This window comes from Janthinobacterium sp. GW822-FHT07A03, assembly GCF_058798815.1.
Window position 1 is genome coordinate 394808 of record NZ_JBXAKW010000006.1, and the last position, 108319, is coordinate 503126.

The 108319-nt window shown below is 60.1% G+C and carries 100 protein-coding genes, 1 tRNA gene and 4 pseudogenes (1 of these 105 only partly in view); 54 read left to right on the forward strand and 51 right to left on the reverse strand.

Annotation, left to right across the window (positions count from 1 at the left end; genetic code table 11):
• Positions 1–541: the 3' portion of a hypothetical protein gene (locus tag AC1RJW_RS19275; protein ID WP_493046407.1), read on the forward strand. The gene continues 26 nt to the left of window position 1, outside the view; the window shows 541 of its 567 coding nt (coding positions 27–567); its start codon lies beyond the left edge, outside the window; it ends in the stop codon at positions 539–541.
• The gene (locus AC1RJW_RS19280) at positions 541–1275 is read left to right on the forward strand and encodes a hypothetical protein (RefSeq protein WP_493046408.1); all 735 of its coding nucleotides are present in this window, start codon (positions 541–543) and stop codon (positions 1273–1275) included. Before AC1RJW_RS19275 ends, AC1RJW_RS19280 begins: the two co-directional genes overlap by 1 nt.
• A 75-nt stretch (positions 1276–1350) precedes the next feature.
• On the opposite strand, the gene AC1RJW_RS19285 is transcribed toward AC1RJW_RS19280, so the two are convergent.
• The 7 genes from AC1RJW_RS19285 to folE2 form a co-directional block, all read right to left on the reverse strand.
• The gene (locus AC1RJW_RS19285) at positions 1351–2094 is read right to left on the reverse strand and encodes a hypothetical protein (protein WP_493046409.1); all 744 of its coding nucleotides are present in this window, start codon (positions 2092–2094) and stop codon (positions 1351–1353) included.
• Between the two features lie 29 nt (positions 2095–2123).
• The gene (locus AC1RJW_RS19290; protein WP_493046410.1) at positions 2124–2570 is read right to left on the reverse strand and encodes an Imm70 family immunity protein; all 447 of its coding nucleotides are present in this window, start codon (positions 2568–2570) and stop codon (positions 2124–2126) included.
• A 24-nt stretch (positions 2571–2594) separates the two neighbouring features.
• Positions 2595–5045 carry a penicillin-binding protein 1A gene (locus tag AC1RJW_RS19295; RefSeq protein WP_493046411.1) on the reverse strand — a complete coding sequence of 817 codons (2451 nt, stop codon included), beginning with the start codon at positions 5043–5045 and terminating at the stop codon, positions 2595–2597.
• Between the two features lie 74 nt (positions 5046–5119).
• The gene (locus tag AC1RJW_RS19300) at positions 5120–5515 is read right to left on the reverse strand and encodes a hypothetical protein (RefSeq protein WP_493046412.1); all 396 of its coding nucleotides are present in this window, start codon (positions 5513–5515) and stop codon (positions 5120–5122) included.
• On the reverse strand, positions 5512–6330 hold the full coding sequence (gene blaOXA, locus AC1RJW_RS19305; protein ID WP_493046413.1) for a class D beta-lactamase: 819 nt from the start codon (positions 6328–6330) through the stop codon (positions 5512–5514). Before blaOXA ends, AC1RJW_RS19300 begins: the two co-directional genes overlap by 4 nt.
• Positions 6331–6416: 86 nt before the next feature.
• Positions 6417–6584, reverse strand: a complete 168-nt coding sequence (locus AC1RJW_RS19310) for a hypothetical protein (RefSeq protein ID WP_493046414.1) — start codon at positions 6582–6584, stop codon at positions 6417–6419.
• A 33-nt stretch (positions 6585–6617) separates the two neighbouring features.
• The gene (gene folE2, locus AC1RJW_RS19315) at positions 6618–7529 is read right to left on the reverse strand and encodes a GTP cyclohydrolase FolE2 (protein ID WP_493046415.1); all 912 of its coding nucleotides are present in this window, start codon (positions 7527–7529) and stop codon (positions 6618–6620) included.
• A gap of 126 nt (positions 7530–7655) precedes the next feature.
• On the opposite strand from folE2, the gene AC1RJW_RS19320 reads away from it, so the two are divergent.
• From AC1RJW_RS19320 to AC1RJW_RS19330, 3 genes are read left to right on the forward strand one after another with little or no spacing between them, the layout of a single operon-like run.
• The gene (locus AC1RJW_RS19320) at positions 7656–7994 is read left to right on the forward strand and encodes an ArsR/SmtB family transcription factor (protein ID WP_493046416.1); all 339 of its coding nucleotides are present in this window, start codon (positions 7656–7658) and stop codon (positions 7992–7994) included.
• A 15-nt stretch (positions 7995–8009) separates the two neighbouring features.
• On the forward strand, positions 8010–8267 hold the full coding sequence (locus AC1RJW_RS19325) for a hypothetical protein (RefSeq protein WP_492401121.1): 258 nt from the start codon (positions 8010–8012) through the stop codon (positions 8265–8267).
• A 37-nt stretch (positions 8268–8304) separates the two neighbouring features.
• Entirely contained in the window at positions 8305–8736 is a 432-nt protein-coding gene (locus AC1RJW_RS19330) for a hypothetical protein (RefSeq protein WP_493046417.1), read from the forward strand.
• Here the strand turns inward: AC1RJW_RS19330 and alkB are convergent.
• Positions 8708–9370, reverse strand: coding sequence for a DNA oxidative demethylase AlkB (gene alkB / locus AC1RJW_RS19335; protein WP_493046418.1), 663 nt, complete (start codon positions 9368–9370; stop codon positions 8708–8710). The genes AC1RJW_RS19330 and alkB overlap by 29 nt on opposite strands.
• 94 nt (positions 9371–9464) lie before the next feature.
• Here alkB and AC1RJW_RS19340 point away from each other — a divergent pair, with 94 nt between their 5' ends.
• On the forward strand, positions 9465–9947 hold the full coding sequence (locus AC1RJW_RS19340) for a heme-degrading domain-containing protein (protein WP_493046419.1): 483 nt from the start codon (positions 9465–9467) through the stop codon (positions 9945–9947).
• Here the strand turns inward: AC1RJW_RS19340 and AC1RJW_RS19345 are convergent, their stop codons facing one another.
• Genes AC1RJW_RS19345 through AC1RJW_RS19355 form a run of 3 tightly spaced genes read right to left on the reverse strand, consistent with a single transcriptional unit; the run spans position 9948 to position 12133 of the window.
• On the reverse strand, positions 9948–10640 hold the full coding sequence (locus tag AC1RJW_RS19345; protein WP_493046420.1) for an aspartate/glutamate racemase family protein: 693 nt from the start codon (positions 10638–10640) through the stop codon (positions 9948–9950).
• Positions 10641–10674: 34 nt separating this feature from the next.
• A complete protein-coding gene (locus AC1RJW_RS19350) occupies positions 10675–11430 on the reverse strand; it encodes an SDR family NAD(P)-dependent oxidoreductase (RefSeq protein WP_493046421.1) in 756 nt (251 codons plus the stop codon).
• Positions 11405–12133: a GntR family transcriptional regulator gene (locus tag AC1RJW_RS19355; RefSeq protein WP_493046422.1), complete on the reverse strand. Its 729-nt coding sequence runs from the start codon at positions 12131–12133 to the stop codon at positions 11405–11407. Before AC1RJW_RS19355 ends, AC1RJW_RS19350 begins: the two co-directional genes overlap by 26 nt.
• 136 nt (positions 12134–12269) lie before the next feature.
• Here AC1RJW_RS19355 and AC1RJW_RS19360 point away from each other — a divergent pair, with 136 nt between their 5' ends.
• Entirely contained in the window at positions 12270–12722 is a 453-nt protein-coding gene (locus AC1RJW_RS19360; protein WP_493046423.1) for an acyl-CoA thioesterase, read from the forward strand.
• A 3-nt stretch (positions 12723–12725) separates the two neighbouring features.
• Here AC1RJW_RS19360 and AC1RJW_RS19365 read toward each other — a convergent pair whose 3' ends face one another.
• Entirely contained in the window at positions 12726–13409 is a 684-nt protein-coding gene (locus AC1RJW_RS19365) for a YoaK family protein (protein ID WP_493046424.1), read from the reverse strand.
• A 189-nt stretch (positions 13410–13598) separates the two neighbouring features.
• Here AC1RJW_RS19365 and AC1RJW_RS19370 point away from each other — a divergent pair, with 189 nt between their 5' ends.
• The gene (locus AC1RJW_RS19370) at positions 13599–14963 is read left to right on the forward strand and encodes an amino acid permease (RefSeq protein ID WP_070291489.1); all 1365 of its coding nucleotides are present in this window, start codon (positions 13599–13601) and stop codon (positions 14961–14963) included.
• Between the two features lie 81 nt (positions 14964–15044).
• Here the strand turns inward: AC1RJW_RS19370 and AC1RJW_RS19375 are convergent, their stop codons facing one another.
• On the reverse strand, positions 15045–16670 hold the full coding sequence (locus AC1RJW_RS19375) for a hypothetical protein (RefSeq protein WP_493046425.1): 1626 nt from the start codon (positions 16668–16670) through the stop codon (positions 15045–15047).
• 257 nt (positions 16671–16927) lie between these two features.
• On the opposite strand from AC1RJW_RS19375, the gene AC1RJW_RS19380 reads away from it, so the two are divergent.
• The 3 genes from AC1RJW_RS19380 (at position 16928) to AC1RJW_RS19390 (ending at position 19228) form a co-directional block, all read left to right on the forward strand.
• Positions 16928–18271 (forward strand): sensor domain-containing protein, encoded by a 1344-nt coding sequence (locus AC1RJW_RS19380; protein ID WP_493046426.1) that lies wholly within the window; start codon positions 16928–16930, stop codon positions 18269–18271.
• A 49-nt stretch (positions 18272–18320) separates the two neighbouring features.
• Positions 18321–18716: a hypothetical protein gene (locus AC1RJW_RS19385; protein WP_493046427.1), complete on the forward strand. Its 396-nt coding sequence runs from the start codon at positions 18321–18323 to the stop codon at positions 18714–18716.
• A 68-nt stretch (positions 18717–18784) separates the two neighbouring features.
• Positions 18785–19228 carry a DUF411 domain-containing protein gene (locus AC1RJW_RS19390; protein ID WP_493046428.1) on the forward strand — a complete coding sequence of 148 codons (444 nt, stop codon included), beginning with the start codon at positions 18785–18787 and terminating at the stop codon, positions 19226–19228.
• Between the two features lie 105 nt (positions 19229–19333).
• Here the strand turns inward: AC1RJW_RS19390 and AC1RJW_RS19395 are convergent, their stop codons facing one another.
• Positions 19334–21565 carry an NADP-dependent isocitrate dehydrogenase gene (locus AC1RJW_RS19395; protein WP_493046429.1) on the reverse strand — a complete coding sequence of 744 codons (2232 nt, stop codon included), beginning with the start codon at positions 21563–21565 and terminating at the stop codon, positions 19334–19336.
• 2 nt (positions 21566–21567) lie between these two features.
• A complete protein-coding gene (locus tag AC1RJW_RS19400) occupies positions 21568–21855 on the reverse strand; it encodes a hypothetical protein (protein WP_493046430.1) in 288 nt (95 codons plus the stop codon).
• Positions 21856–21930: 75 nt separating this feature from the next.
• On the opposite strand from AC1RJW_RS19400, the gene AC1RJW_RS19405 reads away from it, so the two are divergent.
• Complete coding sequence (locus AC1RJW_RS19405; RefSeq protein WP_493046431.1) at positions 21931–24084, forward strand: TonB-dependent receptor; 2154 nt, start codon at positions 21931–21933, stop codon at positions 24082–24084.
• Between the two features lie 287 nt (positions 24085–24371).
• Here AC1RJW_RS19405 and AC1RJW_RS19410 read toward each other — a convergent pair whose 3' ends face one another.
• Positions 24372–24647, reverse strand: coding sequence for a hypothetical protein (locus AC1RJW_RS19410; RefSeq protein WP_493046432.1), 276 nt, complete (start codon positions 24645–24647; stop codon positions 24372–24374).
• On the opposite strand from AC1RJW_RS19410, the gene vioA reads away from it, so the two are divergent.
• The 6 genes from vioA to AC1RJW_RS19440 all read left to right on the forward strand — a co-directional run bounded on the left by vioA (position 24622) and on the right by AC1RJW_RS19440 (position 33194).
• Positions 24622–25929, forward strand: coding sequence for a flavin-dependent violacein biosynthesis tryptophan-2 monooxygenase VioA (gene vioA, locus AC1RJW_RS19415; protein ID WP_493046433.1), 1308 nt, complete (start codon positions 24622–24624; stop codon positions 25927–25929). The genes AC1RJW_RS19410 and vioA overlap by 26 nt on opposite strands.
• Positions 25926–28940, forward strand: coding sequence for an iminophenyl-pyruvate dimer synthase VioB (gene vioB, locus AC1RJW_RS19420; RefSeq protein ID WP_493046434.1), 3015 nt, complete (start codon positions 25926–25928; stop codon positions 28938–28940). Before vioA ends, vioB begins: the two co-directional genes overlap by 4 nt.
• Position 28941: 1 nt before the next feature.
• A complete protein-coding gene (vioC, locus tag AC1RJW_RS19425; protein ID WP_493046435.1) occupies positions 28942–30231 on the forward strand; it encodes an NADP-dependent violacein biosynthesis oxygenase VioC in 1290 nt (429 codons plus the stop codon).
• Positions 30231–31349: a flavin-dependent violacein biosynthesis monooxygenase VioD gene (gene vioD, locus AC1RJW_RS19430; protein ID WP_493046436.1), complete on the forward strand. Its 1119-nt coding sequence runs from the start codon at positions 30231–30233 to the stop codon at positions 31347–31349. Before vioC ends, vioD begins: the two co-directional genes overlap by 1 nt.
• A 9-nt stretch (positions 31350–31358) precedes the next feature.
• Positions 31359–31940: a violacein biosynthesis enzyme VioE gene (gene vioE / locus AC1RJW_RS19435; RefSeq protein ID WP_493046437.1), complete on the forward strand. Its 582-nt coding sequence runs from the start codon at positions 31359–31361 to the stop codon at positions 31938–31940.
• Between the two features lie 90 nt (positions 31941–32030).
• A complete protein-coding gene (locus tag AC1RJW_RS19440; RefSeq protein WP_493046438.1) occupies positions 32031–33194 on the forward strand; it encodes an MFS transporter in 1164 nt (387 codons plus the stop codon).
• 688 nt (positions 33195–33882) lie between these two features.
• Here the strand turns inward: AC1RJW_RS19440 and AC1RJW_RS19445 are convergent.
• Positions 33883–34458, reverse strand: a complete 576-nt coding sequence (locus AC1RJW_RS19445) for a hypothetical protein (RefSeq protein ID WP_493046439.1) — start codon at positions 34456–34458, stop codon at positions 33883–33885.
• A gap of 282 nt (positions 34459–34740) precedes the next feature.
• Between AC1RJW_RS19445 and AC1RJW_RS19450 the strand changes: the two genes are divergently transcribed.
• The 4 genes from AC1RJW_RS19450 (at position 34741) to AC1RJW_RS19465 (ending at position 38178) form a co-directional block, all read left to right on the forward strand.
• On the forward strand, positions 34741–35211 hold the full coding sequence (locus tag AC1RJW_RS19450) for a pyridoxamine 5'-phosphate oxidase family protein (RefSeq protein ID WP_493046440.1): 471 nt from the start codon (positions 34741–34743) through the stop codon (positions 35209–35211).
• 100 nt (positions 35212–35311) lie between these two features.
• Positions 35312–36100, forward strand: coding sequence for a universal stress protein (locus tag AC1RJW_RS19455; RefSeq protein WP_493046441.1), 789 nt, complete (start codon positions 35312–35314; stop codon positions 36098–36100).
• Between the two features lie 200 nt (positions 36101–36300).
• Positions 36301–36672: a hypothetical protein gene (locus tag AC1RJW_RS19460; protein WP_493046442.1), complete on the forward strand. Its 372-nt coding sequence runs from the start codon at positions 36301–36303 to the stop codon at positions 36670–36672.
• 669 nt (positions 36673–37341) lie between these two features.
• Complete coding sequence (locus tag AC1RJW_RS19465; RefSeq protein WP_493046443.1) at positions 37342–38178, forward strand: universal stress protein; 837 nt, start codon at positions 37342–37344, stop codon at positions 38176–38178.
• Positions 38179–38215: 37 nt separating this feature from the next.
• On the opposite strand, the gene AC1RJW_RS19470 is transcribed toward AC1RJW_RS19465, so the two are convergent.
• The 3 genes from AC1RJW_RS19470 to AC1RJW_RS19480 form a co-directional block, all read right to left on the reverse strand.
• Positions 38216–38863 (reverse strand): SagB/ThcOx family dehydrogenase, encoded by a 648-nt coding sequence (locus AC1RJW_RS19470; RefSeq protein ID WP_493046444.1) that lies wholly within the window; start codon positions 38861–38863, stop codon positions 38216–38218.
• A 101-nt stretch (positions 38864–38964) separates the two neighbouring features.
• Complete coding sequence (locus AC1RJW_RS19475; protein ID WP_493046445.1) at positions 38965–40014, reverse strand: zinc-dependent alcohol dehydrogenase family protein; 1050 nt, start codon at positions 40012–40014, stop codon at positions 38965–38967.
• An 87-nt stretch (positions 40015–40101) separates the two neighbouring features.
• Positions 40102–40554 (reverse strand): Hsp20/alpha crystallin family protein, encoded by a 453-nt coding sequence (locus AC1RJW_RS19480; RefSeq protein WP_493046446.1) that lies wholly within the window; start codon positions 40552–40554, stop codon positions 40102–40104.
• A gap of 324 nt (positions 40555–40878) precedes the next feature.
• Between AC1RJW_RS19480 and AC1RJW_RS19485 the strand changes: the two genes are divergently transcribed.
• The 4 genes from AC1RJW_RS19485 to AC1RJW_RS19500 all read left to right on the forward strand — a co-directional run bounded on the left by AC1RJW_RS19485 (position 40879) and on the right by AC1RJW_RS19500 (position 43816).
• Positions 40879–41610, forward strand: coding sequence for a lipid-binding SYLF domain-containing protein (locus AC1RJW_RS19485; RefSeq protein WP_493046447.1), 732 nt, complete (start codon positions 40879–40881; stop codon positions 41608–41610).
• 103 nt (positions 41611–41713) lie between these two features.
• Positions 41714–42427, forward strand: a complete 714-nt coding sequence (locus AC1RJW_RS19490) for a helix-turn-helix domain-containing protein (protein ID WP_493046448.1) — start codon at positions 41714–41716, stop codon at positions 42425–42427.
• 3 nt (positions 42428–42430) lie between these two features.
• Complete coding sequence (locus AC1RJW_RS19495; protein WP_493046449.1) at positions 42431–43216, forward strand: Crp/Fnr family transcriptional regulator; 786 nt, start codon at positions 42431–42433, stop codon at positions 43214–43216.
• A gap of 156 nt (positions 43217–43372) precedes the next feature.
• Complete coding sequence (locus tag AC1RJW_RS19500; protein ID WP_493046450.1) at positions 43373–43816, forward strand: universal stress protein; 444 nt, start codon at positions 43373–43375, stop codon at positions 43814–43816.
• A 228-nt stretch (positions 43817–44044) separates the two neighbouring features.
• On the opposite strand, the gene AC1RJW_RS19505 is transcribed toward AC1RJW_RS19500, so the two are convergent.
• Positions 44045–44761 carry a response regulator gene (locus AC1RJW_RS19505; RefSeq protein WP_493046451.1) on the reverse strand — a complete coding sequence of 239 codons (717 nt, stop codon included), beginning with the start codon at positions 44759–44761 and terminating at the stop codon, positions 44045–44047.
• A 358-nt stretch (positions 44762–45119) separates the two neighbouring features.
• On the opposite strand from AC1RJW_RS19505, the gene AC1RJW_RS19510 reads away from it, so the two are divergent.
• Positions 45120–45845: a helix-turn-helix domain-containing protein gene (locus tag AC1RJW_RS19510; protein ID WP_493046452.1), complete on the forward strand. Its 726-nt coding sequence runs from the start codon at positions 45120–45122 to the stop codon at positions 45843–45845.
• A gap of 216 nt (positions 45846–46061) precedes the next feature.
• Here the strand turns inward: AC1RJW_RS19510 and AC1RJW_RS19515 are convergent, their stop codons facing one another.
• A complete protein-coding gene (locus AC1RJW_RS19515) occupies positions 46062–46721 on the reverse strand; it encodes a response regulator (protein WP_493046453.1) in 660 nt (219 codons plus the stop codon).
• Complete coding sequence (locus tag AC1RJW_RS19520; protein WP_493046454.1) at positions 46718–48352, reverse strand: PAS domain-containing sensor histidine kinase; 1635 nt, start codon at positions 48350–48352, stop codon at positions 46718–46720. The genes AC1RJW_RS19515 and AC1RJW_RS19520 overlap by 4 nt, the downstream gene beginning before the upstream one ends.
• A gap of 1236 nt (positions 48353–49588) precedes the next feature.
• Here AC1RJW_RS19520 and AC1RJW_RS19525 point away from each other — a divergent pair.
• Positions 49589–49921, forward strand: a complete 333-nt coding sequence (locus AC1RJW_RS19525; protein WP_493046455.1) for a hypothetical protein — start codon at positions 49589–49591, stop codon at positions 49919–49921.
• Positions 49922–50268: 347 nt separating this feature from the next.
• On the opposite strand, the gene AC1RJW_RS19530 is transcribed toward AC1RJW_RS19525, so the two are convergent.
• Complete coding sequence (locus tag AC1RJW_RS19530) at positions 50269–50637, reverse strand: cupin domain-containing protein (protein ID WP_493046456.1); 369 nt, start codon at positions 50635–50637, stop codon at positions 50269–50271.
• 353 nt (positions 50638–50990) lie between these two features.
• Positions 50991–52577 (reverse strand): sensor domain-containing diguanylate cyclase, encoded by a 1587-nt coding sequence (locus AC1RJW_RS19535; RefSeq protein ID WP_493046457.1) that lies wholly within the window; start codon positions 52575–52577, stop codon positions 50991–50993.
• Between the two features lie 314 nt (positions 52578–52891).
• Here AC1RJW_RS19535 and AC1RJW_RS19540 point away from each other — a divergent pair, with 314 nt between their 5' ends.
• The 5 genes from AC1RJW_RS19540 to AC1RJW_RS19560 all read left to right on the forward strand — a co-directional run bounded on the left by AC1RJW_RS19540 (position 52892) and on the right by AC1RJW_RS19560 (position 57876).
• Positions 52892–54601, forward strand: a complete 1710-nt coding sequence (locus AC1RJW_RS19540) for a methyl-accepting chemotaxis protein (protein ID WP_493046458.1) — start codon at positions 52892–52894, stop codon at positions 54599–54601.
• A 23-nt stretch (positions 54602–54624) separates the two neighbouring features.
• A complete protein-coding gene (gene cysC / locus AC1RJW_RS19545; RefSeq protein ID WP_493046459.1) occupies positions 54625–55242 on the forward strand; it encodes an adenylyl-sulfate kinase in 618 nt (205 codons plus the stop codon).
• 151 nt (positions 55243–55393) lie between these two features.
• Complete coding sequence (locus tag AC1RJW_RS19550) at positions 55394–56518, forward strand: sulfotransferase family protein (RefSeq protein ID WP_493046460.1); 1125 nt, start codon at positions 55394–55396, stop codon at positions 56516–56518.
• Between the two features lie 460 nt (positions 56519–56978).
• On the forward strand, positions 56979–57596 hold the full coding sequence (locus AC1RJW_RS19555) for a hypothetical protein (protein ID WP_493046461.1): 618 nt from the start codon (positions 56979–56981) through the stop codon (positions 57594–57596).
• Between the two features lie 37 nt (positions 57597–57633).
• Positions 57634–57876 carry a hypothetical protein gene (locus tag AC1RJW_RS19560; protein WP_493046462.1) on the forward strand — a complete coding sequence of 81 codons (243 nt, stop codon included), beginning with the start codon at positions 57634–57636 and terminating at the stop codon, positions 57874–57876.
• 1252 nt (positions 57877–59128) lie between these two features.
• Here AC1RJW_RS19560 and AC1RJW_RS19565 read toward each other — a convergent pair.
• From AC1RJW_RS19565 to AC1RJW_RS19585, 5 genes and pseudogenes are all read right to left on the reverse strand, one after another.
• Positions 59129–59986, reverse strand: a pseudogene (locus tag AC1RJW_RS19565) (IS3 family transposase).
• Complete coding sequence (locus AC1RJW_RS19570) at positions 59955–60329, reverse strand: GNAT family N-acetyltransferase (protein WP_493046463.1); 375 nt, start codon at positions 60327–60329, stop codon at positions 59955–59957. The pseudogene AC1RJW_RS19565 and the gene AC1RJW_RS19570 overlap by 32 nt, the downstream one beginning before the upstream one ends.
• A gap of 72 nt (positions 60330–60401) precedes the next feature.
• On the reverse strand, positions 60402–60806 hold the full coding sequence (locus AC1RJW_RS19575; protein ID WP_493046464.1) for a copper-binding protein: 405 nt from the start codon (positions 60804–60806) through the stop codon (positions 60402–60404).
• 75 nt (positions 60807–60881) lie between these two features.
• Positions 60882–61847: pseudogene (locus tag AC1RJW_RS19580) on the reverse strand (efflux RND transporter permease subunit); the annotation flags it as partial.
• Between the two features lie 558 nt (positions 61848–62405).
• A pseudogene (locus AC1RJW_RS19585) lies at positions 62406–62552 on the reverse strand (hypothetical protein); the annotation flags it as partial.
• On the opposite strand from AC1RJW_RS19585, the gene AC1RJW_RS19590 reads away from it, so the two are divergent.
• Positions 62497–63618, forward strand: coding sequence for a tyrosine-type recombinase/integrase (locus AC1RJW_RS19590; RefSeq protein ID WP_493046465.1), 1122 nt, complete (start codon positions 62497–62499; stop codon positions 63616–63618). The pseudogene AC1RJW_RS19585 and the gene AC1RJW_RS19590 sit on opposite strands and share 56 nt — an antisense overlap.
• A 462-nt stretch (positions 63619–64080) precedes the next feature.
• On the opposite strand, the gene AC1RJW_RS19595 is transcribed toward AC1RJW_RS19590, so the two are convergent.
• Positions 64081–64914: a DUF8616 domain-containing protein gene (locus AC1RJW_RS19595; protein ID WP_493046466.1), complete on the reverse strand. Its 834-nt coding sequence runs from the start codon at positions 64912–64914 to the stop codon at positions 64081–64083.
• Here AC1RJW_RS19595 and AC1RJW_RS19600 point away from each other — a divergent pair.
• Entirely contained in the window at positions 64889–65065 is a 177-nt protein-coding gene (locus AC1RJW_RS19600) for a hypothetical protein (RefSeq protein ID WP_493046508.1), read from the forward strand. The two genes, AC1RJW_RS19595 and AC1RJW_RS19600, sit on opposite strands and share 26 nt — an antisense overlap.
• A 447-nt stretch (positions 65066–65512) precedes the next feature.
• On the opposite strand, the gene AC1RJW_RS19605 is transcribed toward AC1RJW_RS19600, so the two are convergent.
• The 3 genes from AC1RJW_RS19605 to AC1RJW_RS19615 form a co-directional block, all read right to left on the reverse strand.
• The gene (locus AC1RJW_RS19605) at positions 65513–65662 is read right to left on the reverse strand and encodes a hypothetical protein (RefSeq protein ID WP_493046467.1); all 150 of its coding nucleotides are present in this window, start codon (positions 65660–65662) and stop codon (positions 65513–65515) included.
• A 40-nt stretch (positions 65663–65702) separates the two neighbouring features.
• Positions 65703–66320, reverse strand: a complete 618-nt coding sequence (locus tag AC1RJW_RS19610; protein WP_493046468.1) for a hypothetical protein — start codon at positions 66318–66320, stop codon at positions 65703–65705.
• A gap of 470 nt (positions 66321–66790) precedes the next feature.
• Entirely contained in the window at positions 66791–67510 is a 720-nt protein-coding gene (locus AC1RJW_RS19615; RefSeq protein WP_493046469.1) for a helix-turn-helix transcriptional regulator, read from the reverse strand.
• A gap of 321 nt (positions 67511–67831) precedes the next feature.
• Between AC1RJW_RS19615 and AC1RJW_RS19620 the strand changes: the two are divergent.
• Positions 67832–68629: pseudogene (locus tag AC1RJW_RS19620) on the forward strand (alpha/beta fold hydrolase); the annotation flags it as partial.
• A gap of 273 nt (positions 68630–68902) precedes the next feature.
• On the opposite strand, the gene AC1RJW_RS19625 reads toward AC1RJW_RS19620, so the two are convergent.
• The 5 genes from AC1RJW_RS19625 to AC1RJW_RS19645 form a co-directional block, all read right to left on the reverse strand.
• Positions 68903–69166, reverse strand: coding sequence for a hypothetical protein (locus AC1RJW_RS19625; protein ID WP_493046470.1), 264 nt, complete (start codon positions 69164–69166; stop codon positions 68903–68905).
• A gap of 285 nt (positions 69167–69451) precedes the next feature.
• Positions 69452–69526, reverse strand: a tRNA-Val gene (locus AC1RJW_RS19630).
• Between the two features lie 81 nt (positions 69527–69607).
• Positions 69608–70324 carry a DNA polymerase III subunit epsilon gene (dnaQ, locus tag AC1RJW_RS19635; protein ID WP_489627040.1) on the reverse strand — a complete coding sequence of 239 codons (717 nt, stop codon included), beginning with the start codon at positions 70322–70324 and terminating at the stop codon, positions 69608–69610.
• Between the two features lie 215 nt (positions 70325–70539).
• Positions 70540–70977: a ribonuclease HI gene (gene rnhA, locus AC1RJW_RS19640; RefSeq protein ID WP_092800349.1), complete on the reverse strand. Its 438-nt coding sequence runs from the start codon at positions 70975–70977 to the stop codon at positions 70540–70542.
• The gene (locus AC1RJW_RS19645) at positions 70970–71746 is read right to left on the reverse strand and encodes a class I SAM-dependent methyltransferase (protein ID WP_493046471.1); all 777 of its coding nucleotides are present in this window, start codon (positions 71744–71746) and stop codon (positions 70970–70972) included. The genes rnhA and AC1RJW_RS19645 overlap by 8 nt, the downstream gene beginning before the upstream one ends.
• A 19-nt stretch (positions 71747–71765) precedes the next feature.
• Here AC1RJW_RS19645 and gloB point away from each other — a divergent pair, with 19 nt between their 5' ends.
• Positions 71766–72575, forward strand: a complete 810-nt coding sequence (gloB, locus tag AC1RJW_RS19650; protein ID WP_493046472.1) for a hydroxyacylglutathione hydrolase — start codon at positions 71766–71768, stop codon at positions 72573–72575.
• An 80-nt stretch (positions 72576–72655) separates the two neighbouring features.
• Here the strand turns inward: gloB and aceB are convergent, their stop codons facing one another.
• Entirely contained in the window at positions 72656–74254 is a 1599-nt protein-coding gene (gene aceB / locus AC1RJW_RS19655) for a malate synthase A (protein WP_493046473.1), read from the reverse strand.
• Between the two features lie 215 nt (positions 74255–74469).
• Between aceB and AC1RJW_RS19660 the strand changes: the two genes are divergently transcribed.
• Positions 74470–75381, forward strand: coding sequence for a LysR family transcriptional regulator (locus tag AC1RJW_RS19660; RefSeq protein WP_493046474.1), 912 nt, complete (start codon positions 74470–74472; stop codon positions 75379–75381).
• Positions 75382–75610: 229 nt separating this feature from the next.
• Here AC1RJW_RS19660 and AC1RJW_RS19665 read toward each other — a convergent pair whose 3' ends face one another.
• From AC1RJW_RS19665 to AC1RJW_RS19680, 4 genes are all read right to left on the reverse strand, one after another.
• Positions 75611–75814, reverse strand: a complete 204-nt coding sequence (locus tag AC1RJW_RS19665; protein ID WP_010398811.1) for a cold-shock protein — start codon at positions 75812–75814, stop codon at positions 75611–75613.
• Between the two features lie 298 nt (positions 75815–76112).
• Entirely contained in the window at positions 76113–76475 is a 363-nt protein-coding gene (locus tag AC1RJW_RS19670) for an Hpt domain-containing protein (RefSeq protein ID WP_493046475.1), read from the reverse strand.
• Between the two features lie 21 nt (positions 76476–76496).
• The gene (gene upp, locus AC1RJW_RS19675) at positions 76497–77147 is read right to left on the reverse strand and encodes a uracil phosphoribosyltransferase (protein WP_326458529.1); all 651 of its coding nucleotides are present in this window, start codon (positions 77145–77147) and stop codon (positions 76497–76499) included.
• A 146-nt stretch (positions 77148–77293) separates the two neighbouring features.
• Complete coding sequence (locus tag AC1RJW_RS19680) at positions 77294–78976, reverse strand: isovaleryl-CoA dehydrogenase (RefSeq protein WP_493046476.1); 1683 nt, start codon at positions 78974–78976, stop codon at positions 77294–77296.
• A gap of 397 nt (positions 78977–79373) precedes the next feature.
• Here AC1RJW_RS19680 and AC1RJW_RS19685 point away from each other — a divergent pair, with 397 nt between their 5' ends.
• Positions 79374–81113, forward strand: coding sequence for a putative bifunctional diguanylate cyclase/phosphodiesterase (locus AC1RJW_RS19685; protein WP_493046477.1), 1740 nt, complete (start codon positions 79374–79376; stop codon positions 81111–81113).
• The gene (locus tag AC1RJW_RS19690) at positions 81110–82606 is read left to right on the forward strand and encodes an HDOD domain-containing protein (protein ID WP_493046478.1); all 1497 of its coding nucleotides are present in this window, start codon (positions 81110–81112) and stop codon (positions 82604–82606) included. Before AC1RJW_RS19685 ends, AC1RJW_RS19690 begins: the two co-directional genes overlap by 4 nt.
• A 111-nt stretch (positions 82607–82717) precedes the next feature.
• Here the strand turns inward: AC1RJW_RS19690 and aroC are convergent, their stop codons facing one another.
• The gene (aroC, locus tag AC1RJW_RS19695) at positions 82718–83812 is read right to left on the reverse strand and encodes a chorismate synthase (protein ID WP_493046479.1); all 1095 of its coding nucleotides are present in this window, start codon (positions 83810–83812) and stop codon (positions 82718–82720) included.
• Positions 83813–84246: 434 nt separating this feature from the next.
• On the opposite strand from aroC, the gene AC1RJW_RS19700 reads away from it, so the two are divergent.
• Positions 84247–86508 (forward strand): putative bifunctional diguanylate cyclase/phosphodiesterase, encoded by a 2262-nt coding sequence (locus tag AC1RJW_RS19700; protein ID WP_493046480.1) that lies wholly within the window; start codon positions 84247–84249, stop codon positions 86506–86508.
• A gap of 71 nt (positions 86509–86579) precedes the next feature.
• On the opposite strand, the gene AC1RJW_RS19705 is transcribed toward AC1RJW_RS19700, so the two are convergent.
• Together AC1RJW_RS19705 and AC1RJW_RS19710 are read right to left on the reverse strand one after the other, a co-directional pair.
• Positions 86580–87026 carry a CBS domain-containing protein gene (locus tag AC1RJW_RS19705; protein WP_010398828.1) on the reverse strand — a complete coding sequence of 149 codons (447 nt, stop codon included), beginning with the start codon at positions 87024–87026 and terminating at the stop codon, positions 86580–86582.
• A 225-nt stretch (positions 87027–87251) separates the two neighbouring features.
• Complete coding sequence (locus AC1RJW_RS19710) at positions 87252–87875, reverse strand: 2OG-Fe(II) oxygenase (RefSeq protein ID WP_493046481.1); 624 nt, start codon at positions 87873–87875, stop codon at positions 87252–87254.
• 282 nt (positions 87876–88157) lie between these two features.
• Between AC1RJW_RS19710 and AC1RJW_RS19715 the strand changes: the two genes are divergently transcribed.
• From AC1RJW_RS19715 to AC1RJW_RS19730, 4 genes are read left to right on the forward strand one after another with little or no spacing between them, the layout of a single operon-like run.
• Positions 88158–89468 (forward strand): O-acetylhomoserine aminocarboxypropyltransferase, encoded by a 1311-nt coding sequence (locus tag AC1RJW_RS19715; RefSeq protein WP_493046482.1) that lies wholly within the window; start codon positions 88158–88160, stop codon positions 89466–89468.
• Between the two features lies 1 nt (position 89469).
• A complete protein-coding gene (locus AC1RJW_RS19720) occupies positions 89470–90282 on the forward strand; it encodes an alpha/beta fold hydrolase (protein WP_493046483.1) in 813 nt (270 codons plus the stop codon).
• Positions 90283–90316: 34 nt separating this feature from the next.
• Positions 90317–91711, forward strand: coding sequence for a PoNe immunity protein domain-containing protein (locus AC1RJW_RS19725; RefSeq protein WP_493046484.1), 1395 nt, complete (start codon positions 90317–90319; stop codon positions 91709–91711).
• Positions 91712–91740: 29 nt separating this feature from the next.
• The gene (locus tag AC1RJW_RS19730; protein WP_493046485.1) at positions 91741–93741 is read left to right on the forward strand and encodes a WG repeat-containing protein; all 2001 of its coding nucleotides are present in this window, start codon (positions 91741–91743) and stop codon (positions 93739–93741) included.
• 73 nt (positions 93742–93814) lie between these two features.
• Here the strand turns inward: AC1RJW_RS19730 and AC1RJW_RS19735 are convergent, their stop codons facing one another.
• Entirely contained in the window at positions 93815–95212 is a 1398-nt protein-coding gene (locus AC1RJW_RS19735; RefSeq protein WP_493046486.1) for an esterase-like activity of phytase family protein, read from the reverse strand.
• A 120-nt stretch (positions 95213–95332) separates the two neighbouring features.
• The gene (locus tag AC1RJW_RS19740) at positions 95333–96709 is read right to left on the reverse strand and encodes a YihY family inner membrane protein (RefSeq protein ID WP_493046487.1); all 1377 of its coding nucleotides are present in this window, start codon (positions 96707–96709) and stop codon (positions 95333–95335) included.
• 67 nt (positions 96710–96776) lie between these two features.
• On the opposite strand from AC1RJW_RS19740, the gene wrbA reads away from it, so the two are divergent.
• Genes wrbA through AC1RJW_RS19785 form a run of 9 tightly spaced genes read left to right on the forward strand, consistent with a single transcriptional unit; the run spans position 96777 to position 107001 of the window.
• A complete protein-coding gene (wrbA, locus tag AC1RJW_RS19745; protein ID WP_475416482.1) occupies positions 96777–97385 on the forward strand; it encodes an NAD(P)H:quinone oxidoreductase in 609 nt (202 codons plus the stop codon).
• On the forward strand, positions 97385–97795 hold the full coding sequence (locus AC1RJW_RS19750) for a DUF2069 domain-containing protein (RefSeq protein ID WP_493046506.1): 411 nt from the start codon (positions 97385–97387) through the stop codon (positions 97793–97795). The genes wrbA and AC1RJW_RS19750 overlap by 1 nt, the downstream gene beginning before the upstream one ends.
• A complete protein-coding gene (locus tag AC1RJW_RS19755; RefSeq protein ID WP_493046488.1) occupies positions 97792–99222 on the forward strand; it encodes an FAD-binding oxidoreductase in 1431 nt (476 codons plus the stop codon). Before AC1RJW_RS19750 ends, AC1RJW_RS19755 begins: the two co-directional genes overlap by 4 nt.
• Positions 99219–99641: a DUF4124 domain-containing protein gene (locus AC1RJW_RS19760; RefSeq protein WP_493046489.1), complete on the forward strand. Its 423-nt coding sequence runs from the start codon at positions 99219–99221 to the stop codon at positions 99639–99641. Before AC1RJW_RS19755 ends, AC1RJW_RS19760 begins: the two co-directional genes overlap by 4 nt.
• Positions 99629–102220 (forward strand): FtsX-like permease family protein, encoded by a 2592-nt coding sequence (locus AC1RJW_RS19765; protein WP_493046490.1) that lies wholly within the window; start codon positions 99629–99631, stop codon positions 102218–102220. The genes AC1RJW_RS19760 and AC1RJW_RS19765 overlap by 13 nt, the downstream gene beginning before the upstream one ends.
• Positions 102220–103296 carry a lipocalin-like domain-containing protein gene (locus AC1RJW_RS19770; RefSeq protein WP_493046491.1) on the forward strand — a complete coding sequence of 359 codons (1077 nt, stop codon included), beginning with the start codon at positions 102220–102222 and terminating at the stop codon, positions 103294–103296. Before AC1RJW_RS19765 ends, AC1RJW_RS19770 begins: the two co-directional genes overlap by 1 nt.
• A gap of 43 nt (positions 103297–103339) precedes the next feature.
• Entirely contained in the window at positions 103340–105211 is a 1872-nt protein-coding gene (locus AC1RJW_RS19775) for an ABC transporter transmembrane domain-containing protein (RefSeq protein ID WP_493046492.1), read from the forward strand.
• A 2-nt stretch (positions 105212–105213) separates the two neighbouring features.
• Entirely contained in the window at positions 105214–105888 is a 675-nt protein-coding gene (gene leuE / locus AC1RJW_RS19780) for a leucine efflux protein LeuE (RefSeq protein WP_493046493.1), read from the forward strand.
• A gap of 27 nt (positions 105889–105915) precedes the next feature.
• Positions 105916–107001 carry a threonine aldolase family protein gene (locus AC1RJW_RS19785; RefSeq protein WP_493046507.1) on the forward strand — a complete coding sequence of 362 codons (1086 nt, stop codon included), beginning with the start codon at positions 105916–105918 and terminating at the stop codon, positions 106999–107001.
• Between the two features lie 25 nt (positions 107002–107026).
• Here the strand turns inward: AC1RJW_RS19785 and AC1RJW_RS19790 are convergent, their stop codons facing one another.
• Both AC1RJW_RS19790 and AC1RJW_RS19795 read right to left on the reverse strand, forming a co-directional pair.
• Positions 107027–107644: a glycoside hydrolase family 25 protein gene (locus AC1RJW_RS19790; protein ID WP_493046494.1), complete on the reverse strand. Its 618-nt coding sequence runs from the start codon at positions 107642–107644 to the stop codon at positions 107027–107029.
• Positions 107645–107693: 49 nt separating this feature from the next.
• Entirely contained in the window at positions 107694–108029 is a 336-nt protein-coding gene (locus AC1RJW_RS19795) for a phage tail protein (RefSeq protein WP_493046495.1), read from the reverse strand.
• Positions 108030–108319: the final 290 nt, after the last annotated feature.

Here is a 108319-nt window from a genome sequence, read left to right on the forward strand (position 1 = left end):
CGCCGCAGCGGCAGCCGCCTTGACACTCTGCGCTGGCGCCTTCGCGCAAGCGCCCATGCCCAATCTCGTGGGCGAATACAATCTGCTCTCGTCGAAGATCGTGCCGCCCAGCAACTGGGGCTATTCCAAGGCCCGTGTTTCAATCAAGCAACTCGACGACCATCACTTGCTGATCCTGCTCGCCTGCGAGTGGAAACGCGAGCCGAAGGCCGTCTGCGGCGACTATTTCTATGCCCAGTGGCGCGACGACGGCCTGTACCTGCAGGACATGAACACGTTTGCCATGCGCCTGTACTTCGATCCTGCCACGCGCAAGCTCACCATCATTTCGCGCGGCGCCGACGCCAAGCAGAGCGTGCGCCACGAAGTGTTCGGCACGACGACGGAGCCGCTGGTCGATACCGCCCTCGTGCGGCGCATGAAGCGCGAGCAATCGAATGCCGACAGCAAGGAAAACCGGCGCGTGTTCGGGCCCTACACCAAGTGGCAGTATCAGGAAAACCGCATCGAATTCCAGCGCCAGGACTTGACGGCGCGATAATGCGGAGACTGATCCAGCCCATGCGGCGCCAGCTGCTGCGCCTCGCCGGCGCCCTGCTGTGCTCGCCCGTGCGTGCGCGCGCGGCCGACAACGAGCTGCCCCGCGCCGTACGCCAGCGCATCCTGGCCACCCTGGATTCTCCGCTGCCCAAGGTGCTCAATGTGCACCATCTGGCGCTGATACGGCGTTTCAGCATCGGCTGGTCGCCCGTGGAAAGCGGCGCGCCCATGCTCAATCCGGCCTACCCGCTGGGCAAGGGCGACACCCTGGAACTGGCCATGCAAGCCATCGCCAGCCAGGATGCGCCCCTGGCCGCCCAGCGGCTGATGGAAGCGGCGCAGCTGCTGCCGCATTTCGTGCAAATGGCGAATCTGAAACCGGGCAGCTATGCCAACGGCAAGGCGTCGTTCACGTTTACCACCCGTCACCTGCAACTGCTGCGCCAGCAGTCGTGGCTATCGCTGGAAATGCTGGGCATGGGCGCACCCGGGGATTACCTGGCCGAAGGTTACTGGCCCACCCCGTCCGTCGACGGCAAGCGGCCCTACGGCAATTTTACGAATTACCCGGTGGAAATGGCGCAAGCGCTGGGCCTGCCGCTGCACCGCCAGGCGGACGGCAGCCTGACCATCACACCCATGTTGCGCACGGAACTGGAAGCGCTGCACCAGCAGACCATGCCCGCGCTGCAAGTGTTCGTGCGGGAAGCGGGCTTGCGGCGCAATACGCTGTAAAACACAGGCAGGAGCCGGCGTCTGGCTATGCCAGAGCAGACTGCCGTAACGGCACCGCGGATGCGCCAATATTGCTTACTGGTCGCACGCATCGAGCCGCCGGTTCAAAAAGCTGAATGCGCCCTGACTCTTTTTTATCAGCCGGGCCATTTCAACCCAGCTGACCACGGCGCCGCCGGATTTTTTTCTTCTATGATGCTGGCTATCCACCTCACTGCTACTGGTACTGAATCCCTGGACTGCGCAAAGAAGGAGGCTCGATGGCACCCCGCCCCTTGCAAGGCCCAGCCACTCTCCACCAAATTGTCTCCCGGCATCTGCATCAAATGGCAGGGGGTCCGCCTGAATTGGAACGTAATATCCCTTTTGAAATTTACACTTCAAGCTGTCGCTTTCCGCATCAGTCAACGCAGCGCTCAAGGAAAGAAAGAGGTCTTTCACATCCTGCTCGCTTCTATGCTCCAGGAACACCAGGTATTTGAGACCTGGATGGAGAGGATAAATTCCCAGAGGCATGAAAAACTGCACATCAACATCCTTGCCGCCCTTCAATGCTTGCACGACTTTTGCCCGGTAAACAAATCCACAGGGTTTCCCATCATCCGCCTCCTCCCGCGGCACTGCCGTCACGGACACGACCGTCACCTTCGCCACCAAAGATGCGCTTTTGACTACTTGACTTAGCGCAATATGGCCCGTTTTCGAGCCGACTGCTATCAGTTCTTGCGCATGAGAATCACAGCAACCAGCGAGAAGATAGAGAGCAAGAAAAAGACTCATCGAAAATAATACTTTCGTGCTTCTTTTCAATATCCGCATGTTTCACCCATTGCCGTAGCAGAAATCCGTCAGTTGACATAGTAAAACGGCGCCAGCCCGTCCAAAGGAATGATCTCCAGCGTGCCGCCCGAGGCCAGCAAGGCGGCAAGGTGATCGCCCATGACGTCGAGCAGCAGCAGGCCGGCGGTGGTGACGTGGTAGTCCGCCATGGAAGTGACCCGCAGGCCGGCGGCCTCGCCCCACGGCGGCCGGCTGGCAAGGTCATTGAAATCCCACACCGCCTGCCCCGGCGGCAAGGCTGCCAGTCCAGCCTGCAGATCCCGCCATTCGGCGCAGGCCGCAATGGCATCGGCGGCGTCCAGCCGCCCCCGGCACAGCTTGAGCATGATGCAGGGAAAGCGCGAACCCCACTCGCCCCCTTCCAGGCGCACGGCCACGGTGGACAGCAGCGAATGCAGCAGCACCTCGTAGCCGATGTCGCCAAGCGTGTCGCCATGTCTGAATGCAATGGTCACAATCGTCGTCCTGTGAGCGGTCGCTTAGCCTTGCGGAACAGGCGCGGGCGGCGGCAACGGGGCCGGAACGGGCTCCGGCACGGCCTTGCCATGCGACTCCTGCCCGCCCTCTTCCGCCGGCACGGCCAGCGGCGCCGGCGGCGCGCCTTCCTGCAGCAAATCGCCCGGCTCTTCCACCGGCTCGTCCTGCGGTTCCTCGACCGGTTCCACATGGCGCAGCGGCGGCGGTGGCTTGCCACCGGGGAAGATGGCGTCGCGCGCGATCTTCCCCGTGTCGAGCGCCGTCTTGAAGAAGTCGCCCACCACCAGCACGGCGTTGTGGCCGCCCTGGCCCCAGTAGTTGCTGCGCATGGTGACGCGCGCGTCGTTGAAACCCACCCAGGCGCCGCCGACGAGTTCCGGGTGCATCAGGATGAACCAGCCATCCGCATTGTTTTGCGTGGTACCGCTCTTGCCGGCCACGTCGGAGCGGATGCCGAAGCGGCTGCGGATGGCCGTGCCCGTGCCCCGGTCGATCACGCCGCGCATCATGTCCGTCAGGGTGGCGGCCGATGCCGCCTGCATGGCGCGCTTGGGCTTGTCTTCGCCGAAGCGGGCGATGGTCTTGCCTTCGCGGTCCGTGATGTGCGTGACGACGAAGGGCAAGCGCGCTTCGCCCTGCGCCGCGATGCTGGCGTAGGCGTTGACCATTTCCAATAAGGTGACGGGACTGGTGCCCAGCGCCAGCGACGGCACTTTTTCCAGCTTGCTGTCGCGAATGCCCAGCGCGCGCGCCAGCTTGATGATGGGCGGCAATCCGACGTCCTGCATCACCTGCGCCGTGATGGTGTTTTTCGAGTAGACGAGGCCGTCGCGCATGGTCATGTCGCGGCCCGTCGTGCCGCTCATGTCCGTCGGGCGCCATTTGGTGCCGTCGGCCGCCTTGATGTCCATCACGGCATCACGGTAGACGTGCTCAGGGCTCAGTCCCTTTTCCAGCGCCGCGCCGTACACGATGGGCTTGAAGGTGGAACCGGGCTGGCGCGCCGCCTGCGACACGTGGTCGAATTGTTCGCGCGCAAAGTCGCGGCTGCCCACCCAGGCGCGCACGGCGCCCGTGGCCGGGTCCATGGCCGCAAAGCCCGCTTCCAGCCGCGTCTTCGACTTGCGCAGGGCCGCCATGAAGGCGCGGTCGCCCTTCAGCTGCGCCAGCGCCTCGTCCGGCGTGCCGCCGGCCGCCGTCAGCTTGCGGTAGTCGGCGGACTCGCGCACGAAGGCGTCCAGCAGCGCCGGATGCGATTTCCAAAAGTAATCGAACGGCACGCTGCCGCCCTGCATGCCCGCGTACATGCCCGTCGAAGTGGACGACGGCACGCCCGCGCGGCTCCATTCCACGTCCGCGATCGCCTGCAGGGCATTCGCCTGGCGTTCGACGGCGCGCTCGGCCGCCTGCTGCAAGTCGTAGTCGAGCGTGGTGTGCACCACCAGCGCATCGAGTTCCAGGTTGTAGTCGTTCTCGTCGGCCCAGTCGATCAGCCATTTGCGCACGTAGGCCGTGAAATGGCTGTCCGACTGCGCCCGCTCGCTCTGGCGCTCGAAATGCAGGCGCAGCGGGCGCTTGATCAACTGCTTGTAGCGCGCCTCGTCGATGACCTCATGTTTGCGCATCTGGCCCAGGACCACATTGCGCCGCTGCAAGGAACGTTCGGGATTACCGACGGGATTGTAGTAATTCGTGCCCTTGAGCATGCCGACCAGGGTGGCGCTTTCCAGGATATCGAGGCGCGCGGCGGGCTTGTCGAAATAGGTGCGGGCCGCCATTTCGATGCCGTAGGTGTTGTACAGGAAGGGAACCGTGTTCAGGTAGGCTTCGAGGATTTCCGTCTTGCTGTAGGTGGCCTCGATTTTCAGGGCCGTGATGAGTTCCTTCAGCTTGCGGTTCAGGTTGCGCGAGCGGCCGATTTCCTCGGGGAACATATTGCGCGCCAGCTGCTGCGTGATGGTGGAACCGCCCTGCGGGTTGCCCCCTGCCGTATGCAGGATGGCGCCGGCCGTGCGGGTGAAGTCGATGCCGTGGTGTTCGTAGAAACGGTGGTCTTCCGTCGCAATCAGCGCGCTGATCACGTTCGGCGAAATCTGTTTTAACGTGACCCGTTCCTGCAAGCCCTGGTCGAAACGGGCCAGTTCCTTGCCATCGGCGCTGACCATGGTGCTGGGCGCGGCAGCGCGCGCCTGGCGCAAGTCGTGGATGCTCGGCGTCAGGGGGATCAACAGCAGCATGTACAGGATCACCAGCGCCAGCAAGGCCAGAAACGACCATAAGGCCAGCACCAGCGCGCGCCGCACGGGCGGCAAGGTCATCAAGTGCGCATGGCCGCGCCGGTACAGCGCCACTGCCCTGACCCATGCCAGCCCCGCCACGCGCACTGCCTGTACGCGCGCCCGTATGAACGCCTGCCGTGCTTTTTCCTGAAACTGCTCCATGCCTGATGCCATGCTTGTAACCTTGTCTGATGCCGGATGATCCGTTTCAGCAAGTATATAGGGCGGGCAACAAAGCGGGCCGGAATTTACGCCAAGCAAGCATCGAGGCGCGCCAGGGTGACGCCCACATACGCTCCCACGCAGCGTTCGTCATGCGTCGTAAACGGCTTGTCCACCTGCAGCAGGCCGCAATCGCAGACGACGGGGTCGACCTGGGTCACGACGCCGAGCGCCAGGTAGCGCCAGCCATCGAGGCGCACCAGGCGCTTTTCCCGGCCGGGATTGGCGCTGAAGATGGGATCCCAGTCGTCAAGTTCGCTGGCCATGGGCCACAGTTCCGCCTGGAATTGCGTGCCAGCGGCCATCTGGGCACCGCCGAACTCGTCCATCACGTGCAGGCGCTGGCCGTCCACCTCGATGACGGCTTCCAGGTACTCGCCCTCGGTCGCGATGAAGGTGGCGGCGACGATGCTGGCCGTCACTTCTGCGCCTGCTCCAGTAGGGACGGCAATTCCTTCAGCATCGCTTCGCGCGTGCGCAAGCCGGCCGATGGCAGGCCCTTTTGCTCATCCTGCACCAGGCGCGCAAACACGATGCTGCGCTCGCCCTTGCTGGCCCAGCCCACGAACCAGCCGTAGCCATGCGCTTCGTCAAAGCTGCCGTCGGCCTTGCGCGGGAAGGCGGCGCCCGTCTTGCCATGCACTTGCCAGCCGTCCACGTCGGCCAGGCGCGTCAACTTGTGCGTTTCCTGCATCGCCTGTTTCGTCACGGGCAACTGGTAATTGACCAGTTTGCGCAGGAAGCCCAGCTGTTCCAGCGGAGAAATTTTCAGCGAAGAGCTGATCCACGAGCGTTCCAGACTGTTGTCCTTGCCCGGGTCGCCCGAAACGTCCGCATTGCCGTAGCGCAAAGCCTTGGCGTACTTCTGGAAGCGCTCGGCGCCCAGCGCCTGCGTGATCTGCTGCGAATACCAGACCACCGAGTACTGCATCCAGCGCGACGGGTCCGTATCCTGGCGCCACGCTTCGCCGCCCCAGTCCACGTAGCCCTGGCGAAATGGCAGGCTGGGCTTGTGCTCGTCCTTGAGGAAGCCGGCGTCATAGCCCATGAGGCTGAGCGCGATCTTGAACGTGGAGGCGGGGGTGACGCGGTCGATACAATTACCCTCCTGCAGCAGGACGGCACCCGTTTTGGCGTCGGCCATGGCGGTGCAGATGGTGGCGGCGTGGGCTTGCGAGGCGGCCAGGACGGCGCCTGTCAGGCCGAGGATGAACGGGAAGAATGCACGGTATTTCATGGGCCTCCGGGGTTGGGGGAGAAGGACAAAGCGAAATTGTACCGGGCGGCGCGGCGCGATGCCAGCGCTGATGCAGTGCATGCGCGCTAGCACCCCGCCGGCGCGCCCGGCGGGCGTTCCCGCTTCAAATGCTCCTCTTCCAGCTCGTCCATGCCCAGCTTTTCCTCGTCGATCAGCGCATGCTCGCGCCGCTCGCGCTCCAGTTCCTCTTCCAGGCTGTCTTCGCCAGGCTCCTGCGTGATTTTCTCCGGCATGCGGTCTTCCTCCACGGTGGTTGAGTGAAAAGCTCAGGCAAGCTGGCCCGCCTGCGCCACGGCATCGTGCGGATGCAGGCTTTCCATATGCCGTACGGTAACACGCGGCTGCGCATAATGTAGCGCCAGTGCCGCCTGCACGCGGCGGGCCGCGTCTTCCACGTACATCAGGTTAGCACCATTCAAGCGCGCAAACGCCTGTTCGTCGGCCCGCTTCACGGCCGTCTGCAAGGGCGTCGCCAGCGCCGCTTCCACCAGGTCGATCAGGGGAAACAGGTCCAGCTCCGCCTGCTGCGTCAATGGCACGGTCACCGTCGCCGTGCTGCGCTGGCTGTGCGGCGTGGCCAGGCTCGCGTGTTCCTGCAGCCAGGCGTGCGCGGCCGCGCCAGCGATGCCGCCCGCACCGAACTGCGCCGCGAAGGCATCGGCCAGCAATTGCCGCGCCAGCGCCGCCGAACACGGACAAGTCGACGAGTAGCCGATCTCCACCGTCAGGGACAGGGCAAAACCTTGCGGAGAAACACTGGCTTGCAGGCGCACGGGATACGATTTCCATCCCGCCAGCCCCGCCGTCAGCAGCGCCGGCTGGCGCCGCAGCACGGGAAACGCCAGCGCGATGCGCGCCTGCGTGCTGCCGCAGTCGGCGTGACTGTCCACCATGCGCCGCAACACGGCGGCCAGGGCGCCCGCATCGAGCGGCTGCGCGGCGGCAAACGCGTCGAGCAGCAGATACAGGCGCGACATATGGATGCCCTTCACGCGCGGATCGGGCAGATCGACGTGCACGTCGGCCCACGCATGCACTTGCTGCGCCTGCCCGCCCTCTTCCAGCCACAGCGGCAAGGCGATGCCCTGCATGCCGACCCATTCCAATGGCAAGGGGTGGCCCAGGTGCGGGCCGGCCGCCACGTCGGGCAGGGGCGAAGAAAGGGAATCGCGCTTCATGTCATGGCTCCATATGCAAACAAGTTGCATATCATGGAGAAAAAGCGCCATATTTGCAAGTATCTTGCATTAATGCGGCGAATGATTTATCTTGACTCGCTAACACATGTCAGATAATGTTGACACATGACAGATACAAATACACCCCGTCCCACCGGCGACCGCTTGCTGGCCATGCTGGCGGCGCTCGACAATCCGCACCGGCTGCGCATCATCGCGGCGCTGGCCAGCGGCGGGCGCAACTACATCAGCCAGCTGGCGCGCGACCTGGGCATCAGCCGGCCCCTGCTGCATTTGCACCTGCAAAAGCTGGAACACGCGGGACTCGTCACCAGCCAGCTGGAACTGTCGCACGACGGCAAGGCACTCAATTACTTTGAAGCCAGCCCATTTGAGTTGCTGCTGACGCCGGCCAGCATCGCCGCGGCGGCGTCCACGCTCACCCCCAACGCCGATCAATCCTGAACTGTAGAGGTCATCATGTCTGAAAATATCTTTTTCGCCGCCTTCTTCTTCCCCTGCACGGCCGCCGTCATCATCTTCGCCCTCAAATATACGTCCGGCATCGTGCAGGCACGCGCCCGGCTGGCGCAGGACGGCGCCTACCAGGAGCTGGCCAGGTCCATGGCCGCCGCGCAGGCGGAAACGGCAGCGTCGCTGGCCGCATTGAACGCCTCCGTGGCGCAGATCCAGGCGCGCCTGGGCAGCCTGGAGACCATCCTCAAGGAAGTCGAGTAAACCCTGACGCTGCCAACCCACAAGCAGGAGAGCCACCATGAATACCGTATCGACCGCCCGTCTGTATGCGCTGCGCGCCATGTATCTGCTGGTTGTCCTGGGGCTGGGCAGCGTGCTGTGGCCCGGCATCGTCACGCCGCACGCGCCGTGGGAACTGGCGCGGGGCACCGTCAACTGCATGCTGGCCGCGTTTTCGCTGCTATGTCTGCTGGGCTTGCGCTATCCGCTGCAGATGCTGCCCCTGCTGCTGTGGGAGGCGCTGTGGAAGACCATCTGGCTGCTGCTCGTGCCGCTGCCGCAATGGCTGAACGGCCAGATCGACCCCGCCACCGCGGCAACCGCGTTTGAATGCGCGTTCGTGGTGCTGGTCTACCTGGCCATTCCGTGGCGCCATGTGCATGCGCACTACATCCTCAAGCCAGCCACGCCGTGGCGCCAGCTCAGGCAGCCTTGCGAAATGTCAAATTGATGCGCTGCGCGCCCAGCAGCGCGTGTTCGCCCTCCTTCAGGGGCGCCACGCCGTGGAAGCGCAGGCGGTCGGCGCCACCCCACACGACCACGTCGCCATGCAGCAGCGCGATGCGCGCCGCCTTGTCGCTGCGCTCGGCGCCGCCGAACACAAAGATGGCCGGCAAACCGAGCGAGACGGAAACGATGGGCGCCGTGAAATCGCATTCGTCGCGGTCCTGGTGCAGGGCCATGCGCGCGCCGGGCGCATAGCGGTTGACCAGGCAAGCGTCGGGAACGAAACCCGGATAGCCGGCAGCCAGCGCCGCCTCCCGCGCCAGGCGCAGGAACACGGGCGGCATCGGCGGCCACGGCAGACCGCTGGCGGGATCGAGGCGCGCATAGCGGTAGCCGCGCCCATCCGTGATCCAGCCCAGGTGGCCGCAATTGCTCATGGCGACCGACATGCGCAAGCCGCCCGGCGTGGCCATGTGGCGCAGGGGCGCCGCCAGCACGATGGCGTCCAGCGCCGGCAGCAGCTCGGGCAGATACGGCAGCGCAAAACCGCGCAGCAGGACCGACGCGGACGAGCCCGGCACCAGCGGCGCGGGGCCGAGCGGGGCGTAATCGTCATCGGCAAACAGGGACAGGTTCATGCCGTCTATTGTAGGCCCGGCGCGGAAAAAACGCGCGCGACTGGCCCATGGTGCGCTACAGTAGCGCTTCCAGCCACTACTTGACTCCCTGACGATGGATCATTACGCCGATTTGCTGCAAACCCTGGCGCAGCAGGAAGAAACCCTGCAATTCGAACGCTTCGACAACGACGCCGCGCTGGCCGTGGGCCTGTGGATCGTCGAAGAAGTGCGCAAGCGGGGCAAGTCCGTCACCGTCAACATCACGCGCAATGGCCAGGTCCTGTTCCACCACGCCATGACGGGCGCCACGGCGGATCAGGCGGACTGGATACGCCGCAAGAACAACACGGTGCAGCGCTTTTGCCGCAGTTCCTATTACATGGGCATTTCGTATAAAAGCCGCGGCAGCACCTTCGAAGACGTGAAATACCTCGACGATATCGAGTACGCGGGCCACGGCGGCGCGTTTCCCCTGCTGATACGCGGCGTGGGACTGGTCGGCACGGTCACCGTGTCCGGCCTGGCGCAGGCGGACGACCACGCGCTGGTGGTAGCGGCCCTGCAGGCGCAGCTGGACGCGCAGCTCAATACATAGTCAGGCGTCCAGCGCCCGGCGCAAGGCGGCGCGCGCCAGCAAGCGCGTGGAGTCCAAGGTCGGCAGCGGCGAATTGGCGTCGCCGATGATCAGCGGGATTTCCGTGCAGCCGAGGATGACGGCGTCGCAGCCCTGCCCGCGCAAGCCGGCGATAATGGCCTGGAAGCGCGCCACGCTGCCTGGCTTGACCACGCCCGGCACCAGTTCCTCCATGATGATGCGGTTGATTTCGCTGCGCTCGTCCTCGCCGGGCCGCAAGCAGGCGATGCCGCGCGCGGCCAGCCGGTCCGGATACACGGCGCTGTCGACCAGCCAGCGCGTGCCCGTCAAGCCCACGCGCTGGTAGCCGCGCGCCGCCGCCTCACTGGCCACCACGTCGGCGATATGCAGCCAGGGCAGCGGCGAACGGGGCGCCACCAGCTCGAATGCCTGGTGGATGGTGTTGTCGGGGCAGATCAGGAAATCGGCGCCAGCCGCCGCCAGCTTGTGCGCCGAGGCCAGCATCAGTTCAGCCACGCCGGCCAGGTCGCCCCCGTTCAGGCATTCCACATAGCGCGCCAGCGGCGGCGTATGCAGCGTGACTTCCGGGTGTTCATACGCTCCCAGCGCATGCGCGCCCTCTTCGCAGATGGTGCGGTAGCACAGGGCCGCGCCTTCGGCGGAACAGCCGACGATGCCGATATGTTGGGTCATATTGATGTCTCCCAGTGTAGTGTATTGATGTAGATCAGATGCGCTGGCCGCCGTCGATGGGAATTTCGGCGCCCGTGATGTACGAGGCGCGCTCGCTGCACAGGAACTCCACCAGATCCGCCACTTCGGCCGTCGTGCCCAGGCGGCGCAGGGGGATTTGCGTGTCGACGATGTGCGAAGTGCCGGGCGACAGGATCGCCGTGTCGATCTCGCCCGGCGCGATGGCATTCACGCGCACATTCAGCGGCGCCATGTCGTTGGCCATCTCGCGCGTCAGCGAGGCCAGCGCCGCCTTCGAGCTGGCGTAGGCGGAACCTGCAAACGGGTGCACGCGGTAGCCGGCGATCGAGCACAGGTTCACGACGGCGCCGTGCGCGTTCGACAGTTCCTGCGCAAAACCGCGCGTCAGGGCCAGCGGCGCAAAGAAATTCGTGTTGTACATTTCCTGCCAGGTCTGCATGTCGGTGGTCAGCGAATTGACGCGCGAGCCGCCCGGCCCCTTCGGCGACACGCCCGCGTTGTTCACCAGCGCGTGCAATTTCGAGTCGCCCAGCATGGGGCGCAGGGTATCGACCATCTGCCCGATCTGGCTCAGGTCCGACAGATCCATGCACACATGCGTGTTGTGCTCCTGGCTGCGCGGGCAGCCGCCCGGTATCGGGCTGCGCGAGACGGTGATCACGCGCCAGCCCAGGCTGCGGAAGCGCTCGGCCACGGCATGGCCGATGCCGCGGCTGGCGCCCGTGACGATGGCGGTTTTCTGTTCAATCTTGTGCTTGATGTGCGTCATGTGCTTCCTTGTCTTGTTGTGTTGCGCCGGCGTGGATGCGCTCCTGGCGCATCACATACGCCAGCATCTGCGTGCCGCCGTCGAGGATGTCCTGTTCGATGGCGCGACGCGCGGCCGCGCTGTCGCGCAGGCGCAGCGCGGCGATGATGGCGTGGTGGTGGCCAACCCGCATGTCGGGCGTAAAGGCGGCGTAGCCGGCGGCGATCAGGGGCGCCGTCTGCATCCACAGATGGTCGACGAAGCGTTTTAACGTCGGCATGCCGGCCGCCTGCGCCAGGCCCAGGTGGAACGCCTGGTTGCATTGCAGGGCCGCCGGCAGGTCGTGCCGCGCAATCGCCTCTTCGTTCGCCTGCAGCAGGCGCTCCAGGTCGGCCAGGGTGGCGTCGTCGATGCGCTGCGCCGCCTCGAACGCACCCAGCCCTTCCAATTCCAGGCGCAGCGCGCGGATTTCCAGGTAGCGCGCCACGCTCAGCACGGGCACGCGGAAGTCGCGCGGCGAACGCAGCACCAGCGCCTCTTCCTGTACCAGCTGCAGCATGGCGTCGCGCACGGGCGTGACGCTGGTACCGAGCTGCAGCGCCAGCTCGCGGATGCGCAGCCGGTCGTTCGGCTGGTAGCGCCCGGCCGCCAGCGCCTCGCGCAACATCGCGTATACGGACTTGCCCAGGTTGACGTGCTGCAGGCTGTCCAGGGAATGGCTCATGGGTGTTTTTCAACTGTAGAAAATTATGATGCATCATACATCAAGATAAAAAACAGTGTTTTCCCAGGCGTGCGCCGCAGACAGGAAGCGCCGTCAGCACGTACAATCAGCCGCCACCGTCTCGAAAGGAGCGCACTTGAACTGGGATTATCCGCACGCCCACACCCTGCCCGTCACGCCCGAACCGGGCGACATCGACGGCTTGCAGCATACGAACAACGCCGTGTACGTGCGCTGGTGCGAGCACATCGCCTGGCACCACTCGGCTACACTGGGGCTGGACCTCGACGATTACCGGCGCCTGGACCGGGCCATGGCGATCCGCCGCGGCGAGTACGACTACCTGCTGCCGACACGGGCCGGCGAAGCGCTGACCCTGGCCACCTGGCTGTGCGCCAGCGACGGACGTTCCAGCATGGAACGGCGCTTCCAGCTGGTGCGCGACAGCGACGGCGCCACCGTCGTGCGCGGACGCTGGGACTTGATCTGCATCGAATTGAGCAGCGGCCGCGCGCGCCGCCTGCCGTCCGAGTTCCTGGCCGTGTACGAACCGGCCATCGTGGCGGCGCGCCCACCCGCGCAGGATTAAAGGTCAGGCCGCAAGGCGCGCCGGTTCCAGCGCGATCAGCACCAGCAGGATGCCCAGCGGCACGGCCAGCGCCGCGAAACCCACGGCCAGGTAGGCGAAGGCGGCCAGGATGGCGCCCACGGCAAAGCCCAGCAGCGGCCAGAAGAACTTGACGCAGCGTTCGCGCGTGGCGCCGTCGGCCGCGCCGCGCAGCACGTCGACCGTGTCGATGACGATTTGCGTGACGTTGCCCGTCATCATCGACGTGGGCGCCAAGTGGGCCAGCAGCAGCCGGCTGATGGCGCTGTGCGCGCCCATGGCCGCCGCGCCGAACAGGCCGGCCGTCATGGCCAGCGCGCCCGGCTCGGGCCCCAGCGGTTCGGCCAGCACGCCGAACACCATGAAACCGAGCAGCAGCGCCAGCTCCAGCAGCAACGCCAGGCGCAGCGCCGGTCCGCCGCGACGTTCGGCCGCCACCGTCAACAGCCGCGCCGCCGCCACGCCCAGTATGAACGCGGGGAACGCCAGCAGCTTGAGGGCGATCGAGGCATGCGTGGCATTGGCCAGCGCCGCGCCGATCAGCACGAAGTTGCCCGTCACGTGGGCCGTGAACAGGCCAAACAGGGCGACAAAGCCCAGGGTATCGACATAGCCGGCCAAAAAGCCCAGGCTGATGCCCTGCAAACGGCTGCGCTGCGCAAGATTCATACACACTCCTTGAAATTGGCCATCATGATACCGTGCCGCCATCGCGGACGGCAGCGGTTTTGCGCGCCGTTCGGCGAAGATGCGGGGCTTTTCTTGCGCCTCCGCAGTGCAACATGCATTTCGCTCCTGATTTGCCCGTGCATGCTTTAGAATCAGCGACCTCAGCCCCGTAAAAACAGGATAAAACATATGACGGCAGTCGGGAATACCGAACCACAAGAGCTCAAGCGCGGCCTGAAAAGCCGTCACATCCAGCTCATCGCCCTGGGCGGCGCCATCGGCACCGGCCTGTTTCTGGGCATCGCGCAAACCATCAAGATGGCAGGCCCTTCCGTGCTGCTCGGCTATGGCATTGCCGGCGTCATCGCCTTCCTGATCATGCGCCAGCTGGGCGAGATGGTGGTCGACGAACCCGTCGCCGGCTCGTTCAGCTATTTCGCCGACAAATACTGCGGCCACCTGCCCGGCTTCCTGTCGGGCTGGAATTACTGGGTGCTGTATGTGCTCGTCAGCATGGCCGAACTGACGGCCGTCGGCATCTACGTGCAGTACTGGTGGCCGGGCGTGCCCACCTGGGTCTCGGCGCTGATCTTCTTTTGCGCCATCAATGCCATCAGTTTGCTCAATGTCAAGGCGTTTGGCGAGATGGAATTCTGGTTCGCCATCATCAAGGTGGTCGCCATCATCGGCATGATCGTCTTCGGCGCGTATCTGCTCGCTTCCGGCGACGCGGGGCCGCAGGCGTCGGTAGCCAACCTGTGGCAGCACGGCGGCTTCTTCCCGAATGGCTGGCAGGGACTGGTGATGGCCATGGCCGTCATCATGTTCTCGTTCGGCGGCCTGGAGCTGGTAGGCATCACGGCGGCCGAGGCGGATGATCCCAGCACGACGATTCCGCGCGCCACCAATCAGGCCATCTACCGCATCCTGATCTTTTACATCGGCGCGCTCGGCATCCTGCTGTCGCTGTACCCGTGGCAAAACGTCGTCACGGGCGGCAGCCCTTTTGTCCTGATCTTCCATGCGCTCGACAGCAACCTGGTGGCCACGGCCCTGAACGTGGTGGTGCTGACGGCGGCCCTCTCCGTCTACAACAGCGGCGTGTACTGCAACACGCGCATGCTGTTCGGCCTGGCCAAGCAGGGCAATGCGCCGCGCGCGCTGCTGCACCTGAACCGCCGCGGCGTGCCGCTGGTGGCGCTGGGCGTGTCCGCGCTGGCCACGGGCGCCTGCGTGGTGGTCAATTACTTCATGCCGGGCGAAGCGTTCGAAGTGCTGATGGGCCTTGTCGTGTCGGCGCTGATCATCAACTGGGCCATGATCAGCTGGATCCATTTGCGCTTCCGCGCGCAGAAGAAGGCCGAGGGCAAGACGACCCTGTTCCAGAGCCTGGGCTACCCGTTTACCAACTACCTGTGCCTGGTGTTCCTGGCCGGCATCCTGGTGATCATGTACCTGACGCCGGGCCTGCGCATCTCCGTCTACCTGATTCCCGTGTGGCTGGCCGCACTGGGCGTCGGCTACTGGATCAAGCAGAACAAGGCCAAGGCATAGGCTGTTTGCGCCAGATCAAGCAAAAAACAAATAAAAAGCCCGTCTTCGCAGACGGGCTTTTTGCATTCGGCGCGGCCGTGTCTACGCGGCGGCGGCCCCGCCCTCTTCCGGCAGCACATCGGCTTGCCACAGGCTGATGCTCTGGCCCGCATACGATTGCAGCAGCACGTCGTCGCTCAACGTCAGCATCGCCTGCTGGCGCTGCTCCGCCTTCTTCTCGGGCGTCATGCCTACCTCGCCCGTCCGGTATGGTCCCAGCACGGGCAGCAGGTCGCGCAGCACGGAATAATTGCCTGGCGTGGTCTTGTCCGATTCCAGCTTGCCCAGGAAATACTTCATGACTTGCTCGGACTGATTGCCCTCCTGCCGCAAGCTCGCCTTCACCATCTTGCCATCCTTGTAAGCCACCTGCGCATCGCTGCTGGCCGTATCCTCGATCTGGTGATACGTATAATTCTGCGAGTCCGTACTGTCCGTCAGGCGCAGCGGCACGCCGGCGACGAGCGACTGATGGAAGCTGGCGCTCAGCTTCGATTGCTGCTGCTGCCTGATTGACCGCTCGTCCTGGCTGGCGCCGGCCTGCAGCGTCTTCTGCGACACTTCGTAATTGAAGCCATCCTTTTCCGAACTGCGCATGGGATTGCTGAATTTCACGGCCTGCGATACGGAGGCGCTGAAATCGGCCAGCCCCGTCAGGATGGACTTGTCCTCGGCCGCCAGGCGCCACTTGCCCGTCGCGGGCGTGTCCGTGGCCGCCTGCGGCGCGGCGGCATTGCTGTGCAAGGCCGTAAAGCTGTCCTTGAGCATGGCCATCAGGCCCGCGTCGCCATGACCGCGCGACGCCGCCTGGTCGAACTGCTTCATGTAGCTGTCCAGCGCCTTGGCTTGCTGCTGCTTGCTGCCCAGGGTATTGAGTTGGCTGGCGTCGACCTTCAGGTCCAGGCTGCCGGCCACGCCGCTGAAGCTGACCTTGCGCTGCGCACCATCGGCCTGGAAATCCAGGGTCTGCACGCCGTCCATCTCGCCGCGCACCTTGACTTCCGCATGCAGCTTCACCGACTCCAGCACTTGCTGGTCGAACTGCATCAAGCCTTCCAGCTTGATTTTCGGTGTGCTCTGCCCCAGGCCGTCGATGGCTGCCTGGAAACCTTTCGCCAGGTCGCCCAGGGCGCTGGCTTCAGCGTCGCTGAGCTCGCCGCTGGTCGTCATGTTCACGGCCAGGCCGTCGCCCTGGCTGTCGAGCGACAGCTTGACTTCCACGCCGCTCCTGGTGGTGATGCTGAGGGCAACCCTGTCTTCGCCATTGCCATGCAGGCTGCCCGGCGCGATGCCGGACGCCGCATAGACATTCGGCGTGGTGCTCGGCGGCGGCTGCCGCATCGCCTGCGAAAAATTGTAGTTTCCCAGCTTGACCTGCCCCAGCATGGCCGCGCCCAGCCCGCTGAAGCGGCCGCCAAACGCGTATGAAGAGAAACTCTTCGTCATCGCTTCGCTCACCTTGTCGCGCGTCGCGCTTTCCCACACCATCGGCGGCTTCACGAGCGCGCCCGCGGCGCCGCTGCCGTTCACGCTCTCCTGGCTGAGAGCAACGATGGTGGACGGCGCGGACGCGGACGATGGCGCGGACGCATCCGTGCGGTTCGACGTGGCGGCGGAGGCCCGCGACGGGGCACTATTCCAGCTTGAAAGTGGAGAAATGGAAGTCATGGCGCTGTAACCTTGCAAGTGGCGGAAAGAGGCATCATAAAAGTTCGATATGGTTAGTTTTTTTGCAATCACCTGGCGCCAGGCAAGCCTTGCGTCACGTTATCTGACGTGGTGGCAAGTACTGCATGGCAATACTGCATTAACGGCAAGAAACAGCAAAGCATGAGCGTCGGGGAAATGAAACATTTTCATGCCGCCGGCCTTGCCTGCCGCAACAAGTTGAATCCCTGCCGGGAATGTCCATTAGAATGCCATTCATGGAACACAAGATTCTGCACGCCCCGCTGGCCAGCTTTACCGACTTGTTGCTCGACGCCGTGTGCATGGTCGATGTGGAGGGGCGCTTCGTCTTCGTCAGCGCGGCTTGCGAACGCATCTTCGGCTACACGCAGCAGGAAATGATCGGCAAGCTCATGCTTGACATGGTCGCCCCCACCGACCGCGCCCGTACCCTGGCCGCCGCGCGCGCCATCATGGATGGTCATGCGCAGACGCATTTTGAAAACCGCTACCTGCGCAAGGATGGCAGCCTGGCGCACATCATGTGGTCGGCCCGCTGGTCCGCCGCCGACCAGCTGCGCGTGGCGGTGGCGCGCGATATCACCTTGCTGAAACAGGCGCAGGCAAAGCAGGCCGCGCTATACGCCATTTCCGAAGCCATGCAGGCGACGCAGGACTTGCCCGCCTTGCTGCACCGCATCCAGCACATCATCGGCGAACACTTGCCTGTGCATAGCCTGACCTTGTTGCTGCAGGACGAACATGGCGCGCAGCCTCCCATGACTTGCCATGCCGGCGACAGCGCGCCTCAGACTACGTCATCCCTGGCCAGCCTGCTGTGCGACGAAGTCCTGCGCAGCGGCCGCCCCCTGCTGCTGCAGGCGGGACAACTGGCCGGCCTGCCGGCGGCGCTGCAAATGGCGGCCGGCGCCCTATCGTCGTGCTGGCTTGCCGTGCCCTTATATTCCTCGCTGGGCAGCATCGGCGCGCTGGCCTTGCAAGGCGAGCAGGATGCCGTCATCGGCACGGCGCAAGACCAGGATTTGCTGCAATTTGTCGCCAAACAACTAGCCACCGCCATCGAACGCCGGCAGTTGCAGACGCAAATGCAATTCATGGCCATGCACGACGAGCTGACCCGTTTGCCGAACCGCCGCCTGTTCCACGACCGCCTGCACACGGCATTCGCGCGCGCGCACCGCCAGGAAGGCCGGCTGTCGCTGCTGTTCCTCGACCTCGACAACTTCAAGCGGGTCAACGACGACCACGGCCATGCCTGTGGCGACCTGCTGCTGCAAACGGTGGCGAGCCGGCTGCGCGATTGCATGCGCGAAACCGACACCCTGGCCAGGATGGGCGGTGATGAATTCGTCGTGCTTCTGGAAAGCAATGTTACGCCGGCGGACGTCGGCCTGATCGAGCAAAAGATCCATGCGGCCCTGGCCGCGCCGCTACACCTGGGCAACGGCCAGCAATTGCAGATCGCCGTCAGCATCGGCGTGGCCCACTATCCGGAAGACGGCGATACCATGCAACTGCTGCTGCGCCATGCGGACCGGGCCATGTACGCATCGAAAGTGCTTGCCGCCGCTTCGCGCTAGCGGGCGCCCGCCCCTGGCAATAATTGCTCCTATGCTATACTTTCCGGCGATGCTAAGACTCTTCAAAACATGGCTGATCCTGCTGCTGATCGCGGCGGTACCGCTGCAGGCGGCCGCTGCGGCCGCTGCGGGCGCCATGCGGACGTGCGCGCCACTCGCTGCCTTGCCTGCCGCCACGATGGCAGCGGCTTGCCAGCATCACGCTGCGCGGTTATCCGCCGCCCCGCACGGCGCCGGCACGCCGGAAGAAAACAAGACCCTTGCCAAGCACCCCGCGTGCGGCGCCTGTTCCAGCTTTTGCCTGGGCGCACTGATGCCGCCCGGCCTCGCCCTGCCTGCCGCTGCCGGCACCGGCGCGCAACGCGTCACCACCGCAACGGCCGCCTTGCTGCCGGGATTCATTCCCGACGGTCCGCGCCGGCCCCCGCGGCCGCTTTCCGCATAAATTCCAAGCTCGCCCCAAGCAGGCCATCAAGGTGGCCACAATTGAGTTTATTTACCTGAAAGCAACACATGATCAAACATTACATGCTGCGCGGCGCGTTCGCCGCCATGCTGGGCTTGCCCACGTTCGCCATGGCGGCCCTGCCCGTCATTGAAGTCTACAAGAGCGCCTCGTGCGGCTGCTGTTCCGAATGGATCAGGCACCTGGAAGCGAACGGCTTTACGGTGCGCGCGAACAATGTGGAGATGCCGGCGCAATACCGAAAGCTGGCCGGTATTCCCGACGCGCTCGGCTCCTGCCACACGGGCCTCGTCAACGGCTACGCCATCGAAGGCCATGTGCCGGCCAGCGACATCAAGCAGCTGCTGCGCGAGAAACCCAAGGCAAAGGGCCTGGCCGTGCCGGCAATGCCGATGGGCTCGCCAGGCATGGAAGGACCGCGCAAGGATGCGTACGACGTCTTGCTGGTCAAAAACAATGGCAGCACCACGGTCTATAAGCACTATCAGTAATCAGTAATCAGTAAGATGCAGGGGAAATGAAAAACGCCGCCGGAATCGCTTCCGGCGGCGTTTTTTTGTCAGGCAATCAAGGACTTACTGCCTGTCAGGACGGCATCAGATGCTGTCGAGTACCGCATTCAGGCTGGCGCTAGGACGCATGACGGCTTCCGTCTTCGCCGGATCGGGCAGGTAGTAGCCGCCGATATCCGTTTCCTTGCCTTGCACTGCTTTCAGCTCGGCAACGATCTTTTCTTCGTTGTCGGCCAGGGCTTTTGCCACTGGAGCGAAGTGCGCCGCCAGTTCCGCATCGTCCTTCTGCGCGGCCAGGGCTTGCGCCCAGTACATGGCCAGGTAGAAATGGCTGCCGCGGTTGTCCAGCTCGCCGGTACGTGGCGATGGCGACTTGTTGTTGTCCAGCAATTTGCCGGTGGCTTCATCGAGGGTTTTCGCGAGGATTTTGGCCTTCGCATTGCCCGTCTTGATGCCCATGTCTTCCAGCGACACGGCCAGGGCCAGGAACTCGCCCAGCGAATCCCAGCGCAGATGGTTTTCTTCCACCAGTTGCTTGACGTGCTTCGGAGCCGAACCGCCGGCGCCCGTTTCGTACATGCCGCCACCGGCCATCAGCGGCACGATCGACAGCATCTTGGCGGACGTGCCCAGTTCCAGGATCGGGAACAGGTCGGTCAGGTAGTCGCGCAGGATGTTGCCGGTCACCGAGATGGTGTCCAGGCCGCGGAACGCGCGCTCCAGGGTGTAGCGCATGGCGCGCGTCTGCGACATGATCTGGATGTCCAGGCCCTTGGTGTCGTGATCCTTCAGGTAAACCTGTACCTTCTTGATGACTTCGTTCTCGTGCGGACGGTAGGAATCGAGCCAGAACACGGCAGGCATGCCCGAGTTGCGCGCGCGCGTGACGGCCAGCTTGACCCAGTCGCGGATCGGCGCGTCCTTGACCTGGCACATGCGCCAGATATCGCCCTCTTCCACCGTTTGCGTCAGCAGCACTTCGCCCGTTTCCAGGTCGGTGATGTTGGCGGTGCCGCCTTCAGGCACTTCAAACGTCTTGTCGTGCGAACCGTATTCTTCCGCTTGCTGCGCCATCAGGCCCACGTTCGGCACGGTGCCCATGGTCTTCGGATCGAAGTTGCCATGCCATTTGCAGAAGCCAATCATTTCCTGGTAGATGCGTGCGAAAGTCGATTCCGGCATGACTGCCTTGACGTCTTTCGGACGGCCGTCGGCGCCCCACATCTTGCCGCCGATACGGATCATGGCGGGCATCGATGCGTCGACGATGATGTCGTTCGGCGAATGGAAGTTGGTGATGCCCTTGGCCGAATCGACCATGGCCAGTTCCGGACGATTCGCGTGGCAGGCGTGCAAATCTTTCAATACTTCATCTTTTTGCGACGCCGGCAGGGTCTCGATCTTGTCGTACAGGTTGCTCATGCCATTGTTGACATTCACGCCCAGCTTGTCGAACAGTTCCGCGTGCTTGGCGAACGCGTCCTTGTAGAAAATGCGCACGCAGTGGCCGAAGACGATCGGGTGCGACACTTTCATCATGGTGGCCTTGACGTGCAGCGAGAACATCACGCCCGTCTTGAAGGCGTCGTCGATTTCCTTCTCGTAGAACTCCAGCAGCGCTTTCTTGCTCATGAACATGCTGTCGATGATTTCGCCCGCTTGCAGGGAAACCTTCGGTTTCAGCACGATGGTCTTGCCCGAGGCCGTGACCAGTTCCATCTTGACATCGCGCGCCTTTTCCAGGGTCAGCGATTTTTCGCCATGGTAAAAGTCGCCATGGTGCATGTGCGAGACGTGGGTTTGCGACGACTGGCTCCACTCGCCCATCGAGTGCGGGTGCTTGCGCGCATACTCTTTGACGGCCTTCGGTGCGCGGCGGTCGGAATTGCCTTCACGCAGGACCGGATTGACCGAGCTGCCGATGCACTTGCCGTAGCGGGCCTTCAGGGCTTTTTCTTCTTCCGTCTTCGCATCTTCCGGATAGTCGGGCAGCTTGTAGCCACGGCCTTGCAATTCGCGCACGCAAGCGATCAATTGGCCTTGCGAGGCGCTGATGTTTGGCAGTTTGATGATGTTGGTGTCTGGATTCTGGGTCAATTTGCCCAGTTCAGCCAGGGTATTCGGGACTTTTTGCGCGTCCGTCAGGAATTCGGGAAATTCAGCCAGTACACGTGCCGCCACCGAAATATCGCTGGAGACCACGTCCACGCCGGCCGGCGCGGTGAATTTTTTGATAATCGGCAGCAGGGAATACGTCGCGAGCAGCGGCGCCTCGTCAGTCAGCGTGTAGATGATTTTGGATTTTTGTGTTGCCATGTTCATTCCCTTGTATGCGGTGATGCCTGGTGGTTAACTTTCTTCATTCCAAACACAGGACGGTTAGCCTTGCTTTGGACGGCTAGTGTGCCGGCGGTGACGCCGTGCTTGCCCACCACGTATTTTAGACTGTCCTGCCGCTGTTTGTGTATCCGATGGCGACGAATCTTATATAAGACAGCAAATATCCGGATCTGAAGGCCAAGGATGGCCATTTTCCGTGCTGAAATGCCCTCCAGGCACGGGCGCGGCATGTAGGCGGCCGTGGCGGCAATGGATATGTTAATCATTATAAATCGTAATGATTCTCATTTATAATATTCTGCGTGCAATTCCTCCCTATCAACTTTATACGCTTGCCCCTGATGCCTATTCCACATTCCCGACTCGCCCACCCCCACCTCACCACCCGATTGATCCTCGCCGGCCTGCTCTTCGCCAGCGTGACGCCGCAGGCGATCGCCCACGCGGCGGCCGATGCATCCGCCCCGCTCGCCACCGTGCTGGTCAACGGACAAGCCGAAGCGGACGCCGGCGGACAGATCGCCAAGAGCGCACGCGCCGGCATGCTGGGCGAAAAAGACTTGCTCGACACGCCGTTCAGCGTCAACAGCTACACCAGCCAGCGCATGCTGGACCAGCAGGCGCTGACCCTGGCCGAGGTGCTGGGCGGCGACCCGTCCACCCGCTTCACGGGCCAGATCGGCGGCGTCACGGATTCCTTCTTCATCCGCGGCTTTCCCCTCAACGAGGGCAATCTGAGCGAAGTGGCGTTCGACGGCGTGTATGGCGTCTCGCCCAACTACCATTTATTTACGGAGTATCTGCAGGGCGTGGAAGTGCTCAAGGGGCCGGCCGCCTTGCTGTACGGCATGTCGCCGAACGGCGGCGTGGGCGGCGTCGTCAACGCCGTGCCGAAACGCTCCTTGCCGCGCGACCTGACGCGCCTGACCGTCGATTACGGCGCAGGCTCGCAGGCTGGCGCGGCCATCGACGTCAGCCGCCGCTTCGGCGAGGAACGGCGCTTCGGCATCCGCTTCAATGGCTTGCACCGCCAGGGCCACACGCCGCTCGACCACCAGACGTCGCGCGCGGAAGTGGCGGCCATCGCCCTCGATTACCAGGGCCAGCGGCTGCGCGCCTCGCTCGACGTGATCGAGCAATACCAGTGGATCGACGCACCCACGCGCCCCTTCCTCGTGGCCGCGCGCCTGCCTGTGCCGGCAGCGCCCGATGGCCGCCGCAACATCGCCCAATCCTGGGGCTGGTGGAAGTCCAACGACCTGGCCACCCTGGGCAAGGTCGAATATGACTTGAACGATAACGTCACGGTGTTTGCCGACGTGGGCGGCACGCGCTCCGACGTATCGCGCTATTCGGACCAGACGCCGACCATCACCAGCGCGGCTGGCGACATGACGGTCACGCCCATGAACTGGAAATTCCGCGTGCGGCGCGCCAGTGCGGACACGGGCGTGCGAGCGCGCTTTCGCACGGGCGGCGTCGAGCATGCGCTGGTCGTGATGGGCAATGTCTACCAGGACGAATTTGGCAGCGTGAGCAATTCCGGCAAGCTCATCACCTCGAATATCTACCATCCCGTGGCCGTGACCGACCCCGGCGTTCCCGCGCCGGCCCGCGCGCCGAAGCTGTCCGCCGCCACCCTGTCCAGCCTGGCCGTGGCCGATACGCTGGACATGCTGGACCAGCGCGTGCAGCTGACTCTGGGCGTGCGCCGCCAGCTGGTCGAAGCGAAAAACTACCATGCGACGACCGGCGCGCAGACCACGCACTACAAGCAAGGCGCCCTGACACCGCTGGCCGGCATCGTCGTCAAGCCGCTGCGCCACGTGTCGCTGTACGCGAACTATATCGAGGGCTTGAGCAAGGGCGATATCGCGCCGAACATCGCCGACAACGCGGGCCAGGTCTTCGCGCCCTACAAGAGCAAGCAGTACGAGGTGGGCACCAAGACCGATTTCGGCGTGGTGCTGGCGACCCTGGCCATGTTCCAGGTGACCAAACCCAGCGGCCAGCTGTATGGCAAGGTCTACAGTATGGACAGCGAGCAGCGCAACCGGGGCCTGGAACTGAACCTGTCCGGCGCCGCCAGCAAGGCCGTGCGCCTGCTGGCCGGCATCACCTTGCTCGACGGGCGCCTGGTAAAGACCAACAACGCCACCACCATGGGCAAGCGCCCCGTGGGCGTGCCCAGGTCCATGGCCAACCTGGGCAGCGAATGGGATGTGCCGTACTGGCCCGGCCTGACGGCCACGGGCGCCGTCAGCTACACCGGCAAGCAGTTTGTCGATCAGACGAATCTGCAGTCGGTGCCGTCATGGACCAAGGTGGACCTGGGCTTGCGCTACCGCACAGCCTTCGCCGGCAAGGCGACGACCTTGCGCGGCGGGCTGATGAACGCGTTCGACCGCCATTACTGGGCCGGCGTGGCCTCGTATGGCACCGTCTCGCAATCGGCGCCCCGCAGCGTGCAACTGTCGGCCGCCGTAGATTTTTGACGGGCGCCGGCATCGGGCATCGCCCGGCTGGCGCATGCACTGCGCGCCAGCCGCAAAGTTAGAAACTATAAAAATAGCAAGAAGCAGACCAAGCCAGCGCCGAAGGCGCCAGGACCCACTGCTGGTCCTGGCGCCTTCGGCAAACGGCGACACTCCCCCAGCGGCTCGATAAGCCGCACCGCCTTCCATACCGCCCTGCCACTGCCCGGCGCACTGCCGCCGCCATCCCGCCTGCCTCGCTGCGTCGACAAGGACGCGACACCGAACGACAACTACATTGATATTTATCAAATTGACTGCCCGAGGCCTGGGCTACTGTCGGTGCCATCTTTGATTTGAAACAGAAACTCTGCTGCCAAGAATCGACCATTCCAGACACAACGCCAGTTCTCGCCAGGCTCTTCATTCCCCAGCCGAAAACGCTCGCCAAGTGCGGTAACACCCAGCGTTCCCCCTCCCTTGCCTGCACGTGCCGGGGAACCTTTTGCTAGCGATTTTGCAGCTTTTTGATTAATGAACGTTAAAAAGGAATTTCGTATGAGCACGTATTCTGATATTTGCATCGTTGGCGCCGGCATAGGCGGCTTGACTTGCGCCAACCGCCTGATCGACGCCGCCGCCAAAAGAAAGCTGCGCATCCGGGTCTTCGACCTGAATGCCACGGTGGGCGGCCGCATCCAGTCGCGGAAAATAGACGGCGAAGAAATCGCCGAACTCGGCGCCGCCCGCTACTCGCCTCAACTGCATCCGCATTTCCGGCAATTGATGCAGGGCAGCGGACTGCCGCATGCCGTCTACCCGTTCACCGAGGTCATTTCCCACGACAGCGTGCTGGAAGAGCTGAAGGCAACGCTCGATAGCCTGAGCCCGATGCTCAAGGAGCATCCGAACGACTCCTTCCTCGAGTTCGTCAGCCATTACCTGGGCGCCGCCAAGGCCACCCACATCATCAAGGCGACCGGCTATGACGCCCTGCTGCTGCCGATGGTGTCGGCGGTGATGGCGTACGACATCATCAAGAAACACCCGGAAACGCAGCACTTTACGGAAAACGCCGCCAACCAGTGGCACTATGCCACCGACGGCTACCACGCTTTGCTGTGCCAGTTGCAGCACCAGGCCCAGGCCGCCGGGGTGGAATTCCGGCTCGAGCATCGCCTGCTGTCCGTTGAAAAATCCGGCGCCGAGCATGTGCTCGCCTTCAGCCACCACGGCGACACGCAGATGCACCGCACACGCCATCTGGTGATGACCATCCCGCCGTCCGCCATGCCGCGCCTGAACCTGGATTTTCCTGCCGCCTGGAGCCCGTTCCAGTACGACTCGCTGCCCCTGTTCAAGGGTTTTTTCACCTTCGACACGGCCTGGTGGGATGCGCTGGGGCTGACCGACAAGGTACTGATGGCGGCAAATCCCCTGCGCAAGGTCTACTTCAAGAGCGACAAGTATGTGCTGTTCTATACCGACAGCAAAAGCGCCACCTACTGGCGCGACAGCCTGGAACTCGGTGAAGACGTGTACCTGGAGCGTGTCCGCAGCCACCTGGAAGACGTCCTGCCGCTCGATGGCCAGCCGCTGCCGCAGATCAAGGCGCACTTCCACAAGTTCTGGCCGCATGGCGTCGAGTTTTGCGTGGAGCCGGAAGCCGAGCACCCTACCGTCCTGCTGCACCGGGACGGCATCATTTCCTGCTCGGATGCCTATACCGCACATTGCGGCTGGATGGAAGGCAGCCTGATCAGCGCCCAGCACGCCAGCGGCCTGTTGCTGCAGCGGCTCGGTCAACGGGAGGACGTCGCCGCCGCCAACGATACCTTCATCACTTCCTCGACCGAGCGCGCATGAGCCTACTTGACTTCCCCCGCCTGCATTTTCGGGGTTTTGCCCGCGCCAATGTGCCGACGGGGAATCGCAATACGCATGGCAACATCGATATCGCCACGAATACGGTATCGATGGCGGGCGAAGCTGTCGACCTGAGCCGGCCGCCGGCCGAATTCCATGCGCACCTGAAACAGCTTGCCCCCCGCTTCAATGCTGAGGGCAAGCCGGATCCGGACGGCATCTTCAGCCAGGCGGCAGGCCATAATTTTTGCGGGAATAATCATTTCTCGTGGGAAAACGCGAGGATCACGGGCGTCCAGCTGCGCCATGGCGAGGTCGATACGCAGGACGCGCTGGTGGGCGCCAAGCTGGGCCTGTGGGGCCACTACAACGCGTACCTGCGCACGACGTTCAACCGCGCCAGGTGGGTCGACAACAACCCGGCGCAGCCGGACACCACGCTGATCTACGCCGGCCAGTTCACCTTGAGCGACAAGCTGGCCACGCCCAACACGCCCACCTTGTTCACTGCCGACATCGCGCAGGCGCACTCGGTGCGCTGGCTCGGCAGCGGCCATATCACGGAACGCAGCGGGCATTTCCTGGACGAGGAATTTGGCCGCGCCAGGCTGTTCCAGTTTTCCGTGTCCAAGCACGACCCGCATTTCCTGTTCAATGCGGACCTGCCGCTGCCGGCCAGTATGCATGCCTTGCAGCAAGTCCTGGCCGACGACGCGGTGCTGGGCCTGACGGTGCAGTATTGCCTGTTCAATATGTCGACGCCGCAAAAACCCGACTCGCCCGTGTTCTACGACCTGGCCGGCAGCATCGGCCTGTGGCGGCGCGACGAGCTGGCCACCTATCCGGCCGGCCGCCTGCTGCAGCCGCGCCAGACCAGCCTGGGACCCGTGCTGGTAAAGCTGCATGCGGACCGCGTCGCGTTCAACATGCCGACCGCCATTCCGTTTACCACGCGCGGCACGGATGCTGTTTCCGAACAGCATCCCACGCATGCCCTGGGCGACAAGCAGGCGCTGGGCGACCTGCTGCTGCAGGACGGCGCCGGCACCTTGCTGGCCCGGATTCCGGAACCGCTGTACCGCGACTACTGGCGCCATCACGGCGTCTTCGACGTGCCGCTGCAACATGCACCCGCCCCGGGTTCGCTCAGCCTGGGCAACGCGCGGGCGCAGTGGGACGAGGCCGACTGGGTGCTGCAATCGGACAGCAACCAGCTGTACCTGGAAGCACCGAACGGGAAAAAGCACGAACAATTTCCGCAGAGCATCACCGTACAAAGCCGCTTCCGCGGCGAGCTGGCGGCACCCGCAGACCTCTCGGCGCAGGCCGAGGACGGCGCGCTGCTGGCCGTGCAGCAGCAACCGTCGCCGCACGGGCACGGCTACACGGCGCTGACCCTGACGGGGCGCCAGCCGGGCGCGACCAGGATCGTGCTGGCGGCTGGCAACGACAAACAGTACCTCGGCGTGCGCGTGCTGCCCGACGACTGGGACCTCGACGACGTACCGGCCGAACAGGTCGACTACGCCTTCCTCTACCGGCATGTGATGAGCTACTACGAGCTCGTGTATCCCTTCATGTCGGACAAGGTCTTCAGCCTGGCGGACCAGTGCAAGTGCGAAACGTATTCGCGCCTGATGTGGCAGATGTGCGATCCGCAGAACCGCGACAAGAGCTACTACATGCCAAGCACCCGCGAACTGTCGCTGCCAAAATCGCGCCTGTTCCTCAAATACCTGACCCAGGTCGAGGCAAAGGCCAGGGCGGCGCTGCCGCAACCGGCGGCACAGCATGTCATCGGCGGCAAGGCGGAGCTGATCGAGGAACTGAAAAAGGCCATCGACCTGGAATTGTCGCTCATGCTGCAATACCTGTATGCCGCGTATTCGATTCCCAATTATGCGCAGGGAGCGGCGCTGGTGCAGGCCGGCCGCTGGCTGCCGGCCGAGCTGGAACTGGCCTGCGGCGGCGAGGACCGGCGCCGCAACAGCGGCACGCGCGGCGCATTGCTGGAAATCGCCCATGAAGAAATGATTCACTATTTATTAGTCAACAATGTGCTGATGGCGCTGGGCGAAGCGTTTTATGGCGGCACCCCGCTGCTGGGCCAGCAGGCGCGCCAGCGTTTCGGCCTGGACACGGAATTTGCGTTCGAGCCATTTTCTGAACACGTGCTGGCCCGCTTCGTGCGTTTCGAATGGCCCGACTACCTTCCCACGCCGGGCAAATCGATTGCCACCTTCTATATCGCGATCCGCCAGGCCGTGGCCGAGCTGCCTGGCCTGTTCGAGAGCGGCGGCGGCAAGCGCGGCGGCGAGCACCACCTGTTCCTGAAAGAACTGACCAACCGCGCCTATCCCGGCTACCAGCTGGAAGTGTCCGACCGTGACAGCGCGCTGTTCGCCATCGACTTCGTCACGGAACAGGGCGAAGGCGTGGCCGTCGATTCGCCGCATTTTGCCTCGTCGCACTTCCAGCGGCTGCGCGCCATCGCCGGCAAGTTTTCCGCCTGCGCCAAGCCGTTCGAGCCGGCGCTGCCGGCGCTGAAGAATCCCGTGCTGGAAGCGCGCGCGGACTGCAGCGTGGTGACCGATCAGAAGGCACGCGCGCTGATGCAGCTGTATCAGGGCTGCTACGAACTGACCTTCCTGCTGATGGCGCACCATTTCGCGCAACAGCCGCTGGGCAGCCTGCGCCGCTCGCGCCTGATGAATGCGTCCATCGACATCATGACCGGCCTGCTGCGTCCCCTGTCGGCCGCCCTGATGAACATGCCATCGGGCGTGCCCGGCCGCCAAGCGGGACCGCCCGTGCCCGAGCCCGTCAGCAGCCGGGTCAGCAGCGACTACAGCCTGGGCTGCGACATGCTGGCGCAGAAATGCCTGGCGCTGGCGCAGTACGCGCGCGGCCTTGAGAGCGATGTCATCGGCATGGCACCGATAGAAATGTTGGAATTTTTCAATCAGCAACTTACCGATTTATCTCGGGGAAAGATGTCAAGAGAGGCCTGAAATGCATAAAATCATTATCGTCGGCGGAGGCCTGGCAGGTAGCCTCAGCGCCATTTATCTGGCGCAACGGGGACACGATGTCCACGTTATCGAAAAACGCGGCGATCCGCTGGTGGAGAATGCCGCGAACGCCGACCCGGTCAACTCGCGCGCCATCGGCGTGAGCATGACGGTGCGCGGCATCAAGGCCGTCCTGGGAGCGGGCATCAGCAAACAGGAACTCAACCAGTGCGGCGAACCCATCGTCGGCATGGCGTTCAGCGTAGGCGGCCGGCACCGGATACGCGAGCTGACCCCGCTCGAAGGCCTGTTTCCCCTCTCGCTGGACCGCACAGCCTTCCAGCGCCTGCTGAACCGGCATGCCGTCAAGCACGCGGTGAAGTATTACTTTGAGCATAAATGCCTGGATGTCGACCTGGAAAGAAAGATCGTGCTGATCCAGGGCCAGGACGGCACCGTGCAGCAGTTGTATGGCGACTTGGTCATTGGCGCCGACGGCGCCCACTCGGCCGTGCGGCGCGCCATGCAAAGCGGCATGCGCCGTTTCGAGTTCAAACAAAGTTACTTCCGCCACGGCTACAAGACGCTGGTGTTGCCGAACGCAGCGGACCTGGGTTTCCGGAAGGACTTGCTGTACTTCTTCGGCATGGATTCCAAGGGCCTGTTTGCCGGCCGCGCGGCCACCATTCCGGACGGCAGCATCAGCTTCGCCCTGTGCCTGCCCTACACCGGCACGCCCAGCCTTGGCACGCTGAACCGCGAAGCCATGGCCGACTTCTTCAGCCGCTACTTCGGCACCCTGCCGCCGGAGCGCCGCCAGGAGATGCTGGACCAGTTCATGGCGCTGCCCAGCAACGACCTCATCAATGTCCGTTCCAGCACCTTCCACTACAAGGCCAATATCCTGCTGATCGGCGATGCGGCGCATGCCACCGCCCCCTTCCTCGGACAAGGCATGAACATGGCGCTGGAAGACGTCCACGTCTTCGTTTCCCTGCTGGAAAAGCACGGCAATGCCCTGGGCCCTGCCCTGTCCGCGTTCACGCAGCAGCGCAAGGTGCAGGCGGACGCCATGCAGGACATGGCGATCGCCAACTATGAAGCGCTGAGCAATCCGAACCTGATTTTCTTCCTGCAGACGCGCTACACGCGCTACATGCACAAGAAATTCCCCCGTGTTTATCCGCCGGACATGGCGGAGAAACTGTACTTCACATCGGTTCCTTACGATGAATTGCAGCAAATCCAGAAGAAACAAAACGTTTGGTACAAACTTGGAAGGGTAAATTAATGAACATTCTCGTCATCGGCGCCGGTCCCGCAGGCCTGCTCTTCGCCAGCCAGATGAAACAGGCCCAGCCCGGCTGGGATATCCGCATTACGGAAAAAAACACCCCGGAAGAAGTGCTGGGCTGGGGGGTGGTACTGCCGGGACGGCCGCCACGCCATCCCGCCAATCCGCTCTCTTACCTGGAGCAGCCGGAACGGCTTAATCCGCAGTTCCTGGAAGAATTCAAGCTCGTGCATCACGACCAGCCCAAGCTGATGAGCACCGGCGTTACCCTGTGCGGCGTGGGACGCCAGGCCCTGGTGCAGGCCCTGCGCGCCAAGTGCGTGGCGGCCGGCATCGACATCCGCTACGAAACGCCGCCAGCGGACTCGGCGCAGCTGGCAGCGGAGTACGACCTGGTGGTGGTGTCGAACGGCGTCAATTACAAATCGCTGGACTTGCCGCCAGCGCTGGCGCCGCACATCGATTTCGGCCGCAACAAATACATCTGGTACGGTACCACCCAGCTGTTCGACCAGATGAATCTGGTGTTCCGCAGCAATGAGCAAGGCATTTTCATCGGCCATGCCTACAAATACTCGGACACGATGAGCACCTTTATCGTCGAATGCAGCGAAGAAACGTACGCCAAGGCCGAGCTGGAGGCGCTGTCCGAACGCGACGCCGCCGCGTATATCGCCCGAACCTTCAAGGCCGAACTCGGTGAGCACGGGTTGCAGAGCCAACCGGGCCAGGGCTGGCGCAACTTCATGACTCTCAGCCACGACCGGGCCTGCGACGGCAAGTTCGTGCTGCTCGGCGATGCGCTGCAATCGGGACACTTTTCCATTGGCCATGGCACCACCATGGCCGTGGTGGCGGCCCTGCTGCTGGTCAAAACCCTCCATACCGAAGCCGGCGCGGCGGCCGCCCTGGACAACTTCAACGCGCGCGCCGTGCCCCTGATGCAATTGTTCAAGGACCACGCCAACAGCAGCCGCCTGTGGTTTGAAAGCGTGGGCGAGCGTATCGGACTGAGCAATGAAGAGCTGACCGCCAGCTTCGACGCACGCCGCAAGGACTTGCCGTCGCTGCAGGAAGCGCTGATGGCCAGCCTCGGCTACGCGCTGGGCCGCTAGGGAGCTGCCATGCCGACACACCTCGCCCCGCCGCTGCTGCCGCTGCAATGGAGCAGCGCCTATATCTCCTACTGGACACCGATACAGGAGAACGACCAGGTCACGTCCGGCTATTGCTGGTTCGACTATGCACGCAACATCTGCCGCATCGATGGCCTGTTCAATCCCTGGCCGGAAAAGGAACATGGACACCTGCTGTGGATGTCGGAAATCGGCGACGCCAGGCGTGAACAAAGCCGCAAGCAGAAAGTGGCCTACACGAGGCAGGCGAAGGCGACTGGCGAGCAGCTGCACGGCACCGCGCTGGCCGATGAGGTGACACCGTTCCATGACCTGTTCCTGCCGCAAGCGGTGCTGCAGGACGGCGGTGCCCGTCACGACGGCAGCCACAGCGTGCTGGGCCGGGAGGCGGACGCCTGGGTAGTGGAACGAGCGGGCAAACCGCCCTCGGTCTTTTACCTGGAGGCCGGTGGCAACCGCCTGCTGCGCATGGTCACGGGCAACGACCCGCAGCACCCGTCGGTACGCGACTTTCCCAACCTGTTTGTCGGTGACATTCCGGACAGCGTCTTTACGTCTTGCAACACCTGACCAGCACGTGGCGCGCGCCAGGGCCGCATGCGGCAGTCGCGCGCGCCACGCTTGCAGGTGCTTTAGTCATTACTCTCGAAGGATATTGCCATGCCGCTGGTTGTTTACATTTTGGGGTTGACGATCTTTTCGTTAACCACCTCCGAATTCATGGTGGCGGGCATGATGCCGTCGCTGGCCCTGGCCATGGACGAACCGGTGACACGGATCGGCTATCTGATCTCGCTCTATGCCATGGGCATGGTCATCGGCGGGCCGCTGAGCACCATCGTCCTGCTCAAGCTGCGCGTGCCGAACAAGCAGGGACTGCTGTGGCTGCTGGGCTTTTATGTCCTGGCCCAATCCGTCGCCGCGTCCGCCACCAGCTATGACATCCTGGCCATCGCGCGGGTGGTCACGGGCGTGGCCGCCGCCACCTGTTTTGGCCTGTCCCTGGCGATCTGTGCCGACATCGTCAGCCCCAACGTGCGCGGACGCGCCGCCGCCGTCGTGATCGGCGGCCTCATGCTCGCTTCCGTGGTGGGCGTGCCGGTCGCCACGCTCATCGACCAGCACCTGGGATGGCGCGCCAGCTTCTGGCTGGTGGTGCTGCTGGCGCTCTTGTGCCTGGCCCTCATCACCGTACTGGTGCCGCGCGCCAAGCCGTCCGAAGTCGTCAGCCTCGGCAATGAACTGGGGGAGTTCCGCAACCGCCACCTGTGGGCAGCGTATGCCAGCAGCGGCCTCATCATCGGCGCGATTTTCGCGGCGTTCAGCTATTTCGCGGCCATCCTGACGGAAATTACCGGCTTTCCAGCGTCCGCTATCCCCTGGCTGCTGGGTGTCTACGGCATCGCCAACGTGGTGGGCAACGGCGTGGTCGGCCGTTACGCAGACCGCTATACCATCCTCATCATGGTCTGGGGCATGGTCATCCTGAGCATCAGCCTGGCGCTGTTCGCCGTCTTTGCTCACGACAAAACCATCAGCGTCGCCTTGCTGGTCGTCATGGGCCTGGTCGGCATGTCGATGAATCCCGCCATCATCGCCCGCGTGATGAAGACCGCCCACCCAGGATCGCTGGTCAACACGGTGCACACCTCCGTCATCAACATCGGCCTGGGTGCCGGCTCCTGGCTCGGCGGCCTCGGCATCGCCGCCGGCTACGGCCTGCGCTCCCCCCTGTGGGTCGGTGTCGCGCTGGCAGTGCTTGGCCTCATCAGCTTGCTGCCCTACCTCGGGCACAGGTCACGCGATTCGGTGCTGTCACATTAGCGGCTGGCGGCGCGGTTGGCATTGCCAACCGTCCGTTAGCGTTATCTGCGTGCAATAAAAAAGCCGACCACATAATGTAATGTGTCGGCTTTGATACAAGTACTTGATTGTCTTGCGAATTCTTGGTGGGAAGTGCAAGTTTCGAATTAGAAACAAAGTAACCATAGATCACAATAGCCTACGACAGCGAGGGGCAAAATCAGGTAACTTCCGGTATCTTTTTCGCTAAAGTGATCTGACGCCATCTTCCATTGCCCCAAGTTTGCCCCAAGTTTCACCGAAAGTATCACAACCATATGAAGATAAAAAAGTGAAACAACAGAGGTATTTTAACAATTTTTCAGCATTTCCATTTCAGACATCGACCGCTCATGTTTCTCACCAGAATTAGTGCGGCTCAGAAAGTCTCACAGACTTGAACATCGGTGACAATTCAACAGAGCTTGATCTCAATAATTCCCACTCGATGGTCAATGAGGTAGTCAAGTTACTGATTTTTCTTGGATTTTTTGAGCTATTGCTGTTCGATACCATCGAAAATACCATCATTAACAACTTGGTCTTCACCACTTTCATACCATGCTCATGGTCAGGACATGCGAAGAGGAGTATTGACCACATCAGACCGGCAGTATGAACGCCGGCTCACAAATGACAACCGTTTTTTCCAGGTCATCACGTCCCTCGTTTAGCGAGGTCGGCAAGCAGGATCCAGTTCCCCGGGATAGGCAGCCACATCGCCATAATCAATGCCCTGCCCGGAACGGGCATGCATGAGTGCGATACTCGCCGGATGGTTGATCGTATACCAGTACTGCTCGGTACGAACCACTACTTCACGCACATACGCGAGTAAGCCAGTGGCGTAGGCGTAGTACTGGCAATTGAGCATCTCCAGCACATTCAAATACGCCTGATCGTTGCGGTGATACACAAAAAAGTCATAACGTCGCACGCGGGGGATACGACACAGGGGGGCACAGGCAAGCTGGTAGAGACTGACCGCCAGATCCAGCAAAAACAACGGAATGACTGGCATATAGACGATCGAAAGCAACACGATACGGCGCCATTGCACTTGCCTCAGGTAGGGGATCAGCCCAGTCCTCTGGCGCTGCCACTGGTCGTATCCCGTACGTGCCAGCAAAAGACGGCACGGCGTCAATCCGCCGTTGACTGACTTGCGCTGGAACCTCACCTCCTGCTCAAGTTCCTGTTCCAGCTGTCTGATCCTGGCCTGCAGTTCATGGATACGTTTGTTCATGACACGCCTCAAACAAGAAAGAGCAGCATTTGCCAGCCACGACCCGTTCACTTTAACGGTCAAGCAAAGGATCGTCTGTGGATGAATTTGATAAGCATCAACATAACCAGTACAAAGTCCACTCGAGCGTGCCCCATCTTGCCGAAGTTAACTCTGCCGTCCCTCCAGAAATAGTTTTTAATTGGGTAATCACGGCCCGGCAAGTTGCAAAGCATGCTGCACTTTCCTAATATGAAAGGTCTGGCGCCTGGCGCCGCATATGCATTGCTTCCGGGAGCAGCCATGACGCCACTGGACCCACCCCACCACCAGCGCATTCTGGATCTGCTGGACGCCGCGCACGATCTGACATTGGCCACCCTGCGCCCGGATGGCTATCCACAAGCGACAGTGATTAATTATGTGCATGACGATCTGATCCTGTATTCGTGCATTGGTCTGGGCAGTCAAAAGGCGCACAATATCCGCCAACATGACAAGGTCTCTCTGACCATTACCCCACCCTATCAGGACTGGGATCATATCCGGGGCCTGTCGATGGCAGGCAATGCCATCCTTGTCCATGAGGCCGACGAAACGGCACATGTAGCCGACCTGTTGCTGTTTCATTTCCCACAACTGCGACAGCTCATCAATGCAAACGCTGCGCCACCGTGGCCCGGCTTGGTATTTGTGCGCATCACTCCCAGCGTGATCTCCATACTGAACTATGAACTGGGTTTCGGCCACACCGATTTGTTTGAAGTCACTTGACCCACGATGTCATTAATTGTGGGGAACTACATGATGTAAATCATGATTTTTTCGCGCGGAATTTGTTAGGCTGCCTTCATCCATCCAACAGGTGCCCGCCATGAACTATAAAACGATCGTTGTCCATGTTGATGCAACGCCTCAGGCTCACGAACGTACCGTGTTGGCAGGCATAATTGCCCGCAGTCAGCAGGCCCACCTGATCGGTACTGCAACGGCGCCACTGTCGAACCTGTATGAGGCCAGCCGCCGCATAATAGGAGCACTCGAGCGCTTTGACACCCATTCCCGATCTCTCGATGTATCCTGCGAGCGGCGCTTGAGCGACCATGATATCCAAACGAACCTGATACTGCAGGCACGGCAGGCAGACTTGCTCGTGCTGAGCCAAAGCAGCACAGACCACGACGACAGCGGCCTGCCCCCGGATTTGCCTGAACATGTGGCCCTTCATTCCGGCAGGCCGGTCCTGATTGTGCCATGCACGGGCACCTACCTGCATCTGGATCAGCACGCGCTGGTCGCCTGGGATGGCAGCCGGGCGGCCACCCGCGCCGTCGCCGATGCGCTGCCGCTGCTACGCCACAGCCAGCGCGTCACTTTAGTCATGGTCAATCCATCTCCACAGTCCAGCATCCATGCGGGAAAACCTGGTGCCGATATTGCGATATTTCTTGCGCGCCATGACATTCAGGTTCAGGTCATGGCACACACGGCCGCAATCGGTACGTCAGTGGGTGAAGCCCTGCTATCACTGACGGAAAAGCTGCATGCCGACCTTCTGGTGATGGGCGCTTATGGCCATCCTCGCTGGAATGAAATAGTGCTTGGCGGCGCCACGCGCACGCTGCTGCGGTCGATGACACTGCCGGTGCTGATGTCTCACTAGGGCTGCTGGTAACGGACACGGATTGCGTTATCCAACAATGCGACATGAGCGGGCCTCCTCAATAGAAATTACCCAGCCGTTTGATAAATGTCATTTGTACTTTTTCTATTTTCAACTTGCCCCCCTAAACTAAATCAGTTGACACCTCACTACTTTGATACCGTTTTTTCATGTCACGACAGACCAATCTGGAGAAAACTATGCCTGATGTAAACACCAACACGCCGGAACAACTCCACCAGGACACGAAGCATTCCCTGATGAATCGCTACAACGCGATAGCGCAGCACACGCTCGACTGTAGTACCGAGATATCTCGTCTGAATATCCGCTACGCTCAGGAATTGTCGGAGGCCAACATAGACACCATGCTGCTGTGCATGCAAAACTGTAGTCTGGCTCGCCGTTACGAATTGGGATTTGGCTATCTGAAACCACATGTTTCGGCCAACAATGTTTACCGGTCAAACTTGTTCAAGATCATGCTTGACATGCAAAACTCCATACTGGAAGGTGCCAATGCAACGGTATCCGACTACTCTGACGAGTTGCAAAAAATTGCCGTATCCTAGACATGCAACCAATCCAACACGCGTGATCTTCCCCGCTGGTCCTGCAGCGCGGCTCCCGGCGGTTATCGAGAATATGAACGCCTGCTCGCAGTTGCCCCACGATACTGTCCGTCCAGTCGACATTGGACAACGTGTACACGGCGCAGTTTCCCTTGGCGCCGAGGCGGTATACACGGACCTGACAGTAGATGAAGCGCTACGGCATGCACTGATCTGCGAAGAATTGCTGGAGCGTGAACCAATCGAAGTTGTATGGGCATACTGTGTGGCGCAGCACGTCCTACCGCCATGTAACATCACAATACGGGAATTCACCAGGCGCAAGCAACAGCAAGCGGAAAGCGCCGAAAAACTGTGCGACTACGGTTGGTGGATAAAGCGCCTGAAACTACGCAATGCGAGGATGGCCCTTCAGCAGCGCTAACGCCCCGCCACGACGCGCACTGCCTGTCTGGGGGCACGACACTGGCAGTGCGCCAGCTTGTCATGATCGTCCCAACGGCATGCCCACGCATACGATCTGTGTAGAACTGACGGACGTGGCCATTCTTCCGGAAAGGCATTAAATGTCAATATTACATGATCAGGATCAATTGATACCCTGACAACGCAACATAAATCAAGTAACTTGGTCCTACCGTTCGAATGCAATCTTCCCGGGAGTCGGCCATGTACAAAACCATTCTCATGTATGCCGACCAGTTTTCCGGCTTTGAACGACGCCTGGAAGTCGCGGCCGCACTGGCGCAGGAGTATGGGGCCCACCTGATCGGCACGGCAGCCAGCGGTGGCGCGCAACTCGACTATATTGTGTATGGTGTGGCCGCACTCACTCCCCTGTTGCAATTCGACTATGAACCGATGCGCAAAGCAGCCCAGGAACAACTTCGGCAATTCGATGGTCATTGTCGCCGCTTGGGCGTGGCGTCGTACGAAACGCGTTTTCAAGACAGTCATGCTGCCGACGCATTGATACTGCAGTCGCTCTATTGCGACCTGATTGTGACTGGCCAAAGCGATCTGAGCGATCCAGGCCTCGTCTGGTCCACACGGCTGCCCGGGTATCTCGCAATGCACAGCCCCCGGCCCCTGCTGGTTATCCCGGATGGCGATGGGCCGGTAGCAGTTCCCGGGCGCTCCATCGTCATTGGCTGGAATGCAAGTCCTGAAGCGAGCCGCGCTGTGGCTGGGGCCATGCCCCTGTTACTGCGCGCTCAACGGGTGCAGATTATGGTACTCAATCCACATGTGGGGAAGCAGCACGGCGACGAGCCTGGAGCGGACCTGGCGCGCTATCTGCTTCGCCACGGGATCCCGGTTGAAGTGAACTGCCACGACAATGTCACGGAGTCTGCCACCACTCTGTGTAGTCGCGCGCTGAACAGTGGGGCTGACCTGATTGTCGCGGGTGCGTATGGCCGTAGCCGCTTCCATGAATGGATACTGGGTGGCACCACGCATAGCTTGCTAAGCCAGAGCAGAGTACCGCTGCTGTTGTCGCACTAAGCACTTGCTCGGTAGCTGCGTGCATGCTTGCATTTTCTCACAGAGAGGCAGGCGGCGGCGACTGCGAAACCAGAGGATAGCCAACAGATTGCGCCAGCATCACATGCTGTCCCGCCGTCAATGCCATGGCTTCAGCAAGCTCTTCTTGATCAAACCATCCGCGCGCAACGGCAGCCAACCCTTCTGCGGCGCAAAACAGGTAAACATTCTGGCTGATATGGCCGACATCAAGTGCGGCAAAGAGCAACTGCTTGGCCTGCTCCTCGGGAGGCATGCGCGACAAATTGGCGACATAAAGCAGATTGACCGGAGCCCTGGCCACGAAATCCTGCTTGCCGGTCAACGGCCGCATATCGACGGAACTTTGCTGCATCAGTGCCGGCGCCTGCGCATCATAGCGGTATAGACCGCTTGCCATCGCAATATAAATATCAATTTCCTGCGCATTACAGACAGAAGGTGCAGTTCTATGGCCTGAAGTCTCACGATTGCAGCCGTTTGCGGCCCATAGTAAACGCGAGAGCCTGTACCACGAGAGCTCGCGTTCGCTGAATTCGCGCTGCGAACCGCGCAGCTTTAGTATTTCAATCAGCGCCATACCCAGTACATTGATGTCGGCATCCAGTTCAAATGAGGCCGGTCCCATCAATGGCAAAAGCTCACTCTCCTGCACAGTTCTACTCACCACGCCTCCATTTCACGCTACACGGCCGTCCCGCCGATTGCCGCAGACGCCAGGGCAGCCAGGGCTGCGATGGTGTGTCAAACATGGTGGTGATTATCCGCTCAACATACATGATTGGCCGCAATAATGACTTTCAATACCCGTGCACTAAGCGCATCAGCAAACAATGCATAGGCGTCGACGATGTCCTTCAGCATAAAGCGGTGAGTAATCAGACCTGATACATCGAGTCGTCCGGACTGCACCGCCTTCAGCAACTGTGGGATGGTGGTGGTGTCCACCAGACGAGTAGTGATCGTGATATTTTTCGACCAAAGTTGTTCCAGATGCAAATCTGCCGGACGATAATGCACCCCCACATTGGCGACCGTACCGCCAGGCGCAATGATATCTGTACACAATTTGAACGTGGCGGGAGTCCCGACCGCCTCTATCGCCGTGTCAACGCCGCGTCCACCTGTCAGCCCCAATACTGCGATGACGGCAGCGCGCTCAACTGCCCGCACCGTGTGACTTGCAGCAAACTGGCGGCTCACTTCGAGACGATGTGGATCAACTTCGACCATGATAATGCTGGATGGAGCGAAAAACTGGGCGGTCATCAATGCGGCCAGGCCGACAGGACCGGCCCCCACGATCGCAACGCTGCTGCCAGGCTGGATATTGCCATTGAGCACGCCACATTCGAAACCTGTTGGCAAAATTTCGCTAAGCATGACCAAGGAATCTTCATCGACATCGGGTGGAATCCTGTACAGACTCGTGTCCGCAAAAGGAATCCGCACATACTCGGCCTGAGTGCCATCAATTTTATGCCCCAGTATCCAGCCCCCATCGACACAGTGCGAACTCATGCCACGCTGACAGTACTCGCAACGGCCACAGGAACTGATACAGGAAATCAGCACACCATCACCGGGGCGAAAACCCGTGACAGCACTGCCCACCGAATCAATCACGCCTATGCCCTCATGGCCCAAGGTTGTGCCCGGAAGGCAAGTGGGCACTTTCCCTTTCAGGATATCCAAATCAGTTCCGCAGATCGTGGTCTTGCTGATCCGGACGATAGCATCAGTCGGAAACCGTATTACTGGAATTGGCTTGTTCCACAGTACCGGATCGCCCGGAACTTCATACACCAGCGCGCGCATACCTTACTCCCCATTTTGCACTGCAGACGATAGTCCATCAAGGCTAGTGCACATGCATAACTGCGCGCATGACTGGTACATTTCTCATCAAGAACCAATGATCAATTTCTTCACAGCACTATTTTTTCGTTTTGGCAGTGTCAACTCAAGCACACCGTCACGGTACTTGGCAACGGACTTGGCGTCATCGATATCTTGTCCCAGCGAAAAACTGCGGAAATATTGCCCGACGTAACGCTCACGACGAAGCATCGTCTCGCCCTCAGCCTCCGAGTTCTCCTGCTTCGTCTCAGCTGAGATCGAAATGCGATTGCCATCGATACCCACGGATATTTCTTCCAGCTTAAAACCTGGCAGTTCGGCCTTGACGCGATACGCTTGATCACTTTCAGTGACGTCGATCCGAATCTGGGATGGCCGCGCAAAATCCTTGAGAGCATGTTTGAAACCCATGTCCCGGAAGAAATCATCTATGTTGCGCAGGGAATCGATGCTGGCCAGGTCGCGGAACGGATCGAAATGGGTCAGATGGTTTGCCATGGTTCCTTCTCCTTAGTCAAGCTATTGACTGCTCATCAACGCGAACGCGGCATTCTCGTCCGTCATGTTTCAATATAAATCGCCAGCTACTGTTTGTCTGTTTGACAAATGATCTTCGTCAAAAATGTCAGCAATCGATCGCAGACAAACGATTTAGTCTTGCAACATGCACAGAATACCCATCCAGATTCCTTGAACAATCATGGGCATTGCTTTACGTATGCAAAAATATTCCCCTGATACCTTGATGTAGATCATGGCAAGCGACCTGTGCCCGGCTGTAGTGTGCAAGGAAGTTATCTACACGTCAGCAGGAGAACGGCCATGATGATCTACATTAAACCTGTCGGGATACTGCTTTGCGGCGCCTTGCTCGCCAGTTCGCCGGCCATCGTTCAATCCCAGGAGGTGGATACCCGCGCGACGGAACTGGACAGAGCAGCAGCACAGCTTGAAGCAGCGGCAAATCGGCATGTAGATGAGGCACGCACTGCCATCGTCATTTTGGCGAAAGATCCTGTGATGGCCGAAGCAATACAGTGGTCGACCGGCATATTCATTCTTCCATCCTACCGCCGCGCTGCACTGGCCATCGGCGCGAGCGGCGGTACCGGCGTCCTGTTGCGCAAACGCGAGGACGGAAAATGGAGCTCCCCCGCATTTTTTACTCTGGGAGAGCTCAGTGTCGGACTGCAAGTAGGTGCAGTAGCGGGACCATTCGCTTTCGTCCTGCTCAATGACAAGGCCATTCAGCGGTTCACGCAGCGAAATAATTTCTCCATGGGTGCCGATACGGGACTCACTGTCGCCAATTGGAAAAGGGTTGCCCGCGGGTCAATTGGCAAAGGAGACGTGATTGCCTGGTCAAGCGCAAGAGGGATCTTTGCCGATGTGGCAGCCGTGAGCGTGGATGATATCCGCTACGATGAAAAAATGACTGATGCTTACTATCACAGGAAGTTGTCGGCCAACGACGTGCTCAGCGACCATGTGAGCAACAATCAGGCGCAAGGTCTGCAACAGGCGCTTGGCGCAGTCAGTGCGCCGAACAAATAGAGTAACAATAGCCGCCTGCCCGCCGCCGCGGATGCACGAGCTGTTCCGGTCAAGCGCCACATCAACACAGGGTCAGTATTGTTGACTCGCCTGCCCAGGAGGAATGATGCACAACGACACAGCCCCCGCCGCCCATTCGGCTCGCGCCTTTGGCGTGCGTCAATCTGACAGTGAGCGAATCGATGGTCGCTGCAACCGGGTACGACGCAAGGCGTTCCTGTATCGTGCCGGCGATCCCGTTGCCGAATGCGTATTTGCCGTACGCTACGGAAGTTTCAAGCACTACCGCGCCGATGGAACTGGTGCACAAAAAATCACCTGCTTTCCCGTATGCGGCGACTTCCTGGCACTCGATAGTATTGGGCAGACAAAACATCTTTGTACGGCCATCGCGATGGAGGACAGTGAAGTGTGCGAGATTGGCTACGCCACATTGCGCCAGCAGCCGCTCTTGTTCCATAGTCTCATCCGTCAAAATATTCTGGATATCCGCAATACCTCTCTACAACTATATCGCAGTCCGGCGGAACAGCGCCTCGCCACCTTCTTGCTCCGTCTTGCCCGGCAGTATGGTCAACAGGGCGACGCGGCGACACGCTATCGCTTGCCGATGTCACGCCCCGACATCGCCAACTATCTGCACCTTGCCCCGGAAAGTGTCAGCAGACTCCTGCACCATTTCAAACTGGCCGGCCTCATTTTGCTTGAAAACCGGGACATCGTTATCACGGATCTGTCAGCACTTGAACAGATGGCACTTGCGAATGGCCACCGCGCCACCTTTAGTGCGGAGCTTAGCCACTGTATGGGGAGTTGACACATGTCCACGGCAGCCCATCTCACTGATGACGGGACGAAGCCCTTCTCATGCCTCGATTGCCACGTCCGCGAACGATGTTTGCCTGCAGGCATGAACGATACGGACTGCGCCAAGGTCGAAGGATTCATACTGCAGCAGCATCACCTACGGCGGGGGGCAACCCTGCAAAGCATACATGAACAGGTACTGGGGCGCCTGTATGCCATTCGCCATGGCCAGTTTAAATCCTATCAATTGGACCATCGAGGAGAGCAGTGCATTACCAGACTGTCAGGTAGTGGCGACTTGTTGGGACTCGACAGCATTAGCCTTAAGCACTATACGGATACCACGACAGCTGTCTGCGACAGCATAGTATGCGAGTTTTCTTATGTACAGCTGGTAGAAACGGGCCAGCACTTTCCTGGACTCTTCTTGCGCCTGGAACAGATGCTGAGCAAGGAACTGGCTCGACTGCAAGACCTTACTCTCCTGCTCAGATATGACCACGCAGAACAAAAGTTCGCTCAGTTCCTGTTGCAGCTGGTTTGGAAAGAGACACAACAAAATGGCAAGGGGCCATACCTGGACCTCGAGTTATCGCGTAAAGAAGTTGCGGATTATCTAAGTCTGACCCATGCAACCATCGCCAGACTGCTAAGCCGCCTGCAGCGGCTTGGCATCCTGTCAGTGAGACATCGTCATCTTCAGTTGCTCGACAAGCCAGCCTTGAAGCAGATCGCTGCGGGGCAATATGCTCCATCTCAAGCGACGCCTGAAAGCACACTGGCACATGCAATATTCTGAGTATCGGAAACATCGCCATGGCACCATGAATGAGCATTGACATACGTTGGACAACTATTACGGTTGTCAATGCACGTTGGATTGATCCTGATCATGGTTGTGCCAGAGTATCAGCGCCACATTCTCATTCCCCGTCAAAAATAGAAGGTGAGCAATATGTTCAAACACATACTCGTCCCCACCGATGGCTTGCCAGCTTCCAGGCCGGCCATTCTTTCAGCCATCGCGCTGGCATACTCCTGTGGCGCCCGCATCACCGGCATACATGTAGTACCCGACTTTCACGTCTTGACTCCGGATCCCGACATGCTCGAAGCGACGCGTGGCAGCTACCTGGAAGATAGTGTCGCCGCTGGTGGCAGGATACTCAATTTCATCACTGAGCGTGCTCGCGAAGTCGGCGTCGAATGCACCACTATTCTGAAACGCTCCGATCACCCTCATCAGAAAATACTCGACGCTGCCAAGGAAAATGGCTGCGACTTGATCGCGATGGCACCCCATAGCAAGTTCGGCATGAAAGACGTGTTGCTAGGGAGCGAAACCCACAAAGTATTGTTACACAGTCCAGTGCCGGTACTGGTGCTCCGCGCTGCGTAATCCAACCAGGTCCGGCGCTAGGGAGCAGCGTCCCCATCAAGAGCGTCTTCCGCCGTGATGCACAGCCACGCCCAAGGAGACGTCTCCTCTTCAGCTCTCCATGAGTGCTGATGGGAAAGTAATGCGCCACACGTCGGCTGGCGCTCATGGAGCAGACAATGAGCGGCGGTATTTCCATCGAAAAAATGGTAGCCTGATATCACGGTACTCCTGCAACACCATTCCCGCTTACAGCATGCCATGCTCCAGCGCATAGCGCGTCAATTCAGCGTTGCAAGACATCTCCATCTTGCTCAGAATGCGCGCGCGGTAACTCGTCACAGTATTGGGGCTCAGCTGCAGCATTGCCCCGATGCGTACCAGCGATTCGCCTGCGGCAATCAGCAGGAAGACCTCCATTTCACGCTCCGATAACGCCTCATGCACCCCGCTCGCCCCCTTCTTTCCGATCAGCGTTGTCAGCCGCTCCGTCAACGCTGCACTAATATACCGGCCACCGGATGCCGCCTTGCGCACTGCCTCGATCAAGATGCCCGTCGACACATCCTTGGTCAGGTAGCCTGCCGCTCCCAGGCGCAGTGCACGCAAGGCGTAGACTTCCTCTGAATATGTGCTCAGCATCAGTACGGCCATACCGGGCTTCACGACACGCAACGATTTCAAGAGGTCCAGGCCGTTCTTGCCAGGCATGACGATATCGACCAGGGCAACGTCAAATTCCTCGCTGGCGACACGCTCAACGGCTTCCTGAAAATTCGTTGCCTCGCCGCCGATGCGGATGTCTGGTGCCATACTCAGCATTAAGCTGACGCCATTGCGCACTATGGCATGATCGTCAACCAACAGCACACGAATGCCTTCCGCCTCCATAGCCCGCATCCATTCAGTGAAAAACAGCATTTTATTTTCCGCTGAACTGGCAACCACGTCAACGGATGCTTCCATGCCATCGGAAGGACATGCATGCAAGGACAATCAAGTTGGTCCAGCAAAACATCGGAGCGATGAACAATCTTGAAATCTGGTGCCCCCTGTTTGCCGTCCGTAGGTGATCCCCCACATCAACGCACCAGATAAATCACTACGCAAAGCTAGGTCTTTATCTTATATCGGGCGAACACATCCGCGCACATACTATGTCAAGAGGGAATCAGAAGAAAAATCAACTCCTTGACACCACTTGCCAGGACTGGGGAAGTAAATGAATGCATTCCACACTTTACTCTCGTTACGAGAGACCTCCCATTCTCCAACCAGTACGTGCGCTAAATGCAGCTCCCGGATTCGTTGTCTACCGTCCGGTTTGGATGAGCGCTATATAACGCAACTCGACAAGATCATCGGCAAACGTCGCTGGATAGAACGGAACGATCTGCTCTTCCGTGTCGGCGAACCATTTCAAAACTTGTATATTATTCATTGCGGCCAGTTCAAGACATTTCAGGATAATATGCGTGGAAAACAGCATGTCACCGGCTTCCATATGGCTGGTGAGTTACTTGGGATGAGCGCGATCAGCAGCGGTTTCCAGGATAACAATGCCATGGCGCTCGAAGATAGCGAAGTATGTGAAGTTCCTTTCCTGCGCCTGCAAGAACTATGCGCTGAAGTCCCGGTACTGCAGCAGCACTTCCACAGGATGCTGAGCGATGAAATTAATCGCGAGCAACGCATTATGCGCTTCCTGGGTAGCAGGGCCGAACAGCGTTTCGCCATTTTCCTGCTTGACCTGTCGGCGCGCTATGCCGCGAGAGGATACTCAAGTAGCCACTTTCAAGTACTCATGTCACGCGAAGACATAGGAAACTATATGGGGCTGACCATGGAAAGCGTCAGCCGCCTGATGTCGAAGTTCAGGAAAAATGGCTGGATTGACACAGATGGAAAGAATCTGCGTATATGCGATTACGGCGCCATCGAAACAATCGCCAACGACGACGACATCGAAGCGCAAGATATCGCCACAACATTGTCGCGCAAAGCCAAGGCAAGACAGCCCCTCAGCTCAAAAGCAACGGCCAATCATTGACCCCCCATACCGTCCTGCCTTCAAGCGCGGCGCGCCGATACGCATACCGCCATCAGCTTGCATTTCAAGCCACTGTATCGCCTTCGCGCTGGCCCAACATCTGAATCTGCCCCAGGCATTGCCAAGCGCTTCATACAGTTATGCTCAACCGTAGTCGCATTTGGGCGGCATCACAGATGGCGCCATTCCCAATGAAGGATGTCATCCATTACCCATCTAGCTATCGCCGAGAATTGATGGACCTATGCCATTTTCTATGGCAAAGCGGGTAAGTTGCACATTATTCTTGGCGCCCGTCTTTTCCAGCAAGCGGGTTCGATAGGTAGCAATAGTATTGGGACTCAAATGCAACATCTGCGCGATGCTGCCGAGATCTTCACCTGCGGCCAGCAAACGCAATACCTCCAGCTCCCGGTCCGACAACTTCTCATAGCAGCTCAGCGCGCTGCCACCAATCATATTTGCAATCTTGTCCGTCACAGCCGGGGTAATGTATTTCCCCCCGGCCGCGGCCTTGTATACTGCCCCAACCAGGACTGCGGCACTGCTGTTCTTGGTCAAGTAACCGGCTGCGCCATACTGCAATGCCCGCACTGCATACACTGTCTCGGCATACATGGACAACATCAGCACAGCAAGACGTGGCCACTCACGCCGCAGGCGTTTGAGCAACTGCAAACCATTTTGATCCGACAAGCCGATATCGATGATCGCGACGTCGAACGGTTGCGACTGTAGCAAATCGAGCGCAGCATGCGCAGTCTCGGCCTCCCCCGCGACATCTATGCCGTCATCCATGCCAAGCATCAAACGAATGCCTTTACGAGCGACAATATGATCATCCACAAGCAAGACGCGAATTTTCCGGGATGTCATATGCCCACCTGCAATGGCAAGCGCAACATAACGAGTGTTCCATGTGCGAGAGGAATGAAGCGGATATCGCCGCCAAAATGGCGTGCTCGTTCGGACATGCCTGTTAGCCCCCATGAACTGGACGTTGATAAGATATCCATGTCAATCCCCTTGCCATCATCCTCTATTTCCAGAGTGATCGCTCCCTGTTCATGATGGATACGAATATTGACCTGCGTCGCGTTTGCGTGACGTAAGACGTTGGTCAACGCCTCCTGCAGGATGCGAAACAATGCCGTGCTGCGCTCAGGATCGATGTCCAACAAAGCCGTTTCCGTATCAATACAAACCTGACATACCAGCCCTGCTCTCGAGGCTACCTCTGCCGCGTGCCACTCCAGTGCCGCCCATACACCGAGTTGATCAAGAACACTGGGCCGTAATTCGGTGATCACCTTGCGCACGGTGTCGGCTGCGGTGTCGAGCAAGGTACAGGCATCCGTCAGTCTGGACTGCAGTGCTCCCCCATTCTGTTGATCCTGAAAAAGGGCAACCGATATCTGCGCCTTGATACCGCTCAAGACACTGCCTAATTCATCATGCATTTCCCGCGCGATTCGAATCCGCTCTTGCTCCTTGGTATGTTCTTGATGTGCAACGAGCTTTCGCAGTTTCTCATGCGATAGTTCCAGCGCACGCAATGCCAGCTTGCGGATGCTGATATCCTCGACCATACCGACATACTGCTGGGCAAGCCCAGATGCGTCACGCAGCAGAGTAGCGCTCAGTACAGTCCAGACTGCATGGCCATCGCTGTGCAAGTAACGCTTCTCGATACGATAATGAGACAACTCACCGCGGTACAGGCGCTGCGCATGCTCTATGCTGGCAGTCAAATCGTCTGGATGCGTCAGACCAAGGTATCCCATTGTTAAAAGCTGCGGCTCGGAGTAGCCCAGCATCTCGCACAGCGCCTGGTTAACCTTGATCCAAGTGCCATGCATATCTGCCATAATCATGCCGACAGAAGAATTTTCAAACGCCCCGCGAAAACGTTCCTCGCTGGTGCGCAACTTCGTGGCAGCCACGGTACGTTCATTGATATCGTTCAAAACCAACAATACGACGCCGGGCGCAAAGTGCTTTTGCGTAACTTTGGCCTCCAGCATTGCCCAGAACGGGTCCGCGCCTTCCCTTCTCATGCGCAGCACAGAGGAACAGGACGTATCACCGTCGAACAGGCGCCGCCGCAAGAAATAAAAGATATCCTGGTCATCCTCGAAGATGAAGCGCGTGAACGGCTGCCCCAGCAGCGTCTGCGGAGAGACCGCTAACAAACTTGAGGCTGTCAGGTTCGAATGGATGATCACACCAGTGGCATCCATACTGATGTAACCGACCGGAGCCTGCTCATACAAATGGCAATATAGCTCGCTGGTACTCCTTAGCTGCTCCTGGGTGCGACATAGATCTTCGTTCTGCATTTCGAGTTCGATCTTTTGCACGCTCAATTCATGATGCATTTTTTGCAACTTCATGGATAACAGCGCCTGATCCGCCGAACCAGACGCTCCCTGCCCCTGTTTAAGTTGCCGCTCAGCTTGTTGACGTAGTATTTTCCAATACTGGTCTATCTGAAAGGGTGTCGCCAAGTATCTATTTCGCCATTTATTCATATATTTGACAAGTGTCCCCTATGATGTTTCGCTACATGCCGGTGCCATCTTGGATGACCGGCAATCAGGACGCGAAGTTGAGGATTATCAAATTTTAATTAATTAAACAATAACACAAAGATAGAGCAGGTGATATATTTTAGACTGAAAAAAATACAACAGTTAAGCGATCAAATTCCCATCTGTCTTCAATTTTTCCCTTGGCTAACAAATATTTACCCCGTTCAATACTTTCCAATCTCCCACATGAAAGTGATGACAGCATACAATAATTGATGCATTAATTGTATTAACCCATATTTAAATATCACAATAAATTTCCATCAGGAATAATATTATTTAACAATTCATAAGATTAACATAAAAATAACCACGAAGAAAATGAAATTTATTTGAAATATTTCACAATTACTTTGACAGATCAGATCGACGTTCTGCGATATCGCTGATATCCATATGTCAAATGCAGCATATCAATCTTGACATAGATCAATAGTAAACCTCATTAGATACTTGCAGAAAACACACGTATTGATCTATCGCAAATCATCTTTTAATTTCATTGGAAATATTTTTAAAAATAATTTATATAACAATAACAAAATTTCCGAAAAGGCACCAAGGCACTCACCGGACATATCATGCATAAATGCATCAACAACGTCCTTCCGTGCTGGTAGATTTCCTCGCCTGAGGCTGAACTGTATCTGAATCGCAAACGCATCAGATTCCTGGATACGGACTGTAGCCGTGCCGTTCTGCGCACGAGTTCTGGGTGATGGGTCCGCGCACGTAGGCATCAGAGCAGCAAAGGCTGCACCTCCAGGCGCTGACAAGCTGTCTTTTCTGTAGGGGCGGCCAGTAGCAGATACAGCAAAAGGCCGCTGCAGGGGGGGAGCCACTGACTGAGGCATGCTTCCTATCAAAAGCAGCGTAAAAGGATAGCAACACCGAGTACTCGATGCTCAAGTGACATTGATAGGCAAAAACAAGTCAGACCTGCCCGCGGATGCGCCGGCCTCGTTCAAGTCACTCATCCACGGCTGCAGGCGGAGAAACTATCTTTCGTTTGCGGCATCTGGATAGCACAATCATGCGCGGGATCTATCTGTAGCCATGAATATCGGCCAATGTGACACTGAGCGGTAGCAATCCATGGCCGGAATCTACCTGGAAGCACCCCGGTCCGCGTGTGATCTTGACGAGTCCCTCATGCTTGACCTCGACATAGGCGGCGCCCTCCCCCACCAAGGTGGTAGCCAAGCGCAAATGGCCGTGCAACAAAAGATAATCACTGCCGTTCCGAACTACCCAGATATCCGTCAGCATGGAGAGCATTCCTTTCATGACATAGCGTTACCACTCGCGCGATGCAATACATTGGATCAGCACATGCCGTCTGTATTGCAGGTGAATGAGTACTGTATCGCTGGGTGTGCCCAACGTCACTGCGAACGTATGATCTACATCAATGATTCATGTAGGAAAGGCCTTTTAGCAACAACCATGCAATTTCTGTATAACAAGCGCAATAAGAAAAAATAAATTTTCTTCCGCCGCACCATTTCCATACTAACCACATATTTTCTAGTGGAAATCGTTTTGATGACCGATATTTGGTGGGGAGATGGAAATTTGGAATGAAAAGAAATCAGAAACTGGTGTTGCCGACTCGGTCGAAACCGCCTTGAAACGGTTCCGGCACGCAATCATGTACCTCGTGGGCTGCATGAGGGATGGTAAGCGATCAGTAAACAACTCAACTGCCGAGATGGCTAACTTCAGGCCGCAAAGACAGTGGCCCTGGTTCTTGAGGAAGAAGGCATTCCAGGGCCAGCGAATGCTTCCAAATGACGCAGAGTAGCGAAGCGGGTACTCGAACCCGGCAGGCACTATTGTGGTTTGGCGTACTTTGCGACGCCTGTTACATCAAACAATACGCAACGCTGACTGCCAACTACCCAGGCATCGTGCCCTGGTGGCATATAAAAAACATCACCAGGCCCATACTCCATTTCAGATCCATCGTTCATTTTAACGATCATTCGTCCTTCGAGGACCATGCCGGTATGAGTTGCTTGGCAGGAATCTGTACCTGCTATCGGTTTTACGTGCAGACTCCAGCGCCAGCCAGGTTCAAATTCGCCACGCCCCATTGTCTGGTTGCCAAGCGTGAAGACAGCCATCTGACCTGCGCCATCTTTGAATGGGCGGACTTCGTCCGGTTTATCCCAGGATTTCTTTTCCAACATTGTATTCATAGCCTGACTCTCCTTTTAATTACTGGAAAGAATGATATTTCCAAATAAAAATGATTCACCACGAAACAGTACGCCGCCCTACAGCCCAACACCTCACGATCAACTTCCGCACTAAAATTTCATGCTGGACGCTTCAATATAGTTCAATAATAAAAATTTTCAACTATGCCATTTCTTTACATTCACTTAAAACAACAAAAAATCTCGACATCAATATATCAACATTAATCCAATAAATATCTTCTTCAAATTCATATATCTCCATTCACTTCATGGAATCAAGAAATTAAATACAACTATTGCAAGTGACAAGCCATAAAATATCGCCCTTTTTCACCCAACTCAAGAAATATTTAATCCACCAAAATAAACACCGTCTCCGACTGCCCAAGATGGCATACTTTATTACGCCCCGACTCCTTGGCCTTGTACAGTGCCTTATCGGCGGACTCGACCAATTCAACTGCCTCATTCTCCAAGTGAATGGGTGAAAATGCTTCCACACCGATACTTACTGTTACAACATCAAGTGGGTTACCGCTATGCGGGATGCCTAAAGCTTCGACTGCAAGCCGAATACTTTCAGCAACAGCGACTACGCCAACAAGATCCGTTCCAGGCAATAAGACCACAAATTCTTCGCCGCCATAACGTGCAGCAATATCGCCTGCTCGGCGCATGGCCATGTTAAGCGTATGAGCAATTTTCTTCAGGCACTCGTCGCCAGCGACATGACCATAGATATCGTTATATTGTTTGAAAAAATCAACATCGATCATCAGCAATCCAAGAGTGCTTTCGCCGCGCTGTGCACGATTAAACTCCTCTGCTAACGCTTCGTCAAAATACCGTCGATTCGCCAAGCCGGTCAGTCCATCTTGCATGACAAGATGTGCCAGAATATCATTCGATATTTTCAGATCATTGCTCGTTTCCTCGAGTTTTCCTGCAATTTTCGATCGCAAGTCAATTTGCCTGATCATCCGATATCCAAGAAATCCGATGAGCAAGACCAATACGCCTCCCGCAGAAACTTGTATGCATGCATCGCTGAACCAATTTTCCAGAATCTCATCCTGCGACAGAGCGGCAGAGACAACTAATGGATACTCCTCTATTCTTCGATAGCTATTTATCCGAACAACGCCGTCTTGCCCGGATTTTATAACTGCCGTTCCGCTATCTGATTTCGGCAAATAGTCATGAAACAACGGCAGCTTTGAGATATCTCGCCCCAACTTGCTGGCATCGAATGGCCTTCTTAGTAACAATATTCCTCTTTCATTGGCGATAAAAATCGCACCTCTATCACCTATAGAAAATAGATCATAAAATGACCTGAAGTATGTCATATTAATTGTGGCAAGTGCCACGCCACCAAAATTTCCATCTGGAAGGTTAATTCTGCGAGATACCGTGATAATCCACTCACCCGTCGATTTGCTGCGTACAGGAGGACCAATATATGGACCGCGATCACTGTTCGTTCGATGATGTTCAAAATATTCACGATCAGAATTATTTAAATTTTTAAGCAACACTTTCTGGGAATTCACCAACCAATTGCCTTTTTTATCATAGACAAATATTCCATGCAGTTGGGGCAACTCAGTTACTCGCGTGACCAGAAGAGTGTGAATGCGATTCAATTCGATCTCAGATACACCATCTATTTCAATTCGCTCCACCAAGCCAACCAATAGTGTATCGGCTTCTTTGATCGTGTCATATGCATGCTGTGCAACGGCATGTGCCAGGTTTGAGCTGGCTTGACCCGCCTGGGCCAGCTCGACGTTCCTTGCCCGCCAAATCATTCCTAGCTGAACCATAAGAATGGAAAGGCAAACCAAGACAACGAATACAATCGCCATGGGCACCAGTGAAAATCTCCGCAGGCTAAGACTACTTGAATCTTGTGCCAAACCATCGATAGCAGACATAGCCCCCTCCTTTTTTCGCCGATGTTCTCAGTGTTAAATACCGTACTCTTTATTGTGAATAATCACGAAAAGTAACCACTAAAAATAAAAACATAGAGTGCATCGACTCTGTCTTCTACCTGAGTTTGAGTTGTCATTCCTCTGGTGCGCCATGTTAAATATCAAAGACAGCGCAGATTTATTTTTTTTGTTGCGCATTTGTTGAAAGTGATTATGTGAGACTTTCCGCCCCTCCCCAACCAATATGATCGACTTGTACCTGCTGATAAATCCGCATCAATCTGGAGTAGGAATCAAGGCATTTAGGAGAAATTATGTCATTTAGACATCTGAAAATGGCGACTCGCCTTGGCCTCGGTTTCGGTTTGATAGCCCTATTGCTCATCCTAGTGATTGCACTCGGGCTGAACAGTATGCGGCAGATACAGAACCGAATGAACGAAGCCACCAAGGTCAACAACGTCGAAACCAGACTGGCCCAAACCATGGATCTCAGTGTGACTGAGCGCGCCCTGGCCGTACGCAATCTGATCCTGCTAAAGAATGAAAAAGAGATTCAGCTCGAAGTTGAGCGCATATCTGAACAGGAAAAAAGATATGAAGCCGCTCAGGGGAATTTGAGCCGCATGTTCGAGCGCCTGGAGAGTACCTCTGCCGAAGAAATAGAGCTACTCGAGCAGATTAAGAAACAATCCTTACTTGCGACTCCCTTTGTCCAGCGCGCCTCTGCATTGGCCCTGGCACAAAAACAAGACGAAGCCTACCAAGTCCTGCGTTATGAGTTCCGACCGATACAGAAACGTTGGTGGGAGTTGATGCGCAAGCTTATTGCAGTAGAGGAGAATCAGAACAGCGAAGGCACAGCAATAGCTGAGGCGGAGTATGTCCAGGCCAGGGTGATGATGCTGAGTATCGGTTCACTGGCTCTGATCGCGAGCTTGGTCGCCGCTGTATTGATTACAACTGGTATCAGCAAACAACTGGGTTGCGAACCAGCAGAGGCTGTTGAAATTGCCAGCCAGATTGCGGACGGCAATCTGGCTGTTCGCATCAATACCCGCAGCGGAGACACGCACAGTCTGCTATTTGCCATGCGATCTATGCGCGACAGCCTAGGCCAAATTGTTCAGCAAGTCCACATGAGCACCGAAACCATCACCACAGCTGCGGGACAAATTGCTGTAGGTAATCTGGATCTATCCTCACGCACAGAGCAGCAGGCCAGCACACTGGAGGAAACGGCATCGTCAATGGAAGAATTAACAAGCACCGTGCGCTTGAATGCCGACCATGCCCATCAGGCCAACGAACTAGCCGCGGCCGCCTCCAGTATCGCCTCCAAGGGAGGGACGGTGGTAGCACAAGTCGTCCACACGATGGCCGCCATTGATATCTCGGCGCGCAAGATCGTCGACATCATTGCCGTCATTGACGGCATCGCCTTTCAAACGAATATCCTGGCGCTCAACGCAGCAGTGGAGGCGGCACGGGCGGGCGAACAAGGACGCGGCTTTGCCGTGGTCGCTGCCGAGGTGCGCAGCCTGGCACAGCGCTCGGCGACGGCGGCAAAGGAAATCAAGGACCTGATCGGTGACTCGGTAGAGAAGGTGCAGGCGGGCAATAAACTAGTCGACCAAGCCGGCACCACAATGCACGAGGTCGTAGTCAGCGTCAAACGCGTCACCGACATCATGTCAGAGATGATGTCGGCCAGTCAGGAACAATCGTCCGGCATCGAACAGATCAACATGGCAATAATGCAGATGGACAACGTAACGCAACAGAATGCGGCGCTGGTGGAGGAAGCCGCCGCCGCTGCGCAAGCGTTGCAGGAGCAGGTCCACCGCTTGAATGATGTAGTGCGCGTTTTTCAGCTGGACTCCCGACTCCCTGCATTACATCCAGTGCGACAACCCGTCACTGGGATGGTGCCCCCTGTGATGCCGAAGCCCCCTTTGATACCAGCGACGACCAGCCGCGCAGGCCAATATAAAACGCTTGAATCAGAATGGCAACAATTCTAATCAATAGGTCAAGGGGAAATCAAATGGAAAAGGCCCGCAATGCAGGTAGTATTGCGCCCCATGTCTTTTGGCATACCAATCAAGTAACACAGGAGACGCGTCACCGCCAAATGGGCCAGCGTGCTGCGACGGTGTGGTTGACTGGACTCAGCGGGGCCGGAAAATCGACGATGGCGTGTGCACTGGAAAGCCGGCTGGTAGGTGCGGGGCACTTGGCATATGTACTTGATGGCGACAATATTCGCCACCACCTCAACTGCGATCTAGGTTTTTCCCCCAGTGACAGACAGGAGAATATCCGCCGCACTGCCGAAGTGGCCCGCTTGATGAACGACGCTGGCCTGATTGTCATCTGCGCTTTCATCTCGCCGCTGCGCCGTGACCGGGAGATGGCACGCCAGATCATAGGCGCACAAAACTTTATCGAAACATATGTTAGTACACCGTGCACTGTCTGCGAAGAGCGGGATCCAAAAGGACTTTACAAAAAGGCACGTGCCGGGATGATTCAGGAATTCACTGGCATTTCTGCTCCTTACGAGGAACCGCTGGCACCAACACTGGCGCTGGATACAAGCAGGCTGTCGCAAGAAGAGTCTTGTGAGCGCCTGTTTCAGCATCTGTCCCAGCGTTTTGTCTGACTCTTTGGCGAACATGCTGTACACGATGCATTCAACAGAAATGCCGTCACTGTAGCAAGTATGTCCTAGCGCAATTTGCTCCGGTCTATTTTTTTGCAACAGTTTCACCTAGACACAGTACTGGCCTACTGGCAAGTTTCTTGAGGTAAAGATGACAGTCCTGATCGCAAACAAATCCGCAAGCGCCCCACGTCCGCGCCCGGTCATGATGATCCCGCTGCGCCGCTGCGGTAGCCATGCACTACGCCTTCGGCTAAATATGTCGCCGCAGTTCTTTTCCCCATACCCTTTGCATATCGTCGACATGATGCCGCTGCTCGACCTATATGGTGACCTGCAGGACGACCGGAACTACTTCCAGCTAGTTGTGGATGTGGTAGGCCTGCAAACAGTCAGCATGGTCAAGTGGCCTGGCGTGGTGTTTGACCCTGTGGAAATTTTCGAGGCAGTGCGTCACCAGCCGCGCAGTATTCATCGCGTGGGATGGGAGTTACTGCTCCAGGCCGGTGAGCGACAACATGCTCAGGTAGTGATGGACAAAGCGCTCGATAGCGTGCATTACACTGACGACCTCATGAAACTCTATCCTGAGATGCTGTTCATCAATGTCGTACGCGATCCCCGTGCACAGGTAGCATCAATGAACCGTGCAATCATTCACGATTTTGATACCTTGCTTAACACCCAAGCGTGGGTGGCAGCACATCAGGCGGCGGATCAAGTCATGTGCCGCCATCCGCACCGCGTGCTGACAATACGCTATGAAGACTTCTTGCTACAGCAACAGGCCACTCTAGAGACTATATGCCGCTTTCTCGGTATTGACTTCCTGCCCCAGATGCTCGACGTGACCAATTCGCAAGAAGCCAGGCAGATTGCCCAGCTTTCGTCACTATGGTCTTCCAACTGCTTTCCACCGATTGCCAGCAACATCGAAAAATTCAAGCAACAACTCTCCGAGCATGAAATTAACCTCATTGAAACAATGGCTGGCAAGCACATGGACCGCTACGGCTATACGCGCCTGACTTCTGGCAATGCCAGGATTTCGCAGGATCGCTTCGCTGTAGCGACAGAGCATTCGAGCACCAAGCGAAAACAAGCATGGCGCAAGCTGGAACAAGACAACTTCCGTGACTACATCCTGCGACGTTTTCGCATCGACTATCTGACGCAACTGCGTGACCGCCTTGGTCGGCAAGCTGAGTACTTTGATCGTGGAACCATGGGCAAGTTGGAAGAACTTGATTCAACCTCGTTTGAGATACAAGGCTAGTTGCCGAGCTAGCAGCGACTTTAATGTGGGTATTAGAGCATTTAGGTTCCACTGTCGAGGGAGCACGTGCCATGGGCGAAGCACCATGGACGCATAAGCCATGAGTAGAGCGAGGAAGCCGGTGGATGCCATCCTATCGGAGTTACCAGTTAACGGCCTGCTTTTGATGCAGCTCCATGAGTGCTACGCCCCCTCATTGGAATGATATTCCTCCGCGGCGATCCGCTAGCACCCATAGACGCCAGCGCAACACGGCCCATTGCATTGACGTCATGTAGCATTGCTCAACATGCGCAATAACAGCTAACAACTCCAGTCGCTTAATTTCATTTCCGTTAGCACATGTAGGCGAGGAAGTGATTAACTGGACATTGGCTGTATTGATCTACGTCAAGCTTGTTTGCATTATTTCCCGAGGTGAAGTTTATCACTGCACAATACCATCAAGGAGATGCCTGCCATGGAATTTACGCACGAACATCATTTAGATGGCTACGTTTTTCACATCTGCGCCATACTTACCTCTGAATACCGTTACAAAGGAAGGATTCTACTCTCAAAGAGAGGCGACACATGCGCTACCATTGATCCAGCCTTGACGATTGATACACCAAGCACCTTCAAATCATTTCGTGGTGCGCAAATCGAAGCATCGGCATACGCTCATGAGCTCGTATATAGTGGGGCAATTTTATCCATTATTGACACAGGATTACCTGCACAATCCTTCCCCCGCTCCCGTAGCTCCGCAAAAAATAAGAAGAATAGTGTTAAGCGTTATCGATCTGCAAGAAACCTAAAGAAACCTATTTATTATGTTCACCTGTCCACCTTGAGGAAATTTACTTTTCAATGGTTCACAACAAAGACATCTGACTGTGGCACTGCCCTGGCGGCTTTCTATGAACTTTCCAGTTACAGCTTTCTCAATGGAAAACCATACCAAGTCAGCCTAAAATGCAATAATATTTTGATGATTCGCCATAGATTCGATAGTTTCCCAGGAAGCGAAGAAAACTGGGCCAACCCGATGGAGAACAAGTCCGCAGAAATGGCAAGTTCAAATTTCTCGGGTTAATGGCAGGCAGCGCTCATCAATCATTAAAAGAATCGACATGCAAACCATATACATATTTGGGACCCGAAAAGGACTGGCTCAGATCGATTTTCACGCAACCACGGGGCGATTCTATGCCGTGTTCTGCAATGAAAAACTGGGGAACTATCATTCGCCCGAACAGGCCGCAGCGGACTTGGCACATGGTTACACCTTTAGTCATTCGTCTGGCATCGATCTCACTATCCTTGGAATACCAGAGGATCTTGAAGACTGGGAGCGCATTGCGGATGACAAGTAGCTTGTCACATTGAGATACTTCAGAAAAATAGCATTCGTCAAGAAAATTGCAACGGATAGCCTTTAACTGAGGCATTGGGAAGTGCAAATATATATTCCCACGTACGCCAATATAAAGTGTTCCTCAACATAAAATTACCACCTCTGAATCGTCTTAACTGGTCGATATCCATTATCGACCATCAACGACAAGCCAATCAAAAACGCTCTGCATGATGTGTCTCTTCTTTGCAACTGCCTACGACCTTCCTCAAAAAAACTCCTCCAAAGTGCTGTCAGACAAGATACTCGATTATTGAGAAAGAGTTAGTGACTTTAAGGTCTTGACGAAGACACTGCACTCCAAGTCATGATTCCGTAGTCATACAAGCATACCGAAGTAGTGGTCTTCTCCCACCAATCACTATTTACCTAATAGAAAATTGATTAATATCAAATAGATGTCAAATTTCCTCATATTTTCGTCACTATCCGGTCATTTATTTTATTGCCAAAAATGCTACCATTTTTCGACAATGATGTTTCAAGCGTTTCCTCTGCCACAAAACACCTAAAAGTGACAGATTGGAACGCTTATCCAATCTCCACACGAATAGCCAGGACAACATGACTTATAGAAACCCCACCTTCCACAACGGCTTTACGATTTCAGCCTTTGCGCATCGACTCCCAGAAGGTTGCTGGCAAGGGCAACTTTTACTGACGAAGCAGGGATATTTGGATCAACATTTCTCTTGTTATGAGCACAAAGAAACGGAGGGCGAAGCGGAGCAATCAGCGATGGCGATGGGATTTCAAATTGCGAATTACTGTAGCCCAGGTCGCGTGAAGAGCCCCATCAAGACCTCTGGACTGTAGATTCGGCCATTTGAAGTGCAATGCCGCGCGGCATAGTTGCAGGAGTAAAACTACAGGCCAGGACTAGAAGAGTCCTCTCTCCAAAATACGGCCGGGTACGGTCAATGTGCAATCTGGTGCCGCCCTGTGGCGTGTAGTGCTGATTAGTGCCGCATCCGTCTCGCATCCGTCTTTCAGTACGTAGGTAACCATGGTGGCATTCGCGGACGGAACATCGAATTTGCCTAGTTCGGATATATTGGTGCAGGCATTGTCGATGGCATCGTCGGATTACCGGGCGTACCGGGCGCCCTGTGGGAAGGTGCCAAAACAGTCGGCGAAGGATACCGCGGCTTGGGATAATTATTAACCGGCAATATTGATAGCTATGAACCACGTTCATCCGTCTGTAGTGGTCAACCCATCCCGGACACTACGTTAAGTTTTTCTTCGGTGACGGCCGGCGCCAATCCCTCATTGAACTGATGTGGCCGTATCCAGTTATACCGGTGCATCAGGTAGTGGCTGATGTCCCGTTGTGCTTCTTGTGCCGTCATGTAACCTGTTGACGGCAGCCATTCCGTTTTGAAGCTGCGGAACAGCCTTTCCATCGGGGAGTTATCCCAACAATTTCCCCGACAGCTCATATTCTGTCGTATCCGATAGCGCCACAAGCGCTGACGGAATTTTCGACTGGCGTACTGGCTACCTTGATCCGAATGAAATAGCAGCCCCTGCGGTCGACCTCGCTGCTCGTAAGCCATTTCCAGCGCTTGCACAACAAGGTCAGCGTCGGGTCGTAGCGAGAATGCCCAGCCCACCGCTCGGCGAGCGAACAAATCCAACACCACTGCCAAGTAATACCATCTGCCGGGCGCGCTCCCGATATGCATACAGGCATGACCGCGCTACGTCGAACAGCGCGCAGATCAACTCGATTGATTCGTCACCACAAATCTGATCGATTACCTCGTATGTTCTATCCCTTCCGACATCAAGAGCGCGGTAGCCTTTTTTAAAATGGACCTCTCCCGCTCGAGACGCTCAATGCGTGCTTCGAGTTCCTGTATTCGCTGCTGATCAGGCGTCATTGCCTTACTCTGTGGCGTGATGCCCTGCCGCTCCAACTGAAGCTGCTGCACCAAGCGGCGCAGCACTGATTCGCCGATGCCCACCGACCGGCTTGCCTCCGTATGGCTATATCCTTGATCCAGTACCAGGCATGCCGCCTGCTGTTTGAACTCAGGGGAAAACGTACGTCTTTGCTTGCTCATCAAACACCTCTCCATGGCGAGCATTCTCGCCTAAATCAGTGTCCGGGTACATTAAACCACTACAACCTTGGCCAACGCAATCGTGTGCTACATAGACCGTCGATTCGACCGAAAAACGGTAGGCGCTGCGAGCTCGCCAAGGCGTAGCGTACGCATACCCTAATATCTGCCCATCCCGTTCGAAAACAAGCCACGGCAGTTGCGCCCCCACTGAACCAATGCGTTGGGCCATTTCATGCGCATCGACCGCTTGCTCTTCAAATGTGATGGTAGAGGTCTCAACGTAATGGTTATAAATCGCAGCAATCGCGGCAGCGTCGGAAATAGTAGCGTTTCGGATCATCTCGCCGCAATCAATATATAGACATTGTTAAAGGAGGTGCTACCTCGTATCGAGATCACCTCCTACCGGATCTTATCTTACTCCGACAACAACATATTCAGCACCTTCTTTCTTGATGTCGACATGTACTTGCTTCCCCACCTTCAGTTTGCCAAACAGAGCCTGCTCTTTTACTGTGAAGCCCATCGTCATCGGTGGCCAGTTCAGGCTTTGAATCGCTTCATGTGCCAAGATCACCTTGCCCTTGGCCGCATCGACCTCCTTGACGGTGGCGACGGCGCTGTGGGTGATTGTAGGACGGTGACTGGCGTCGGTAGTGGCCATCATTTCTGTGCAATCTTTGGTCGCCATGCCCTTCATAGCCTGGCAACCTGGCCGTTCCATTTTTCCGTCTTTCACTGTCATTGGCGCTTGTGCAAACACCAGACCGGCAATACACATGACCAGTAGCAAAGGGAGTTGTAAAGTGTATTTCATGATGGTTCCTTTGAGTAGCTAAAAAATAGATTTCCACCCACAAGCTCTCTCAAGCTGCGAGCACCTTGCGCCTGCCTAGTGCACAACATCTGTAGACAACCGCTTGCCCATTGCAGCTCGCATCGCCTTACGACGAATCAACAGGTAGACCGCTGGCACGACAAACATCGACAGCAGCGGCGCCGTGATCATGCCGCCCACCATCGGTGCGGCGATGCGCTGCATCACTTCCGATCCTGTTCCCGTCCCAAGCATCACCGGCACCAGCCCGGCAATGATGACGGCCACCGTCATGGCTTTCGGCCGCACGCGCAACACAGCGTCTTCGCGGATGGCGTTCAGCAAGGCCGCCTCGCCGTGCGCGCCCTGCGCCTGTTTCGCCTCCCATGCCTGTTTCAGGTACAGCAGCATGATCACGCCAAATTCTGCCGACACTCCCGCAAGTGCGATGAAGCCCACGCCGCTGGCCACGGAAAGGTGGTAGCCCAGCAGCCACAGCAGCCAGATGCCGCCCGCCAGCGCAAACGGCAAGGTCGCCATGATCAGTGCGGCTTCGTCGACGCGGCCGAAGGTCAGGTACAGCAGCACGAAAATGATCAGCAAGGTGGCGGGCACGACGATTTTCAACTTCGCCGTGGCCCGTTCCAGGTATTCGAACTGCCCCGACCACGACACCGAATAGCCGGGCGGCAACTTGACCTGCGCAGCGACCGCGCGCTGCATCTCCCGCACGGCCGAACTCAGGTCGCGCCCATGGATATCCACGTACACCCAGCCAGACAAGCGCGCGTTCTCGCTTTTCAGCATGGGCGGACCATCAGCGATGCGAATGGAGGCCACGTCGCCCAGGCGTATCTGCGCGCCCCGCTCCGTCAGCACGGGCAGCTCGCGCAGTTTCTCGACGGAATCGCGCAGCTCGCGCGGGTAGCGCACGCTGATGGGAAAGCGCTGCAACCCGTCGTCGACCGAGTTGTCGTTGCCGCTGCCTTCAACGTTCAGTGATTCCACGATGCTGGCATACGGAATTGTGATGCCAGCCCTGATGTTCTGTTCCAGCTCGATTTGCCGGGTGTCGCGCCACCCATGCTCTCCTATCTTGGCAATGCCAGGATTCAGGCGAATCGGTGCGCGTAACGCGTATGTTTCCGTTCCTGGCTGGCTTGGCTTGGTATCTTTGGCTTTCTTCACCTTGTCTTGGCGGCCATCTGTAAGTGGCTCGACACCGGCGCTCCCCGCAACTGCAGGGATAGGTGGGATAGTAGGCAGCGACAACTGATGATCGCTAACATCGGGCGGCGTCTCTGGTGCAGCACACCCTTCCTGAACTTGGGGCGGTGTCACCCTCGCCTGCCGAGGCTTGATATCACTTTCCGTGGTTTGCCCCGCCGCATGAGAGCCATTGAGAGTAATATCCATGTCCAGCGGCACTGGTGGCGGGTGTAACACAGCAAGGACAACACCTGGCGTCACCAACTTCAACGCCTCCAAGGGTTCAGGGGCGCCTGGTGGCCGGATTGACCAAACAGACTCGTCCGAACTCATTGGCACGATGATCCCGGCATCGCTCAGAATTTCCATCGCGTCTGCTGGTGAGGCTGGTAAGCCATACAATCCCTCGTCTTCCAGCAAGGTGAGCATGTCGCTCACACCATTCGGCCACACCAGAAACAGTCCGTCCCGCCCGAGCCACATGCGGGACCGTTCCGAATTGGGCAGGCGCCTGCAGAGTGCCGTGGTCAGTGCCATCGAACGCGGCACCTTTGTGTACGAGGAATTCTTTCCCGATTCGCTCACCACCCAACGCCAAAAAGAGGCACAGGCCGACGCGCAGGCCGCGGTTGCCGCGAAGGTTCGTCCGCCAGTGCGCGTGGGCGACCTGCTGCGCGACTACCTGCTGATCGCAAAGCGCAACCTGGAATTGTCGACCTACAACTGCTACCAGCAGGTGGCGAAGAACCATCTGCTTCCCCAATGGGAGGACAAACCGGCCGCCGAACTGACCACGCGCGACCTGCGCAAGTGGATCATGAGCCTGAACGGCAAGAGCAAGACCATCCAGCTAATCCTCACCCCGATGCGCAACGCCATCGAGCTGGGCGTGATCGAAGGCGACCTGGAGTCGAATCCCTTCGACAGCATCAAGCTGGGCAAGCTGCTGCCGCGCGACCAGCGCGTCAGCAAGTTCAAGGCCGACCCATTCAATATCGATGAGATGGAACTCATCCTGAAAGCGTGCGAGCGCGATGAAGAGCGCAACATGCTGCAGTTTGCCTTCTGCACCGGCATGCGCCCATCCGAATACATCGCGCTGCAATGGGCGGCCGTGGACGAGCCGCACCACCAAGTCAGCGTGGCCGGCGCATTCGTCGACGGAGAAATGAAGGATCGTGCCAAGACGCTGAGCGGCTTGCGCACGATCGACATGCGCTGCGGCGCACTTGACGCGCTGCAGGCACAGCGTGCCCTAACGGGCGCTGGCGCCAGGACGGTATTCCTGCACCCGCGCAGCGGAAAGCCGTGGCAGGGAGACAAGCCCATCTACAACTGCTGGAAACGCATCATCAAGGCCAGCGGCGTGCGCTTCCGCAATCCCTACCAGACGCGCCACACTTTCGCCTCCAACCTGCTCATGCTCGGCGCGCTGCCGCTGTACGTCGCTACGCAAATGGGCCATGCAGACACGACCATGATCGTGCGTACCTATGGCAAATGGATAGCCGCGGGGCTAGACCATGGACGCAGGGAACGGCTGCTGCGCCTGTATGCACAGACGAACCCGCTGCGGGCAGATGAATTCCCGAAATACAATTAAAATACCCAACAGACCCTTCCTCCGTAAGGCCGCTATCGCCCCAGAGCGGACGTTGGCATTCGCCTACTTACTACGAGTGAAGTCGGTACTTTGGATGAGGTCGGCTTGATCGTTACGCATGTTCCGCACAGTTCTCACACAAGCCGACAGCATTCAAGTCCTGAATGGGGAACATTTCCTCAAAGCGGTATTTGGGGACCGAGCTCGGCGTGTTTGACCTCCGGCCTAAATGTCTGCAAGCAACACATTGAGTAATCCATTTTCGCGTTCGAGGATCAGCTAGGAACCATTCTTGTGTACGAGTTTCGTTCCTCAATCCCGCAGCTCCCATCCTAAATGTTTATAGATCCGCTTCTGGCCGGATGCTGCCTGCATGGTGAGAATAGCATCTTGCCTGCTTGTAAAGTTCATTATTTGTCACGACTAGGCGGATGTAGGCCCGTAGCGGACTGATACTGACATTCAAATTGCCGGGCTTGTCCTTGTCAAGGAATTCAACTTCTTCTCGGCTTTCTTGTCGCCCTGGGCGGCCGATTGCTTGAGTAGTGCGACGGCAGCGGCCGCATCTCCAGGCTTGTCCCGCTCGAGGCGCATGATAGCAGCGTTGAAGGCAGCAATAGGACTATTCAACGCTGCGCCGTCGTCGTACGATTTCAGCGCGCCGTCGGGGCAGAGCATGAAAATGTCCTTTGCAATACCAACTTGCAGCAAGCCGGCCGCGTCATGCGCTTTGACGAACTCAACTTCCAAATCAATCGCCCAGCCCGGAACCAGCGACGCCATAACTTGGTCATTCTGGCCTACCCAGTAAGGGCCGCTGACCCGGCCGGTGAAAGCTTGGTGCGTCGTGTGCAGTGCGCCTTTTGGCGATACCCACACGAACCCGTTCTGCCCGGTAACGGGTAAGCCATCAAGTGCCTCTGACAGTTTCTGAGCCAGGGACTTGGAGTGCGGATCAGGCGCGATGCCGCTCCACGATGCGACCAATATCACGCGCTTGATCTTGCTTCCTTGCTGCCGCACCATGGCAGCTACCTCTTCAATCTCAAGAATGCGGTAGTCCCCGTCATATAAATGCCATGGGCTGCTATGGGTGGCAATTGACAGTGTTGTGGGGCCGTCGTCTGGCATTGCATTCATGTATTTATACATGGCTTCATCCGCGCGGACGCACTGGCCACTCGCGGGGGAACATTGTTTGATCGAGACGCCCCCCTCCAATTGCACCGTGGTAGAACAATCGGCCTGTGCACCGCAGCAAGAGACAAGAATGAACAAGAACACGAAGAATTTCATCGAGAGAGTCAAATTTAGTAATTCGATTTACACCACTAATGTTATCGGCGTATTAGTAGCGGCGGAGTTTGATTTATTTTGCATGTCCGCTCTTGGCCGGTTGCCGTCGTTGGCAGGTACCGCCCCGAAGCAGACCCTGGCCGGACGCTAATTCTGCTTAATGCTGAAAGAAAAACCGTAATCCAAGCGCCCCCAAAATGTACGGCCAAAATTTGATAGGGATATAGAAAAGATCATGTCTTGATATCAGGTGTATTTCTTGTCCAGTTGACTTGTCGATAACAACGCGCGGTTCGCTTGACCGCTCGATAGCGAAATGGAGCGCATACACAAGAGCTGCCGCGAGTAGCATCCCCGTTAACTCAACTCCAGGGCGGAATTTAGTCGGCAAAGGTGTGCCCCAAAGATGTTGTGCGGTGATCGTAGCCGCCGCATATCCTACGACCGTAAGAAGTGCCACTAGAATTCCATAGCCGCGCCAGATGAGCATAGCCCTCCCTCTTTAAAGTTTAATAGTTTTGTATTTAAAAACGACCGCTTCTGGCCGCCAACGGCCCATGAGCATAACGAATTAGCCAGTGAGAAAAGTCACACATTGTCACCTCAACGTGAATGTCCGCTCCTGGCCGGTATCGGCCGCATGAATCTCCGCCGTTTCCTCGGCCGTGGGTGAAAAGCTCCACATGTTTCCCATTGCTTCGCGATTGATGTCGTCGGCATCAATTAGCACCTCATCGTCTTGCGCCATTTCCAGTCATGCATTGACTGTCCTGCAATTCATCATGTCGTCATGCATCCCATGTTTTAAAAGCCGTCCATACCGAGCGCCATGCGCCATGCGGAAGTTTGGCCTGCATGGAAAGTGACAGTCCGCCGTCACCCATACGATCGCCTGGCTTCCATTGTTTATTCTTCAGACTAAGTGCCCGTGCTCTTCCCATGTCGACAGTTTTCATGTCTTTGATGTCATAGCCGACTTCCAATACGGGATGCAGCACTTCTCCATTAGCTGTCAAATATAAAGTATCGACATGGACCTTGGGTTTGTCAAAACGTTCGTAAAGCCTTGTTGCAGCGGATTTGAAACCCTGGCCAATGGCGATGCTGATGGTCGTTGGGCCATTGCAGCCCAGAAGCGAGGCAAGCGCCCAATAATCATGATCAGCCGTGACAAGCCTGGCCAAACAGCGTTCTATCCATGCCGATTCATCAGTTCTGAATTCTTTCCAGTATGGAGAAAACGAATTTTGCAGGTAGGCAACTTCGTGCAGCGCACCGACCAGGTTAATCTGCTTGTCCACGCAGCCAATATCTTGCAACAGATGGGCTGCGGCTGCGGCGACCGCATACTCGCCTTTGGCCATGGCCTTGTCTTCGAGTTTTTTCAGTTTGGTGTTAATACTCATTCTTTTCCTGGTGCGAACGATACCGCGTTCGTTATGGTTACTGGTGGCTCCTGGAAGCGGGAGCCGCGGCATGGCTCGCGTTGACGCAAGCTTGATCGCGCGCCCCTATAAACAGGCGGGGCGCCAACGCTCCATGCCGTCCTCTTCATCGAGAATGCTTAAAGTATTATCCAAAGTCTCCATCATTCCTTTTCTGTATCCTAGAAATATCAAAACCGATGTTGCGAAGGGCTGTTTCTGGCCGTTTTGCGCCCAAGAGCATAACAAGTTGCCAATCGGAAAAACTCACACATTGTCACATGCTGGTGCGAAGGCCCGCTATGGGGGGAGCTGCTCTTCGTTAAACGTCCGCTTCTGGCCGAAAGCTGCTTGTCGGCGTCGCCAATGGCCGCGTGCAAATGGTCAATCGGAAGCTGGCAGGTGACAATGGTCGAGCGGCTACCGTGGCTCTAGCGGCTGTCAGAACTACGTCAACGAGGTAAATCACGGATCGGGGAGACGCTATCCCCGAATAGCACACGCCGCCGGCGAAACGGTGCGCCCTGGATGCATTCCGGTCTGCTGATCCGGTCCATTCGAAAATGACGGAAGTCCTCGCGCGCAGGATCCCAGGCCACTAAATACCAGAGCGGTGGCAAGATGAGCATGGCTTGCGGTTCAACAACTCGATTGGTTACTCCCCCTTTTGCGTCACTATATTGGAAACCTAGGTGCAGCCGCTGGAGAAAAGCTTGCTCGAATGCGGGCAGCAGGGCAGGCTCCATCGCTTCCATATCTGATATATCCACCAGTGGTGAAAGCTGCCCGACATACAGGCAGTCCAGAAACCGGCGCAGGTCGTGCACCTTGTCGGGCGGCAGGGCCTGCTCAATCTTGGCCAGCCCGGCATCTGCAAGACCTGAAAACGGTATATTCATGGCTGCCCGCATCGATGCAACGCTGACGAGCAGCGCAAAGACCTCGGCGACCGAGAGACGCGGCGTGGTCTGAACCGATTGCAAATTAAGTTGCAGGCCACCGCCGCGACCCGGTTCGGAATAAATGACAAAGCCCTCATCGCGCAGCGCGCTGATGTCACGCAACACCGTCCGCCTGGATACGCCAATCTCCTCCGCCAGTGCTCCGACTGTCGAAGTGCTGTTGCGGCGAAGGCTGCGTACGATGACGTCATGTCGAAGGCGAAGATTCATGTCTCATCCTACCCTTAAATGGTGCCAGTATTTGGCACCATTGGATTTTAATATATCAGTGTTGCCGTCGAAACTGCCGTGCACACCCATTAAACCCGAGGACAGGAAAGAGCGGGCACTCCAAAACGGAATGAGTCGCTTGATCACCCGGGACGACCAAATAAAGGAAATACTAATGTCAACCACAACCCATTTTCCCAAGCCTACGTTTGTTCCAATCAACGGCGTGGTACTGGAAGTCTTTGAAGCAGGCCGACAAAATGGCGGAAATCCAATCGTACTCTGTCACGGCTGGCCTGAGCACGCCTTACCTGGCGCAATCAGATTCCCGCCCTTGTCGCGGCGGGCTACCATGTCATCATCCCCAACCAGCGGGGCTACGGCAATTCGTCCCATCCGGCCGAAGTGACGGACTATGACATTCGAAATCTGTCGGGCGATCTTGTCGCTCTTCTCGATCACTACGGATACCAGGATGCGACCTTCGTCGGTCATGACTGGGGTGCAATGGTCGTTTGGGGGCTGGCCCTGCTCTATCCGGACCGCGTAAACAAAGTGATAAATCTAAGCCTGCCTTACCAGGAGCGTGGCGCAAGCCCCTGGATCGAAGTCCTTGAGCAAATCTTGGGCAGCGACTATTACTTTGTCCATTTCAATCGAAAGCCGGGTGTCGCGGACGCCATATTGGACGACAATACCTTCCGGTTCCTGCGCAACCTGTACCGGAAAAACGTGCCACTCAAGGAACCCGAGCCGGGCATGGCAATGATCAATCTGGCCAGAGCAGAAACTCCACTCGGCGAGCCTTTGATGAGCGACAGCGAATTAGCCGTTTTCGTCTCGGCCTTCGAAAAAACTGGGTTCACGGGCAGTATTAACTGGTACAGGAATCTCGACCGCAACTGGCACCTATTGGCGGATGTGGACCCTGTCATCCATCAACCTACGCTCATGATTTATGGGGACCGTGATGTGGTTCTCAAATCAGAAAGACTGGCAAAGTTCGTGCCCAATGTGGACGTGATCAGTTTGGATTGCGGTCACTGGATCCAGCAGGAAAAGCCGGAAGAAACCAACCAGGCGATATTGAATTGGCTGGCACGGCAGAGCTCAATCTGATCGTAGGGCCGGTTCAAGGGCATGTACGCTCTCCGGCCCGGCCGGAGGGCAGGATGGCACGCCGAAAGCTATCAGTGAGTGGTACGCCTTCAAGCGCATGAATTCTATTTCTGAGGAAATCTACGAACACAGCACGAGTCAAACTACCTGCGGCATAAGCCTCTAGCGAGTTCTCCAGCCGCTCAAGAATCGAAAGATTCGACACGAAATGTCCTTCAATCGCCTGCTGGCGTAAATTACGTTTGACCGTCCGCTTCTGGCCGAACTCGGCCGTTATTCCTCACATTCGTCGAGCAAAAGCAAACGCTGCACTTCTTCATCGCTCGGCTGCCAGTCAGCACCACGTTCCTCGTAAATCTTTACAAGCCCCAGTAGAGTCAATGGGTCATCAGCGACAAAAATACACGTGTCATCTTCCGCTTGATATTGTTGTTCAGCCGTCTTGTCTCGAGTTACCGCATAGCCAAATTTGTGCAAGACGCCCAACGCAGGAGCAAGCGTGTTTCCAGCGGCTGCAATTCGAATTTTATGTTGCATTTCAACGATTCCATCATCAGTACAGATGCATTTCGTGCCAAGGGCCGTCCGCTCTTGGCCGATAGCGGACGAGCTGTATGGCTTAGTGTACAAACTTGTTGCTTTGAGAGCAAGGGGGAGGTTGGATAGGCACTTGAAACCAGCTAGATGTGAAAACGGCCGCAGGAAGCGGCCGTATCATTTTGGGCTGGACAATGGACGAAAATCCCATTGCCCCAAGTTTGCCCCAAGTTCCTATTCAGACAAGATATTAAATCCTAAGTCATTGAATACAAACGAAAAATTTGGTGGGAAGTGCAAGTTTCGAACTTGCGACCCCTGCAGTGTGAATGCAGTGCTCTACCCCTGAGCTAACCTCCCGAAGCGAGGCGAATTATCGCATAGGTATTGCGGCATCTGCAAGGGCTGGCAAGAGGAATTTTACCATGCGCCGCTTTTTTCTCAGGCGGCCGCTGGGGGAGCCGTGACGGCAGTCCAGATGCACTGGCCCTTGGCGGCCTTGTCGAGACCGGCGATGGTGGCTGCGTGGGCGGCGAGCTCGTCGGCTGTGGCGCTCTGGAAGATGACTTCGGCCAGCGGCACGATTTCAAGCACGGCGCCGTCGGCGGCCACTTCCACTTCCTCTTCCATGCTCAGACTGTTTTGCCCGCGCGTCATGGCCAGGTAGACGTCGGCCAGCAATTCGGAGTCGAGCAGCGCGCCGTGCAGCTTGCGGTGGGCGTTCGAGACGCCGTAGCGGTCGCACAGGGCATCGAGCGAGTTGCGCTTGCCCGGATGCATTTCCTTCGCCTGCACCAGGGTATCGATCACGCCGGCGACCTGCTCGTGCACGGGCGGCAGGTTCAGGCGCTTGAATTCCGCGTTCAGGAAGCCGATGTCGAACGGGGCGTTGTGGATGATCAGTTCGGCACCGGCGATGTAGGCACGGAATTCGTCGGCGATTTCCGCGAATTTCGGCTTGTCGCTGAGAAATTCCGTCGTCAATCCGTGGACGGCCAGCGCGCCCTCTTCCGAGTCGCGCTCGGGATTGATGTAATGGTGAAAATTATTACCCGTCAACATGCGGTTGTTCAGCTCGACCGCCCCGATTTCCAGGATGCGGTCGCCCGTACGCGGGTTCAGGCCGGTGGTTTCAGTATCGAGAACAATTTGACGCATGGCGGATTCATTCGTAAAAGCAAAAAGCGAAGGGCACAGTATAGCAAACCTGTGTGCTGCAATCGCACCCAGACATGTTCGAACGCCCAACAAAACCGTAGCGAGCGGCCGTGATTTGTGGCCGAGAAGCGCAACCGTACTTGGTACGGGGGCGCCGAGCCGGTGAGCATCACAGGCCGCAAAGCGCGACGTGCACTAGGTTTGGTTGGGCGTTCTTAGGCGCGCACGGTTTCCACGCCCAGGTTGGCCAGCTCATCGGCCCGCTCATTGCCCGGATGACCGTTGTGGCCCCGTACCCAGCGCCATTCCACTTCATGCACGGCCTGGGCCGTGTCGAGCGCCTGCCACAGGTCGACGTTTTTCACGGGCGCCTTGGCCGCCGTTTTCCAGCCACGCGCCTTCCAGCCGTGGATCCATTCGCTGATGCCCTTCTGGACATACTGGCTATCGGTATACATCACTACCTGGCAGGGACGTTTGAGCGCCGTCAAGGCTTCGATCACGGCCTTCAATTCCATGCGGTTATTTGTCGTATTGAGTTCCCCGCCGTAAATTTCTTTCTTGGCGCCATCGGCCACCATCAGCGCACCCCAGCCGCCCGTGCCGGGATTGCCCTTGCATGCGCCATCGGCGTAAATTTCTACCTTATCCATCTTGCTGTTCCCGCCTTTTATTCGTGACCGGTGCGCCTGCGGGCGCCGTCGCCGGTTTTTTGGTCCACGCCGGACCGATCAAACGCATCCCTTTGACGCGCTTGATCGCCTGCACTATATACACTGCGCCCAGATATGGCCACCAGCGCGCACCCGCCTTGTCCATGAAGGCGTTGCGGCGCAGCCATTTTTCTGTCCTGCAGGCAGGTACGTAGCAGCCGAAGTGGCTTTGGCTGACACCCATGTTCAGCAATTTTAACCAGTCTTTCATGCGCGGCATAGAGATCAGCTCGCCCGCCTGCGGCAGGTAGTGGCGTCCCGTGATCCGTCCCAGCCCCTGGCGCATGCCCCACAGGCTGGCCGGGTTGAAGCCGCAGACGATCACGCGCCCCTCGGGGATCAGCACGCGCTCGACTTCGCGCAAGACCTGGTGCGGCTCGGCGGCAAATTCAAGCACGTGCGGCAAGACCACGAGGTCCAGGCTTTGCGAGTCGAACGGCAGCTCGTCGAAGGCCGACACCAGGGTCAAGCGGCTCTCTTGCGGCGGGCGCGACGGCAGGCGCGAATCGAGCAGCCATTTGTTCGGCATGCGGCTGGCGGCCAGCGCGTTGAGCTGGGGCAAGCCGATCTGCACGGCGTTAAAGCCGAAGATATCGACGGTCAGGCTGTCGAGGCATTGCTGTTCCCAGGCGCGCACGTACAGACCGGCCGGGGTCTGCAACCAGCCGTCAAGCGCTATAATGGATTTTTCGGATGCCACACTGTCCATTCAGTTTTCTCTTTTGCTCATGACACAATCCCCTGAACACGCTTTATCGGTACTTGCCGTGCCCGCCTTCGCCGACAATTACCTGTGGCTGATCCATGACGGCCGCCACGCCGCCGTGGTCGACCCTGGCGATGCGATGGCCATCCTCGATGCGCTGCAAGCCCGTCAGTTGACCTTGTCCGCCATTTTACTCACGCATCACCACGCCGACCACACGGGTGGCGTACCTGAATTGTTGCAGCATTTCGCCGTGCCCGTCTTCGGCCCGCGCAATGAGGCTATCACAGCCATCACGGAACCGCTTGGCGAAGGCGATGTCGCCTATGTCGCCGAGCTGGGCTTGCAGATGACGGTCATCGACGTGCCCGGCCATACCAAGGGCCATATCGCCTATGTGCGCCAGCGCGACGAGCGCAGCGGCGCACCATGGCTGTTTTCCGGCGACACCCTGTTTGCCGGCGGCTGCGGCCGCCTGTTCGAAGGCACGCCGGGCCAGATGGCCGACTCGCTGGGCAAGCTGGCCGCCCTGCCCGACGATACCGAGGTATTTTGCGCGCATGAGTACACCTTGTCCAATCTGCGCTTCGCCAACGCCGTCGAGCCGGGCAATATGGCCTTGCAGGAACGCATCGCCATTGACACGGAAAAACGCCAGCAAGGCTTAGCGACCGTGCCGTCGACCATTGCCATGGAAAAAGCCACGAACCCCTTCCTGCGCTACCGTGAACCGGCGATCTTGACCAGCCTGAAGGTCGAGGGCAAGCTGGCCAGCGACGCTTCGCCCGTGGAAGCGTTTGCAGCCTTGCGGATGTGGAAGAATAATTTTTAAACGCCTCCTTTCGCAATAAAAAATCCCGGCAGATGCTGATGGCATCGCCGGGATTTTTTTATGCTGTTATTTGATCAGGATCAGATTTCTTCATACAGCGGCAAGGTCAGGAACTCGGCGAACGATTCCGACGTCGACATTTCCTCGAAAATCTGGCCGGCGCGCACATAGGTCGGACCGTTGCCGCCTGGCGCATCGCGCTGCACTTTGGCCAGCTCTTCCGGAATCATGGCGCGTACCATGTCGGCCGTCACCTTGCGGCCATCTTCCAGCACGCCCTTGCTGGAACGGATCCACTGCCACACTTGCGAGCGGCTGATCTCGGCCGTGGCCGCGTCTTCCATCAGGTTGTGGATGGGCACGCAACCATTGCCGGCCAGCCAGCTGCCCAGGTAATGGATACCCACGTTGATGTTGTAACGCAAGCCCGCTTCCGTGATCGGCGCTTCCGGCTGGAAATTCAGCAAGTCCGATGCCTTGACGTCGATGTCGGGACGCTGCTTGTCGATCTGGTTCGGCTTGTCACCCAGCACTTTCGTGAACTCGCCCATGGCCAGCTCGACCAGGCCCGGATGGGCAACCCAGCCGCCATCGTAGCCGTCGGTGGCATCGCGCGCCTTGTCGTTGCGCACGCCACCCATGGCGATGTCGTTCTTTTCCGGATCGTTCTTGATCGGGATCAAGGCCGCCATGCCGCCGATGGCCGGTGCACCGCGTTTGTGGCAGGTTTTCAGCAGCAGCAAGGCGTAGGCGCGCATGAACGGTGCCGTCATCGTGACCTTGGCGCGGTCGGCCAGACAGAAATCCTTGTCCAGCTTGAATTTCTTGATGCACGAGAAGATGTAATCCCAGCGGCCCGCGTTCAGGCCCGAGCTGTGCTCCTTCAGTTCGTACAGGATTTCATCCATTTCGAACGCGGCGAGGATGGTTTCGATCAGCACCGTCGCCTTGATCGTGCCTTGTGGCAAGCCCAATTCGTTTTGCGTCATGACGAAGATGTCGTTCCACAGGCGCGCTTCCAGGTGCGATTCCATCTTCGGCAGGTAGAAATACGGGCCGGCGCCGCGCGCCAGCTGTTCCTTGGCGTTATGGAACATGAACAGGGCGAAATCGAAAATGCCGCCGGAAATGCGCTTGCCGTCGACCAGCACGTGTTTTTCATCGAGGTGCCAGCCACGCGGACGCACGACGAGGGTCGCGATCTTGTCGTTCAGCTTGTACGACTTGCCATTTTGCTCCAGCGAAATCGTCTTGCGCACGGCGTCGAACATATTGATCTGGCCCGTGATCTGGTTATCCCAGTTCGGCGTGTTCGAATCCTCGAAGTCCGTCATGTAGCTGTCCGCGCCGGAGTTGAAGGCGTTGATGACCATCTTGCGCTCGACGGGACCGGTGATTTCCACGCGGCGGCATTCCAGCGCCTTCGGGATCGGCGCGATCTTCCAGTCGCCATCGCGGATGTGCGCGGTTTCTGGCAAGAAATCAGGACGCTCGCCCGCGTCCAGGCGCTTGGCCCGCTCCACGCGCACGGCCAGCAATTGCTGGCGGCGCGGTTCGAATGCACGCGTCAGCTTGGCCACCAGCGCCAGCGCTGCCGGCGTCAAAATCTGTTCGTAGCCGGGCTGGATGTCACCCGTGATTTGCATGCCTTCTGGAAGTGCGATCGTGTTCTGCGTCATGAAGTTCTCCGGTTTTTAATAAATATAAGCAAAAGTAATCTGGTGATCCAAGTATAAGCCGAACGACTGCGCGGGCAAGCTGGACAGAGGTGCAAAAACACTCTGCCAGGCGGCGCGTTTGTTCTATAGTATTGCACTATAAGGCATGGAAACGAGATTAAAAATCACTTCATCTATGCGTTTTTATCACAAGTGATGAGATAGCGAGACAGCATATGGGCCAGTTCAGACAAATATCGACCTTCGTGGAAGTGGTCGCCAAGGGCAGCCTGTCGGCGGCCGCGCGCGCCGAAGGCATCGCCCCGGCCATGATAGGCCGGCGCCTCGATGCGCTGGAGCAGCGTCTGGGCGTCAAATTGCTGCAGCGTACGACACGCAAGCTGGCACTGACGAATGAAGGCGCCGCCTTCCTGGAAGATTGCCAGCGCATTCTGGGTGAACTGGAGGAGGCGGAAGCGGCTGTGGCCGTGCGCAGCGTGAAGGCCAGCGGCCATCTGCTCATTTCCGCGCCGGCCGGCTTCGGACGCCAGCACGTGGCGCCCTTGATCCCCTCTTTCGTGGCCGAGCACCGCGACGTGACGGTGTCGCTGAACCTGAACGACCGCCTCGTCGACCTGATCGGCGAAGGCATTGACGTGGCCATCCGCATCGCCAGCCTGTCCGATTCCTCGCTGGTGAGCACCAAGCTGGCCGACAACCAGCGCGTGCTGGTCGGCTCGCCCGCCTATCTGAAACGGGCGGGCACGCCGCGTATCCCGGCCGACCTGGCCAAGCACAATTGCCTGGCGATCAGCAGCGAAGGCAGCCAGCGGGGCTGGACCTTCCGTGAAAACGGCAAAAACGTGATCTTGAAGGTGGCGGGCAATATGGTCTGCAACGATGGCGAAGTGCTGCACGACTGGGCCCTGGCCGGCAAAGGACTTGCCTGGCGTTCGATGTGGGAAGTGGGCGCGGAGATCGCCTCGGGCCAGCTGGTGACGGTGCTGGACCAGTTCGCCGCGCCAGGCAATGACATTTATGCCGTCTTCGCCCAGCGCCGCCATCTGCCGCTGCGCATACGGGCGTTCGTGGATTTTTTGCGGCACAGCTATGCGCAACCCGATTACTGGCGGGAAAGAGCAATCTAGTCACTGCCGGCCGGAATCGTAGAGCGTAGCTTGCGCGTAAGCCGCCCCTGGTGGTGTTGGCAAGATGTATGGGCTGGTGTCGGCTTACGCTGCGCTAAGCCGACCTACACGGCGACGCAAGCACACCGAAAAAGCGCGCAGCCCACGCACATCCCCTGCTTTACGGAAATTCAGGCGAAAAAAAATCCTCGGAGACCGAGGATTTCTTTATTTCGTTTGATCCAGCGTATTAGATTGGCTGAATGTTCGAAGCTTGCTTGCCTTTAGGGCCAGCGGTCACTTCAAAAGAAACGCGTTGGTTCTCTTGCAGGGACTTGAAGCCGTTCGACTGGATAGCCGAGAAGTGAGCGAACAGATCTTCGCCGCCTTCGTCAGGGGTAATAAAGCCGAAACCCTTCGAATCATTGAACCATTTTACGATGCCAGTTGCCATTACAATTTCCTATTTCAGTTAAGTTGGGCTTGCGCCCGTTATATCGTTTGAAGCAAGAAAGAAATGACAGACAAACTGCACTACTACCTCGAATCCAACGATGCCCAATTATACCAACAAAACTGAGAAAAACCATTCTTTCGCAAAATAAACTTGCGAACACTACTTTAATAGCCAAATCCCCGTCTTGCGGCGCCCTGTACCAGCGGCATGGACACACTATATCCTAATCTGCGACGCGGGTGCTTTGCGTTGCATCAAATGAATCATTGCAACCACATCTCTATTGCACTGTCGCTCACGCGGTGAAATGGGTGGCGCCCGCATCGCGCGCGGCCCAGTGCAAGAGCACCTCCACTTGCACCCGCACGGCCGGCCACTCCGCCACCGCTTGCGCGGGGGCATTGAGCATGGCGCGCACCAGTTGTTCGATGCGCCGGCATTCCTGCCCCAGCGCGGCAAAGCCGAAGGTGGCGGCCGAGCCGGCCACCGCGTGCAGCGCGCGGTGCAGCTCCGTCAACGGCTCCAGGCGGGGGCCTTCGCTGTCGCAGCGGCTGCTTGCCTGCGTAATCGCCTGCATCAGGGCCGGCACGCCGGCCGCATATTTTTCGTTCAGGGCGCGCAAACGCGCGCGGAAGTCGGGATCGATCAAGGTTGCCATCGCGATACTCGCCTGAATAGCTTACTTGGTGCCGAAGATGCGGTCGCCGGCATCGCCCAGACCCGGCACGATGTAGGCGTGGTCATCCAAATGCGAATCGAGCGAAGCGCAGAACATCTTGACGTTCGGATGCGCGTTCTGGAACACGGTCACGCCTTCCGGCGCGGCCACCAGCGCCAGGAAGATGATCTGCTCGTCCGTCACGCCGCGCTTTTTCAGCACGTCGACAGCGTACACGGCCGAATTGCCGGTCGCTACCATCGGATCGCACAGGATGAAGGTGCGCTCGTTCAGGTCGGGCAGGCGCACCAGGTATTCCACCGGCATGTGGGTGGCCGGGTCGCGGTACACGCCGATATGGCCGACCCTGGCCGATGGCACCAGGTTCAGCAGGCCATCGCTCATGCCGATGCCGGCACGCAGGATGGGCACGATGGCCAGTTTCTTCCCAGCAATGACGGGCGCATCGATGGTCACCAGCGGCGTCCTGATTTCGCGCGTCGTCAGCGGCAGGTCGCGCGTGATTTCATAGCCCATCAGCAAAGTGATTTCCTTGAGCAATTCGCGGAAGGTGCGCGTCGACGTGTCGTGCTCGCGCATGTGGCTCAGTTTGTGCTGGATCAATGGGTGATCGGTAATGAACAAATTCGGGAAGCGTGGATCTTGTTTCATATTGTTTTTCTTTCTCTACTCTCTGGCGCGGCGGCAGGCATGCACCGCAAGCGCGCTGTGTGTCGATAAAATCATGGATTGCAGCATTATCCCAGCCCGCAGCCCGCCTGTGGCCGGAATTTTCGAAATAATCGGTTTTATTGAAATCAATACTCGCGCAGCGCGCGCGCCAGGATGGCCGCGCAATTGGTGCCCGCCGGCAAGCGGCCGTACGCCCCGCCCGGCGCCTGTACCAGGCGCGACTGCAGGAACGCTTGCGCGACGAACGGCGGCGCATGGCGCAGCAGCAAGGCCGCCTGCACGGCCAGCACGATGCGCTCGGACAATTGCCGCGCGCCAAATTCATCCGTTTGCGCGCCATCCAGGTCGGCCAGCAGGCGCGCGCGGTAAGCAGCAAAGGCCGCGTCATCATCGCCGGCCAGCGCCAGCTCGGCCGCCAGGGCGTCGCGCGCGGCCGGCGACTTGCCGAAGGCGCGCAAGACGTCGAGGCACATGACGTTGCCCGAGCCTTCCCAGATCGAGTTGACGGGCAGCTCGCGGTACAGGCGCGCCAGCGGCGCGTCTTCCACGTAGCCCGTGCCGCCCAGCACTTCCATGGCTTCCGCTCCGAAGCCGGGCCCCCGCTTGCAGATCCAGTACTTGCCGGCCGGCGTGAGCACGCGCGCCAGCATCGCCTGCCCTGCATCGCCCTTTTCATCGAAGCAGCGGGCCAGGCGCAGCGCAAACGCTGTGGCAGCCTCGGATTCGAGCGCCAGGTCGGCCAGCACGTTTTGCATCAGCGGCTGTTCGACCAGCGGCTTGCCGAACACGGCCCGCTGGCGCGCATGGTGCAGCGCCTGCGTCAAGGCGGCGCGCATGATGCCGGCGCTGCCCAGCACGCAATCGAGGCGCGTGTGGCTGGCCATTTCCAGGATGGTGGGAATGCCGCGCCCCGGCTGCCCCACGAGCCAGCCGCAGGCATCGGTGAATTCCACTTCCGACGAGGCATTCGAACGGTTGCCCAGTTTATCCTTCAGGCGCTGCACGCGGATGGCGTTGCGGCTGCCGTCGGGCAGGTAGCGGGGCAGGAAAAAGCACGACAGTCCGCCCTCGTCCGCCTGGGCCAGGATCAGATGCGCGTCGCACTGCGGCGCCGAGAAAAACCATTTGTGGCCGACGATGCGCCAGGCGCCGCCGGCCTCTTCGCCGAACATGGCCCGCGCCTCGTCCGGCGGCACGGGAGTGGCGCGCGTGGTATTGCTGCGCACATCGGAGCCGCCCTGCTTTTCCGTCATGCCCATGCCGACCAGGGCGCCCCGTTTCTGTTCCACCGGCAAGGAGCGGGGATCATAGTCGCGCGAGAGGATCTTCGGCAGCCAGCGCTCGGCGATTTGCGGCAGATCAAGGGCCTGGCGCAAGGCCGGCACCGAGGCATACGTCATCGTCACGGGACACTGCGTGCCGTTTTCCACCTGCCCCACTAATAGATAGGCGGCCGCGCGCGCCACCTGGGCGCCGGGGCCGGGCGACGCCCAAGGCGACGCGTGCGCGCCCGCGCCCACGAGGATGGCCATCAGTTCATGCCAGGCCGGATGGAACAGCACTTCGTCGATGCGCCGGCCGGCCCGGTCGAACTGCTGCAGCTCGGGCGTGTGGATATTGGCCAGGCGCGCCAGCGCATACGTCTCGGCCCGGCCCAGCCTGTCGCCCAGCGCATCGAGTTCCTGCAGCGCCGCGCCGCCGCCCTCGCGCAGCAGCGCTTCGATCAGCGCCGGGTCGCAGGCGAACAGGTTGACGTTTTCAAACGGCGTGGCCTGGTTGAAAACTTCATGCGTGTCAAAAGCATTCATGGGGGTCTCCCGCGATTTGTTATCATGGCGCCCTTGCCTGCTGCGGGCGCGCCGTCAACACCGTCTGCCAGCCAGACTAGCGTAAAGCGCATGGCGGGGCAAGCGCGCCAGTGGAAGCAAGTGCAGATAAATGTTTCCACGTGGAATGAAAATACCTGTGTGTGTCGCGTAGCATGATTTTTTTCATGGAAGGCAGGAATATTTACAAAACCTGAAGCAATGTTGCTCTATTTCATGTAATCGAATGCTTTTCAATGATACATTTCGTGTGGATCGCGTTCCGATAGCCGCCCTTCCGACCCCTATGGCGCGCGTCACGCACGACGCACTCTTTCCGTTGGCGCCCTGCCCTGCAGCGAGCGCCGGCACTGATAACAAAAAGGTAAAAGCCAGCACGATGTTTTCCAGTACCCCATCCGCCGCCCACCGCGAGGCCCGCCACGAGTTGGACAACCTCATGGAAGAGGCAGGCGACGTCGTGTTCCGGCTCGATATGGACGGCCTGATCCTGTTCGCCAGCAAGCGCGCGGCCATGCTGTTCGGCGCACCATCGGGCCTGTCCGGCCATTTGCTGCTGCCGCTGGCCGCCGAAGCGTCGCGCGCCGCGCTGCAGGCGGCGCTGGAAGACGCCCTGGAAGAACCGGGCCGCCTGGAAGTGCGCCTGCAAACGCCGGACCAGGAAATCTGGTTCGAGCTGCGCCTGTCTTCTTATATGAACGCGGCCGGCGTGGCCGAATTGCTGGTGGTCGGGCGCGACACGTCGGCCCAGCACAATACGGAAGAACGCCTGCGCCACATGGCCACGCACGACGCGCTCACCGGCCTGCCGAACCGCCTGCTGCTGTCGGACCGCATCCGCATGGTGATCGCCCAGGCCGCCCGTTCGGGCCAGGGTTTTTCGGTCGCCACCATCGGCCTCGATGGCTTCAAGAAGGTCAACGATGGCCTGGGCCACCCCGTCGGCGACGCAGTGCTGCGCCTGGCCGCCGCGCGCCTGCGCAAGACCCTGCGCGACAGCGACACCCTGGCGCGCGTGGGCGGCGATGAATTCGTCGCCGTGCTGCCCGGCAGCGCCACCGACGCGCAGATCAAGCTGGTGACGGGCCGCCTGCTGGCCACCCTGCAGGCGCCGTTCGAAGTCGATGGCCACACGATCTATGTGGGAGCGTCCGTCGGCGTATCGATCTATCCGCTGCATGCGGAAGATGAAGTGCGCCTGGTGGCGCTGGCCGATGCGGCCATGTCGCGCGCCAAGGAAACGGGCAAGGCCCGCTGCCTGGTCTACAGCCCCCGTCTGAATGGCCCGTCGGAACACGATATCTCGCTGGAAGCGGCCATGTTCCACGCCGTGCGCGAAGGCGAATTCCTGCTGTTTTACCAGCCCATCGTCGATGCGCACACGCGGCAGATCCAGGGTTTCGAAACCCTGATGCGCTGGAAGCACCCGACCCTGGGCCTGGTGCCGCCCGTGCGCTTCATCCCGATCGCCGAAGCGAACGGTCTGATCAACCTGCTGGGCGCCTGGGCGCTGAAGGCGGCCTGCGTGCAGCTCAAGCAGTTCCAGGAAGTGGCCAGGCGGCCGCTGTACATCTCCGTCAACATCAGCCCGCGCCAGTTCCGCAACGACAAATTCCTCGACGTGCTCGATGACGCCATCGCCTTTTCGGGACTCTCGGGCGAACACCTGGTGCTGGAAATTACGGAAGGCACGCTGATGATCGACCCCGTGCATGCGGAAACCATCCTCGTCAAGATGACGGAGCGCCGCGCGCGCATCGCCATCGATGATTTCGGCACCGGCTATTCGTCGCTCGCGTATCTGAAGCGCTTCCCCATTTCCGTACTGAAGATCGACCGCACCTTCATCAAGGACTTGCCCGAATCGAGCAAGGATGCGGCCATCTGCAACACCATTCTCGACCTGGCCAAGCATTTGAATTTGTCCGTGGTGGCCGAGGGCGTGGAAACCGAGGAGCAGATGCACTTCATGGAGTCGCGCGGCTGCCAGTATGTGCAAGGCTACCTGACGGGAAAACCGATGCCGGCGCATGCCGCGCTATCGGCCTTGAGCGAAAAAACCTATGCGGCGCTGGTGCCCACGCCGTCTGCCAATGAGTTGCGCGGAGGTGTGCAATGAATCCAGGTCATTTCACGGCGCCGACACAGCTCGGCAAAAATACTCTGGAACTGCTGTGGGCACGCACGCGACAGCAGGGCGACATGCCCGGCTTCGCCAAAGCCATCAGCGCCATCCTGGGCGCCATGCGCGGCGAGGACGACCACGAATTCGACATCACGCAAACGGTGCTGTCCGACCCTGTCCTCACGCACAAGGTGCTGCGGCTGGCCAACAGCGGCATGTATTCGGCATTCGGCCAGCGCGTCAACACGGTCTCGAAGGCCGTGCTGGTGCTCGGCATCGACGCCATCGGCCACCTGGCGCTGGGCTTGAAACTGATCGAGGAGCTGTCGCAGGCGTCGCCCGATTCCGTCAGCGCCCACGTGGAAATGGAAAAGGCCGTGCTGGCCGGGATGGTGGCGCAGCAGGTGGCCACCAGCGCCGGCAGCCTGCAGGCGGAGCAGGCCGTCGTCTGCTCGATGCTGCACACCTTGGGCCGCATGATGGTGACGTTCTACATGACGGACTTCTGGGCACGCATGCAGGCGCATGCGGGTCCGGGCAACGAGGCGGCGGCCGCGCGCGAAATCCTCGGCCTGTCGCTGCCGGAAGTGGGCTATGCCACGGCCGCCCACTGGGGCTTGCCGCAGCACCTGATCAACGGCATGCGTCCGATGGACCCGTCGCCCGACAACGCGCCCGTCAGCGGCGCCGACTGGATGGCGGGATTGTCGACCATGGCGGCGCGCTGCGCCGACTCGCTGTGGCATGACGATGCAGCCGGCGCGGCGCAGGTGCACGCGCTGATCGACGACTATGCGGGCACGCTGGGCATCACGGCAACCGACCTGGTGGTGGCCGTGGACAAGGCCAAGGCGATGGCGGCGGCCGACCTGTCGATCGCGCCGCTGTCGAAACCGGCCGAACGGCGCGCGCGCCAGCTGGCCTCGACGCGCATGCGCGCCGAGGGCAACCGCGTGCTGATCAGCGGCCTGGCCGACCTGCGCGGCGCCATCGGCAGCGCCAGCCCGGGCCAGATGGTCTCGATGGCGCTCGAAACGCTGCACCAGGGATTTGATTTTTCGCGTTCGGTGGCGTTCGTGCGCAACCACAGGGATCACTTGTATTCGGCGCGCATCAGCATGGGCGAAGGCATGGCCGACCTGCAGGACCTGATGGTGTTTGGCGACGCGTATGAACCGAACGTGTTCCACGCGGCCCTCAACAGCGACCGCGTGATCTTCATCGACAATGCGCGCGACCCGAAATTTGCCGCCAAGCTGCCGCAATGGTGGAAAGCGACGCTGTCGGAAGCGCGCAGCTTCGTCGTGCTGCCCCTGTCGGCCAACGGCCACCCGACGGGATTTTTATACGGCGACTGGGACGACAGCTTCCCGCCGATTCAGCTGAATCAGACGGAATTTAACCTGATCAACGATATCCGGGCGCTATTGGTGCAGTCGGTGGAGATGCGGCACCAATTGGAATTGGTGGCGAACAAGGTGGCGTGACAGGAAGCGCCAACAATGGTGTCGGATTACGCGCAAGCGCTAATCCGACCTACATGGCATCGGTCGTAGGTCGGATCAGGGCCGCAGGCCCGTAATCCGACAACATTCAATTTACTTCAGCTTCGGCGTACTCACCGACACATCGCCGCACTGCGCGCGGTGCATCAGGGCGTGGTCGATCAGCACCAGCGCCAGCATGGCTTCGGCGATCGGCGTGGCGCGGATGCCCACGCACGGGTCGTGGCGGCCGAACGTTTCCACCATCACGGGATTGCCCTCTTTATCGATCGAACGGCGCGGCGTGCGGATCGACGACGTCGGCTTGATGGCGATCGACACGCTGATATCCTGCCCCGTCGAGATGCCGCCCAGCACGCCGCCGGCGTTATTGCCGATAAAACCTTCGGGCGTCAGTTCGTCGCCATGCTCGGAACCCTTTTGCGCCACCGAATCGAAGCCGGCGCCGATTTCCACGCCCTTGACGGCATTGATGCCCATCATGGCGTAGGCGATGTCGGCGTCGACTTTGTCGTAGATGGGCTGGCCCAGGCCGACGGGCACGTTTTGCGCGATCACGTCGATGCGCGCGCCGATGGAGTCGCCGTCGCGGCGCAACTGGTCCATCGCCGCTTCCATGCGCGCGATCAGGTCCGCGTCGCCGCTGGCGGCAAAGAAGGGGTTCGCATGCACGTGTTCCCACGACTGGAACGGCACGGGAATGTCACCCAGCTGGCTCATGCAGCCCTTGAACGTGGTGCCGTACTGCTGCTGCAGCCATTTCTTGGCGATCGCCGCCGCGCCCACCACGGGCGCCGTCAGGCGCGCCGAGGAACGCCCGCCGCCGCGCGGATCGCGCACGCCGTATTTATGCCAGTAGGTATAGTCGGCATGCCCGGGGCGGAAGCTTTCCGCGATATTGCCGTAATCCTTGCTGCGCTGGTCTTCATTGCGGATCAGCAGCGCGATGGGCGTACCCGTCGTCACGCCCTGGTACACGCCCGAGAGAATCTCGACCGTATCCGATTCCTGGCGCTGCGTCACGTGGCGCGAGGTGCCCGGCTTGCGGCGGTCCAGCTCGGGCTGGATATCGGCTTCCGACAGGATCAGGCCCGGCGGGCAGCCATCGATCACGCAGCCGATGGCCGGACCGTGCGATTCGCCGAAAGTGGTAACAGTAAACAGCTTGCCAAAAGAATTGCCGGACATAATAGGAAGTGTGAGGACTGGAAAACTCAATTCTACCAGCCTGCGGGGCATGCCATGCCGCTAATGCCGCAGCAAGGCCCGATATTGCCCCGCCCAAATCGCCATTTTTAAATCCCGTGTTTTTTTTCATATAAAAAACACCAGATATGAGTTGCAATCATGCAATACAAGAAATATTGCTCCACAGAATAGACTTAAAAAAACATTTTGCTTATTAAATAGCTATATACTTGGATGATGGGCGATCAGAAAATGGGCGAGCCTCGGAGACACTTGAGTGCTGCTTTTTCGATGCGCCCTGAGTGCATCAGAAATGGCCAGGACTAGGCGCACCGCCGAAGACAGTACGCAAGTACGGCGAGGCGGTGCAACAACGCCATGGACATTTCTGATGTGCTCACATCCCGTACTGAGTCATCCTGGAGAAGCTATACATGCCCGCACCGATCATCCCCCTTGACGCCAACAAGGACGATCACGACGACCTGGTATTCCTCGATGAGCAACCAGCGGCGCCGCTGGCCGTCGCACCGCGCAGCGTCTGGCGGGTGATGATCATCGACGACGATGAAGACGTCCACTCCACCACCACTTTCGCCCTGGGCAACCTGGAAATGCAGCACCGCCCGCTGGAATTCGTGCATGCGTACTCGGCCGGCCAGGCGCGCGAACTGCTCAAGCATGAAGACGACATCGCCGTCATCCTGCTCGACGTGGTGATGGAACAGGATGACGCGGGCCTGCACCTGGTGCGCTACATCCGCGAAACCCTGAAAATGACGGATGTGCGCATCATCCTGCGCACGGGCCAGCCCGGCTATGCGCCGGAAATCGACGCCATCCGCGATTTCGACATCAACGACTACAAGACCAAGTCCGAACTGACGCGCATCAAGCTGTTTACCACGGTGACGGCCGCCATCCGCTCGTACGAGCAGATCCGTTCAATCAGCAACAGCCGGCGCGGCCTGGACCAGATCGTCCACGCCAGCACGCAGCTGATGGCGCTGCACGGCGTGCAGAACTTCTCGGCCGGCGTGCTGGCGCAGATCGCCGACCTGCTGGGTATCCGCGCCGACGGCGTGCTGTGCGTGCAGGACTTGCAGGACAATGGCAGCAAGGAGCTGCTCGTCGCGGCCTGCACGGGCAGCTTTTCCGGCTTGCCGCACAGCGCCCTGTGCGGCCTGCAAAACCCGCGCGTGATGGCCGCCATTGAGCATACGCTGGCGCAGCGGCGCAATGTCTACGCGCACGACTACGCCACCCTGTACTTCGCGGGCAAGGCCAGCCGCGATGCGGCCGCCTACCTCGTGCTGCCGCGCCCCCTCTCGGCCATCGATGAAAGCCTGCTGGAAGTGTTTTGCAGCAACGTCGCCGTGGGCCTGGACAATGTCGAGCTGGTATCGCACCTGCACAACGCCGCCTTCTACGATCAATTGTCGAAGCTGCCGAACCGCACGCGCCTGGTGGAAATCCTCGACGCCACCCTGGCCGGCCCCGCGCGCGACGACGCCACCCTGTCCCTGGTCGACCTCGACCACTTTGCCGAGACCAATGACGCGCTGGGACACCAGTTCGGCGACACCCTGCTGATCGCCGTGGCGGGCCGATTGCAAACCCAGCTGGGACCGCAGCTGACGGTGGCGCGCCTGGGCGGCGACATCTTTTGCGTGCTGGGCGACTCGTCGCAAGTCAACCCAAGCAAGATCCTGGCCCTGTTCCAGCCGCCGTTCTGCATCGATGGCCAGGACGTGCAGCTGTCGGCCACCCTGGGCCTGGTGCGGCTGGGCGAACATGCGGGCACGGGCGCCGATGCATTGAAGGATGCCGATATCGCCCTGAAACGGGCAAAAAGCCAGCAGCGCGCCGGGCACTTCTATTTTTCGCGCAGCATGGGCATCGAAATCCGGGAAAGAGTCCGCATGATGCACGCGCTGCGCACGGCCTTCAGCCAGGACCAGCTGTTTGTCGTGTATCAACCGCAGATCGACCTGACCACGCGCCGCCCCGTGGGCGCCGAAGCGCTGCTGCGCTGGCAGACGCCGGACGGCAAGTTCATCTCGCCCGACCGCTTCATCCCGATTGCCGAGTACTCGGGCATCATCATCGACCTGGGCGAATGGGTGCTGCGCACGGCGTGCCGCGAACTGGTGCTGCTGCGCGAGCAGGGCCACCGCAATTTCGTCATGTCCGTCAACGTGTCGCAAGTGCAGTTCCGCCACCCGCTGTTCCTGGAAATGCTGCGCGCGGCGCTGGAAGAGACGCAGGCGCCGCCCGAGTTCATCGAGCTGGAAATCACGGAATCGATGGCCATGGAAGAGCCGGACTTATTGATCAAGATGTTGTGGCAGATCAAACAGACGGGCGTGAGCATCGCCATCGACGACTTCGGCACGGGCTTTTCCTCGCTGTCCTACCTGCAGCGCCTGCAGGTCGACCGCCTGAAGATCGACCGCGCCTTCGTCACCGAGATCACGGGATCGGCGCGCGGCAGCAGCATCGCCGAAATGGTCATCCAGCTGGGCCGCAACCTGGGCCTGGCCGTGATCGCCGAAGGCGTGGAAGACGAGCGGCAAGCACAGATTTTGCAGGCGCTGGGCTGCCCCATGGCACAAGGCTTCCTGTTCGCCCGCCCCATGACGGCCACGGCGCTGGGCACCTGGCTGAACAACGAGGCGCTGCAGGGGGCGGCATAGGCGACGCCTTTCTCCTTTGCAATACAAAACGCCGGCAGTTGCCGGCGTTATCTTTACTGCATGCGTGAAGATTAATCCGTGGTTTCGGCCGGCCAGTCGCGGATGTACGCCTTGAGCATCTGGTTTTCAAAGCTTTGCGCTTCGAGCACGGCGCGCGCCACGTCGTAGAAAGAAATGACGCCCAGCAGGGTCTTGGCGTTCATGACGGGCAGGTAGCGCGCATGCTTTTCCAGCATGATGCGGCGCACTTCATTGACTTCCGTGTCGGGCGTGACGGTAATCGGGTGGTCATCCATATGCTTGCGCACGGTGCCGCCGCCGATCTGGCCCGCGTTTTCATGCAAGGCGTTCAACACTTCGCGGAAGGTCAGCATGCCGACCAGGTCGCCAAATTCCATGACCACCAGCGAACCGATGTCTTTTTCAGCCATGGTATTGGCCGCGTCAAGCAGGGGCTGGTCAGGCGTGACCGTGTAGAGGATATTGCCCTTGACTTGGAGAATTTCAGATACTTTCATATTGGCCGTCCTGTCCGCGTGATTGGTATTTTAGTTATTCTAAGCCCTTACTGCGACTGTAGCCTATGCCTGCGGAAAAATCCAGCCTTGCGCGCAATCAAATCGAGGGGGATTGTCGGGCAAGAAAAACGTCACGAGCGGATGCACGGCGCGGCCGAGAAGCCCAGCGGTACGCGAGTACCGTGAGCATCGCCGGCCATTCCCCGCGACGCGCAGTAGTTTTTCTCATGCCCGGCGGCGGAACCAGCCGGCGATGGATAGGCGCTCGCGCGCCGTCGGCAGCACCTCGTGCAGCATCTCGCCCGACAAGAACATGGCCATGCGGCCCGCCTGGGGCAAGATGTCCACCTGCCCGCCATCCTGCGGATGCAGGCGCAGCGCGCCGCCGTGCCCGGGCAGCCAGTCGTCGTTCAGGTACAGCACGACGGACACGGTGCGCTTGTCGTCGTCGCGGAAACGGTCCAGATGGGCCCGGTAAAAGGCGCCCGGCGCGTACAGGGCGAAATGGCTTTCGTACTCTTCCAGCCCCAGGAACAGCTCGCGGTTAAGGACCTGGCGCAGCGCCTCCATGTGTTCCAGGTAGCGGTCGCACGCTTCTGAACGGCCCGTTTCCAGCCATTCGATATGGTCGCCGCGGATGTCCGGCTGCAGCAGCGGCGCATGGCCGCTGCCCACGCCGGCGCCCTTCATCTTGCCGCTGAGCATGGATTGCACGCATTCGGCGGCCAGCTGGCGGCTCAGTTCTGGGGAGATGAAATGCTCTTGCATGAGCCAGCCTGCCTGGCACAGGCCGTCGACGATACAGGGTCCGGGAACGGCAAGGGAGCCGTCGAACGATATTGCGGGCATAAAATCTTTCCTGGTGGACATGCATGAGAGTGCGCCTGAAGCCCAGGATTTCGTTCGCTTGCAACTGTTTCCCTGCGGCGCGGCGCACGCGCACAGGTAAGACAGCCCGAATATCGCTGATACGATATCGTACCACCGCCGCACCGCGCCGGTCACTTTTTTTACACTTCAGGTTACACGCGCGGTCCGCCAGCACGGCCCCATGCGCCCTGCACAGCAGCCCTTTTGCTCAGCTGCAAATCAGGTTACGATCTTGCCACTATAAAACTTGGCGGAGACACCATGAGCGGCCCGAAATACCCCGGTTTCGATACCTTATCCCTGCATGCGGGCGCCGCGCCCGATCCGGCCACGGGCGCGCGCGCCACGCCCATCCATTTCACGTCCTCGTTTGCCTTCAAGAGTTCGGAACACGCGGCCTCGCTGTTCAATATGGAGCGGGCCGGCCACGTGTATTCGCGCATTTCGAATCCCACCAACGCCGTGCTGGAAGAACGCATCGCCGCGCTGGAAGGGGGCGTGGCCGGCATCGCCACGGCCAGCGGCCAGGCCGCCATGCACCTGGGCCTGTCCACCATCGCCGGCGCCGGCTCGCACATCGTGGCCTCGCGCGCCCTGTACGGCGGCTCGCACAACCTGCTCGCCTACACATTAAAACGCTTCGGCATCGAGACGACCTTCGTCGACCCGCGCGACGTGGATGCCTGGCGCGCCGCCATCCGCCCGAATACCAAAGTGCTGTTCGCCGAAACCCTGGGCAATCCCGGCCTCGACGTGCTCGATATCCCCCAGATTGCCGCCCTGGCGCACGAGCAGCACCTGCCGCTGATGCTCGATTCGACATTCACCACGCCCTATCTGCTGCGCCCCTTCGAGCATGGCGCCGACCTGGTGTTCCACTCGGCTACCAAGTTTTTATGCGGCCACGGCACGGCCATCGGCGGCCTGCTGGTCGACGGCGGCACTTTTGATTGGCAGGCGGCCTACGACAAGACGGGCCGCTTTGCCGAACTGTGCGAGCCGTATGAGGGCTTCCACGGCATGGTCTTCGCCGAGGAATCGACGGTGGCGCCGTTCGCCCTGCGCGCCCGGCGCGAAGGCTTGCGCGATTTCGGCGCCGTCATGAGCCCGCACAATGCCTTCGCCATCCTGCAAGGCATCGAAACCCTGGGCTTGCGCATGGACCGCCACGTGGCCAACACGCGCAAAATCATCGACTTCCTGCTGGCCAATCCGGCCGTGGAATCCGTGTCCTACCCCGAGCTGCCGTCGCATCCCGATTACGAACTGGCGAAAACCCTGCTGCCGAAGGGCGCGGGCGGCGTGTTCACCTTCCGGCTGCGCGGCGACCGCGCGGCGGGCCAGCGCTTCGTCGACAGCCTCAAGATCTTTTCGCACCTGGCCAACGTGGGCGACGCCAAGTCGCTCGTCATCCACCCCGCCTCCACCACGCACTTCCGCGTGCCCGACGATCAACTGGCGCAGGCGGGCATCACGCAGGGCACCATGCGCCTGTCCGTGGGCCTGGAGGACGCCGACGATTTGATCGAAGACCTGGCCCGTGGCCTGAAACTGTCGCAGAAAGGCGCCTGATATGCTGCTCACCATCGACAACACCACGGCCTACTGCTACACGGGTGGCAAGCCATTCAACCCGAACCAGCCCACGGCCGTCTTCATCCACGGCGCGCAGAACGACCATTCCGTGTGGGCCTTGCAGACGCGCTATTTCGCCCACCACGGCTGGAACGTGCTGGCCGTCGACTTGCCGGGCCATGGCCGCAGCGGCGGCGCGGCAAAGGACAATGTCGCGGAACTGGCGCGCTGGATCCTCGCCGTGCTGGACGGGGCCGGCGCGCCCAGGGCCATGCTGATCGGCCACAGCATGGGCTCATTGATCGCGCTGGAAGCGGCATTCCTGGCGCCCGACAAGGTCAGCCACCTGGCCATGCTGGGTTCCACCTACCCGATGAAGGTTGCGCCGGCCCTGCTGGAAACGGCGCTCAACGATGAACAGGCGGCCATCGACATGGTCAATATCTGGTCGCACTCGTCGATCGCGCAAAAGCCGTCGTTTCCCGGTCCCGGCTTTTACGCCATGGGCGGCGCGCGGCGCCTGAAGCAGCGCATCGCGGCCCTCAACCCCGATCACGTGTTTCACACGGATTTTTATGCCTGCAATGCCTATGCGAACGGCGAAATCGCCGCCGCTTCGGTACACTGCCCCACTTTATTCATTTTCGGCGCGCGCGACATGATGACGCCGCCCAAATCGACCCGCTGGCTGACGTCCGCCATCGCGCATGGCAAGGTGGTGCAGGTCGACAGCGGGCACGAATTGATGGCCGAGCAGCCGGACGCCGTGCTCGACGCGCTGTTTGCGTTTGCGCAAAGCCCCCCGGCATGACGCCATGCCACGCACACTTTTTCAGGATTAATGCATGATGTTGTTGAATACCCTGCACGATGAATTGACTGGCCGCGGCAGCGGCACGGAAGCGGAGCGGCACGAACGCTATAAATGGCTGGAGCAGCTGCGTTTCAATAACCCGCAAGCGGAAGAAGGCGGCCCGATGGCCGGCATTCCGTACTACCAATGGTGCCGGCTGCCGCAGGCGCTGGTCGTCGCGGGCCAGCACACGGACCTGCTGGTCGGCACCACGAGCGCCCTGTACCTGGTCTTCGCGGGCCGCCACGCGGCAGCCTTCGCGGCCGAACTGGGCCTGCAATACGACGCCAACAACCGCATCGATCGCCCCGGCGGCCTCGACGAACTGCTCGACGCCTATGAAGAGCAGGCCGACGGCAGCTGGACCACCGTGGCGGCGGGCCAGGCGGTACCGCCGCTGGCCGGCTGGGACGACGTGTACTTCCGCGTGCGCGACCTGAGCGACGGCAAGGCCATCCAGAGCGTGACCACCATCGCCTACGAAAGCAGCCGCTTTCCCGGCTACACCCTGCTGGGCACGACCCTGGTGGGCGCGGGCGCCATCGCCCACGACGACGAGACGGCGGAATATCTGCAGCAAATCTTCGCCGACTGGGCCATCCAGCGCGATTGCGCCGATGCCTGTCAACCGGCATCCGCGCCCTGGCCCCATGCACCGCGCCAGGCGCCACCGGCCCCGTTCGACTTTAGCCGCAACCTGGCTTACCTCGACGCCCTGCTGGCTGCCTATGTCCGCGCGCAGGCGCAGGCGCAAGTCGATGGCGGCGATGCCGCCTACTGGGCGTGCGCCGCCGCCAGCGTGGCTTACCAGGTCTTCTCGCTGCGCTACACGGCGGGCCTTCCCTTGCTTGACGTGGAGACGGCGCTGGAAGCGGCCATCGCCGCCTGCGAAGCGGCGCGCGCGGCCCTGGCCGCCGCCTACGATGACGATGCCTTGCCCGCCTTTGATTTCGAACAATTGACGGATTACGCGCGCACCCTGCAATTGCTGGGCGCGGCCCTGCTGTTCGGCCGCCACGACCTGGCCGCCCGCCTGGCCGCCCTGCAGACGGCCTTCGATGGCGAAGACGGCGTGGTTGAAGCCTTGCTGTCGACCATCGACCCGACGCGTCCCGCCGTCGACGAATGGTATTTCGCCGAACCCTATTCCGCCCTATTCGAGTGCCTGGACGCGGACGACCCGGCACAGCAGTTGGAGCACCTGCGGCACTACCTGGCCAGCTGGCATGGCGCGCTGGTGCGCGAAGACTGGTTTAACGGCCATTTGCGCGCGCAGGGCCTGGGCGGCTACTACGGTCTGTGGGCCTTCGAGGCGGCCGCCGTGGCCAAACATCTTGGCCTGGATCGCAGCGCGCTGGCCCACTGGGTCATGCCGCCCACGCCCTGAATGCCCCGTTTACTTTTAGATAAATATCAATGATCAATACCGCAGCCCTGTTCAGCACCGCCTTTTTACCCTGCCAGGCCGGTTTCGACACCGACGCCATCACCGGCCTGGCCGAATGGCGGCTGGAGGTACCTGCGCTGTTCAAGCTGCTCATCGGCGCCGGCACGCAAGCCGTCGCCTGGCCCATCTACGGCGATGGCGAAGACTGCCCCTGCGTGCTGGCCGCGCCGATGGCGCAGGCGCAAGCGAGCTGGCAAGCCTTGTCCGCGCTGATGGACAGGCCGCGCGACGCGGCCGCCATCGTCGCGCGCAGCGCCATCAGCAGCCTGCTGGCCAGCGGCCAGCCGTGGCTGATCCTCGATTGCGTGCAGCTGATCCCGCACGATATCGGCACCCCGGACTACGCCACCGCGCTCGAGGCCCTGCGCGCCGAGGCGCAAGCCCTGCACCATGCCCTGCTGCGCGGCGAGCGCGATGCCCTGGCGTCCCTGCTGGCCGCCGGCGCCGCCTCGCCCGCCACCGGCTACTGGTCGGCGTCCGCCAGCGCGCAGCTGGCCGATGTCGAGGAACTCGATACGCAAGACGTACCGTTCCTGCAGGGCCTGGAAGTGGTGGGATGGGAAGAAGACGCGCTGTGCTATGAAGTGAGTGCCGCCGGCGAACCGGACGTCACCGGCCTGGTCACGCCCTACGGCCGCTGGATCGTGCCCCTGTCGCAGCGCTATGTCGACCTGGGTATTTACTACGCCGATGATGGCTGGATCACCTTTGCCACGGCGGACGCCCCCGACGCGCACGGCGTGCTGGACCTCAACGGCACGGTGGTGGTGCCGCCCGCCCCCGGCGCCCTGTACGTGATCAGCCCTCATTTGGCACAGCAAATAGCGCCGGACGGCGCCAGCCGCTTGCTGCGCCTGCCCGACGGCGCGCTGCTCATCGACAGGGTCGACAATATGTGCCAGCGCGAAGACGGCTTGATCGACATCGAGCGCCAGACAGGCGAGACAAACGATGACGACAAGCGCAATGTGCACGGCGTGGTCGACAAGACGGGCAAGGTCGTGGTGCCGCCCGCCTACAGCTCCGTGCAGGATTTCGGCACGAAGAAGAAAATCGCCATCGTCAGCCAGCGCATCGCCGGGCGCTTCCTGTTTGGCCTGGTCAATAGCCAGGGCGAGCTGCTGGCGCCATGCCAGTATGAGGCCATCGATTGCGCCACCACCTCGTCGCCGCCCAAGCTGCGCAAGAACCTGATCTTCGCCATCGATGCGCAAGGCCTGGCCTGCATGCTGACACTGGATGGAAAACAGGCCTTCACGCCCCTGTACCCGCCCGCCCACCATCTGCGCGGCGTGGCCATGCAAAGCGACTTTTTATATGTCGTCAACGATGGCATGGCCTGGAGCATGGATTTCACGGGCCAGTTGCTGGAACAGTTCGACACCGTGGAGAACTTCAAGGCGGCCATCACGGCGCAATTGAGCGAGTCCATCGGCCTGGGCAAGAAAAAACCCGCCAGGCGCCGCAGCTTTACGCCGGCGCAGATCCTGGCGAAGGCCGACCGCGAGCAGTTGCGCGCCTTGGCCGCCCTGCTCCTGCCGGGCGACGCGGCACTGGCCGCGCGCTGCGTGGACATCACGCTGGAAGAACTGGCCGAGGACGACCCGGAAGAGGAATACGACGGCGATACGCCCGAAGCGGCGTGCTTCTTCCTGCTCTGGTCCACGGCCTCCCACACGCTGGGCCACGGCACTACCTTGGACTGGAAAGCCGTCGATGAAGTGCCGCGCATAGGCCAGCATATCGGCCTGCCCGCGCTGCAGGATTTTTCCTGGGCGGAGCGCGAAGACAGCGACGCGATGGCCGAAGGCCTGGCCGCCATCGCCCGCCACCTGGCGCCGCATCAGCTGCGCCTGGTCAACATGCACGGCGGCGAAGACACGTATTATCTGGGTGTGGTACGGGCACAGGATGCAGCCGCGTTCAGCAAGGCGGCGCTGCAGGCGGCCTTGCGGCCCGTGCTGCTGTGACGGCTTGCCAGCCCGTCTGCTGATATTGCACCCGGCCGGCAACATGGAGCGCCGTTGCTGGCCGGGTGCGTCTTTACTTGAGGGAACGATCGAACAGCGCCTTGTCAAAACGCAGGGTAATGACTTCGGTATCGTCCGGCTTGCCTGGCTTGCGGCCGTCTTCACCGGGGTAGTTCGTGTCAATTGCCACGACTAGCGTGTGGGCATCGAGGACTTCAACGCTCTCCACCGAGTCGAAAGGCATGCTGAACTTACCCACGGGCATATTGCTCGCCTGCCCGCCGATGCCTTTGGGGTCGGAGATGTTCAGCAAGTCCACCAGCAGCGTTTTCTTGAGGGCGCCATCAGCATCTTTCTCCTTCAGGTCGACCAGGTACAGGCGCTTGATCACGGCCTTGGCGCCCCAGAACCCGTCGCGCTCGATGAGCACGAACTTGCTGCCGCCGACATTGGTCATGTCGCCGATCACGACGCCATTATCCTTGGCCGCGCCATCCTTGCGGTACACGAGGTTCTTGCCCGTGTAGCGCATGGCGGCGGGGTCGAACTCGAAGATGTTCAGGTAGCGTTCATCCGCGGCAACGGGCCGCAGCGACAGGTCGCTTGGCGCCGCTTCCGGCAGCGCGTAGAGCAGGCTGCGGTCGGCGTTATAGGCCAGGCTTTCGAAGCCGCGGCTGCCTGACAGAGTGATGCTGGCGCCCTTGCCCAGCACTTCCGGATTGGCCGGGCTGCGCAGGAAGGGATGGGGAACGGGATCGCCCATGAGCGTGCCGTTTTTGTCGAAGTGCAGGATATACGGACCGAACTCCTCGCCCACGAACCAGGTGCCATCGGCGGCGCGCGCGAGCGATTCAATGTCGAAGTCAAAACCGGTCAGCAGGCGGCCCGCGCGAATGCGCGCATCGACGGCGATACCGCTGTCGGAAAAGACCAGCCCGCCGGAGGTGTTGCTTGGGTAGTTGACATAGTCGGCCGTGATTTTCAGGTCAATGCCCTTGCCGTCGTTTAAGAAACCCCTGGCGTCGTTGAAGGCGAGGAAACTGTTGATCTTGATGCTGCCCGGCGTCTTGCTGGCGTCTGCGTCCGTGCGAAAGTTGATGCTGGCGTTATACAGGCCGAGCACGAAATCGGCCGAATTGCCCTTGGCGCCGTAGCCATTGTCGGCCATGGCAGTCCAGCTGCCGTCGTCATTCCTCAGCAGAGCGGAGAAGCCGGGAATCGGCACGCCATTGGCAAACGGCGGGCTGACGCCAAGCGCCGCAGCCGTGAACTGTCCGGAAATCGGTCCCGGCCAGCGCGCCGTGTCAGGCAACGCTGCCCAGCCGACAAGCTGGTGCGGCAGCCCTTCCCCCTCCTTGGGCACCGCGTCGGGAGCTGCAGAGGAACTGCCGCCGCAGGCAGCCAGCATGCCGCTGACCATCACGATGGCCAAGCCGCGGCACAAATTCAAACCGCTCAAATGACAACGCATATTTGCTTCCTCTACAAGATGAATGGAGAGGAAAGCTTACCGGCCTTCGGTGACCAGTTTATGACATGCGTCCCTAGCGCGCGAGGCGGATGCCGGCAGGAAGCGCACCGCCCGGGCCCGTCAATTGCAGCGCACTTCCCCGAAATGCTGCGCCAGACTCATGCCCAGGCCTTCTTCCACGGCGTTTTCCACCTGCGCCGCCAGCGCGGCCGCTTCTTCCGCCGCCTTGATGTCGCGTTCATTGGTGGAACCGGCGGGGTAGCCGGAGTTCACGCGCATGCCGCCGAAGACGAACAGCCGGTAGACATCGGCCAGGCTGATGCGGTTCACGTTGCCCAGCAAGACCCAATGGTCGGAACTGTCGGCCACGCGCTTGCCCCACTGGACGCGCACGGCGCCTTCCACGTTGACCCGTCCCACCCAGCCCTGCTGCACCATCTTGTCGAGCAGGGTTTCCATCTCTTCGAAGCCCAGGCGCGTGCTGCGGCGGATCTCGGCCGCGCCCACCAGGGCCGAATCGGCACAGTGGCAAGCCTGGTGCAGCACTTTCAGGATGGCGACGGCGTCGACGAATTCGCTGCCCGGCGCCGCCTCGTACCACCAGCGCTCGTATTTCACGACGGGCAAGGCGGCCACCAGCAAGGCGCCCACCAGGGTGATCATCCAGCTCAGGTAAATCCACACGAGGAACAGCGGCAAGGCGGCCAGTGCGCCGTAGATGCGCGAATAGGTGGGGAATTCCTGGATGAATTCGCCGAAGCCCCGCTTGGCCACCTCGAACGCCAGCGCCGCCAGCAAGCCGCCCCAGGCCGCATCGCGCCAGTCCACGTCGCGGTTCGGCACGGCGATGTACAGCAGCGTAAAAGCCAGCATGGTCAGGCCGATCGACACCAGCGTGTAAAACACGGCGCCGAGGAACGGCACGGCGCCCACCACGCCGCTGGTGGCCATGAAGAGGCGCGACGTCACCGTCAGCGACACGCCCACCAGCAGCGGTCCCAGGGTGACGATGGCCCAGTAGACGAGCAAACGCTTGGTCCAGCGGCGCTCCTGGCGCACGCGCCAGATGCGGTTGAAGACGCGCTCGATCAAGCCCATCATGCCCACCGAGGTGACGATCAGGGCGCCCGCACCGATGGCGGACAATCGCGTGGCCTTCGAGGCAAACGTCGTCAGGTAGTCGAGGATGGTGTTCGAAATCCCCTTCGGCATCACGCTTTGCACGAAATAGTCTTCCAGCGCGTGGCGGAAGGTATTAAACAGGGGGAAGGTGGTGAAGATCGCCAGGGCCAGCGTGAGCAGCGGCACCAGCGCGAAGACGGTGGCGAAGGTCAGGCTGCCGGCCACTTGCGGCAGGCTTTCCTCGCGCACGCGGCGGCGCGCGAACTGCAGCAGGTCGCGCGTTTCGGACCACGTCAGGCCGCGCACGACGTCCAGCCCCATGCTCAGGGTGCGCCACAGGTATTGGAAGAACGGGAATATATATTTTGAAAACATGTGCAAAATCAGAACGGCGCCATGACAGCAGTCGTATCAGGCTGTAAAGCGCCCTATAATACCAATGATGAAGCCAACCAATCTGATTATTCTCGTATTGTTTTATTCACGCCATGGCGCCACGCGCCAGTTGGCCGAGCTGATAGCCCAGGGAGTGGAAAGCGTGCCTGGCTGCGATGCGCGCCTGCGCACCGTGCCCGCCGTCTCCACCGTAACGGAAGCGACGGCGCCGGAAGTCCCGCTGGACGGCGCGCCCTACGTGGAACTGGACGATTTGCAGGAATGCGCGGGCCTGGCCCTGGGCTCGCCCACGCGCTTCGGCAACATGGCCGCCGCCATGAAGTACTTCTGGGATGGCACGGCCAGCGACTGGCTGGCCGGCAGCCTGTCCGGCAAGCCCGCCTGCGTGTTCACGTCCACGGGCAGCCTGCATGGCGGCCAGGAATCGACCCTGCTGTCGATGATGATCCCCCTCTTCCACCACGGCATGCTGGTCATGGGCCTGCCCTACACGCACCCGGAACTGATGACGACGTCCACGGGCGGCTCGCCGTATGGCGCCACGCACTGGTCGGGCATAGCCGGCGACAAGGCCTTGAGCGACGATGAAAAACGCCTGGCCATCGCCCTGGGCCGGCGCCTGGCGGAAAACGCAGCGAAACTGGCAGGCGCATGATGCACGGCGCTCTGCACAAGTATTTTCACTGGGGCGCCATCGCCAGCCTCGTCACCCTGATCGTCTGGTGCCTGCTGTGGGAAACCGTCGTCGCGCCGCTGCAGCCGGGCGGCTCCTGGGTCGTGCTGAAGGCGGCGCCCCTGCTCATTCCCCTGTACGGCGTCATCAAGCGCGACGTCTACACCCTGCAATGGTCGTCGATGGTGATCCTGCTGTACTTTACGGAAGGCGTGGTGCGCGGCTACAGCGACAGGAACCCCACCTCGGCCCTGATGGCCTGGGGCGAGGCGGCCATCGTCTGCATCTATTTTGTCTGCGCCGTGCTGTATCTGCGCCCGTATAAAAAGGCCGCCAAGCGCATGGCCAAAGAGCTTCTGGAAAAAGTGAATAAAGTGAGCATCAAGAAATGAGCGAACAGCCAGTGCATGACCAAGCCGATTTCCTCGCCGCCTGCCGCACGCTGCTGGGCGACACCTACGTCCTCACCCGGGATGCCGACACGGCGCCCTTCCTCACCGACTGGCGCGACCGGTTCACGGGCAAGGCCCTGGCCGTGCTGCGCCCCGCCAGCGTGGAGCAGGTGGCAGGCGTGCTGCGCGCCTGCGCGCAATGGCGCATTCCCGTCGTGCCGCAAGGCGGCAACACGGGCCTGGTGCTGGGCAGCATCCCGGACGCCGCCGGCACGGCCGTCGTGCTGTCGCTGGCACGCCTGAACGCCATCCGCGCGCTCGACCCCGTCAACCGCACCATCACGGTCGACGCGGGCTGCATCCTGCAAACCATCCAGGAAGCGGCCAGTGCCGCCGGCTGTTTGTTTCCCCTGTCGCTGGCGGCCGAAGGCAGCTGCACCATCGGGGGGAATTTGGCGACGAATGCGGGCGGCACGGCCGTGCTGCGCTACGGCAATACCCGCGAGCTGTGCCTGGGCCTGGAAGTGGTCACGCCGCAAGGCGAGATCTGGAGCGGCTTGCGCGGTTTGCGCAAGGACAATACCGGCTACGATTTGCGCGACCTGTACATCGGCGCCGAGGGCACCCTGGGGGTCATTACCGGCGCGGTCATGAAACTGTATCCGCAGCCGAAGGCCTGCATCACGGCCCTTGCCGCCATGGCCTCGCCCGCCCACGCCCTGCGCTTGCTAAGCCTGATGCAGGACCATTGCGGCGCCAGCCTGACGGGCTTTGAACTGATGTCGCAATACTGTTTGCAACTGGTGGCCGAGCAGTTCCCGCAACTGCCGCACCCGTTCGCCGACGCGCACGGGCAGTACGTGCTGCTGGAACTGTCCAGCAGCCAGTCCGAGGCGCATGCCGTGGAATTGCTGGAAGCGAGCATCGGCGCGGCGCTGGAAGACGAATTGATCGAAGACGCCGTCGTCGCCAGTTCCGTGGCGCAGTCCGAAGGCCTGTGGCAGCTGCGCGAGCATATTCCGCTGGCGCAGGCGCAGGCGGGCAAGAACATCAAGCACGATATTTCGCTGCCCATCTCCCGCATCGCCGACTTCATCGCCGTCACGGATGCGGCCCTTGAATCAGCCTTCCCCGGCTGCCAGCTGGTGTGCTTCGGCCACCTGGGCGACGGCAACCTGCACTACAACGTAGCGCCCCCAAGCGGCATGACGGACAGCGACTTCCTGGCCAACCAGGATGCCATCAACCGCATCGTGCACGACCAGGTCCACGGTTTCGGCGGCTCGATATCGGCCGAACACGGCATCGGCGCGCTGAAGAAGGATGACCTGGCGCGCTACAAGTCGCCGCTGGAACTGCAGCTGATGCGCGCCGTCAAACAGGCGCTGGACCCGCAAAACATCATGAATCCGGGGAAGATATTGTGAAGCCGTCGTCCCTCCTGCTCATGGCCTTGCTGGCCGGTTCCGCCAGTGCGCAGGACGTCTACAAATGCGTGCAGGATGGCCGGACCAGCTACAGCGCCACGCCCTGCGCGGGCGGCCAGCTGCAGATCCTGGAAGTGCCCTCGCCGCCGCCTGCCGTCGACAAGGGCGCAGCCACGCGCCAGGAACGGGTGGCCAGCCAGATGGAAGCGGCGCGCAAGCAGCGCGAGAAGCTGGAAGACCAGGCGCGCGAACGGGCCGCCAAGCAGAAGGAAATGCACGAGAAGCATTGCGCCCAGCTGCGGCTGGAGCAGAAATGGGCGGCGCAGGACGCCGTCGGCGCGGGCGATAAAACCCGCGATGCGGCGCAACTGAAAGCGCGGCGCGCCGGCGAACGCCTGGCCGTCGAATGTCTGAATTGAGTGCGCCGGCAGCCAGTCCCGCGGGTATGCGCCTGCTGTCGCGCTGGCTGCTGCTGGGCGAATGGCGCGCGCATCCCGTACGCGCCTTCGTCGCCATCCTGGCCATCGCCATCGGCGTGTCGCTGGGCTTTGCCATCCACCTGATCAATGCGGCCGCCTTCAATGAATTTTCCACGGCCGTCAAAAGCCTGTCCGGCCAGGCCGACGTGCAGGTGGCCGGACGCGAAGCGCTGTTCGACGAAGCCGTCTACCCGTGGCTGGCGCAGCGCGACGGCGTGGCCATGGCTTCGCCCGTGCTGGAACTGCAGGCCGGGGTAACCGGCAAGAATGACGGCGGCCCGCTGCACATCCTGGCGCTCGATGTCTTCCGCGCCGGCTTCATCTCGCCCGACCTGATCGGCGCGCCGGCCGAGGGCCAGCCTTTCGACACCCTGGCCGACGACGCCATCTTTTTATCGCCTGCCGCCTTGCGCTGGCTCAATGTGGCGCAAGGCGACACGATTGCCCTGCGATCGGGCACGGGCAGCGTCTCGCTGCGCGTGGCCGGCTCGCTGCAGCGGACACGCGCCGGCCAGCGCATCGCCGTGATGGATATCGGCGCGGCGCAGTGGCGCTTCAACAAGCTGGGCAAGCTGTCGCGCATCGACCTGAAACTGCGCCAGGGCGTCAACCGCGACGCCTTCCAGGCCGCGCTGAGCAGCGCGCTGGAAGCGCAGTACCCGGGGCGCTTCCACGTGGGCCAGCCCAACGACGAGAACCAGAATAGCCGCAACAATAACCTCAGCCGCGCCTACCGCGTCAACCTGACGGTGCTGGCCCTGGTCGCCCTGTTTACCGGGGCATTCCTCGTGTTTTCCACGCAGGCGCTGTCCGTCATCCGCCGCCGCGGCCAGTTCGCGCTGCTGCGCGTGCTGGGCATGGAGCGCGGACAATTGCTGCGCCAGGTGCTGTTAGAGGGCGCCAGCCTCGGCGTGGTCGGCGCCGCGCTGGGCATCGCCGGCGGCTATGCCATGGCGGCCGTCGCCCTGCGCTTCTTCGGCGGCGACCTGGGCGCAGGCTATTTCGCGGGCGTGCAGCCGCAGGTGCAGTTCACGCCCGTCGCCGCCTGCGTGTATTTCGCGCTGGGCCTCGGCGTGGCCTTGCTGGGCTGCGCCGCGCCCGCGCTGGAAGCGGCGCGCGCCGCCCCCGCCATCGCCCTGAAATCGGGCAGCGAGGAAATCGTGACGACGCGCCTGGCCAAGACGTGGCCCGCGCTGGCTTGTCTGCTGCTGGCCGGCGCCCTGACGTTCCTGCCGCCCGTGTTCGAGCTGCCCCTGTTCGGCTATCTGTCCATCGCGCTGCTGCTGATCGGCGCCATCGCCCTGATGCCGCAGCTGGCGTCCGTCGTCTTCCGCTTGCTGCAGCGCGCCTGGCTGCGCACCGAAACAAGCAAGCATGCGCCCGTGCGCAGCCTGACACTGGCCCGGCTGGCGAACGCCTCGGGCCAGGCCGGCATCGCGCTGGGCGGCGTGCTGTCGAGCTTTAGCCTGATGGTGGCGATGGCCATCATGGTGTCGAGTTTCCGCGTCTCCGTCGACGACTGGCTGCTGCAGATCTTGCCGGCCGACGTGTACACGCGCCCGGCGGCCAGCGGCGGCACGGCGGGCCTGAATCCGCGCGAACAGGCGAGCATCACCGCCCTGCCCGGCGTGGCCAGGGTGGATTTCCAGCGCCTGCGCTCGCTGTCGCTGGCGCCGGACCGCCCGAATGTCATGCTGCTGGCGCGCCCCATCAACTTGCGGGACCCGGGCAAGAGCATGGTGCTGGTGGGCGAGACATCAGCCGTGCCGGCAGGCAGCCGGCCCGTGTGGCTGTCCGAGGCGGCGGCCGACCTGTACAACGTCAAGCCTGGCCAGCAGATAGCCCTGCCGCTGGCGGGCGGCCTGCACCCATTCTTCATCGCCGGCATCTGGCGCGACTATGCGCGCTCGTCCGGTGCCATCCAGATGCCGCTGGACGACTACCGCACCCTGACCGGCGACATGGACGTCAGCGACGCGGCCCTGTGGCTGGCCAAGGACACCACGGGCGACGCGCTGCAGCAGCGCCTGAAGGCCCTGCCCTTCGGCGCCAGCCTGGAAGTGTCGAACCCGTCGGCCATCCGCGCCCTGAGCCTGCAGATCTTCGACCGCAGCTTCGCCGTCACGTATTTATTGGAAGCCATCGCCATCGTCATCGGCCTGTTCGGCGTGGCCGCCACGTTCTCGGCCCAGACCCTGGCGCGCGCCCGCGAATTCGGCATGCTGCGCCACGTGGGCGTGACGCGGGGGCAGGTCCTGTCCATCCTGGCGCTCGAGGGCGGCGCGCTGACGGCGCTGGGCATCGCCACCGGTTTTGTATTGGGCCTGTTGATCAGCTTTGTGCTGGTCTTCATCGTCAACCCGCAATCGTTCCACTGGACCATGCAGCTGCACCTGCCGTGGTCCTTGATCGCCACCGTGGCCGGCGCCCTGCTGGCGGCCGCTGCCCTCACTGCCCTCATCGCGGGGCGCCAGGCGCTGTCCGCTGGCCCCATCCGCGCCGTCAGGGAGGACTGGTAATGCGCCGCTTGACTTGTTTATTGTTGTTCTGCAGCGCAGCCGCCATCGCCGCGCCGCCCGCGTTCGCCCCCGTCACGCCGCTGGCGGCCGGCCAGACCCTGCGCATGCCGCACGATTTCGGCGCCCATCCCGCCTATAAAACGGAATGGTGGTACGCCACCGGCTGGGTCAAGACCAGCGGCGGCGAGCAGCTGGGCTACCAGGTGACCTTCTTTCGCAGCGCCACGGCCTCCGATACGGACAACCCCAGCGCCTTCGCGCCGAAACAGCTGATCATCGGCCACGCGGCCCTGTCCGACCCGAAAGTGGGCAAGCTGCTGCACGACGAAAAAAGCGCGCGCGAAGGTTTCGGCCTGGCCTACGCCAAGGTGGGCGACACGGACGTCAAACTCGACGACTGGCGCATGCAGCGCCAGACCGACGGCAGCTACAAGGTCAGCCTGGCCGCGCGCGACTTCAGCCTGCAGCTGACCCTGGCGCCCACGCAGCCCGTGCTGCTGCAAGGCGTTGGCGGCTATTCGCGCAAGGGCGCGCGGCCCGTGCAATCGAGTTATTACTACAGCGAGCCGCAGCTACGTACCACGGGCACGATCGCCCGCGCGGGCGGCAAGCCGGAAGCCGTGACGGGCGCCACCTGGCTCGATCACGAGTGGTCGAGCCAGGTGCTCGATGCGGACGCCAGCGGCTGGAACTGGATAGGCGCCAACCTCGCTGACGGCGGCGCCCTGATGGCCTTCCAGATCCGCAGCAAGACAGGTGCTAAACTATGGGCGCACGCGACATGGCGCGATGCGTCCGGTAAGATGACGCAGTACGCGCCCGGCGACGTCGATTTCACGCCCACGCAGCTGTGGCGCTCGCCCCGCACGCAGGCCGAATACCCGGTCGCCACCGAGATCCGCACGGGCGCCACGCGCTGGCAGATCAAGCCCCTGCAGGCGGACCAGGAGCTCGATTCGCGCCGCTCGACGGGGGCAGTGTACTGGGAAGGCGCCGTGACGGTGGAACGCGACGGCCAGCCGGTCGGGCGCGCCTACCTGGAAATGACGGGCTATGTTCAGCCGATGAAGTTGTAAGCGTTATCAGCACCATCGAATATGTAAATCAAAGCGAAAAACAATGACAACCAGCACAGAAACAGGCAGCACCAGCAAAGCAACCGCAGCAAGCACCGCACCAACGCCCGATACCGGCACCAGCCGCGAACTGAAAAAAGGCAGCCTGGCCGCCTTCAAGGGCTTGATGCCCTTTCTGACGCCGTACCGCAAGCAGTTCTTCCTGGCCGGTATCGCGCTGGTGGTGGCCGCCGCCTCGACCCTGGCCATTCCCGCCGCCTTCAAGCAGATGATCGACCTAGGTTTCGGCGGCGCGGCCGGCTCGAAGAGCATCCAGCACGTCGACCTGGTGTTCCTCGCCCTGTTCGGCGTGGCGTCCATCCTGGCGCTGGCGACTGCCGCGCGCTTTTATACGGTGTCGTGGCTGGGCGAGCGCGTCACGGCCGACATCCGCAGCGCCGTGTACCGCCACGTCGTCACGCAAAGCCCGGAATTCTTTGAAACCACGCAGACGGGCGAAGTCCTGTCGCGCATCACCACCGACACGACATTGATACAAGCCGTGGTCGGTACCAGCATCTCCATGGCGCTGCGCAACGTGCTGCTGTTCCTGGGCGGCCTGGTGATGCTGTTCGTCACCAGCGCCAAGCTGGCGGGCATCATCATCGGCTTGCTCATCCTTGTCGTCGTGCCCATCATCGTGTTTGGCCGCAAGGTGCGCAAGCTGTCGCGCGATTCGCAGGACCGCATCGCCGACGCGTCGGCCATGGCTGGCGAAATCCTCAACGCCATGCCCACCGTGCAGGCGTTTACGCACGAGAAGATCGAATCGAAGCGCTTCGGCGACTCCGTCGAAGGCGCCTTCATGACGGCCATGCGCCGCATCCGCGCCCGCGCCCTGCTGACCATGATCGCGATTTTGCTGGTCTTCGGCACCATCGTGTTTGTCTTGTGGCTGGGCGCGCGCGCCGTGCTGGAAGGCGCGATGACGGGCGGCGATCTGGGCCAGTTCATCCTGTACGCCTCCATCGTGGCCGGCGCCATCGGCGCCCTGTCCGAAGTCATGGGTGAAGCGCAGCGCGCCGCCGGCGCCACCGAGCGCCTGCTGGAATTGATGGCCGTCAAATCGGAAATCGAATCGCCTGCCACGCCGCTGCCGCTGCCCGCGCGCGCCGCGAATGGCGCCGCCTTGACATTGGACAATGTCATGTTCTCGTATCCGTCGCGCCCCGATACGCACGCGCTGGACCACGTCAGCCTCGACATCCGCGCCGGCGAAACGGTGGCCGTCGTCGGCCCTTCCGGCGCCGGCAAGACCACGCTGTTCCAGCTGTTTTTACGCTTTTATGACCCGCAAAGCGGCAGCATCCGCCTCGACGGCGTCGACATCAAGCAGCTCGACCTGCACACCCTGCGCGACGCCATCGGCATCGTGCCGCAGGATACCGTGATCTTCTCGGCCGACGCCATGGAAAACATCCGCTACGGCCGCGCCGGCGCCAGCGACGAGGAAGTCATCGCCGCCGCGAAGATGGCGGCCGCCCACGAATTCATCGAGCGCCTGCCGAACGGCTACAAATCCTTCCTTGGCGAACGGGGCGTGCGCCTGTCCGGCGGCCAGCGCCAGCGCATCGCCATCGCCCGCGCCCTGCTGAAAAACCCGCCGCTGCTGCTGCTCGACGAAGCGACCAGCGCGCTGGATGCGGAATCGGAACGCCTGGTGCAGAAGGCGCTGGAAGCGGCCATGCTGGGCCGCACCACCGTCATCATCGCCCACCGCCTGGCCACCGTGCAGCGGGCCGACCGCATCATCGTCATGGAAGACGGCAAGATCGTCGAGACGGGCACGCATGCGTCGCTGGTCGCCCTTGGCGGCATCTACGCGAATCTTGCCGCACTGCAATTCCATCACGTACAGCTCAATCCAGCGGAATAATCATGAACACACTTTTCCACGCCAACCTGGGCATCACCGATTTCTGGACCTTTTTACTGGGGACCATCTTCATCGTCATCCTGCCCGGCCCCAATTCCATGTACGTGCTGTCGGTGGCCGCCCAGCGCGGCGTGCGGCCCGCCTATCAGGGCGCCTTCGGCATCTTCGCCGGCGACCTGATTCTGATGGTGCTGTCGGCCTGCGGCGTCGCTTCGCTGCTGAAAGCCAGCCCGGCCCTGTTCTATGTCGTGAAATACATCGGCGCGGCCTACCTGGGCTGGATCGGCCTGCAGATGCTGATAGGCTGCTGGCGCAAGCTGCGCGCGCCCGCTCCCGCTGAAGGCGAAGCGGCAGCCGTGCCGGCCCCCGTCAAGGAAAGCGACCCGTTCCGCAAGGCCCTGATCATCAGCCTGATGAACCCGAAAGCGATTTTGTTCTTCATCTCGTTCTTCATCCAGTTCGTCGATCCGGCCTTCCCGAACCCCGTGCTGTCCTTCATCGGCCTGGGCCTGATCTGCCAGGTGATCAGCTTTACCTACCTGACGGCCATCATCTTTGTCGGCGTCCGCCTGGCCGAGACCTTCCGCCGCCGTCGCCGCCTGTCGGCCGGCATGGGCGGCGGCGTGGGCGCCATGTTCATCGGCTTTGGCGCGAAACTCGCCACGGCCACACTTTAACTGTACCGGAGATGCGCCTTGACCGCCTTGACCGAGATTGAACTGCGCCAGCGTTGCCACACCATCCTGCCGGGCCACCGCCAGCCCACGCCAGCGGCCACCTTTGCCGCCATGGCCGCCTGGTGCGAAGCCAACGCCATCGCGCACGATACCTATGGCGAAGGCGCGCTGATCGAACAGTTCGAGAACAAGATCGCCGGCCTGCTCGGCTTCGAGGCGGCCGTGTTCTGCATCACGGGCACCATGACGCAAGTCACGGCCCTGCGCCTGGCCTGCCAGGACCGGGGCTCGCGCCTGGTGGCGCTGCACCCGACCTCGCACATCCTGCGCCACGAACGGGGCAACCATGAATTGCTCGATCACTTCAAGGGCTTGATGATCGGCGACCCGCACCGCCCGTGGACAGTGGACGACTTGCGCGCCGTGCCCGATGCGCTGGGCGCCGCGCAGATCGAGCTGCCGATGCGCGAGATCGGCGGCCAATGTCCGTCGTGGGATGAGTTGAGCCAGATCAAACGGCACTGCCGCGAACGCAACATCCATCTGCACATGGATGGCGCGCGCCTGTGGGAAGCGCAGGCCGGTTTCAAGCAGCCCCTGCCCGCCATCTGCGACGGTTTTGACTCCGTGTATGTGTCGCTGTACAAGGGCATCGGCGGCCTCGGTGGCGCCATGCTGGCCGGCAGCCGCCCGTTTGTCGAGCGGGCGCGCGCGTGGTTCCACCGCCAGGGCGGCAGTATCGTGCACCGCACGCCCTACGTGGTGGCCGCCGCCATGCAGTTCGACGCGCGCCTCGCCGCCATGCCGCAGTATTTCGAACGCACGCAATGGCTGTACGCGCTGCTGCGCGATTTTCCATCGATCGCCGTCAATCCCGCCCAGCCGCACGCCAACATGCTGCATCTGCACTTGCCCGTTTCGCGCGAGCGGGCCGTCGCCATCCGCAACCAGATGGCCGAGGACCACGGCATCTGGCTGTTCGGCCGCGCCAGCCACGCGGCCCTGCCCGGGCACAGCGTGGTGGAGTGGTATGTGGGAGATAACTTGCTGGAACTGACCGATGACGCCGTGCGGCTGGCATTGACCTTGCTGGACCAGGCCATGCGCACCTAGGCCCCGGCTTCCCGCCAGGCCGGCGTCAGCAGCGCAGCGCCCGCAGCTGCGCCAGCGAGCCGGCAAAGCGGCTCATGTCCACCGGTCCGGCGACACCCTGCACGCTGCCCGTATCCGCAAACTGCCAGAACGTGTAGCTGGAGGCGCCAGGCGGCAGCGCGGGACCGGGCCCGGACGTGTAATGCGCGATCCATAGCGGATGGGCAAGGAACGGCGCAAACGTCCCCACGCAACTGGTCCAGAAGCTGGCATTGGTATAAATGCCGGGCATGCAGCCGAGCCTGTCGCCGACCTGCTGCAGCCAGTCGGCCACGGCCGCCGCATAGGCAGGCTGGGCCAGTCCGGGCTGTTCGACATCGAGCATGGGCGGCAAGTCGCCCTTGACGCTGCCCACAGTGCCGCAAAAGTTGGCCACCTGTTGCGCCACCGGCGTGGAGGGCGAGAAGAAGTGATAGGCGCCGCACAACTGGCCCTGCGCGCTGGCGCCAGCACGGTTGCTGGCGTACTGCCTGTCGACCCGGCTGCCGCCTTCGGTGGCTTTCAGATAGGCGAATGCCGGCACCGCCGCGCCCCTGGCGACCTGGCCCCATCCGATGACGCCGTTATAGTCCGATACATCCATGCCTTGAAGATAGTCTGCCATGCCGCGCTCCTGGTCTCCTGGTAAAGGGTGGTGATTGGCGCCGGATTGGCTACCGTGTCCGCAAGCCGTAGGTAAATTTGATCAGATAGTTGACGCCGATATCTGTCGGCGCGGAAGCACCGGCAGCGTGGCCGCACAAACGGCTGCCCCGGTAGTCGGGCAGGCAGAATTGCTCGTCCGAACCGCCATGCAGATAGCCGAGCACGACGAACAGCTCGGGATAGCTGGCGGCGGCCAGCGTGCGGCCGTCGCACGGCATCCAGCCGCTCGCCTCGATATGCGCACCGGCGCTGTCCCCGGCAAAGGCGACCACCGCACCGACGGGCGTGTCGCCGAAGCCGGGCCGGACGAAAGCCGGCGGCAATGCAGGAAACGTGGCGCTCATGGCCAGGCCTTCCCGCCGCGGGTGGCGCCGCATAGAGCCCATGGGCTGGCGCCCGCCGCCGTCAGCGATGACGCATCGCCGCTTTGATCAATATCAATTCGCATGTCATGCCCTTGTCGGTTTTCATGTCCATCCAGACTTGCATCCGGTTTCATTCCAATAATGAAGCAACATTTTTCGAAAAGCAAGTTTCGTGCGGCGCGGCATAAAAAAGGCTATGTCACCGTCAAATGTGGGAACTCTCCTAGTGTTGCCTTCAATAATGTTTCTGGGGAGCGGATGCGCCCGGC

Coding starts and splice junctions, on each gene's coding strand:
- AC1RJW_RS19480 (WP_493046446.1), bottom strand. CDS start 40,554: ATGGCAAACCATCTGACCCATTTCGATCCGTTCCGCGACCTGGCCAGC.
- AC1RJW_RS19465 (WP_493046443.1), top strand. CDS start 37,342: ATGTACAAAACCATTCTCATGTATGCCGACCAGTTTTCCGGCTTTGAA.
- vioC (WP_493046435.1), top strand. CDS start 28,942: ATGCATAAAATCATTATCGTCGGCGGAGGCCTGGCAGGTAGCCTCAGC.
- AC1RJW_RS19720 (WP_493046483.1), top strand. CDS start 89,470: ATGCTGCTCACCATCGACAACACCACGGCCTACTGCTACACGGGTGGC.
- AC1RJW_RS19325 (WP_492401121.1), top strand. CDS start 8,010: ATGTCTGAAAATATCTTTTTCGCCGCCTTCTTCTTCCCCTGCACGGCC.
- AC1RJW_RS19485 (WP_493046447.1), top strand. CDS start 40,879: ATGATGATCTACATTAAACCTGTCGGGATACTGCTTTGCGGCGCCTTG.
- vioD (WP_493046436.1), top strand. CDS start 30,231: ATGAACATTCTCGTCATCGGCGCCGGTCCCGCAGGCCTGCTCTTCGCC.
- AC1RJW_RS19320 (WP_493046416.1), top strand. CDS start 7,656: ATGACAGATACAAATACACCCCGTCCCACCGGCGACCGCTTGCTGGCC.
- vioA (WP_493046433.1), top strand. CDS start 24,622: ATGAGCACGTATTCTGATATTTGCATCGTTGGCGCCGGCATAGGCGGC.
- AC1RJW_RS19375 (WP_493046425.1), bottom strand. CDS start 16,670: ATGACTTCCATTTCTCCACTTTCAAGCTGGAATAGTGCCCCGTCGCGG.
- AC1RJW_RS19735 (WP_493046486.1), bottom strand. CDS start 95,212: ATGCGTTGTCATTTGAGCGGTTTGAATTTGTGCCGCGGCTTGGCCATC.
- AC1RJW_RS19660 (WP_493046474.1), top strand. CDS start 74,470: ATGGGCCAGTTCAGACAAATATCGACCTTCGTGGAAGTGGTCGCCAAG.
- AC1RJW_RS19665 (WP_010398811.1), bottom strand. CDS start 75,814: ATGGCAACTGGCATCGTAAAATGGTTCAATGATTCGAAGGGTTTCGGC.
- AC1RJW_RS19445 (WP_493046439.1), bottom strand. CDS start 34,458: ATGAACAAACGTATCCATGAACTGCAGGCCAGGATCAGACAGCTGGAA.
- AC1RJW_RS19690 (WP_493046478.1), top strand. CDS start 81,110: ATGAATCCAGGTCATTTCACGGCGCCGACACAGCTCGGCAAAAATACT.
- blaOXA (WP_493046413.1), bottom strand. CDS start 6,330: ATGAAATACCGTGCATTCTTCCCGTTCATCCTCGGCCTGACAGGCGCC.
- AC1RJW_RS19395 (WP_493046429.1), bottom strand. CDS start 21,565: ATGGCAACACAAAAATCCAAAATCATCTACACGCTGACTGACGAGGCG.
- rnhA (WP_092800349.1), bottom strand. CDS start 70,977: ATGGATAAGGTAGAAATTTACGCCGATGGCGCATGCAAGGGCAATCCC.
- AC1RJW_RS19540 (WP_493046458.1), top strand. CDS start 52,892: ATGTCATTTAGACATCTGAAAATGGCGACTCGCCTTGGCCTCGGTTTC.
- AC1RJW_RS19455 (WP_493046441.1), top strand. CDS start 35,312: ATGAACTATAAAACGATCGTTGTCCATGTTGATGCAACGCCTCAGGCT.
- AC1RJW_RS19730 (WP_493046485.1), top strand. CDS start 91,741: ATGATCAATACCGCAGCCCTGTTCAGCACCGCCTTTTTACCCTGCCAG.
- AC1RJW_RS19530 (WP_493046456.1), bottom strand. CDS start 50,637: ATGAATACAATGTTGGAAAAGAAATCCTGGGATAAACCGGACGAAGTC.
- upp (WP_326458529.1), bottom strand. CDS start 77,147: ATGAAACAAGATCCACGCTTCCCGAATTTGTTCATTACCGATCACCCA.
- AC1RJW_RS19385 (WP_493046427.1), top strand. CDS start 18,321: ATGCTAAGACTCTTCAAAACATGGCTGATCCTGCTGCTGATCGCGGCG.
- AC1RJW_RS19770 (WP_493046491.1), top strand. CDS start 102,220: ATGCGCCGCTTGACTTGTTTATTGTTGTTCTGCAGCGCAGCCGCCATC.
- AC1RJW_RS19775 (WP_493046492.1), top strand. CDS start 103,340: ATGACAACCAGCACAGAAACAGGCAGCACCAGCAAAGCAACCGCAGCA.
- AC1RJW_RS19700 (WP_493046480.1), top strand. CDS start 84,247: ATGCCCGCACCGATCATCCCCCTTGACGCCAACAAGGACGATCACGAC.
- AC1RJW_RS19560 (WP_493046462.1), top strand. CDS start 57,634: ATGCAAACCATATACATATTTGGGACCCGAAAAGGACTGGCTCAGATC.
- aceB (WP_493046473.1), bottom strand. CDS start 74,254: ATGACGCAGAACACGATCGCACTTCCAGAAGGCATGCAAATCACGGGT.
- AC1RJW_RS19500 (WP_493046450.1), top strand. CDS start 43,373: ATGTTCAAACACATACTCGTCCCCACCGATGGCTTGCCAGCTTCCAGG.
- vioB (WP_493046434.1), top strand. CDS start 25,926: ATGAGCCTACTTGACTTCCCCCGCCTGCATTTTCGGGGTTTTGCCCGC.
- gloB (WP_493046472.1), top strand. CDS start 71,766: ATGACACAATCCCCTGAACACGCTTTATCGGTACTTGCCGTGCCCGCC.
- AC1RJW_RS19590 (WP_493046465.1), top strand. CDS start 62,497: ATGCGGGACCGTTCCGAATTGGGCAGGCGCCTGCAGAGTGCCGTGGTC.
- AC1RJW_RS19755 (WP_493046488.1), top strand. CDS start 97,792: ATGAGCGAACAGCCAGTGCATGACCAAGCCGATTTCCTCGCCGCCTGC.
- AC1RJW_RS19605 (WP_493046467.1), bottom strand. CDS start 65,662: ATGGCGCAAGACGATGAGGTGCTAATTGATGCCGACGACATCAATCGC.
- vioE (WP_493046437.1), top strand. CDS start 31,359: ATGCCGACACACCTCGCCCCGCCGCTGCTGCCGCTGCAATGGAGCAGC.
- AC1RJW_RS19670 (WP_493046475.1), bottom strand. CDS start 76,475: ATGGCAACCTTGATCGATCCCGACTTCCGCGCGCGTTTGCGCGCCCTG.
- AC1RJW_RS19490 (WP_493046448.1), top strand. CDS start 41,714: ATGATGCACAACGACACAGCCCCCGCCGCCCATTCGGCTCGCGCCTTT.
- AC1RJW_RS19765 (WP_493046490.1), top strand. CDS start 99,629: ATGTCTGAATTGAGTGCGCCGGCAGCCAGTCCCGCGGGTATGCGCCTG.
- wrbA (WP_475416482.1), top strand. CDS start 96,777: ATGAAGCCAACCAATCTGATTATTCTCGTATTGTTTTATTCACGCCAT.
- AC1RJW_RS19355 (WP_493046422.1), bottom strand. CDS start 12,133: ATGAGCCATTCCCTGGACAGCCTGCAGCACGTCAACCTGGGCAAGTCC.
- aroC (WP_493046479.1), bottom strand. CDS start 83,812: ATGTCCGGCAATTCTTTTGGCAAGCTGTTTACTGTTACCACTTTCGGC.
- AC1RJW_RS19350 (WP_493046421.1), bottom strand. CDS start 11,430: ATGACGCACATCAAGCACAAGATTGAACAGAAAACCGCCATCGTCACG.
- AC1RJW_RS19705 (WP_010398828.1), bottom strand. CDS start 87,026: ATGAAAGTATCTGAAATTCTCCAAGTCAAGGGCAATATCCTCTACACG.
- cysC (WP_493046459.1), top strand. CDS start 54,625: ATGGAAAAGGCCCGCAATGCAGGTAGTATTGCGCCCCATGTCTTTTGG.
- AC1RJW_RS19475 (WP_493046445.1), bottom strand. CDS start 40,014: ATGCGCGCGCTGGTGTATGAAGTTCCGGGCGATCCGGTACTGTGGAAC.
- AC1RJW_RS19525 (WP_493046455.1), top strand. CDS start 49,589: ATGCTTGACCTCGACATAGGCGGCGCCCTCCCCCACCAAGGTGGTAGC.
- AC1RJW_RS19460 (WP_493046442.1), top strand. CDS start 36,301: ATGCCTGATGTAAACACCAACACGCCGGAACAACTCCACCAGGACACG.
- AC1RJW_RS19505 (WP_493046451.1), bottom strand. CDS start 44,761: ATGGAAGCATCCGTTGACGTGGTTGCCAGTTCAGCGGAAAATAAAATG.
- AC1RJW_RS19495 (WP_493046449.1), top strand. CDS start 42,431: ATGTCCACGGCAGCCCATCTCACTGATGACGGGACGAAGCCCTTCTCA.
- AC1RJW_RS19370 (WP_070291489.1), top strand. CDS start 13,599: ATGACGGCAGTCGGGAATACCGAACCACAAGAGCTCAAGCGCGGCCTG.
- AC1RJW_RS19340 (WP_493046419.1), top strand. CDS start 9,465: ATGGATCATTACGCCGATTTGCTGCAAACCCTGGCGCAGCAGGAAGAA.
- AC1RJW_RS19450 (WP_493046440.1), top strand. CDS start 34,741: ATGACGCCACTGGACCCACCCCACCACCAGCGCATTCTGGATCTGCTG.
- alkB (WP_493046418.1), bottom strand. CDS start 9,370: ATGAACCTGTCCCTGTTTGCCGATGACGATTACGCCCCGCTCGGCCCC.
- AC1RJW_RS19615 (WP_493046469.1), bottom strand. CDS start 67,510: ATGAATCTTCGCCTTCGACATGACGTCATCGTACGCAGCCTTCGCCGC.
- AC1RJW_RS19380 (WP_493046426.1), top strand. CDS start 16,928: ATGGAACACAAGATTCTGCACGCCCCGCTGGCCAGCTTTACCGACTTG.
- AC1RJW_RS19600 (WP_493046508.1), top strand. CDS start 64,889: ATGAACAAGAACACGAAGAATTTCATCGAGAGAGTCAAATTTAGTAAT.
- AC1RJW_RS19595 (WP_493046466.1), bottom strand. CDS start 64,914: ATGAAATTCTTCGTGTTCTTGTTCATTCTTGTCTCTTGCTGCGGTGCA.
- AC1RJW_RS19645 (WP_493046471.1), bottom strand. CDS start 71,746: ATGGACAGTGTGGCATCCGAAAAATCCATTATAGCGCTTGACGGCTGG.
- AC1RJW_RS19625 (WP_493046470.1), bottom strand. CDS start 69,166: ATGCAACATAAAATTCGAATTGCAGCCGCTGGAAACACGCTTGCTCCT.
- AC1RJW_RS19515 (WP_493046453.1), bottom strand. CDS start 46,721: ATGACATCCCGGAAAATTCGCGTCTTGCTTGTGGATGATCATATTGTC.
- AC1RJW_RS19725 (WP_493046484.1), top strand. CDS start 90,317: ATGATGTTGTTGAATACCCTGCACGATGAATTGACTGGCCGCGGCAGC.
- AC1RJW_RS19390 (WP_493046428.1), top strand. CDS start 18,785: ATGATCAAACATTACATGCTGCGCGGCGCGTTCGCCGCCATGCTGGGC.
- AC1RJW_RS19310 (WP_493046414.1), bottom strand. CDS start 6,584: ATGCCGGAGAAAATCACGCAGGAGCCTGGCGAAGACAGCCTGGAAGAG.
- AC1RJW_RS19715 (WP_493046482.1), top strand. CDS start 88,158: ATGAGCGGCCCGAAATACCCCGGTTTCGATACCTTATCCCTGCATGCG.
- AC1RJW_RS19750 (WP_493046506.1), top strand. CDS start 97,385: ATGCACGGCGCTCTGCACAAGTATTTTCACTGGGGCGCCATCGCCAGC.
- dnaQ (WP_489627040.1), bottom strand. CDS start 70,324: ATGCGTCAAATTGTTCTCGATACTGAAACCACCGGCCTGAACCCGCGT.
- AC1RJW_RS19295 (WP_493046411.1), bottom strand. CDS start 5,045: ATGGCATCAGGCATGGAGCAGTTTCAGGAAAAAGCACGGCAGGCGTTC.
- leuE (WP_493046493.1), top strand. CDS start 105,214: ATGAACACACTTTTCCACGCCAACCTGGGCATCACCGATTTCTGGACC.
- AC1RJW_RS19365 (WP_493046424.1), bottom strand. CDS start 13,409: ATGAATCTTGCGCAGCGCAGCCGTTTGCAGGGCATCAGCCTGGGCTTT.
- AC1RJW_RS19285 (WP_493046409.1), bottom strand. CDS start 2,094: ATGCGGATATTGAAAAGAAGCACGAAAGTATTATTTTCGATGAGTCTT.
- AC1RJW_RS19280 (WP_493046408.1), top strand. CDS start 541: ATGCGGAGACTGATCCAGCCCATGCGGCGCCAGCTGCTGCGCCTCGCC.
- folE2 (WP_493046415.1), bottom strand. CDS start 7,529: ATGAAGCGCGATTCCCTTTCTTCGCCCCTGCCCGACGTGGCGGCCGGC.
- AC1RJW_RS19680 (WP_493046476.1), bottom strand. CDS start 78,976: ATGAATGCTTTTGACACGCATGAAGTTTTCAACCAGGCCACGCCGTTT.
- AC1RJW_RS19575 (WP_493046464.1), bottom strand. CDS start 60,806: ATGAAATACACTTTACAACTCCCTTTGCTACTGGTCATGTGTATTGCC.
- AC1RJW_RS19330 (WP_493046417.1), top strand. CDS start 8,305: ATGAATACCGTATCGACCGCCCGTCTGTATGCGCTGCGCGCCATGTAT.
- AC1RJW_RS19795 (WP_493046495.1), bottom strand. CDS start 108,029: ATGAGCGCCACGTTTCCTGCATTGCCGCCGGCTTTCGTCCGGCCCGGC.
- AC1RJW_RS19790 (WP_493046494.1), bottom strand. CDS start 107,644: ATGGCAGACTATCTTCAAGGCATGGATGTATCGGACTATAACGGCGTC.
- AC1RJW_RS19410 (WP_493046432.1), bottom strand. CDS start 24,647: ATGCAAATATCAGAATACGTGCTCATACGAAATTCCTTTTTAACGTTC.
- AC1RJW_RS19440 (WP_493046438.1), top strand. CDS start 32,031: ATGCCGCTGGTTGTTTACATTTTGGGGTTGACGATCTTTTCGTTAACC.
- AC1RJW_RS19555 (WP_493046461.1), top strand. CDS start 56,979: ATGGAATTTACGCACGAACATCATTTAGATGGCTACGTTTTTCACATC.
- AC1RJW_RS19345 (WP_493046420.1), bottom strand. CDS start 10,640: ATGACCCAACATATCGGCATCGTCGGCTGTTCCGCCGAAGGCGCGGCC.
- AC1RJW_RS19400 (WP_493046430.1), bottom strand. CDS start 21,855: ATGATTAACATATCCATTGCCGCCACGGCCGCCTACATGCCGCGCCCG.
- AC1RJW_RS19610 (WP_493046468.1), bottom strand. CDS start 66,320: ATGAGTATTAACACCAAACTGAAAAAACTCGAAGACAAGGCCATGGCC.
- AC1RJW_RS19685 (WP_493046477.1), top strand. CDS start 79,374: ATGTTTTCCAGTACCCCATCCGCCGCCCACCGCGAGGCCCGCCACGAG.
- AC1RJW_RS19405 (WP_493046431.1), top strand. CDS start 21,931: ATGCCTATTCCACATTCCCGACTCGCCCACCCCCACCTCACCACCCGA.
- AC1RJW_RS19710 (WP_493046481.1), bottom strand. CDS start 87,875: ATGCCCGCAATATCGTTCGACGGCTCCCTTGCCGTTCCCGGACCCTGT.
- AC1RJW_RS19535 (WP_493046457.1), bottom strand. CDS start 52,577: ATGTCTGCTATCGATGGTTTGGCACAAGATTCAAGTAGTCTTAGCCTG.
- AC1RJW_RS19550 (WP_493046460.1), top strand. CDS start 55,394: ATGACAGTCCTGATCGCAAACAAATCCGCAAGCGCCCCACGTCCGCGC.
- AC1RJW_RS19570 (WP_493046463.1), bottom strand. CDS start 60,329: ATGATCCGAAACGCTACTATTTCCGACGCTGCCGCGATTGCTGCGATT.
- AC1RJW_RS19740 (WP_493046487.1), bottom strand. CDS start 96,709: ATGTTTTCAAAATATATATTCCCGTTCTTCCAATACCTGTGGCGCACC.